Genomic DNA, 115,343 nt, shown 5'->3' with positions numbered 1-115,343 from the left:
GCGAAGCCTCGGAGGGATCGCCAGCCGCCGCTGATGGTGCGGGTGGTGGAGGTGAAGCCGGCGAAGGATGGCTTCCGATATGACTTCGAGGTGCAGGGGCTGGATGCGGGCTCTTATAACCTGGCGGAGTTTCTCGAAGCTCCGGCGGGCACGGTCATTCCTGCGATTCCGCTGGAAATCACCAGCGGTTTGCCGCCAGGGCTGGTGAATCCTAACAAAAATCAGGCAGGGGAGTTGCCGAAGCTGGGAGGTTATCGCACGAAGATGATGGTCTTCGGCGGGCTGTGGGTTGCCGGGTTCGTGTCGATCTTGTTGTGGCGGAAGAAGAGCTCTCTTGCTGCTGGAACGGATGCGGCCGCCGGGGCGTCGTTGACGGAGCGGCTGCGGCCACTGGTTGGTGCGGCAGCGAAGGGGGAGCTTTCGTCTGATGATCGCGCGAGGCTTGAGCGGCTGGTCATCGGGCACTGGCGCGAGCGGCGGCCGGACATCGCTGCTATGGCTCCTGCCGAGGCGATGATGAAGCTTCGCAATGATGCGGATGCATCGCCGCTGGTGCTGGCGCTGGAGCGCTGGCTGCATGCTCCGTCCAACACCACTTCGCCCGGCGATATTGAAAAGCTGTTGGCTCCCTACGCCTGATGACCTTCGCTCATCCATGGTTGCTTGTCTTGCTCGTCCTGCCGGTCGGGCTGGCGGTGTATCTGTGGAAGCGTGCTGTGCGCCGGGTGCCATTGCCCTTCGATCACCAGCCGATCCGGCGGGCGCGGTTGTTAGGGTTCTTGCTAAAGACGGCGGATTTGTTGCCGGTGATGTTGTTGATGATCGCGATTGCGATTCTGGCCGGGCCGCGGCGGTTCGAGCAGCCGCGCAGTGAACGGGAGATGACGAACATCCTTTTCTGTCTGGATGTTTCCGGGTCGATGATGTCGAGCTTCGGATCTGCGACGCGCTACGATGCCGCGATGGGGGCGGTGAATGATTTCATCACGTATCGAAAGGGGGATGCCTTTGGTCTAACGGTTTTCGGTAGCGCGGTGTTGAATTGGGTGCCGCTGACTAATGATGTCTCCGCGTTCAAATGTGCACCGCCGTTCCTGCGGCCGGATGTATTGCCGCCGTGGTTCGGTGGCACGAGCATTGGCATGGCGCTGAAGTCGGCGGAGAAGACGCTGCTCGCGGGGGAGACGGGCGACCGGATGATCGTGCTCTTTACCGATGGCATGAGCTATGACCTCATGAACGGCCAGGATGTGGCGGTTGCGCAGAGCTTGAAGAGGAACAACATCAAGTTCTACGACGTGCATGTGGCCGAGGGCAGTGCGCCGGATGAGGTGGCGGTGATTGCCTCGATCACGGGTGGCGAGGTTTTTGCGGCCGGTGATCCTGCGTCCTTGAAGGCGGTCTTTGCGAGGATCGATGAGATGCAGAAGGCTCCGCTCAAGCGCGTGACGCCGGATCCGGTGGATTTCTTCCAGCCCTTCGCCATCGCCGGTTTGGGAATCGGCGGGCTTTATCTGCTTACCTTGTTTGGATTGAGACACACGCCATGGTGACCACTCCACTGCTGCTGGCTATCGCTGCGCTCGTGCTCGCCACGGGGGCGGAGTGGATTCATCTGGGCCGGGTGCGGAGTGTGGCGGCGCTGGCATTCGGGCCTGGGAAGAGGGCGGCGCTGGCGGGACGGCTTGCGCCGGTGGTGCGGATCGCCGGGATCGGGATGCTGGTGTGGGGTGTGGCGACTTTGCTGCTGTTGCCACCGCTGGCGCATCGTTCGACGGTGAAGGAGGTGGAGCCGAAGGACCGGCAGCATCTGCTATTGGTGCTGGATGTTTCGCCGAGCATGCGGCTGCGGGATGCGGGGGCGACTGGCAAGGAGAGCCGCATGGACCGGGCCCGCGCGGTGCTGGATTCGGTGATGTCCAGGACGGCGCATGACAAGCTGCACACGACCGTTGTCGCCGTTTACAATGGCGCGAAGCCGGTGGTGGAGGAGACGCGGGACCTAGAGATCGTCCACAACATCATGAGCGATCTCCCGATGCACCACGCGTTTCCATCGGGGAAGACGAAGATTTTCGATGGATTGGAGGAGGCGGCCAAGATCGCAGCAAAGTGGCCGCGTGGGTCGGCCACGCTCATCCTGATCAGCGATGGCGATACGGTGCCATCGAGTGGGATGCCGAAGATGCCGGCGTCGATTGGTGGGGTGCTGGTCGCGGGGGTGGGGGACCCGGTGAAGGGCAGCTTTATCGATGGGCGGCATTCGCGGCAGGACGGGACTACCCTTCGGCAGATTGCGACGCGGCTGGGCGGGGAGTATCATGATGGGAATGCCAAGCTGGTCCCGACCGCGGTGCTCCAGAAACTCGGCACGCTGGCGGTGGATGGGGATGCCCGGCTGCCGGGACAGCGCGAATTGGCGATGCTGCTGACCACGCTTGGCGCGAGCCTGCTCGCCGGATTGCCTCTCTTGCTTCATTTCGCCGGCTCCCGCTGGAATCCCGGACCCCAGCGGTTCCAAACTTCGCGGCATTCGCCGCTTCCTTTCCCTGACAAATCCGATCAACTCGCGACTTAACAGACTGCCATGAAAATACTTGTCCTGACTTTGTGGTGCCTGGTTCCCTTGGGCCTGGTGGCCTATCATTATGGTCCCGGCCAGACCGGGATCCAGCTCGATGCCGCCGCTGCGGCGCTCGAGCAAGCGACTTCGAAATCCGCCTCCAGTGAATGGAAGGGTGCGATTTCATCCTACGAGGAAGCGCTGGCAAAGCTGCCGAAGGAGAATGTGGCCGATGCCCGGCGCATCCGTCTCGAACTCGCCAAGGCGCGGATGGAAGCGGCCGAATTGCCGCAGGCTCGTGAGGAGCTTGCTGCGCTGGCCGATGAATTGGCGCAGGATCCGAATGCTCATGCGGGGCTTCGCGACGAGACCTTGGCGACTCTCGCCAGCTCGCGTTTTTACATGACCTATCTCATGAAGCTGGAAGGTCTTCCGGACAGCGATTGGGAGCCGGAGATCGAGGCGGCGCGCCAAGAGCAGAAGCTGCTGGTCCAGCACGCGACAGAGGCTGGCGATGAGAAGGCAGCCGCGAAGCATGCGGATGATCTTGAGGCATCGATCCGGCTCGCGCGGATGGAGCCGGAGGAACTCTATGGCAAGGCGATCCCGAAGCAGTGCAACTGCAAGTCGGGCAAGTGCAATAAGCCCTCGAACAAGGTCGGCAACAAGAAGCCGGATGATGCCCGTGGTGCCAGCGCCGCTCCGCCGGTGGATGGTCAGGGTTCGTAAGTTTTGAGAAGGGGGCGTTCTTGTCCCCTGTTCTCATCCGGGACGACAGGAGTGTCGTCCCTCCTCATCCCGTGTCGTCTCTTCTGCATTTCACCTGTCCCCTCATGTACTCTCGCACTGTCTTGCTTGGTCTCGCCGCACTGACGGCTCCGCTTTCTGCTCAGATCGTCGTTCAAGGCGGCGTGATGATCGGCGAGGCGAGCAACGGTGAAACTGTCGTCGTTCAAGCTCCGGAGGGAATGCCGCCCGGTGCCGTGGTGCCACCTGGTGCGATGCAAGGTGGGGGACCTGGTGGGGATCTTGATTTCAACAAGCTTCGTGAACTCATCGAGCAGAGCAAGAATCGTCCGGCTCTGACGGCGGAGCAGCAGAAGGCGGGCATTCTCCGTGAGCTGCAATTTGATCGTAGTCCCGCGGGGATCATGGCGACGCGGATGGAGGAGGCGCGGGCAAGTGCGGCACCGAAAGAGGCGAACCCTGCTCCGGGCGCGCCGCCGGTGGTGCCTCCGGGTGCTGCTGTCGAGCCGGGGGCTCCCGCTGGAGAAGGAAGTCCGGTCGAGCCGGGAGCCACGCCCGCACCGGGTGGAGTGCCTGCGCCGAAGCCGCCTTCGCCGGAGGAACTGAAAGTGCAGCAGGAGCTCGAGAAGTTCCGCCAGGAGGCCGCGGTTTTCCGCCGGGATGTGGTGCTGGGGCGCTGGGACAAGGTGAAGGATTTCTTAGCCGCCTTGCCGAAGGAAGTTTCGGGCGAAGCTTATCAGAACATGGTGGCGAGATTGTCCGCTCCGTCGCAGGTGCAGCCGCCGCCGGAGCTGATGGTCCGCGGATCGAAGCCGCACACGCAGCCGGCTTACTTGTCGCCGGATGATTTGTTAGGGTTGGCCGCGGCGTCTCCGATGCCGCCGCAGAAACAGCAGATCCAAGGGCTGGCGAAGCTGTTGCCAAAGGAGCCGCGGCCGCCGAAGGAGTTCTTCGAGAAGGTCGCGAAGGGCATCCAGCACTTTGGCGGTGAGGATGCGGCTTCGCGGCAACGGGCGGCGGAGTTGCTGATGGAGGCTGGCTTTGTGAAGGACGCGGGCCCATTCCTGCCCGATCTAACAGTGGCGAAGGAAAAGAAGGACTATGCTGCGCTGAATTTGATCGCGCGCCATCGCGCGGAGCTGCTTCAGCTCGACAAGAAGGAAGCAGGGAAGGAAGCGCTGCCGCTGGCGTGGGAGCTTTCGACTTCGTTCCTGACCGATGAGAAGGCACCGCCGCAGGCGAAGGCGGAGGCTTTGTTCCGGGCGCTCTCGCTCATTCCGCAGCTCGGTGACGACAGCGGCAAGCAGTGGCTTGAGAAGACGTTCAAGAACCCGCAGGGCGTGGGTGTCGAGTTGCTGGCTTCGCTGGGAACGCTCACCGCGCAGACCCGTGAGAATCCGGATGAGGCGCTGCGGCTGGAGCAGCTCAAGCTCCAGCATGCCGCGGTGACGACGATGCTTTCCACGAAGGATCTCGATCCTACGGCATGGGGCGGCATCTTCACGATTTATGCGGAGCAGTGGGCTTATGAGGCCGACGTCACGAGGCAGAAGGATCAGAGCAATTCGCGCCGGATGGTGCCGCAGTATGATGAGTGGGGGAACCTGTTCTTCAGTCGTCCCAACACCGGCTATCAGGGACCCGGCGTGAGGCCGATTGGGGCAGGGCAGTTGCTGGAGTGCAAGCCGGATGAGAAGTGGCTGTCCGCCATCGAAAGCGCGACGCGCAACGAATGCCTGCTTGCTGCCGCGAGGCTGCACCTGAAGGTGAAGGAGGAGAACCAGGCGCTGCCGGTGATCAAGACGCTCGCTGCGACCGACAAGGAGCAGGCGAAGTCGCTGGTGCGCGAGACGATCCGGGTGTGGACAGAGAACCACAATCCGAACGAGGGGCAGAACTATCGTTCGCAGTACATGTATTTCTACGGTTTCAACAATCAGTCGGGAGCGATTCCGTTGACGCGTTCGAAGCAGGAGCGAAACCTGGTGGAATTGGCCGCGCTGGTGAAGGGAATCAGCGCGCTGGATCTGGGCGAGAGCTTCCACGATGAGCTCGCGAGCGCATTCATCTCCTGCCACAGTCAGGCGGAGGTTTGGCGCGTTGAAGCGGTCGAGTCGGTGTTCGGTGCGACCGATGTGCTGGATTCGCGCACGCTCGCGACGCTGGTCGGCAAGATGCGGCTGAATCTTGCGGGGCTGTGGCCGAATCCGAAGCTGCAGCAGGCCTATCAGACGAAGCGCAAGGACAAGGAGCTGCAGGAACAGATCCTGGTCGGCTACAAGGCGGCGCAGGGTGTACTCGAACGGGCGCTGCTGAAGAAGCCCGCGGAGTCATGGCGCTTGGAGGAGCAGCTGGCGGGCTTGCGATTCGAGGAGAGCAATTACCAAAGCAGCCTCGAGGGCAATCATGAGCACAGCAAGATCAAGCGGGCTGCGCTCGATTCGCTTGCTGCGGCTGCGGCGGACTATGCGAAGAGCTTGCCGCTGGAAGATCCCACGAAGGAGACGACTTCGGTGTTCGAGACTTGGTTCTATGGCGCACTGGGTTCTCCGGCGCTGGAAGCCTTGAAGAGCAACCACGTCGCGACGCCGGAGGAGTATGCGAAGATCAAGGCGGCGCTGGAGGCATTGCCGGGTGATGCGAAGGCCCGGCATCTCAAGTCCTTCGCGACGACGATCAACAACCGGCTCGCGAACGTCGCGCCTGATTTGAAGCTTCGTTATTTGGAAGGTGCTGCGGCGATTGTTGGCGATCACGAGGCGATGCGTGATGCGAGCGAGGTGCTGGCTTATTATCGCGACCTGATCACGGAGATTGAACTTGATGCTGCCGTCGATGGGCCAGATCGCGTTGGTACCGACCAGCCATTCGGGCTGCGCGTGAACCTGCGGCATACGCGCGAGATCGAGCGCGAGGCGGGTGGCTTCCAGAAGTACCTGCAGAACCAGAATACGATGCAATATGCGTGGAATTTCGGCCGGCCGACGGAGGACTACCGCGACAAGTTCGAGAAGGCGGCGCGGGCAGCGCTGGAAGAGCATTTCGAAGTGGTTTCGCTTACCTTCCACAACGACAAGGTGGAGTCGCAGACTGATCCCAAGTTCGGCTGGCGGCTCACGCCTTATGCCTACTTCCTGCTCAAGCCAAAGGGGCCGCAGGTGGACAAGGTTCCGCCGCTCAAGCTGGATCTGGATTTCAACGATACGTCCGGCTATGTGGTGCTGCCGGTGACATCGGCGGAGGTTCTGATCGATGCAGCGAAGGCGGAACCGCGGCCTTTCCGGGATCTGAAGGTGACCCAGACGCTTGACGAGCGCAGCAACAAGGAGAAGGGCTGTCTCTATCTTGAAGTGAAGGCGACGGCTCATGGCCTGGTGCCGCCGTTGGGTGACCTCATGACGAAGGACATCGAGGGCTTCGAGACGGGCAATATCGAGGACCGTGGCCTGCGGGTCGTGGAAATGGATGCTGCCGCGGAAGATCTTGCTCCGATCGCTGAACATGAATGGCGGGTTGAATTGAAGCCGAAGGGGGGCACCTTGCCAGCGTCGTTTCATTTCCCGGCGGTGAAGCCTGAGTTGGCTAAGGAAGACGGGCTGACGCGGCAGCGCTATGTGGATGTCGATCTCCAGCCGGTGGGCGAGCAGGTTGCGCTGGGCGGTAGTGCCAAGCGGGTTGGGCCTTGGATCATCGGCGGGCTTGCGGCGCTGGCTGCGATCATCGCTGCCCTGATCGCGTCCGCGAAGCGGCGTAAGACGCCGCTTCACGAGGGGCCGGTGCTGATTCCGCTGCCGGCTCATATCAATGCGGTGAGCGTGATCGGCTACCTGCGGCGCTTGCAGAAGCGCGAGGGTATCGCACCCTCCATGAAGGAGGCGATTGAGAAAGAAATCGATGCCCTTGAAGCGAAGCACTTCGGGCGGGAGGACGTTGCTCAGCAAGTGGATGAACTTGAGGCGATCGCGAAGCGTTGGCAGGCGGCGTAGGGTGAAATGGCGTTTTTTGGATGGAAATGGTGGAAATGGTGCGTAAATGGCGTCTCTGCGATGCCGATGAGAGTTTGCTGCCTATTGTTTGCCTTGGCCTGTGCTGTCGCCCAGGCGCGCCCCGCACTTGAGAAGCCGAACATCGTCGTGGTGCTGTTAGATGACAGTGGCTACGGCGATTTCACGCACACGGGGAATCCGACGATTCACACGCCGAACGTGTCGCGGATGGTGCGGGATGGGGCGAACTTCCCGCAGTTCTATAGTGCTTCGCCGGCGTGTTCGGCTTCGCGCTATGCGCTGATGACGGGGCGAAATCCGCGACGCTCGGGTTTGAATGCCCTGGCGCTCGCTCCGACGGCGGCGCGTCACATCCACACGAAGGAAATCACCTTGGCCGAGGGTCTGAAGGAGCGCGGGTATGCCACGGGCTTCTTCGGCAAGTGGCACTTGGGGAATCCGAATCAGTCGAATGGCAACACTCCGGATGCGTTGCCATTGGCCCATGGATTCGAAGTGTGGGAGGGCACGAATGTTTCCAATGACTACGATCCGTCTTCCAACCTGATTCGTTCGAAGGCGTCCGGGACGGAACCGGTCGCGGGGTATGAGATCATCGAGCACGACATATGCTCGAATGTGCCGCTGCAGGAGGGACTGACGCGGCGTTACCGGGATCTCAGCATCCAGTTCATCAAGGAGCACAAGGAGAAGCCCTTCCTGCTCTACATCGCGCCGAACATGCCGCACTTGCCGGTGCATGCGGGAAAGGACTTCCAAGGGAAGTCGCTGCATGGGCCGTATGGCGATTGCATCGAGGAGATCGATGAAATGATGGGGGCGTTGAACGGAGCGCTGGAGAAGGAGGGGATCGCGCAGAACACGCTGGTCATTCTGAGCTCCGACAATGGGCCGTGGATTGCCCATCAGAACGACGTGAATCATCCGAAGTACGGTGAGGCCCGTAGATTGGTCGGCTCCGCCTTGCCGTTCCGAGATGGGAAGGGTTCGACTTGGGAGGGGGGCGTCCGCGAAGTTGGCGTGTGGTATTGGCCGGGGACGATCTTGCCGGCGACGGTGGTGCGCCAGCCGGCTTCGACGATGGATGTGTTGCCTACCGCGTTTGCGTTGGCGGGCGAGCCGTTGCCTTCCGATCGGAGCATCGATGGCAGGGACCTTCGTCCCTATCTCAACCCGGAAGCGTTTCAGGGGACGGTGCCTGAGTTCCGCTACATTTACACCGGTCAGCCGGACAGCTCGGTCTATGGCGCGCGGGTGGGACCGTGGAAGCTGCACACGAAGCTGTTTTCGCAGACGGGGGATAGCTATGGGTTTGCGGCGTCGAATGAGAAGCCGCTGCTATTCAATGTGGAGGAAGATCCTTATGAGCGGATCGATAGGGCTTCGGAGCAGGGGGAGAAGGTGAGTGAGTTGAAGGGAGCCATTGATGCGTTCAAGGCGTCGGTTGCGAAGGAGAAGACGTTTTGGGATTAGCGGTGGAGATGGATGCGGCGTGAAGGGACCGCTCGAGTCCGCCTGAAGGCGGGACTACGTACATCTGGAGCGCGCTCTTTTGGTCGGGAGGTCGAACGGAAGGTGCCGCTGCTCTCCGTCACGGCTTATTCGACTTCGTATTCCGCGTGGACGATGGTGATGATGTCCTTGTCGCGGGAGGTGGTGTCGTTGTTGCCTTCGTTCGAGGTTTCGGTGGAGTTGGCGGCGTTGATGTTGATGATGCCCATGTCGGCGTAGACGAGCTTGCCCACGTGAGAGTTGCCGGCCGAGTTGAGGATGTTCTCGGCACGCGAACGGGCGTCCTTGCCGGCTTCCGCGAGCATCTCGAGCTTCAGTTCGCCGAGGCGGGTGTAGTAGTAGTTCGGTGCCTGCGAGGCGACGTCCACTCCCTGTTCCAGTAGCGTAGTGATTTCCCGAGAGACCTTTTCGATCTGCGGGACGTTCGTCGAATTGACGGAAACCACCTGCTTGGCCTTGAAGCCTTTCGACTCCCTTCGTTCCGAGCGCAGCGGAACGTTGGTGTTTGGCAGGACCTTGTCCTCCTTGATGATTTCGAATTCCTCGATAATCGCGGCGGATTCGGTCTGGATCTCGACTTCCTTCACGCCTTGCGCCCTGAGGAAACCGACGACCTTCTCGGTCCCGCCTTTGAGGGCGACGTAGGCGGCGGTGCGGTCTGCTCCTCTTGCTTCGACCGCGGCGGACCACTGGATGAGATCGGAAGTGATGCGTTTCCGGGCGGAGCCGGTGATGCGGATGTTGTTTTTCTCCGGCTTCTTCCGGACGTCTTTCCAAGTCGTGGCGGCGATGAAGACGGACCCGGCAAGGCCGAGTGCGACCGCGACCGCGCTGAAGAAGGGGAGTGCGACCTTGCGGGAGACGGGGGTGGGGGGAGTGCTCATGAAAAAGTGAGTTAGAGAGCTGGCTTCACGAGAGATACGAAAATGCTCCAAGTTATCTTTCCTGATCGAGTCGGCTTAAAGCGACATTTTCCAATCCAAGTTGAAGACAATCACGACCAGCATGAAGGCCGAGCCAAGCAGGGCCAAGGCCGTGATGCCGACGAGGCTTATGCGGAACCATTTGGCCGGTAATTCGATCGGCTTCCAGCCCGACAGCAAGGCAAGGGCGGCTGAGAGGACGGCATAGGCTACCGAGAGAGCCAAGAGGTCGGTGCGAGACTTTGGAGTCGCCATAAGTTCGCGCCAGAGGTGGTTCGATTTCACGGTGTGGTGCAGCACGATGAAGATTGCTGCGTAGGCTGCCGCGCATCCGAAAGAGGTGGAGAGAAGACGATGCTGACGGAGGGAGAGGGGCATGCGGTGGAAATGTCCGGTCGAGCGATGTTTTCAGATGGAGTATGGGGAACTTGGGCATTCTTCCCACTCCGTGTCGACGGAACGTCGACACTCCTTATGCGACTACCGGTAGTACCAGCTTTGCGATGGTGCCGCCGCCTTCGCGGTCGTCGAGGGAGACGGTGCCGCCGTGGAGTTCGGCGGCTTCCTTGACGAGGGTGAGGCCGAGGCCGGTGCCTTTGCGGCCGAAGGAGTGGTGCTTGAGCGAGTAGAAGCGCTCGAAGATCTTTTCACGCGCGTAGTCGGGGACGCCCGGGCCGCGATCGGAGATGGTGATGCTGCCGTCCGGCTGAAGTACGATGTCCACCGTGGCTCCGGCGGGGGAGAAATCGATGGCGTTCTCCAACAGGTTGGTCACCGCGGAGCGGAGGATGAAGGCGTCACCACGGACATTGACGGGTGTCTCCGGGAGCGAGATGTCCAGAGAGACCCGCCCGAGATTGGCCGGTGGCTTCGCTTGGTCGATGGCGCGGGTGACGATGGGGACGAGGTCGATGATCCCGCTTTCTTCCAAGCTGCTGCGGCCTTCGAGGGCGGAGAGTTCCAAGAGCCGATTGAGCAGGCGCTCGGCGCGGCCGGATTCGGCGCGGATGTTTTCGAGGAAGCGGCGGCGGTCGGCTTCCGGCATGTCTTCATCAAGCAACTCGGCAGCGCCGCGGATGGCGGCGAGCGGGCTCTTCATTTCGTGGGTCAGGGTCTGGACGTAGCGCTCGGCGTAGCGGCGTCCTTCCAGCGCCTCACGCATCGACTCCAGTGCGCGGGCGAGGGTGTTGACTTCCTTGCCGGCGCCGAGCTTGGGCAGGGGCGGGCGCTTGCCCGACTCGATCTCGCGGGCGTACTCGGTGAGCAGGCCGACCGGCCGGTATTGCCAAATGAAGACGGCGGTGACGAGAAAGAGAATGCCGGCGCCGATGAGTCCGGTGCCCCAGTAAATGCCGCGACGTCGGGCATCGACGATCGGCAGGACATCGGACTGGGGCTTGTAAACCGTGAGCACGCCGAAGGGATTTTCACGAGGGCCAATCAAGGCGCCGACGTGGAGCACGGAGGAGAAGGGATTGGCTTCGTCCGTCCGGCTACTACGAGCGCCGTACTCGCCGCGCAGGGTGAGGGCGACATCGCGTGAGGCATGGAGATCGGTGCCTTCCAGCTTGCCGGCTGAATCAAACAGGCACTTGCCGTTGGCATCGGTCACGTAGGCGCCGAGGCCCATGTGGTCCTTGAGGTGACCATGAATGAGGGCCTTGAACTGGCGGCGCGAGGCACCGTGAAAGGCATCTTCAAAGCGCTCCTTATTGAAGCCGCCGGCTTTCAGGTCGGCATCGACAAAGGAGGAGAGGAGCTGCGCGGCATCGACCATCGACTCCTCGGTGGCCTGATAGGTCTGCGGCTCCACGACGGACAGCTGCTGGCGCATCAGCAGGTAGAGACCCGTGCCGATGATCAGGGCGATGAAGAACAGCGTGACGCGGGTGAGGCGCATGGGAGAGACTCAAGGGAGCAAGCCCGGGAACACAAGGCCGGAGCGTTCACTCGTAGGAGGTGTAGATCGTCACGATCCGGTCATCGGGTGTAAAGACGACGTCGAGGGGAGCGCCGAGCAATGAGTATCGGGTCATCCGTTCGCCCGGCTCGAGCTTGTGATTGTGTCCCCATTCGGATTGCGCGGGCGGGATGTCCCGGGTGCTGTATCCCGACAGCTTGGCCTCGAGGTCCGATTTGGTTTGAGGGTTGGCCGGACGCCACTTCGATTCGAGGTGGAGAGCCCAGACGTAGGGACCCATGCCGAAAAGGTAAAAGGCGGCTGCCATGAGCGAGGCTGATCCCGCCAATCCGGTGAGGATCTTTGCCCAGTATTTCTTCAACCGACGTGCCGTGAGCAGGAGGGCGATGCCAATCACCAAAGGAGCAAGAACCACGGCGAGGAACAGGAGGATGCCGGCGTTCATGGGAGGGATGGGTTGTTAGGTTTTTTGAATCCAGCGGGGTGTTCGAGGCCTTATGGCACGAACAGGTAGCCGAGACCGCGGCGGGTCTGGATCAGGTCTTCCGCGCCGGCCTTTGCGGTGCGGAGCTTGGCGCGGATCGACTTGATGTGGGCGTCGATGGTGCGGTCGGTGACGGCGCCGGGGTCGGCCCAGGCGTGGTCGAGGAGTTGGTCCCGGCTGAGGACGCGGCGGGGGTTTTTCATGAATACCAGCAGGAGCTTGTATTCGTGGGCGGTGAGATCGAGCTGGCTGCCGTGGCAGTGGATGCGCATGGCGGCGGGGTCGTGATGGAGGACTCCCGGCGGCGGCTCCGGAGGCTTGTTCGGGGCAGGGGTTTGGCCGCCATTCTGCGAACGGCGGAGGATGGCGCGGATGCGGGCGACGATTTCGCGCGGGCTGAAGGGCTTGGTGACGTAGTCGTCGCCGCCGAGCTCAAGGCCGAGGATGCGGTCCACCTCGCCATCGCGGGCGGTGAGGAAGAGGACGGGAACGGTCGAGTTTTCGCGGAGCTTCTTGCAGACGTCGAGGCCGGTCATGTCCGGGAGGCCGATGTCGAGGATGGCGAAGTCGAAGGACGTGGAGGCAAAGGCATCGAGGGCCTCCTGGCCGGTGAGGGCGTGATGGACGCCGAAGCACTCGGTCTCGAGCGCGTAGACCAAGGTATCGGCGATGGCGGGTTCGTCTTCGACGAGCAGGACGTTCATGGGTGAAGGAGACGCGCCGGATTCGCCCGGAGCGTGGCCCGACTGTGAAGAAGAGGTGAAATCGTGGCCAGCCGGGAAATCTAACCGCCAACGGGCCCTGGATCGCTCAGGGAAGCGTGCAATTCAGCCGGAGGAAGGCGCGGGAGCCGGTGGCGGAAACCCGCGCACGGGCAAGGCCATCGGTGCCGGGGGCGGGTGCCGTGGCGAAGGGGACGAACGTTCCCGGCAGACCGGTGGAGGAAGCGGGGCGCAAGGTGAAGCGGGTGGAGCTGGTGAGGCGAAGCGGGTAGGAGAGCTCGAGTTCCTTGCCGCCTGCTCCATTGACGATGCGGCTGGAGACCTTCCACGAGTCGCGGAGGGAAGGATTGAGGCCGAGGGCGAATTCCAGGCCGGCGGGGATCCCGTCGCCATCCGAGTCGTCGTTCTCGGAAGCGTTGGGATAGCCGAAATTGGAGATCCAAGTGGCGTAGGTCATGTTGATGGCAGTCGCGGACTTGCCGAGCAGGCCGCCGAGGATCTCGGTGGCGGTGAGGGGGGCGATGCCGGTGGCGTAGCGGCGATTGAAGGCATCGATGATGGTATTCGCGATGACGGCCTGGGCGTTGGTGTTCGGATGGAAGTTCGCGCTGACCGGGCCATTCAGCCACACGTAGTTCAGGTCGCCGGTGGTGGATCCGCTGTTCTGAAACTGGATGCCCTGGATGCACATTGGTGCCGGATTCAGCAGCGACAGCGTGGTGGTGTAGATGTCGGCGTAGGCGAGTCCGCGTGCTGTTGCGAGGTTTGCCAATCGTGAGTTGAGATCATTCAGCACCGCGGTGACGCGGGCGGTCTTGACCGGGTCGGTGGGATAGCTCGACTGCACGTCCGGCGTGATGCCGACGTGCGGAACATTCACCACCACGATCTGGAGGGATGGCTTTAGCGCGAGGACGCGGTCGAGGATGGACGCGGAGTCCGCGATGAAGTCATCGACGAAGGTGCCGGGTGAGCCGCCATTGTAGATGGTGCCGTAGATGGCATTGATGTCATTGCCGCCAATGAAGAAGGTGAGGCGCTCGGCGATCGTCGAGATCTGGGTTTCGAGATCGGTGACATTGAAGTCGGTGCTCTCTTTGAAGTCGGAGAAGTTCAGCGCGGTGAGCAGGCTCGAGTAGTCGGGGTCCTCGGCGAGAAGCTGTGTCATGGTGGCCTCGTGGCTCACGAAGCGGCGGAGCTGATCCACCTTCAGGCCGGGAACCGCCCAGTTGTTCTTCTGGCGGAAGTAGAGTTGGACGTTGCCGGTGGGATTGAAGAGGCTGAAGATTGAAATGGTATCGCGGGCTCCGAGGTCGAAGAACGCCTGGCGATAGGTGCTGGAGCTGAGGATCTCTGCCCAATTGCGGACGCCGCTGCCGAAGCCGTCGCCGTAGGTGGTGCCGTTGATCTTCTTGGTGAAGGCGAACGAGGCCTCGTAGGCGAAGGTCAGCGAGTCACCGAGCGTGACGATCTGCTCGGCAGCGGGCAATGATGCCGTGCCGAGCAGGAATGCGGCGGCGAGGGACGCGGGGGACACCTTCATGGGCCGAGCGATAGCGGCCCGATGAAGGCTAGTCGATCCGGGAGATTGCCGGGGTCAGCTTTCTTCGCCGCTCTTCACCGAGGGTGGCATTTTCAGCTTCGACGGATGTGAGGGCGTGAGCTTGAGCTTCGTGAGGCCTGGAAGGTCGGGTGAAGCGGGCCGTGGCGGGGCCTTCGCGCCGCCGGGCAGGCTGGGTGGCGGGACGGGCATCTTTGCGGCCACCGATTGTTCGCCCAATTGTGGCAAATCGAGTTTCCGGGGCGCAGCTGCGGGAGGTGCTCCTGATCCCGGGGGCAGGTCGGGTTGGCGTGGGCTTCCGGCAGGTGGCGCTGCGAAGTCGGGCGGGCGCAGAGCCGGAGCGGGTGTGGATGGCAGGTCCGGCGCGGGTGTTGAAGCAGAGAGATCCGGCTGAGGGACTGCGGCTGCTTTGGTCGCGGTTTTGGTGGCGGCCTTCTTGGCGGCTGGACGTGCAGCCCTCTTTTTCGCCGGCTCTGCAGCGGGTGCGCCGAGATCGGGATCGAAGAGGCGATCCTTTGGCGCGACGCGATCCATCGGAATGGTCACTGCGGGCGGCGGACTTGGCTGTGCGCTCTTCGCGGCCGTTTGTTCGTAGAGTTCGTTCGAGAGGTCTTCGCCCAATGCCGGTGCGAGGCTGGCCACTTTGATCGGCGTGGTGTGGCGGCTGACGGAAGCGGTGAGGCGCATGGACTCTTCCATGCTGCGCTTCATCCATGGCAGCTCGCCGAGGGTGGGACGGCGGTTTTTGAAATTGCCCCAGAGTGATTCCTCGTCATCGGTCCAGAGAATGAAGTGCTCGAGGTCCGGATTGCCGAGTTCGGGGTCGGCTTCCATGGCGGCGCCGTAGAAGCGCGCGGCCTGGAGGACCATGCCGTGATGAAGCAGGGCATTGGCGAGGCCGAGGTTTTGGACGGCTTTGCCTTGGTTGAGTTCTAACAATGCGGTGAGCAGGCGGATGGCTTTCCGCGGCGCGGCCTTGGCGAGCACACGGGCGGCGAAGGCCAGCTCGAGGTCGATGTTCGGGATCTCTTCAGCCCCCCACACGAGGTTGGCGGCATCGGTGAAGCGTTCCTGATCATAGAGGAGATGGGCGAGTCGCTTGCGCGTTTCCCAGTCGGCAGGATTCTCTTTCAGATCCTCCTTCAGCTTCTTCTCGTCGGCGAATGTGGGTTTCATGCTCACTGCGGTTTTTTTGGAATAGCAGTCACCCATCGACCGGGTCCGCGGCTCCGGCAAGTTGGAATGTGTCATCGCGGAGCGTCCCGAAACGCTTCGTACACGGCTTTTCTACGTGAAAACCGGCGTTTCGAGGCAGGCCGGGACGGTCAGGAGGCCGGAGAAATGACGATCCGGTAGAAGCGTCTGGTGGCGATTCCGGTGTGCGTGGCGGTGAGGGTCGAGCCGGTTCCGGTGAGTGCGGAGGGGACGACTTTTTGCCAAGAGACGAGGTTATCGGACCACTCCGGTTGGTAGAGATAGCCGACTTGGGAAGGCCACGTGAGGACGGCGGAGCTGATGCCGCGATTCATCGAGACCGTGGGAATGATCAAGCCGCGCGGGTTGCCGGGGATCACCGCGCGTTCAAGCTGGAACTCCTGCCACGAGTTGGCGTTGTCAGGATACTGCTCGAGGGGCACGAGGTTGGCGGTCTGGCCGCCGGGGATGTCCCAGGCCATGCCATCGTGGACGAAGTAGAATTTGAAGAGGCCGTTGGTCTTCGGCAGGATGCGCAGCTTCTGGTCGCCGGTGTTGGCGGTGCTGTAGTCGTAGAGGTGGCAGTCGATGCCCGCGGTGATGGAGGCATTCGGGACGCAGAGGACGCGGGCGGGGGCATTGAGGCTGGAGGCCTTGAGGTGGCCATTGGTCACGCCATCGAGGCGCCACAGGAACCACAGGTTATTCTCCCATGCGTATTGGACGATGCGGTTGCCGTTCGAGTTTCCCGAGCCTTCGATGCAGATGTATTTCCCGGTGGAGGCGCGGATGAAGTAGTCGCCCCATGGTTGGAGCCGCCATTGTTGGTTGGCCGAACCGGTGTCGGTGTTTTGCTGAATGCGGTCGTTGTTGGCGGTGCCGGCGTTGGTGATTTCCAGCACGAGTCCGCTGTTCACATTGCGGAGCTTGAAGTAGCCATTGCCGGCATCGATCAGGTCGAACTGCTGGGCCGGGTTGTTGCCGGTGTAGTCCCATGCATGGACCTTGGCTCCGGTGGTGGTGGCGTCATTCTCGATGCAGGCGCACTTGCCGCTGACCCAGGAGACGATGCGGAAGTGATCGACATTCTCGGTCGGGGCGAGGGACCAGCGCTGGTTGGGGCCATTGTAGTCGTAGGTCCACTGGTTGACCTGTGCGCCATTGGCGGTGTTGCCGCTGATGAGGTCGATCGCCTTGGCGCTGTTGCGATTGACGATCATGAAGTGCGCGGGGTGTTGGACGGCGCGGCCCGTGGGGGCGTTGGTGTTATAGATCTGGCTGGCTTTCGCGGCGTCGGCGAAGTCCATCAGTATGGCTCCGAAGCGACCGCTCGGATTGGCATTGAAATAGGTGGTGAGCCGCGGGTTGATGTTGTTCGAGACGGTGGTGATGTCGGGGATGCCGAAGGTGCCGCTGCGGACGCCGCTGGAGAAGTTCACGTAAAGGGTGCCGGGGCCGCCATAGCGGGCTTCATTCAGGATCGCGAGGATCTGGTTCCACTTGGCGTTGTTGTCAGGGACATTGTAGTTGTCTTGAACGCGGAGAGTGCCGCCGGTGCTGAAAGTGGTGTTGTCCGGCCAGTTCGAGGCGTCGATGCCCTTGGGCGTGGATGAAGCGCCGAAGCGGCGGAAGAGGACGATCTTCCCGCGGGCGGCATCGAGCGTCGGGATGCTGGCGCCGAGATACCACTTGCCGGGGCTTTGTGAGGTGTAGGCGTCGAAGGTGGCTTCGAAGGAGCGGGTATTGCCGGAGGGGTCGTATTCCTCCTTCACGCTCATGATGACGGCTTCGCCGGGATTCGCGTTGAGGAAGCCGATGGTGTCATTGAGGACGTCGGCGAAATTGATGTTCTGATAGACTTGGCCGTGGTGGATGACGAAGGCGTCGTTCAGGTGACGGCAGCGGATGTCGAGGAAGCGGACGCCGGCATTGAGCTGCTCGGCGATGGTGAGGTTCTGGCATTTGGCAGTGCCGGAGAGCGGTTCGTAGCGTGCGCCAGAATCGTGGGTGCCGGGGAGGGAATACTGCGAGAGTGGCAGGGTGCCGTTGAGCAGGGTCATCCAATTGTTGCCTGCTGCCCGTGCGTTGGTCGCGAGACAGAAAAGGAGTAAAACGAGGATGCGGAGGGCTTTCGCCATGAACAGGGAGCGTGGGTTTCGGGATGGCAAGGTGTCCCATGACAAGACGCCGGTATCGGGCGCTTGGTTTATAAGATTACGTGAAACTCCACGCGTCCATGTCGAAGACGACGGTCACGTCTTCTGGCAGGGTGGTCTTTTGGAGCACCTGCTGAACGTGGCGGGTCATGGGGCGGGCCTTCGCGCTGCGCAGCATGAGCTGGAAGCGGAATTGGCCGTGGGTTTTCACCAGCGGGCTGGGCATGGGCTCGCCGATCATGAGGCCCGGAGGGGGATTCTCAGTGAGGCGGCGGTGAAGCGTTTGCAGCGTGAACTCGGCGCGGCGCTCGTGGGTGGAGCGGCTGGTGAGGACGGCGCAGTGGGCGAAGGGCGGGAAGCCGAATTGGCGGCGGAATTCCAGCTCCTGCTCGGCAAAGCCATCGAAGTCGTGATGGCGGGCGAACTGGACCGACGGGGAGTGCGGCGTGAAGGTCTGCACGATGACCTCGCCTTCGAGATCGCCGCGGCCAGCGCGGCCGGCGACCTGGGTGAGAAGCTGGAAGACGCGCTCGCCGGCACGGAAGTCGGGGACGTGGAGGCCGATATCGGCATTGAGGATGCCGACCAGCGTGACGTTCGGGAAGTGCAGGCCCTTGGCGATCATCTGGGTGCCGATGAGCACGTCGATCTTGCGGGCTTGGAAGGCATTGAGCAGGTCGCGCAGGGCGTGCTTCTTGCGCATGGCATCGGCATCGATGCGGGCGATCTTTGCTTGCGGCAGCACCTTTGCGATGACCTCTTCGACCTTCTGGGTGCCGTAACCTTGCAGGGCGATGGCGGGGTCGCGGCATTCGGGGCACTTGCGCGGGACGACGGCCTGGTGGCCGCAGATGTGGCACATCAGGCGCTCGTCCTCGCGGTGGTAGGTGAGCGGCACCGAGCAATGCGGGCACATGCAGACGTGGCCGCAGGAGGGGCATTGCAGGGAGCGGGCGAAGCCGCGGCGATTGAGGAAGAGGATGGATTGCTCGTTCTTGAGGAGGCGTTGCTCGAGCGCGTTGCGCAGGCGATCGGAGAGGATTGCCATGCCGCCTTTTTGCTTCTGCTTCTCCAGGCGCATGTCGAGCACGCGGATCAACGGCAGCGATTGGCCGTCGGCTCGCTTGGCGAGGCGGACAAGCTTGTACTTTCCTTCGAGCGTGTTTTGAAACGACTCCAGCGACGGCGTGGCGGAGCCCAGGACGATGGTGCAGTTTTCAAGTGCGGCGCGCAGCACGGCGACATCGCGGCCGTGATAGCGGGGGATCTGGTCCTGCTTGTAGGTGTTCTCGTGTTCCTCATCCACCAGGATGAGGCCGAGGTCCGGCAGCGGCGCGAAGACGGCGGAGCGTGCGCCGATGACGATGCGGGCAATGCCCTTGCGGATGCGGTGCCATTCATCGAAGCGCTCGCCTTGGGAGAGATTCGAATGCAAGACGGCGACTTGCTCCTGAATGCCGGCAAAACGGGCGCGGAAGCGGCGGACGGTCTGGGGTGTTAGGGAAATTTCCGGGACGAGGACGAGGACTGTCTTGCCGAGATCGAGCGTGGCGCGGGCGGCTTGGAGGTAGACTTCGGTCTTGCCGGAGCCGGTGACGCCGTGGAGGAGGATGGGAGATGAAGGAGTGGAAGAGGATGGGGCGTTGAGCGATTCAAGGACGACCTTGAGCGCGGCTTCTTGCTCGTCATTGAGAGGGAGAGGGGAATCGGGAAGGATTTCCTCGATGCCGTCGGCTTCTGGGTCGCGGCGGACTTCTTCTTCGATGAGGCGGACGAGCTCTTGTTTGGCGAGGGACTTCACCGACGCGGAGGCTCCGTCACCAAGGTCGGCGAGGGCGATCTTCTTGTCCGGCGCGTGGGTGAGCAGGGAAAGGATGGCAGCTTGCTTTGGAGCGCGCTTTTGGAGCTTGGCGAGGATTTCGGGCGATGGCTCGTTTTCGAGCACCACGGTCTTGCGGACCTTGGCGGAGTTGTCCTCGGTGCGGACGGCTTCCGGTAGCAGGGCGCGGATGACGCTTTCGATACTGCACCCATAGTAGCTGGCGATCCAGCGGCCGGCCTTGAGAAGATTCGGGGTGATCAGCGGCTCGGGGTCGCTGAGCGAATGGAGCGGACGCAGGGCGAAGCCGAGGTCATCCTGCTGCTCGACCAGATCGAGAACGGTGCCTTGGGAGAGCTTATTGCGCAGGGGAATGCGGACGCGGCAACCGGGCTGGACGTTGAGTCCATCGGGAATGGCGTAGTCGAAGACGAGCTCGGAAGGGCCGTCGATGAGGACGCGGGCGGCGGGCATCGGCGAGTGCGTTTTATGCCGGGCTGACGGGGATGGGAACCGCCAAGACGCCAAGAGCGCCAAGTTTAAATCAGGGATCCACGATCGCGAGCACGGCGGGCCGCAGATTGTGGGGGAAGTTCAGCTTGAAGTGGATGCAGCGGTCCTTGGTGGTCCAGAAGCTGGTGAGGGCGGGGAGCTTCTCGGTTTCGAACAGCTTCTTCAGTGCGTTCAGCTTGAGATGGGAGGGATTGCCCTTCCTGACGTGGACGCGACCGGCTTGAACCTCATACCACTCGATGGCGATGCGCTCGACGAACTGGGCCATGGCGGGAATCTTCAGCAGCACTGGAGGATCGTCCAGACCCTATTGAAACGGCCTTCCGCGAGATCCGCGGTGGGGATCCAGAAGTAGAGGAAGCCATTGTCGCCCCAGCACCAGCCGAGGTCGCGATCGGAGTCGAGCTGGAGTAGCAGGGTCCACCCGGTGTCCAGCGGCAGGCCGAGAAAACGCGCGGCTTTGGCGAGATCGTCGTCCATGTCACCTTGGACACGGGAGGGAGCACAAAGCACCCGGTTGCTTTCCGGAGGGTTCGCTTCACCCAGCGTCATCTGCATGTCCGAGGCGGTGTATGCCGTGGCCTCGTCGGTCTCTTGGATGAAGTCATCGAGGCGGTCGGTTTGATCTTCGGTCAGGCAAAACGCGGGTGTCCGGGTGAAGGCAAGCGGCTTGCGCGGCGGAGCGTGGGGTGGTGTTCCGGGCTTCAGCAGCGGATGGGCATTCGATGGGTCGGGTGTGAAGAGGACCACTGTTTTCCCGACATCATCGGCATCGTGGCCCCATGGCTGATTTGCCACGTCGCAGAAGAAGGATATCAATCCAGCTGCCGGACGGGCGTGGCCGGTATCGGGGATTTCCCCGAGATTGAGCTGGGCGAGGAATTCAAGCGGCTGCCCGTGGAGGTGCGGCCAGGCGAAGGCGGGGTCGAGCAAGGGTGCACCCGAGAGTGACGAGGCTGCGGGTGAAATGCTTTGCAAGGAGCGGAAGGGCGTGGCCAGCGTGACGGTCTGGAAGGCATTGGCGATGTCCGAGCGGAGGGGCTCGGGGAGGGCGGCGAGGAGTTTGGTACGACAGGCATCGTAGTCCGCGGCTGGTGGTGCCGGTGGCGGAGGTCCCACGCGCTTCGATGAGGCGCCCAGTTTGCTCAGCCAGCCGGCGTTTTTCTCGTTCAGCACCTTGATGGCGCGAGTGCCAGCGATGCCGAAGACGAGCATGTTCGCCGATTGGAACAGGCAGCCGAGGGCGAAGAAGCCCATGGTCGGAACCCTAGTGGCTGGATTGGATATCGTCAGCAGATAGATCAAACCCGCGAAGACCAGCAGGCCGATCCAGCCCGTGATGGACATGGCCTTGGTCTTCATTTTCGAGAGCCAGAAGGCGGACGCCCCGCCGGTGGCCGCACCGGCGACGATCGCGATGACCATCCACAGCCATGGTGGCAAATTCGCGAAGGCGATGATGACGCCGAGAGCGCCCCAAAGGGCGGCGGACTTCCACCAACCGTCGAGCCCTTCATAGTGAATCTCCGCCATGGCGGGAGCCTATAGGGAAACGAGGACGTTTCTCAACCGCTGATGCAATTCTCCCGGGATGTGGTAGGAGAAGCGGAATCGTCCGGCCCCATCGGCGTGGATGGTGCCGGAGGTCACCCCGGCGTCTGAAAGGACGTCCTGGACCTGCTGGATCGTGCCGCCGGGAAGCCGTCCTTTCGCCAGGCTGACCTTTCCCTCGCGGATCACGAGGACGAGCGGGGAGGTCAGCTTTAGCAGCCAGAGCATGTTAGAAATGCCGCATCACCTTCTCGAAGGCCGCTTCGGCCGTCAGGCCGTGCAGCTTCATGAGGATGTCCGGCTTGCCGTGCTCGACGAATTCGTCCGGCCAGCCGATGCGCTCGACCGGCGTGGTGATGCCGGCGTCGTGGAGCAGTTCGATCACGCCGCAGCCGAAGCCGTTGTGGAGGACGTGGTCCTCGAAGGTGCAGACGACCTTGCACTGGCTGGCGAAGCGTTCGAAGACGGCACCATCGAGCGGCTTGATGAAGCGCGGATTTACGAGGGCGACGGAGAGGCCCTTGGCTTCCAGCATCGCCTTGGTCTGCTTCGCCATCTCAAAGAGGGTGCCGAGGCCAATCAGGACGACGTCGGTGCCTTCGGCTTCGACGACCGCCTTGCCGAGTTCAATCGGCGGGACGGGAGCATCGAGCGGAGTGCCGTTAATGGGACCACGCGGGTAGCGGATGGCGGTGGGGCCGGCCTCGTAGTGGGCCATCCATTTCAGCATCGCGACGAACTCGGCTTCATTGGCCGGCTGCATGTGGACGATGCCGGGAACGGGGCGGAGGTAGCCGATGTCGAAGAGGCCGTGGTGGGTCGGGCCGTCGTCGCCGGAGAGGCCGCCGCGGTCCATGCACAGGCGGACGGGCAGGTGCTGGAGCGCCATGTCATGGATGATCATGTCATAGGCGCGCTGCATGAAGGTGGAGTAGATCGCGAGGAAGGGCTTGATGCCCTTGGTCGCGAGGCCGCAGGCGAAGAGCGCGGCGTGCTCTTCCGCGATGCCGACGTCGTAGTAGCGCTGGGGCAGCTCCTTCTTGAAGATCTCCAGCTTGGTGCCGCCGGGCATGGCGGCGGTGATGGCGACGACTTGTTCGTCTGCCTTGGCCAGATCGGTGACGGTGCGGCCGAAGATGTCCGAGCAGGTCGGGGTGGCGGAGACGTCAACGGAGCCGTCTTCGATCTTGTAGGCACCGAGGCCGTGGAACTTGCCGGGGTTATCGAGGGCGGGCTGATAGCCGCGGCCCTTTTCGGTGATGATGTGGAGCACCACCGGCTCATTGAGCGTCTTCAGGTGCTCGAAGGTGCGGACCAGCAGCGGCAGGTCGTGGCCATCGATGGGGCCGAAGTAGCGCAGGCCGAACTTTTCGAAGAGAACGTTCGGAAAGAGCAGGTTCTTGGCGCCTTCCTCGACCTTGTGGGCGAGCTTGCGGACGGCCTTGCCGGCGATCTTTTCCACGAAATCCGCCGCGGAGTTGCGGACGCTGGCGTAGGTCGCGTGCGTCTGCAGCGCATTGAAGTAACGGGCGATGGCACCGACGTTCTTGTCGATCGACCATTCGTTGTCGTTCAGCACGACGATGAATTTCTTGGTGGTCTCGGCGATGTTGTTCAGCGCCTCAAGGGTCGGGCCGCAGGTGAAGGCGGCATCACCGGCGACGGCGACGACGTGGCTGTCTTCCTTCGCGAGGTCGCGGGCGGCGGCCATGCCGAGGGCGGCGGAGAGGGCGGTGCCGGCGTGGCCTGCGCCGTAGGAATCGTGATCCGACTCGCTGCGCAGGAGGAAACCATTCAGGCCCTTGTAAGTGCGGATGGTGTGGATGTCCGGGGCGCGGCCGGTAAGCATCTTGTGGACGTAGCCCTGGTGGGCCACGTCGAAGACGAAGCTATCCTTCGGCGTGGAGAAGACGCGGTGGAGCGCGATGGTCAGCTCGACGACACCCAGGTTCGGCCCGAGGTGGCCACCGGTGCGGGAAAGCGAGGTGATGAGCGAGTGACGGACCTCTTCGGCAAGTTTCGTGAGATCAGCCTCCGCGATCGTCTTAACGTCTTCGGGAGTGCGGATGGCGGAGAGGAGCGGCCCGAGGGCTGGGGGCTCAGAAGAGGCGGATGTCGTCATCGTCGTCGTGTTCGGCCGGCGCGCCGGGCAATTCATCGTCTTCCGCGCCGTCGGCCTCGCCGGTGCCCGCTTCGGCGCGGGCACTGATGGTCTGGAGGCGCTTCCGCGCGGAGGCGAGGACCGTTTCGCATCGCGCCAGCAATTTCGAGCCCTTTTCGTAGCGGGAGACCAATTCTTCCAGTGGAAGCTGCTCTTCCTCCATGGCGGCGACGATTTCCTCGAGCTCCGTGAGGGCGGCTTCGAAGGTCAGGTCGGTGCCATTTTGACCCTCGTCGGCGGATTTCCTGCGGGCGGGCATCGGGCTAGGGATTGGGAGCGGTCTCGGCCCGGCGCTCGCCGTAGTAGAGGATTTCCGTTCCGGCGAGCGGCTCGGGGTACGGGTAGCGGCGGTAGATGTCGGCGAGCTTGGTGTCCGTGTTGAAGATCGGGGTGCCGACGCGGCCGGCTCCGGGAGAGGTGATGTCGAGGACCAGGCCGTTGAAAACCAAGGAGGAAAATTCGCCGTACTGGTCGCGGACGGTCGGGGCCGGGTCAAAGGCGGTCGAGCTGGGGGTGACCAGGATTCCCGCGAAGGGGGTGCCAAGGGCGGCCGCGCGCTCTTCCAACAGCTCGAAGCCGCGCTTGGTCTTCGGGAGCCAGAGGCTGATTTCATCCGCATACCAAGCCACAGCCCACGGCTGATCGGAAACCACCACGCGGGTGGTCGCTGGCTCGCCCTCGCCGGGGGCGAGCAGCTTCGGAATCTTGGAGTTGAGGACGGAGGGGAGGTAGGGTGGCCACTGCGGGTAGCCGCGGTCGCGGACGGCGAGGCCGATTTTGATCTTATCCGGAGCGGAAAGGATCATCGGGGCGGCGGAGAGGGCGGCGACGGCGAAATAGTGGGCATTCCGCAGGTAGGGCACCGAATTGATGGTCTCCAGGCGACTCCACAGGATGGAAATGAAGGCCAAGCCGTAGGCCGACATGACCGGGGCGAACAGGATATGGATCTGGTTCGGATGAAGCTGCTTTGTCCGGTCGATCCCGAAGACCGCCATGCCCAGCGCGCCGAACAGCCACATGATGGCGATGCCCCAGCGGAAATTGGCGATCGATGCGCGCTTGAAGGGGTGCAGTAGCGCCACGAAGAACAGCGGCGCGACCAGAATGCCGCCGAGGAAGGGCAGGAGCTCCGAGGTCTGGACCAGGGTGGTGCCGAGGATGCGGATCAGGATGCCGTCCAGCGAAAGCGGCGCGCTTTGCAGGTCGTGGTTCCGCATGATCGAGGACTCGGAGCCGCTTCCCAGGCCATTGTAGAGCACGTAGAAGCCGGTGCCGAAGGGTTGGCCGGAGAAGTCATTCGCCCGCATCAGGGGGAAGGCCACGGCGATCGCCAGCAGGGCGAAGGCCGACAGGGCGACCACGCCGCGAGGGCGGAAGGCGAAGGCGGCGTAAATGAGGAAGCCGAGGAAAATCCAAGCGGTGATCCAGTGGGTCAGGACCATCAGCACGAAGAAGGCGGAGGCGGCTAGCGCGGCACCGAAGGGCATCTTTCCCTCTTCGGATGCCTCGACCGCCCGGTAGGTGAAGTACAGGCCGCAGCTGAAGAGCAGCAGCAGAAGCATCTGCGGGAGGCCACTCTGGGAGAACTTCCACATCAGGTCACACAGCAGCATCAGCACTGCGGTGACCCCGGCGATTTTCGCGTCGAATATTCGCCCGACCAAGAGGTAGGTGACCCCGATCGACATCAGGAAGAAGAGCGTGGAAACCAGCGCGATCACCCGGTCCAGCGGATAGACGAGTTCGTTCTTGCCCATCGGCCATGCGCCCTCCTTGTCGGCACCGACCAACTTGAGCACGGCGCTCATGATCAGGGGATTGAGCGGGGCGTGGTAGGTGTCCTTGAAGTCGGTGAAATTGACCGCGCCCTGGTTTGCCTTCTCGGCCTCGTAGTAGGCCAGCGGGCGGATCATCTTGGTGGTGAAACCCTGGCCGCGGGCGATCTGGCGGGCGATCTGCGCCTGCTCCATGGCCTGTGGCGAATCCAGCCCGCGGAACAGCGGAAGCAGGTGCAACAGGGTGAAGCTGACGAGCACCAGGAAGAACAAGATGCGGCGGATCATCACCGCGGTCTCGAACTGGGTAGAGGGAAGGCTGCTCATGGGGAATTCAGTCGCGGCGCCGCCGGGCACGTCAGTCCTCTTCCTCCTTCAGCTTGCGCTGGAGGGTGCGGCGACTGATGCCGAGTAAATCGGCGGCCCGCGTCCGGTTGCCCCCAGCTTGCGCCAAAGCCGCGCGGATGGCGCTGGTTTCGAGCGCATGCAAGTTGAATTCCCCCCCACCGGCAAGGGGGATTTTCCCCGGTTCCGAGGTCGTCACCGGAGTGATCGAAGCGGTTGATAGAGACGGAAACACCGGCATTTCCCCCAGCACGGAGGCTGGCAGGTGGTGGAGGTCGATCACCGGCTCATTGCTCATGACCACGCCGTGCTCGATCGCCGTCCGCAGTTCGCGCACATTGCCCGGCCACGGGTAGGTGCGCAGCACCCGGAGGGCGGCATCGCTGAGCGGCTTCACCGGGCGGCCATTCTCTTCGGCGAATTCCTTCAAAAACGCCCCGGCCAGCAGGACGATGTCCTCCGCCCGGTCGCGCAAGGGCGGCATTTGGACGCGGACCACATTGAGGCGGAAGTAGAGATCCTCGCGGAAGTCGCCTTTCGCGACGAGGGCGGCGAGGTTCTTGTTGGTGGCGGCGACCACCCGGACATCGACCTTCACGGGGTTGTTGGAGCCGACGCGCTCGATGGTGCGCTCGGAGAGGGCGCGGAGGAGTTTTACTTGGATGGAGGCGTCGATTTCGCCGATTTCGTCGAGGAAGAGGGTGCCGCCGTCGGCCTGCTCGAAGCGGCCGATGCGGCGTTGGACTGCGCCGGTGAAGGCTCCCTTTTCATGGCCGAAGAGCTCGCTTTCGAGAATCTGCGGGGCCAAGGCGGCACAGTGGACGATGACCAGCTTCTCGGCCGGGCGTCCGCTCAGGCGGTGGATGGCGTGGGCGACGACTTCCTTGCCGGTGCCGCTTTCGCCCTCGATCAGGACGGTGGCGCGGGTCGGGGCGACTTGGCGGACGACGTCGATGACGCGCTGGATGGCGGGGGACTTGCCGGCGAGCTTTTCGAGGCCGGTGTTGTCGGAGACTTGGGCGCGGAGCTGTTTGTTCTCCGTCTCCAGCTTGCGGCTGCGGAGGGCTCGCTTCAGGAGCATCTCGACTTCGTCTAGGTTCAGCGGCTTGGTAACGAAGTGCCAGGCACCGCGGCGCATCGCCTCCACGGCGGTGTCCACCGAGCCGTAGGCGGTCATCATGATCGCGACGGGTGGCTGCGGGAGGGCCATGGCTTGGTCCAACAGATCCATGCCGGAGTCGCCGCCCATGCGGAGGTCGGTGAGGAGCAGGTCGACCGGCTCCGCCTTCATGACGTTCATCGCCTCGGCGACGTTCGAGGCGGTGTAGACTTCGAACTCTTCTTCCAACGCCGAGCGCAGGCCATCGCGGGTGGCCTTTTCGTCGTCGGCGATGAGGAGGGTGGGGGTGGTCATGAATCGGTGGTATTCTGGCGGTCAGAATGTGAGGAGCGTGTGAATCTCCGGAGGAATTCCGCGTCGCGGACTTTGTTGTCTTGCCGTCTTGTCAGGGAGGCCGAGATGGCGCGGGTGATCTCGTAAGCTAGCAACAACGCTGTCATCGGGATGGCGAACAGCAGGAGTAGCTCAGGGCCTCTCCCAAATCCGCGAATACGTGGCATCCACTCCCTCGGAAGAAATATCGAGAGGAGGACGGAAAGGACGACCAAGCCAATGGAGATTCGTTTCGCGAGGCGGATCGCTTTGGATTCGTGCGCAAACATGGAGGTTCAGTCGATGTCGATGATGCTCACCGGCTGCTCTAGCAGGCGCACGGGCTTCGGGCCGCGGGGGAGGTGGATGAGGATGCGGGTGCCGGCGCCGGGTTCGCTTTGGATTTCGATTTCACCGCCGTGTTCGCGGACGACGCGGCGGACGATCAGGAGGCCGAGGCCGGTGCCGGATTGCTTGGTGGTGCGGTAGGGCTCGAAGAGGGAGCCCATCTGTTCGGGCGGGATGCCGCTGCCATTGTCCTCGATGGAAAGGGTGGCTTCGAATTCGTTGGCGTGGGCGGCGATGCGGATGATCCCGTCCTTGCCGGCGAGGGCTTGGTAGGCATTGCGGAGGAGGTTGTAGAAGACCTGTTGGAACTGCCCGGCATCCAGTTCCATGGCGGGGAAGTCCTCGTCCATGTCGAGCTCGACGGTGATGTGACGCGATTCGAGTTCCGGCTCTAACAGCTTCACGGCATCGCGCAGCACTTGGGTGAGGTCGCAGCGTTCGCGGTGAGGGGTGGTGGGGCGGATGGCCTGGAGGAATTGGCGGAGGATGGTATCGAGCCGCTTGATCTCGCTGCGGGCGGTATTGAGATTTTCTTCCAGCGGCGCGCGGTCTCCGGGTGGCAGCTTTTTCAGCTTCCGGGCCATCAACTGGAGATGGATGTCCAGGGAGTTGAGGGGATTGCCAATCTCGTGAGCGACTCCGGCGGCGAGGAGGGTGAGGGCGTTCAGGCGCTCGCTTTCGAGGGTTTGTTCCGCCTCCTGGCGGGTGGTCGTGAGGTCGCGGATCAGCATGACCCAGCCGACGGTTTTTTCGCCTTCGCCCGACTGGATGGGGGACAGGTAGAAGTTCAGGAAGCGGTTTTCCGGGTAGAAGGTCTCCAGATCCCGCGAGACCGCGGTGCCCGGCTTGGCCAGCGATTTCCAATCAAGGCCCGGGACGCAGACCGAGAGGGGCATCCCTGCGGCTTGCTCGACATCGATGCCGAAGAGGCGGCAGGCGGCGGCGTTGATGAAGGAGATCTCGCCGTCTTCATCGAGCACGATCATGCCCTCGTGGAGCGCCTCGAAGACCTGCTCCAGAAAGCCCTTTTCGCGGACCAGCCGGTCCAAAAGCTGGCGGGCCTCGGCCGGGTCGATCCGGTCGATGCGGGCGAGGAGTTTGTCGAGGAAGCCGGGCTTCAAAGAGTTTGCTAGTGTTCAGTTTTCAGTGTTCAGGAACAGCCATGGAAGACGCCGTGGTGGTCCTTTGCACGTTTCCCGATCTCGATCAGGCGCGACAGATTGGCGCGGCTCTGGTGGAAAGGCAAGTGGCGGCCTGCGTCAACGTGCTGCCGGGCGTGGAATCGATCTACCGGTGGGAGGGAAAAGTCGAGCGGGCCGGGGAGGTGCTGGGGGTAATCAAGACGACCCGGTATGCGGATCTAGAGGCGGCGATCCGGGAGCTGCACCCCTATGAGGTGCCGGAGATCATCGCGCTGCCGGTGGTGGCGGGGTTGCCGGCTTATTTGGCGTGGCTGGGCCAAAGCTGTGGTGGCGATTGATCGGGGGCCGGACTGACTTCCTTATCGCGCGGCTGGTGCGTGGGTGTTAGGCAGCTGATCTGACTGCCGCGATATGCCTTTTTCGGACCCATGACTGCCAAATCCTTTGACGAGTATGCCGCCACGCCGGGTTTGAACGACGATCAGATCTACATGATCGAGAAGCTGATCGATTCCGTGCGCTTCGAGTTCGACGACAACTATTGGGCAGAGTCCAGCAAGCTCATCGACGAGCGGCGGAAACAAGACTACAAGCCGACGTTCAAACGAGAGCACGTTACCCCCGCTGTGGAGATTCTCGGGAAGCGCGATTGGCTGAGCCTCCAGCAGACCAATGGCGGGCGTCCCATTCGCGACATCGGCGCCCTTCGATTCTTTCCCGGGTTGGATGGCCTCTCATTGAGCGAAAATGAGATCACGGAGATCTCAGCGATTGCCGGTTTCAAAGATCTCCGGCGGTTGCATCTCAAGGGGAATCTCATCCGGAACCTGTCGCCCCTGGCGGATTGCTCCAAGCTGGAGCAACTGGAGATTCAATCGAATCCTGTTGAAGATTTGTCGGTGCTCGCAACGTTGCCTTCATTGAAGCGTCTGACGATTTCGGCGGACCAACTGCCGGTGCTTGGCAAGGTGGCGATGCTTCCCGAACTCGTGGAACTCGACGTTTCGTTTATCGATGCGAAGCCCTTGGACTCTTTCCACCACCTTCCTGCGATGCCGAAGCTGGGAACGTTGTGCGGAGTCGATACTCAGAGTCTGGCAGGTCTGGAGCGATTCCCTTCATTGCGCAACCTGGTCAATTTCGGCGGCGACTTCGAATCCTTAGAGCCGCTTGTTGCTTTGCCTCAATTGACGCATTTCAATTTTCCCGGTACGAAGTTGAAGGACCTCGCGCCTTTGTCGCGAGTAACCGGATTGAGGGCGATCTGGATCAACACGAGTTCCAAGATTCTCGATCTAACGCCTCTGGAGTCAATCCCCTCGCTTCGGGACGTCTCGGTGAGATGTGCAGGAAAGGAACCCGCCGCGCTGGAGGCCCTGCGTAAGAAGCTCATATCGTGGGACGAGGACTTTCTCTCGGCAACCCCACGCTACACTCCGTCGCAGAAGTTGGAGATCCTGGATGAGAAGGCGTTTGCCGCGCTGGATCGGGAAGCTCCTTACGGGACGTGGAATCCCGAAGGCAATTCCGGCCTGTTAGGCTCCGAACTCGATTGGCTCGATCGGAAGATCAAGGCGGAGCTCGAAAAGTGGTTGGAGGAAGACGACGACTACTATTTCCCCTACCAGTGGCAGGAATGCCGGTGGCGCGACCTGCAGCTGATGAGTGAGGCTTCGCTGGGTGCCCTGTCACACGTGGTAGAGGATATCCAGAGAGTGCTTTCCCACAGCAAGAATGACTGGATCATCTACCTCCAGTCCGATGAAGGCGACTTGAACCTGTGGGTCTATCCCGAAAAGGTCGTGGTAGCGGAGGAACATGCGAAGATCGCCAAAGAACGGCTGGAGAGAAAATAATCCAACCTCGTCGATCACAGCCCCTCCAGCCCCTCCAGCCCCAGCAGCTTGATGATCTCATCGGGCACGCCGGGGTAGGGGCCATTGATGGGGGTGTTGCCGATGTAGCCGAGGCTCTTCCAGGTGGCAGGGTGGGTGTAGTAGCCGCCGAGGGTGAGCATGCGGAGTTTCTGGAAGAAGCGGGCGCCGTGGGAGAGTTCCGGGAGGGCTTTGGCGGGATCGCAGATGCTGTCGAGGATGGCCGTTTGTTCCTCGGGGGCGATTTCCTTGAAGGCTTTGCCGTGGTGTTTCCAGGCGTGGGTATTAATCCATGCGACGCCGCCGCGGATGGTTTCGTAGTCGGCGCGGTTTTCGGGATAGGGGGCGCCGACCCATTCGTTGAGGAATTCGTGCACGCCGATGGCGGAGGCAGCGGGTGAGGTTTCGTCGGCGGGCAGGATGAGATCGACGAGAACGGCGAGGGTCGCGAGTTCGGTGGCGTCGAGCGGCTTGTCCCAAGGGATCGAGGGATGCGCGTAGTCCGGGTCGCTGAGGGTGTTCTTGAAGTGCCGGGTCAGCGGCTTCGGCGGCTCGGCGCCGACGGGGGCGAGGGCACCTGCAGCGCTGGCGGCGGCGACGAGCTTGAAGATGTCGCGGCGGGAAAGTGGAGACGGGTTCATGGCGGTGCGGGTGCTTGTTAGACGGTGCCCTTCTTCATTTCATCGAGCAGATACTCGGCGGAGCGCCAGGCGAGGGCGAGCACGGTGAGGGTGAGGTTCTTGTCGGGGTTCGACGGGAGGATGGAGGCGTCCATGAGGAACAGGTTCTTCACGTCCCAGGTCTGGCCGAACGAATTGACCACCGAGGCTTTCGGATCGGTGCCCATGATGGCGGTGCCGGCTTCGTGGATGATTTCGCCGGGCTTGTTGAGCGCTTCGCGGCCGGGTCGCGGCGTGGCCTTGCCGCCCATCGCGCCAATGATGTCGGCGAAGGTATTCTGCATGTGCGTCGCCTGATTGATCTCGTGGTCGGACCACTTCCAGTGGAAGCGCAGGATGGGGATGCCCCATTGGTCGACGCGGTTCGGGTCGATCTCGCAGTAGCAGTTTTCGTTCGGGATCATTTCGCCGCGGCCGGCGAAGCCCATCACCGCGCCATAGTAGCGGCGCGCTTCGTCCTTGAGCTTCTTGCCGTAGATGCCGGGCGAGGTGGTATCGAGCAAGCCGAGCGCACCCATGGACGGCATGTAGCGGCCGCCTCCGATCTCGATGTGGTAGCCGCGGGCGAAGCCGAGGGTCTCCTGCTTCTTGTAGTTCCACCACGGCGTGTAGACGTGTTCGCCGCCGGCACCGTCTTCATTGTAGGGCGGCAAGCTTTCCATCGCGGGAATGTGGCCGGCGAGCGAGGAGCCGACGCTGTCCGTCAGGTTCCGGCCGACTTGGCCGCTGCTGTTTGCAAGACCGTTCGGGAAGAGCGCGCTCTTCGAATTGAGAAGGATGCGGGCGGTCTCGCAGGTGCTTGCGCTGAGGATCACGACGCGGGCCCTGGCGATGGAATCGACGCGGGTGACTTTGTCCATGTAGTGCACGCCGGTCACCTTGCCGGAGTCATCGGTGAGGACCTCGCGCACCATCGCATCGGTGATGATATCGAGATTTCCGCTGGCGAGCGCGGCCGGGAGCAGGACGGTGGTGCTTTGGAAATTCGCGCGAATCGAGCAGCCGCGGCCGCATTCGGTGGCCCAGAAGCAGGCCATCCGCGCGGACATGTCGTCGCCGACGAGCTTCTGTGCCTTCGGATTGTTAGGGAAGAGCTTCGCGGCGAGCTTGGGGCCGTCCAATGCCTGGGTGAGGACCGCGCGGTGGATCGGGATGACGGGGATGTTCAGGCTCTTGCAATGCTTCTTCGTGAGCAGCTCGCCGACCCTTGGCTTGGGAGCTGGCAGGAGCACACCGGGCGAAGAGTCGGGCGTGTTTTCCATGCCCTCGTTGGAGCCATACACACCGATCATCATCTCGGTCTTGTCGTAGTAGGGCGCGAGGTCTTCGTAGGAGATCGGCCAGTCATAGCCGAGGCCATCGCGCGACTTCGGCTTGAAGTCATACTGGCCGAAGCGCAGGGAAATGCGGCCCCAGTGGTTGGTGCGGCCGCCTAACATCCGGGGCCGCCACCACCAGAATTCCTCTTGGGTACCTTCCTTGTCGCCGTAGGGCTCGCCCGGCACCTGCCAGCCGCCGCCGACGGTGGCGTCGTAGTGGCCGAAGAAGCGGTCCTGGGTGCCCTTCCCGCGCAGTGGCGCTTGGTCCGGCGTGTGGAACATCGGCGTTTCCTTGATCGGGTCGTAGTTCCGCCCGGCTTCCAGCATCAGCACCTTCACGCCATTGAGGCTGAGCTGCATGCCCATCATCCCGCCCCCCGCACCGGAGCCAACGATGATGACATCATATTCGCGCGTCGATTTCCGGTCGGTAAGGATGGCCATGGATTTAACCCGACGCTAGGCATCCGTTTGGCGGATGGAAACCGGGAAATCGATTTCCGCTGTCCCCGAATGCGGGGACGTTTGTAATGCCGGATCGGGCGGAATCAGCGCTCGATGGTGAAGCCCTTCACGCCTTCCAGCGGCGGGATGTTCTTCACGTGCATGCCCTTGATGTGGTGGGCGAGCGGGCTTTCCTCGGCGATCTCCTTGATGAAGGCCTCCACCTCCTCGCGCTCGCCCATGACTTCCAGCTCCACGGTGCCATCCGGCAAATTCTTCACGCCGCCACAGACTTCGAAGCCCTTGGCAAGGTCCTTGGTAGTGTAGCGGAAGCCGACGCCCTGGACGCGCCCCTCGAAAATCACACGGCGTGCAATCACGGCGCGGAAGATGCGCTGTAGGTGGAGACGCCGTCGAGGAACATTTGGACTGCCACCAGAATGAGGAGCAGGCCCATCAGCCGTTCCAAGGCACGTGTGCCCTTGGTGCCCAACAGCTTCAGCACCGTGGGTGAAAGCAGGAGGATCGCTGCGGATACCAGCCAGGCGCCGCCGACCGCCAGCGCGATCGAGCCGATGGCTGCCGGGTATTTCGTCGCGGTCAGCAAAATGAGGGCGATGCTGGATGGCCCGGCCATCAGCGGCACGGCGAGCGGGACGATGAAAGGCTCTTCCTCGTCCGTTTCCCCGAGCACCGAGCGGGTGGGGAAGACCATGCCGAGCGCGATGAGGAAGAGCAGGATGCCGCCGGAGATGCTCAGGGTGGCCGGCCTGACACCGAGGAAGCCGAGCAGGTGTTTGCCTGCAAACAGGAAGCCTAACAGGATGCAAAGCGCGAACAGCAACTCGCGCAGCAGGACCCTGCGCCGGCGTTCCTCGGGGATCTTGGAAAGGACGGCGTGGAAGATCGCCGCGTTCCCGAAGGGGTCGAGCACCAGAAACAGGGTGACGGCGAGGGCGAGCAGGTTCACTCCGCGATCTGAGCGAGCCGGTGTGCTCCTGCCAAGCCGGGGCTCAAGGAGTCTTGAAGATCGGCTGGGTGTGGGGCGGCTCGCGCCGTGTGTCCCAGCGGCGGGCATCGTGGCCCGGGGCTGTCTTGGGAGCGGTCTCGCCCTGTCCGTCGCCCTGAGTCTTTTTATCGAGGGGGAAGAAAACCGATTTCACGTCTTCATCTCCGAACCACGCGTAGCAAAGCCTGCTCTTCATATGCTGCCATCCCGTCAGGGTTTGAAAGTTTTCGCCATAGGTGCGGTGGCGCGTTGGAGGCTACGAATTTCCCGTAGGCGCGGTGGTAGTGGTTCCCACTCAGATGGTTGGGGAAGGTTGAAAGTAAACGTCACTGGCTCCGCTCCGTTTCCCTGGCAATGGAGTCAATGTTAGAATTTGTGAGATAATGTATTGTTTTGGGTATGTCATGGCAATGGGGGGATTTGGTCCTTGTGCCTGCGGGTAAGAAAATTTCACGATGGAGGGGATGGCAGGGATCGCCGCGCAATCGAAAGTCCCCCCTGAACGGCTGGCACGCCTTCGTGCGGCGGGGCGCGGTCGTCGCGTGATTGTGGGAGCGCTCCTCAGTTTCGCTGTCCTTTTGTCCGAGGCGAGTGCCCATCCGACGGGGGCTGATGGTCTTGGTGGCGGCGAGAATGGCGACGGATTCCTCGCGCCGCTCCGTCTGGTGTGGCAGCAGCATCCTGCGACCGTGACTGCGGGCGTGCTCGCAGTTGCCGTTCAATCCATTCTGATCGCCGGCCTGCTGATTCATCGCCAACGCGGGATGCGCGCGGAGCAGCAGCTGCGCGTCAGCGAGGAACGCTACCGCGAGGTGGTGGAGAGCCAGACGGAGATGGTCTGCCGTTATCGAGAAGACACCACCCTTACCTTTGTGAATGAGGCTTACTGCCGCTTCTTCGGGAAGGATCGCAGCGAACTGCTTGGAACCCGGTTTCTCAGCCTGATTCCAACTGAAGGTCATGCCGACGTGATGGCGACGATTGACCGGATGATTGCAGGCAAGCGGTCGGTTTCCCTCGAACACGAGGTGCTTCGTCCGGATGGAAGCGTCGGCTGGATGCAGTGGGACGACTATCCGATCTACGGGCAGCACGGGGAACTGCTCGAACTGCAAGGAATCGGAAAAGATGTCACTGAGCGTCACCGCGCGATGGAGGAATTGCGACAGTCGGAGAAGCGGTTTGCAGGTGTCTTTCGCGGCAGTCCGGTCGCGATTGCGATTGTCCGGCAGTCGGATGGAAGGCTGGTAGAGGTGAACCCGGAGTGGGAGAAATTCTTTGAGATCGGCCGCGAGGAAGCGGTGGGAAAGACCCCGGTCGAGCTCGGGCTGGTGGGCAGCCGAGATTCCGACCGGAAATTCCGGGAGATGCTTGATGCGGGTGAGCCGCTGCGAAGCCTAGAGCAGCAGGTGACGCTTCGCGACGGGACGACCCGGTGGATGGGGCTTTCGACCGAGCTGATTCAACTCGATGGAGAGGCCTGCTTTGTGGTGATGAGCCGGAATATCACCGAGCAGCGGGCGGCCGATGAGGCCCGCCGTGGCATCGCGCGCTCGTCCCGGCTGGCCCTGCTGGGGGAACTCACGGCGTCGATCGCCCACGAGGTGAACCAGCCGCTGGGAGCGATCCTGAGCAATGCGGAGGCTGCAGAAATGCTCCTGTCCAGAGGAGAGGCGTCCCTTCCCGAGGTGCGCCAGATCCTCGCTGACATCCGCCGGGATGACTTGCGCGCGAGCGAGGTGATCACGCGGGTCCGGGCTCTGGTCGGGAAGCGCGAGACGCGGATGGAGCCGCTGGACGTCAATGATTTGCTGGAGTCGTCGATGCGGCTGGTCGCGCATGACGTGCAGCGCCGGGGAGTGGTGATTGGCCGGGATTACACCCTGAATCTGCCGGTGATTTCCGGTGACCGGGTACAGCTGGAGCAGGTGCTGCTGAACTTGCTGCTCAATGCGATGGATGCGATCAAGGGAGTCTCGCTGGCCCATCGCCGGGTGATGCTGCGCTCGGCCCGGCACGGCCCCGGCACGGTGGAAATCAGCGTGACGGACAATGGTCACGGGATCGCCCCGGAAAAAATCGACCGCTTATTCGATTCTTTCTATACCACCAAGGAAAGTGGTATGGGGCTCGGTCTGTCGCTCGTAAGGTCGATCGCCGAGGCTCATGCCGGACGTGTGACAGCGGAGAACAATGCCAGTGGAGGGGCCACCTTCCGACTGGTCCTTCCCACACTCGCCGATCCCTGAATTGCCATGAATGCGAACCAGGAAGCCGGGCCGGTCGTTTATCTGGTGGACGATGATGAGTCGCTGCGCACGGCGCTGTCGCGCTTGCTCCGCGCCGCGGGTCACGAGACGCGTTCGTATGGCTCGGCGGCGGAGTTCCTGCTGGCGCGGAAGCTGCCCCTACGCGGCTGCCTGTTGCTGGATGTGCGGATTCCAGGAGGCCCTAGCGGGCTGGAACTTCATCGCGGGCTGCGTGACCAAGAGGAGATGCTGCCGGTGATTTTCATCACCGGTCACGGCGACATCCCGATGAGCGTGCAGGCGATCAAGGCGGGGGCATTCGATTTCCTGCCGAAGCCGGTGCAGCGGGAAACCTTGCTCGCGACGGTGGCAGCAGCCTTGGAACATGACGCGGCGCGCTGGGAAGCCGCCGAGCGCCGGACCGAACTGGGCCGCCGGCTGGCCAGCCTCTCGCCATGCGAGCACGAGGTCTTGCTGCGGGTGGTGGCCGGACAGCCGAACAAGCAGATCGGTGCGGAGGTGGGCTGCTCGGAGCGAACGGTGAAAGCGCATCGTTCCAAGGTGATGCAGAAGATGGGAGCGACTTCACTGGCCGAGCTGGTGCACATGGCAGATGACGTGATGGCCGGAGCTGCGGCGGGCTCTCATTAAGGTAGGTCAGATTTTTATTCATGTTCGGCGGAACATGGAACCTAAGGGCGAGATATCTGCCCCAAGTGCCAATGTTTCATCTTCCGGGGTGACGCCAAGGTGGCGCCATGGTGGAGGAAAAACGCGAGATCGTCGTCGTCGACGATGACAGCAGCATGAGCCAGGCGATCGAGCGCCTGATCGTAACCTCCGGCTGGAGGGCGCGGTCCTTCGCATCCGCCGAAGACCTGCTGGTCTGGGACCAGCATGCCGGCATCATCTTTCTCGTTCTCGACATTCAACTTCCCGGAATGTCGGGGCTGGATCTTCATCAGCATCTCGCCTCGTGCGGGATCCGTCCGCCGGTGGTGTTCATCACCGGCTATGACCAGCCGTATTTCCGCCAACGGGCGGAGGAGGCGGGTGCCGTGGCCTATCTGACCAAGCCGTTTTCCGGCCAGCTTCTGACTGATGCCATCCGCCGCCACCTGAGTGCCGCGTGACCTGGAGTGTTCGTCGCCGACAGTCCATGAATCGCCTGAAACAATCACGAAGCTTGCTGCGGGCCCTGGTGCTCGTCGTTGCGGCGTTGGCATGGGTGTCGAGCGGGGAGGAGAAGAGGTCCTTTTGCGATCCGGAGGATGGTGCCTTTGATCTGAGTGCTTTCCTGGACCGGCCGCTGGGTTTCATCCCGCTGGTGGTGCCGATCACCGAGCCGGCGGTTGGTGGCGGTGCCGCGTTGATGCCGGTCTTCATCAACTTGCCGGAGGATGACGAGGGTCGGCCGGATATCTGGGGTGTGGGGGCGATGCGGACGTCCAATGGGTCGGAGGGACTGCTGGCCGGGCAATCCGCTTATTGGTTGGACGGCCGATTGCACACGCTGATCGGTGCGGCGGATGCATCGATCAATTTGGATTTCCACGGGCTCGGTCAGGATGCCGAGCTGAGCGGGCAACCGCTGACCTACAATATCGACATGACCGGCGGCATGATCGAGGCGCGCTGGGCACTCGATCGGAAGAAGCGCTGGGACGTGGGGCTGCAATATGCGTATGCGGAGGTGAACGTCTCGTTTCCGGATCTGGCGAGCAACATCCGCGTGCAGGGGGATCCCACCGGCGGGAAATATGGGCTGAATCGCGGGCAGCGGCAGAGGCCGGATGGTTTTCAATCGGAGATTGGGAGCGTGGCGCTGAGCGTGAGCTATGATAGCCGAAACAACATCTTCACGCCGACCAAGGGGCTCTATTCAGGGCTGACGGCGACGTTCAATTCCTCGGCATTTGGCGGGTCATCAGAATACGAGAGGTACGAATGGGCGACGCTGTGGTTCACGCCGGTATTCACGGAGGACCTGGTCTTCGGATTGAAGGCGGATCTTCAGTCGAGTTCCGGGGACATCCCTTTCTACATGCGGCCGTCGGTGCAGCTCCGCGGGGCGCCGATGATGCGTTACCAAGGTGCGCACGTCGCTTATGGCGAGGCCGAGTTGCGGTGGCAGTTTAGCCCGCGCTGGAGCGTGCTCGGCTTCGGGGGCATCGGGTCGACTTGGTCGGACGGTCCCTTGCTATCCCGCAATGACGTCACGTGGACCGGCGGACTCGGGATCCGCTACCTGCTGGCCCGGAAGTATGGCCTGCACATGGGGCTGGATGTTGCCTACGGCGAGGAGGGGCCCGCCTGTTACGTGCAGTTTGGCAGCGCCTGGTTCCGCCCCTGATTTCAAACGAAGAACCCACTCTAACAATTTGTTCCGAACCGATGAAAATTAACTCCTTCTCCTGCAAGAGTCGCTTGCTTCCTTGTCTGGGAGTGCTGGCGATGGCTTTGCCCGGTCTGGTCCGAGGCATTGAACCGACCACCTCGGCCCCGCCCATTCCGCCAGCGGATCAGAGTTGGCCGCGCGACATTGTTTCCGGCAAGGTCAAGATCACCTGCTACCAGCCGCAGATCGATGAATGGACGGGCTACCGCGTGCTGCACGCCCGCTTCGCGGTGGCTCTGACTCCACCCGGTGAAGCTCCGCAGCTCGGGGTTGCCGAAGTCACCGGTGAAACCACATCCGATCCGGAGACCCGCACGGTGGTCATCCGTAACATCAAGATCGAAGATGCGCGCTTCCAGACCGAGAAGCCGGAGGATGCGACACGGCTGGAGGCGCTGCTGAAGCAGAGCTTTCCGTCCACACCGGTGACGGCATCGCTGGATCACATGCTGGCGGGGGTGAAGCTGGCCAAGGGTGCGGCCCATACCGCCGACGTGAAGATGGAGCCGCCGCCAATCTTCATTTCCACGGAGCCGGCGATGCTGCTGATGGTGGAGGGCAAGCCCGTGCTGGCGCCGATTGACAAGTCGGAGCTGAAGTTCGTGGTCAATACGAACTGGGATATCCTCTTCGATGAACCGGTCGGGAACTACTATCTCCTTAGTGGAGACGTCTGGATGACGGCGAAGGACATTGCGGGGCCATGGGAGATGGCGACGTCGCTGCCATTGTCGATTGAGCAACTGCCGGATGACGAGACGTGGCAGCACGTGAAGCAGGCGCTGCCGTGGACTCCACGGAAGGGGATGGTGATCCCGAAGGTGAAGTATTCCGACAAGCCTGCGGAGCTGATCACCTTCAGCGGGGATCCGGTGTGGGAGAAGGTCGAGGGAACGACGCTGTCCTTCGCGAACAATACGGAGAGCGACGTTTTCCAAGCCGCAGATGGAACGATCTATTTCCTGGTCAGCGGCCGGTGGTTCAAGACGGCGAAGCTGGGAGGCGAGTGGGCCTATGCTGGCAATGATTTGCCGGAGGACTTCAAGCAGATCCCCGAGGATGGTCCGGAAGGGGATGTATTGGCATCGGTGCCCGGGACGGACGAGGCGGAGGATGCGGTGTTGCTTGCCAGCGTGCCGACGGAGGCGGTGGTCAATATCAAGCAGGCGGAGGCGAAGGCGGCGGTGAGCTACAATGGGGAGCCGACATTCAAGCCGATCGAGAACACACAGATGACGTATGCGACCAATACGCCGGCGGACGTGGTCCAGTGTGAGGGCAAGTATTACCTCTGCCAGGATGCGGTGTGGTTTGTTTCCACCGCGCCGAACGGGCCGTGGAAGGTCTGCAAGGATGTGCCGGAAGCGATCTATTCGATTCCGCCTTCGTCGCCGGTCTACCGGGTGACGTATGTGAATGTCGAAGACGAGGATGGCGATGACGGCGAGGTGACGTGCAGCTACACGGCGGGTTACTTCGGAGCGTTTGTGGCGGGTCTGGCGCTGGGGGACTGTCTGGTGTGGGGGACGGGCTATTATTATCCGCCGTATGTGGGATGGTGGGGGCACTACCCGGCCTACTATCCGTATCACTACAGCTATGGGTGTGCGGCGGCTTACAATCGCTGGACGGGTGGTTATGCGGTGGGCGAGAGGGTTTATGGGCCGTATGCTTCGGCGGGGCGTGCGGCTTGGTACAATCCGGCGACGGGGCGCTATGGTCGCGCCGCTCATGTGGAAGGGCCTTATGGTGGGCGGACGGTTGCAGGTGCCTACAATCCTCGCACGGGAACGGGCTGGGCGACGCGGCAGGGGAACAATGGCTATGCGCAGTGGGGGACTTCGGTGGCGCGTCGTGGGGATCATTGGGTGCAGAGCGCGCATATCGCCGGGCCAGATGGTGGCGCCGCGGCGTGGCGTGGATCAAATGGTGCGGGCACCTTTCACTGGAGCGATGAAGGGCATGGCGGCATGGCTGTTCACAACGGTGACTTCTATGCGGGTCACGATGGCAACGTGTATCGCAAGGACGGAGGGGACTGGAGCAAGTGGAGCAATGGCGGGTGGGAGCCAGTGGGGCACAAGGCGGATGGCTTCAATCCGGGGCCGAAGCCTGGTCCGAGGCCGGATCCTACTCCCGGCCCGGGACCAGGCCCCGGGCCACGACCTGATCCGAAGCCTGGACCGGGTCCAGGACCACAGCCGCATCCCGATGGGTTCATTCCCGGTGAAACGCGGCACGTTCCGGATAGCGGTCGCAATGGCTTCATCACGGGGCAGACCAAGCACAATTTCCCCGGCTATCCGCCGGGAGGAAATCGGCCGGGAGCGGATGGTGGCGGGCAACAGTTCCAGCCGGGGACGCGTCCGGGTGCAGGTGGTGGTGGTCAGCAATTCCAACCGCCGACCCGTCCGGGTGAAGGTGGCGGTGGCGAGCAATTCCACCCGCAACCACGTCCTGGTGCTGATGGTGGTGGCATCCAACGGCAGGACTTGCCGCAGCGCCATGTGACGGATCCGGGCGAGGTGCAGCAGCGGCTGAATCGTGAGGCTAACACGCGTGATCTCGGTGATCAGCGGGAGCGCCAGCAGCAGTTCCAGCGCTCAAGCGGTGGCGGTGGGTTGTTCCAGCGTGGAGGAGGCGGAGGCTTCCAAGGTGGGGGCGGCGGCGGGTTCTCCCGTGGCGGCGGTGGTGGTGGCTTCTCCCGTGGCGGTGGCGGGTTCCACCGGCGCTGAGTCGTTCCGTGAAAAATCCCGATCCATTCATCTCATGAAACAGCTAGTCCATCGTATCCTTGGTTCGCTTGCTCTGATGGTGGGCGTCTTTGCGATCGCCTCATGCGCGAGCATGGGCTCCTCCAGCGCGGAGCCGTTGCTTTCGGCTGCGGGGTTCGTGAGCCGCACGCCGGAGAATGCGAAGCAGCAGGAACTCTACAATCAACTGCCCGCGTACCAGCTCCATCGGGCGAGCTACAAGGGGCAAGTCATTTACGCCTACAAGGACGAGAAGAAGGGGCTCGCCTATGTGGGCAATGAGGCGGCCTACCAGCATTACCAACAGCTCGCGACGCAGCAGCGGATCGCGAATGACTACCGGATGGCGGCCGAGATGAACCAGGAGGCGGCCTATGGCTGGTACGGCGCCTATGGGCCCTACATCGGCTACCGGCCGGTGGTGGTGCACCGCCGATGAACTCAATTCCAAGACGTATTATGAAAAGGAAACACTTGTTATCCGCGCTGGCGCTCACGGTCGCTTGCGCTTCCCAAGCCCATGCCGTGGAAGGTGGGATTGGCCGCCCCGTGTCCGGAACGGCCATCAATCCCTTCGCCGGGGTGGTGCCGCCGGCGCCCGGTTTCATCTTTTCCGTCGGGGAGATCTACTATACTGCGGACATCGGCGGAAATCGCCCCACGCCCATCGGCGCGAACCTCGCGCTGAATCTGGATACGGACATTTCCTTCACCAATCTCACGCTGACCTACATCTGGGACACGCACAGCGATTGCTGGAACTTTGCCTCGGCCTTGGCCCTGCCGCTGGCCTACGTGGACATCGAGGCGAATGTCAGCGTCGGGCCAAGGGTGGGCACGCGCAGTGAGGACGAGTTTGGTTTGTTTGATATCGCCTTTGTTCCGATCCAGGCGAGCTACCACATCAGCAAGACCTCGCATCTTGGCTTCGGGCTTACCATCTGGGCGCCGACCGGTGACTACGATTCCTCGGATCTCGCGAACCTCAGCCTGAACAACTGGACCTTTATCCCGAGCATCTCCTACACGAAGTTGTGGATGGAGCGCGGGCTGGAATTCAGCGCTGTGTGGGGTGTTCAGTTCTACACCGAGAACCACGACACCGACTACCAGAATGGAATCGTTTCCGATCTGGAAGCCACGGTGATCCAGCGCTTCCCGAATGGCATGGGGATCGGTCTTGTCGGTAGTTGGATTGACCAGTTCACCGATGACGACGGCAAGACCGCGGACACGCTCAATGGTTTCAGCGGCCGGGCTTTCGGCATCGGCCCGATCCTCACCTACACGAAGAAATTCGGCGATAGCCAGCTCGATCTGAGTGCCCGCTGGATCCACGAGTTCGAGGTCGAGAAGCGGTTCGACGGCGACGTCTTCTCGCTCTCCGCCGGCTACAAGTTCTGACCCTGCCTCATCATGAAAATTTCATCCGCTTTCTTTCTGTTCGTCCTCTCCGGCTTGGCATCCGCGAATGATGCGGATCTCGCGAAGAAGCTGTCCAATCCCGTTTCCGATCTCATCTCCGTTCCGATCCAGGGCAACCTCGACTTCGGCGTCGGTCCCGGTGATGGCACCAAGTGGACCACCAATATCCAACCGGTGATTCCTTTCGAGCTGAATGCCGATTGGAATGTGATCTCGCGCACCATCCTGCCGGTGATCGACCAGCAGGGAATCGCCCTCGGCGGGGCGACCAATGAGTTCGGCCTCGGCGATATCACCCAGAGCTTCTTCTTCTCACCGAAGGAGTCCGATCCGATCTGGGGCATCGGCCCTGCCTTTCTCTTCCCGACCGCCACCGATGACTCGCTTGGCACGGACAAGTGGTGCCTCGGACCGACCGCGGTGGTTCTCAAGCAACAAGGTCACTGGACCTTCGGCGCACTCGCCAATCACCTGTGGGACGTCGCGGGAGACAGTGACCGCGCGGGCGTGAACTCCACCTTCATCCAGCCCTTCGTGGCGTACACCACGCCGCAGGCGACCACCTTCACGCTCAATTCCGAGACCAGCTACGACTGGCAGCGAGAGCAGTGGACGGTGCCGGTGAACTTCGTCGTCAGCCAGCTCCTGAAGATCGGCGACCAACCGATCCAGTTGTTCGCGGGCGCCCGCTACTACTTCGAGAAGCCGAATAGCGGTCCCGAGTGGGGCCTGCGCTTCGGTGTCACCTTCCTGTTCCCGAAGGGATGAATCCAGAAACCCTAAAATTGGAAGCACCCCAAGGTACTTCGATGAAATCTCAAATTCGTCTCACCATGAAAATCGAGTTCGTGAAGAGAGCTTTGTGCTCAACCGTTTGTGCAGGCTTCGCCGTGTCGCCGAATGCGCAAGGCGAGGAGCCGGATCGCACGCATCTTCCATTGCCGCTGTCTCCATTCGAGGGAAAGGTCGGCAAGACTTACAAGGAGTCCACCGCGGCCTGGCAGCATCCGCCTGTCGCACCCGCTGGCGCGCCCAATGTGGTCAGTGTCCTTCTTGACGATGTGGGATTCGGCCAGACCTCCACCTTCGGCGGGCTGATCCCCACGCCGAATCTGGACAAGCTCGCCGGAGAAGGACTGCGCTACAATCGCTTTCACACCACTGCGATCTGCGGTCCCTCCCGAGCCGCCTTGCTCACCGGGCGGAATCATCATGATGCGGGCAATGGATTCCTGATGGAGTGGGCGACCGGGTTCCCGGAGTACTCCACGATGATTCCCGGGAACACCGCGACAGCCGGTGAGATCCTGAAGGACAACGGCTATGCGACGTGGTGGTTCGGCAAGAATCACAATACACCGGATTGGGAGACTACCGTTGCGGGGCCATTCGACCGGTGGCCGACGGGGTTGGGATTTGAATACTTCTACGGCTTCAATGCGGGTGAGACCCATCAGTTCTACCCGGTGCTCTTCGAGAACACAAAGGCGGTAGAGCCGGACAAGACTCCGGAGCAGGGGTATCACTTCATGACCGACATGACCGATCGCGCCATCGCGCGCATGAAGTTTTCCAAGTCGGTCGCGCCGAACAAGCCGTTCTTCATGTACTTCGCACCGGGAGCGATGCATGCGCCCCATCACGTCACCAAGGAATGGCGGGAGAAGTTCAAGGGCAAGTTCGACATGGGATGGGAGAAATACCGGGAGGAGGTCTTCCAGAACCAGTTGAAGATGGGGATCGTCCCGCCCAATACCAAGCTCACGCCGCGCCCGGAGTGGGTGCCTGCCTGGGATTCGCTGAAGGACGACCAGAAGAAGCTCTATGCCGCGTTGTTCGAAAACTACGCAGGCTACTTCGCGTTTACCGACCACGAGGTCGGCCGCCTGCTGGACTCGATCAAGGAACTGCCGGATGCGGAGAACACGCTGGTCATCTACATCGTCGGTGACAACGGCGCGTCCTCTGAGGGAGGCCCTGACGGCACGCTCGACGAGATCAAGAACCTCAACGGGCTGGAAACGTCCATTGGAGACACGCTCGAGAATCTCGACAAGCTCGGCGGACCCGAATCGGAGCCACATTATCCCGTAGGCTGGGCTTGGGCGAGCAACACGCCCTTCCAGTGGGTCAAGCAGGTCGCCTCGCATCTCGGCGGCAGCCGCAATCCGATGGTCGTCAGTTGGCCGGCGAAGATCAAACATGACGACAAGCCACGCGATTGTTTCCTGCATCTGGTGGATGTGCTGCCCACGATCATGGAGGCGGCGCATCTTCCTCTGCCGAAGACGGTCAATGGCATCCAGCAGGTGCCCTTCGCAGGGAAGTCCTTTCTCGCGAGCTTCACAGATCCGGATTACCGGGGCCGTACCGAGCAGTATTTCGAGATTCTGAGCAATCGCTCGATCTACGAAGACGGATGGAAGGCGAATGCCCAGCACACGCTGCCATGGAGGCAGGATTTGGCTCCGGGCGATTGGGACAAGGACAAGTGGGAACTCTACAACCTCAACGAGGACTACTCCGAGGCGAACGATCTTGCCGCCAGCATGCCGGACAAGCTGGCGGAGATGAAGAAGAAGTTCGATGCCGCAGCGGAGAAGTATCACGTCTATCCGCTGGATGACCGCGGCTCCGCACGGCTGGCCATTCCGAAACCGCCGGTTCCAGGTGCCGATGCGGATGCCAAAAGCTACACCTACCATGCAGGTGCCGTGCGCATCGCCGAGCCGGCTGCGCCGCCCATGAAAAACCGTTCCTGGACTCTCAGGGCCAAGGTCAAAACGGATGGAGAGAAGACGGAGGGCGTGATCATGGGCTTTGGCGGAGTCGCTGCCGGGGTATCCCTTTATCTCAAGGGGGGCGTGCCGATCCTTGACTACAACTTCTTCGACGCGCACACGGTCGTGAAAGGTGACAAGCCCCTGCCGAAGGGTGAGTCGACGGTCGAAGTGGATTTCGCCTACGCGGGCGGAGGAGTTGGCAAGGCCGCGGACATCGTTCTCAAGGTCAATGGCGGGAAGGTCAGTGAAGGGAAGGCCGCCAACACCATGGCCGGCCGTTTCGGCATCGATACTTTCGGCATTGGCGAAGACTCCGGGCAACCGGTGACCCCTGCCTATCAAGCGCCCTTCAAGTTCACCGGCGAGATCGAGACGGTGGTTATCGACGTGAAGCCCGCTGCTCCATGACTTGGTCCAAGCCAACTCGGAAGGACTGACAAGATTTTTCCTTACACCGATACAATCCCACCCCAAAACACCATGAAACCACTAATGAACCTGAGGAGTTGTCTCCTCGTTGCGACCGTCGCCTTGGCGTCGGCGCTATCCGCCCAAGAAAAGAAGCCGAACATCCTGGTGATCTGGGGTGACGACATCGGAACCTGGAACACCAGCTTCTGGAGCCGCGGCATGATGGGCTACAAGACGCCTAATATCGACCGCATCGCCCGGGAAGGCGTCGCCTTCACCGACTACTACGGTCAGCAAAGTTGCACCGCGGGGCGTGCGGCCTTCATCGGCGGCAACGTGCCGGTGCGAACCGGTATGACCAAGGTCGGCATGCCCGGTGCCAAGGAAGGCTGGCAGAAGACCGACGTGACGATGGCCACCGTGCTGAAATCGCAGGGGTATGCCACCGGCCAGTTCGGGAAGAATCACCAGGGCGACCGCGATGAGCATCTGCCGACGCAGCACGGCTTCGATGAGTTCATGGGGAACCTTTATCACCTCAATGCCGAGGAGGAGCCGGAGAACGAGGACTATCCCGCCGACATGGTGATGGCGGATGGGAAGACCTTCAAACAGAAGTATGCCCCCCGCGGCGTGATCCATTCGTATGCCGACGGCAGGGTCGAGGACACGGGCCCGCTGACCAAGAAGCGCATGGAAACCGTGGACGACGAAACCCTCGCCGCAGCCAAGGACTTCATCCAGCGCCAAACCAAGGCCGAAAAGCCGTTCTTCGTCTGGTATAACACGACGCGGATGCACTTCCGCACCCATGTCCGTCCCGAGCATCGGCACAAGGGCAATGACGAATACACCGATGGCATGATCGAGCACGATGCGATGGTCGGCGACATCCTCAAGTTCCTCGATGACAACAAGCTCACGGACAACACCATCGTGGTGTATTCGACGGACAATGCTCCGCACTTCAATACCTGGCCGGATGGAGGCATGGTGCCCTTCCGCAGCGAGAAGAATTCAAACTGGGAAGGCGCCTATCGCGTGCCGTGCTTCGTGCGCTGGCCCGGCCACATCCCCGCCGGGACCGTGCTCAACGGCGTCGTCTCACACGAAGATTGGTTGCCGACTTTCGCAGCCATCGCGGGTGCGCCGGATATCAAGGAGAAGCTCAAGGCGGGCGTGGACCTGAATGGCCGTCATTATAAGAACTACATCGATGGCTACAACATCACCGACTACATCACCGGCAAGACCGACAAGGATCCGCGCCACGAGTTCATGTATGTGAACGACGACGGCCAGATTGTCGCGATCCGCTACGACGCTTGGAAGGCAGTCTTCCTCGAAAACCGCGGGATGGCCTTCGAGGTCTGGCGCGAGCCTTTCGTCGAGCTGCGCGTGCCACTGCTCTTCAACCTGGAGCGGGATCCGTTTGAGAAAGCCCAGCATAGCGCGAACACCTACAACGACTGGTTTCTGGATCACGTTTACCTCCTGATACCGATCCAGCAGTATGCCGGTGAGTTCTTGAAAACAATGGTGGACTACCCGCCGAGCCAGACGCCCGGTTCATTCAATCTGGCGAAGGTCCAGAAGCAGATCGAGGCAGCGGCGGGTGGGAAGTGATCGCCCGAATTCATCCAAATGCGGAGCACCTCTGTCGAGGTGCTCCGCCCACACTCTTTTCCGGCTATGAAGATCATCGCGACTCTCATCCTACCGGCACTGCTCCTGACGGCGCGCGCTGCGGAACCGCTGCCTTCCTGGAACGACACTGCGAACAGGAAGGCGATCGTTGCCTTCGTCGAGAAGACGACCAAGGAAGGCTCACCTGACTTCGTGTCCAAGCCAGAGCGCATCGCTGTCTTCGACAACGACGGCACGCTGTGGAGCGAGCAGCCGATGTATTTCCAGGTCTTCTTCCTGATCGACCGGGTAAAGGCGCTTGCTCCGGAACATCCGGAGTGGAAGGAGAAGGAGCCGTTCGCCTCCCTGCTCAAGGGCGACATCAAGGGCGTGATGGCCAGCGGCGAGAAGGGGCTGATGCAATTGCTCGCCGCCACGCATACGGGAATGACGACGGAGGAGTTCGCGAAGACCGTCACCGACTGGATTGCCACGGCAAAGAATCCGAAGACGGGCAAGCTGCTTACCGACATGGCGTTCCAGCCGATGGTGGAGCTGCTCGGCTATCTGCGGGAGAATGGTTACAAGACCTTCATCGTTTCCGGAGGTGGGATCGAGTTCATGCGGCCGTGGACGGAGAAGGTGTATGGAATCCCGCCCGAGCAAGTCATCGGCAGTAGCATCCAGCTGAAATACGAAGTGCGGGACGGGAAACCGGTGCTGGTGAAGCTGCCGGAGCTGAACCTGAACGACGACAAGGAAGGCAAGCCGGTTGGCATCGAGCGGCATATCGGCCGACGTCCGGTCTTTGCAGCAGGCAACTCGGACGGAGATTTCCAGATGCTGGAGTGGACCACGTCCGGCAGCGGCCCGCGCCTCGGGTTGATCATTCATCACACCGATGCCGAGCGTGAGTTCGCGTACGACCGTGAGTCGCACTTCGGCAAGCTGGACAAGGCGCTCGATGAGGCGCCGAAGCGAGGGTGGCTGGTCGTGGACATGAAGAGCGACTGGAAGGTGGTCTTTCCGCCGGACAAGTGACCCTGACCCCTATTTAGACCGACTGACTCCTCCCAAACGAATCGAAGACAATCCCCACCCATGAAAACGATAGACACCATGCAGCGCTGGTTCCAGCGCACGGCCGCCGTCGTGGCGGTGACCTTGCTCGGGTTCGCCACCGCGGCCCAGGCACAACAGAAGAAGCCCAACATCCTCGTGATCTGGGGTGATGACATCGGTATCCCGCAGATCAGCGCCTACACGCAGGGGTTGATGGGCTACCGGACGCCGAACATCGACCGCATCGCGAAGGAAGGTGCGCTTTTCACGGACTCGTATGGGCAGCAGAGCTGCACGGCGGGCCGGGCGTGTTTCATTCTCGGGCAGGAGCCATTCCGCACGGGGCTGCTGACGATCGGGATGCCGGGTGATCCGCACGGGATCACGGACTGGATGCCGACGATTGCCGATGCGATGAAGCAGCAGGGCTATGCGACCGGCCAATTCGGGAAGAACCACCTGGGTGACCGTGACGAGCACCTGCCGACCAAGCACGGCTTCGATGAATTCTTCGGCAACCTCTATCACCTCAATGCGGAGGAAGAGCCGGAAGGATACTTCTATCCGAAGGATGCCGAGTTCAAAAAGAAGTTCGGGCCGCGCGGTGTGATCAAGGCCACGGCGGATGGCAAGGTGGAGGACACAGGACCGCTGTCTACCAGTCGCATGCCAACGGTGGATGAGGAGTTCCTAGGCGGAGCGAAGGATTTCATCCAGCGGCAGGTGAAGGCGGAGAAGCCGTTCTTCTGCTGGTTCAACTCGACACGGATGCACGTCTTCACCCACCTCAAGAAGGAGTCGCTGGGCAAGACGGGGAAGGGCATCCACGCCGATGGCATGGTGGAGCATGACGGCCATGTGGGGCAACTGCTCGACCTGCTCGACGAGCTGAAGATCACCGAGAACACGATCGTCATCTACTCGACGGACAACGGTGCGGAGCTCGCGCTGTGGCCGGATGGCGCGATGACGATGTTCCATGGTGAAAAGGGAACGACGTGGGAAGGAGGCTTCCGCATTCCGATGATGGTCCGCTGGCCCGGCGTTGTGAAGCCCGGCACGGTCTACAACGACATCATTTCCAACATGGACTGGTTCCCGACGCTGCTCGCCGCCGCCGGCAATCCGGATATCAAAGCACAGCTCGCCAAGGGAACCACTCTTCACGGCAAGCAGTTCAAGGTGCACCTGGATGGCTACAACTTCATGCCCTACTTCGAGGGCAAGGAGCAGAAGGGGCCGCGCGAGCAGATCTTCTACTTCGACCAAGGGGGCAATCTGAACGCACTGCGCTGGAACGACTGGAAGCTGAGCTTCGCTGTCGCGCATGGCAACATCGCCACGGGGGTTCGGGAAACTCCTGCATGGTCGCTCATTGCGAACCTCCGGATGGACCCGTATGAGAAGGGGCTTGAGGATGGAGGCGGTGCGATCGACTTCCTGGCCCGCAACATGTGGCTGATCGTGCCTGTCCAAGCGGAGATCAAGAAGTTCTTCGAGGACTTCGACCAGTATCCGTACCAAACCGGATCCTCGCTCAATGCCGGAGGGATCAACTACGGCATGCTGCAGAAGGAAGCGGCCTTTGAACGGCTGAAGAAGCTGGAATCGCTGAAGCCGAACTAAGCTGAAGAGAGGGAGGGGAGGGCGTGAAGTTCTTCCCTCCCTCTTCGCTTCGGATGCTGAAACTGACGGATTCTCTCCCCGGGAACATGTGAACCACCCAGACACCTGACACCCGACCATGAAAACACCCTTGCGTCCGACCTTTACCGCTTTGGCCCTCCTGCTGGCTCCTTGCGGCGCTGCCACGATCGTCCAAACCTTCGAATCCGGAGAGGATACCTCGAACTGGGGATCTTCCTGGAACGGAGGTGCGGTGACGACCACCTTCCTCAGCCCCGGTCTTGGCGGGGAGTCCGCCGGGAGTGGAACCAGTGCGTCCCAGAGTTTCTCGCGGACGTTCCGGAACAATACCGCAGGGCTGGACGTCACGTCGCCGTATACGATCTCTGCCTATGTCCAGGTGAACGCGTTCGATGGTCCTTCCGGAGGCGATTTCGAGATCATCGACGGCTCCTTCGGCAGTGCCAATGCTGCGAATCTCGGGATACGGACGGAGACGGTGAGTCCCGGCGTCTTCATCTTCCACTGGCAGGCGAAGAATGGAGGCGTCTGGAATGACCTGGGAATCACCATGGACCTGGGGGCCATCTATGAATTCGAGCTGGGGGTGGACACTCTCGGCTTCGATTATTCGGCGACGGTCAGGAGGGTGACGGCGGGAGGCATCGTGCTTGAATCCGCCGGGCTCTCGAACCTTGCGTTCGATTCCAACGTCATCAGCAACGGCCAGAACGGCGAACTGCGTTTTTACATCCAGGCTGCGGCGGGAGGGACGGATGCCCTGGTGGACAACATCAATATCCAGTCCGTTCCGGAGCCGTCGGCTCCCGTTCTGGTGCTGGGCGGATCGCTGATGCTTTTCCGCCGCCGAAGGTCTTCTGCCACGTGAACCGATTCTCCTTATGGAACTCGCCGAGCATCTGTCGCCACTCACCACCTTCGGCATTGCCATCGGTTGCTCGGTGCTTTTGCCGAAGCTGATGGAGCGGCTGCGGCTGCCGGGGGTGCTCGGATTCATTCTCGCGGGTGTTTTGATGGGGCCGAATGCGCTCGGCTTGATCCGTGCGGACGGTCCGGTGATCGAGCTGCTCGCGGAGCTGGGGAAGCTGCTGTTCATGTTCTTCGTCGGGTTTGAGATCGACCTTGATGAATTCAAGAAGTCGCGGAATCGCTCGGCTACCTTTGGAGCGCTGACCTTTCTGTTTCCCATGGCGGGTGGAGTGCTGCTCGGCCGGGTGACGGGCAATGGGTGGAATACCTCGCTGCTGATCGGATCCATCATCGCATCGCACACGTTGCTTGCCTTCCCGATCATCCAGCGGCTGGGGCTCGGGCAACATCCTGCGGTGACGACCGTGGTCGGCGGCACCATCTTCACGGACATCGCCTCGATGCTGGTGCTGGCGCTTGCGGTGAGCGTGCATCAGGCGGGTTTTTCGTGGGGCTTTCTCGGAATGGAGCTTCTGGAGCTGGCGGTCTTCGTGGCGGCGATCTTCCTGTTTGCCGGGTCGCTGGCGCGGAAGGCGATCATCCGGTGGGGCGACAAGCCGGAGATCCGGGTGATGATCATGCTGGTGGTGATCGCGGTGTGCGCGGAAGGGGCGAGCCTGATCAAGCTGGAAGGCATCGTGGGAGCTTTCCTTGCGGGCATTGCGGTGAAGCGTGCCGTCCGTGGGAAGTTCGCCGTCGAGGAGCTTGAGGTGATCTCGCATGCGCTGTTCATCCCGGCGTTTTTCCTAACAACGGGGTTCCTCGTGAATTTCCAGTTGCTCGGCGAGACGGCGGTCACGCGTCCGGGGCTGGTGGTCGGCATCGTGGCCGCGTTGGTCGTCGGCAAGTATATCGCCGCGTGGTTGACCACGCGGATCTTTGGCGGCACCCCCGCGCAGACCCACCTCGCCTGGAGCCTTTCGCTTCCGCAGATGGCGGCCACGCTTGCCTCGGCCGTTGTCGCCTACAATACGGTCAATGCCTCGGGTGCGCGGCTGCTGGACATGCCTTATGTGAACGCCTCGCTGGTGCTTGTCGTGATTACCTGCGTAGCGGGCCCGATTCTCACCCAGCGATTCGCCGGACGGGTCAAAGGCGAAGAGTCCGCGGGTTCCGTTCCGCAAAGCCCGCAGCTCCGGGGTCTTCCGCCGGAGGAGTCCTGTTAGCAGCTGCTCCGCTTCATTCTCAATGCCAATTCCATCTTATTCCTTTCCTCAGATAACCATGAAAACCACAGCAAGCCATTGCATTCCTGGAGAGTCCGGGAGTCGCCTTTTTCCGCTGAGACTGGCGGGAATCACAGTCGCCGTTCTGTCCGCCCTGGCCACCAGCGCCATTGCGCAGGAGAAGAAGCCGAACATCCTTGTCATCTTCGGTGATGACATCGGGCAGTCGAACATCAGCGCCTACAGCCGCGGGCTGATGGGATTCACTACGCCGAACATCGACCGCATCGGCAATGAAGGCGGGGTCTTCGTGAACTACTATGGTCAACAGAGTTGCACAGCGGGGCGGGCGGCGTTCATTCTCGGCCAGTGTCCGTTCCGCACCGGGCTGACCAAGGTGGGGATGCCTGGAGCGACGGTGGGGATCCAGAAGGAGGATCCAACCATCGCCGAGCTGCTGAAGCCGCTCGGCTACATGACCGGTCAGTTCGGGAAGAATCATCTGGGCGACCGCGACGAATTCCTGCCGACGGCACACGGCTTCGATGAGTTCTTCGGCAATCTCTATCACCTCAATGCGGAGGAAGAGCCCGAGAATCCCGACTATCCGAAGGATCCGGAGTTCAAAAAGAAATTCGGCCCGCGTGGTGTCCTGAAGTGCACGGCAGATGGAAAGATCGAAGACACCGGGCCGCTCACCAAGAAGCGGATGGAGACGGTGGACGAGGAGTTTCTCGCCGCCACGAAAGACTTCATCGATCGCAGCCACAAGGCCGACAAGCCGTTCTTCTGCTGGTTCAACTCGACCCGCATGCATGTGTTCACCCACCTCAAGCCGGCTTCGGTTGGCAAGACGAACGCCGGCCTTCAAGGCGACGGGATGGTGGAGCACGACGGGATGGTCGGCGAATTGCTCAAGCAACTCGATGACCTGAAGATCGCGGACAACACCATCGTCATCTATACGAGTGATAATGGTGCGATGAAGAGCATGTGGCCGGATGGCGGCGCGTCGCCGTTCCGTTCTGAAAAGGACACGAACTGGGAGGGTGCCTTCCGGGTGCCGGCGCTGATCCGCTGGCCCGGCAAGGTCAAGGCGGGGACCAACTTGATCGGCCTCTTCAGCGCCGAGGACTGGCTGCCCACCTTGGTTGCGGCTGCGGGAGGGGATCCGCACCTTCGTGAGAGTGCCACCAAGGGCGTGTCCGCGGGCGGGAAGTCCTTCAAGGTGCACATCGATGGTTATAACCAGGTCGACTACCTGACCGGGAAATCCGATGCCAGCGCGCGCAAGGAGTTCGCCTACTTCAGCGATGACGGTGATCTGATGGCATTCCGCGACGAACGCTTCAAATACATCTATCAGGTCCAGCGGGCGATCGGCGTTCAGGTTTGGATCGATCCACTGACGAGTCTGCGGACGCCGCAGATTGTCGATCTCAACAGCGATCCCTACGAGTACTCCATCGATGGTTCAGCCTACTACGACGGTTTCATGATGAGCCATGCGTTCCTGATCCTGCCGTCGGTCGCCAAGGTTTCCGCGTACCTCCAGACCTACAAGGAGTTCCCTCCGCGACAGCGTCCGGCGTCGTTTTCGATCGATCAGGTGGTAGAGAAGCTGGAATCGGGAGCCAAAGGCAAGTGAGGCTCGAAGAATCTCCACCCATCTCCGATCATGAAGGCTAAAGCCATTGTCATCCTGACACTTTCCTCGGCGCTGGCGGCCCTAGGCAGTACGGCCCGGGCAGAAACATTCACCGAGGAACAACTCGTTGAGCGCTCCATTCAGCGCCGTGCGGTGGAGGCGGTTATCTGGGGAATGCCGACGGTGAACTACGAGCGGATGCTGCAAGCAGCGACTGAGAACGGCGCGAAGCTGAATCAGGTCGTCTATTGGTCGCGGCCGGTGAACTCGAAGAACCAGACGCTGACGCCCAATCCGGACACGATCTACCTCAATCCGTTCTATGATACCTCGAAGGGGCCGGTGGTGGTAGAGATTCCGCCACGGGATGAGGATCATGTGATTGTGGGGACCTTTGACGTCTCGTGGCAAAACGCCCTGATGGATGTGGGACCGGCTGGTGAGGACAAGGGGAAGGGGGCGAAGTATCTGATCCTGCCGCCGGGCTACAAGGAGAAGGCCCCGGAGGGATACATCGTGATGCAATCGGAGACTTATCGGGGCTTCGTGATCCTGCGGTCGAATTTCAAGAGCCGGAGCGACGCCGACATCAAGTCTGCGGTGGATCACGGGAAGAAGGTGAAGGTCTATCCGCTGGGAGGGGATCCTGACTCGACTGTCTTTGTGGACGCGTATGACAAGGCATTCGACGCGACGATTCCCTATGATGCGTCGTTCTTCGAGTTGCTCGACCGCTTCGTGCAGGCGGAGCCGTGGCTGACGCGCGACAAGGTGATGATCGACTCGCTCAAGACGATCGGCATTGAGAAGGGCAAGTCGTTCAAGCCGGACGCGAAGACGAAGTCGATCCTCGAGGGGGCGGTGAAGGAAGCGCATGAGGTCATTGCGCTGAAATATGAACGGGGATTCGAAACGCCATTCTTTGCGGGAACGCAATGGGGATTGCCCGTTCCAAAGGAGACCGTGGCAGGCCTTGGCTCGATGTTCGCGGACCCGAACGAGTATGGGCTCGATGGCCGGGCGGTGATGTATCACATGGCTTACTTCAGCCCGAAGGTTCTTGGCGCAGGCCAGTTCTATCTCATCAATACCAATGACGGTGCCGGCAAACCGTTGGACGGGGGCAAGTCCTATCACCTCACCGTGCCGGCGAATGCGCCGACCGAGCAGTACTGGTCCCTCACCCTCTATGACCGGGAGACTCACGCGCTGATCGTCGGGATGCCCCGGCCCAGCCTAGCATCGAACGACGCCAAGGTGGTGAAGAATGCGGACGGCTCCACGGACGTTTATTTCGGCCCGTCTGCACCGGCAGGAAAGGAATCCAATTGGGTGCCGACCGACCCGAAGGGCCGCTTCGAAGTGCTCTTCCGGCTCTACGGTCCGAAGAAGGAGTTCTTCGAGATGAAGTGGAAGCTGCCGGACCTCGGAGAGGTGAAGTGAATCAACCGACCAACCAAACCAGCATTCGACCCATGAAAGAAGAACTCTTACTCGCCATTCCTCTCGTCCTCGGGGCTTGTCTTGCGCCATTGACGCACGCTGCCGAGCCGATCCCGGTCACGGTGGACAATTTCATCCGTGCCGAGTCCGATTTGTATTTCGGAGGAATGCTCAGGGACAGCGGCGGTGCGATGGGCACCTTCAGTCATCGGCGTGAACCGGCGGATATCAACAAGCAGACGGTGATCCGGTTGAACCGGGATACGCTTTATTCCTCGGCCTTGTTCGATCTCGATGCCGGGCCGGTGACGATCACGCTGCCGGATGCGGGGAAGCGCTTCATGTCGATGATGATCGTCAACCAGGATCACTACGTGCTGGAAGTCACTTATGAGCCGGGGAAGCATGTGGTCGAGCGGGGCAAGGTGGGGACCCGCTATGCGGTGGTGGGGCTTCGTACGCTCGTGGATCCTGCGGATCCGGAAGACCTCAAGGCGGTCCATGCGCTACAGGATGGAGTCAAGGTGGAGCAGCCGGATGGTCCGGGGAAATTCGAGGTGCCGGCGTGGGATGCTGCCAGCCAAAAGAAGGTGCGGGATGCGCTGCTGGTACTGTCCTCGACGACCACGGGTTTCAAGAGGGCCTTTGGCACGAAGGACCAGGTCGATCCCGTCTATCATCTCATGGGCACCGCTGCGGGCTGGGGTGGCAATCCCGACAAGGACGCGACCTATTTGAATTTCACGCCCGCGAAGAACGACGGCACCACTCCCTACAAGGTGGTGGTGAAGGACGTGCCGGTGGATGCCTTTTGGTCGATCAGCGTCTATAACAAGGAAGGCTACTTCGAGAAGAACGGGGAGAACTCCTACTCGGTGAACAACCTGACGGCGAAGAAGGCGGCGGATGGTTCGGTGACGGTGCTGTTCGGCGGGAAGGCGGACGAGGCCGCCAATCATATCCCCATCACGCCGGGCTGGAACTACACCGTGCGGCTCTACCGGCCGCGGAAGGAGATCCTCGACGGCACGTGGAAGTTTCCCGAGCCGCAGCCGGTGGAGTGAGCCCAAAACGCCCAGACGAATCATGAGCACTCGCGATCAAATCCTGGACCTCAAGCAACGCATCTCCGGCTCGATCATTGGGCAGGAGACAGTGATCGAGCGATTGCTCATCGCGCTGCTGACCAATGGCAACGTTCTGATGGAGGGGTTGCCCGGCTTGGCCAAGACGCGGGCGATCAAGACGATGGCGAAGCACATCGAGAGCAAGTTCAGCCGCATCCAGTTCACGCCCGACCTGCTGCCGGCGGATGTGACGGGGTCGGAGATCTATTTCGAGGAAGGAGGGAAGGGGCAGTTCAAGTTCCAGGAGGGGCCGATCTTCGGGAACCTGGTGCTGGCGGATGAGATCAACCGTTCGCCGGCCAAGGTGCAGGCGGCGCTGCTAGAGGCGATGGAGGAGCGACAGGTGACCGTGGCAGGGACGACGCACCAGCTGCCGGAGCTGTTCATGGTGCTGGCGACGCAGAATCCGATCGAGCAGGAAGGGACCTACCCCTTGCCGGAGGCGCAGATGGACCGCTTCCTGATGCACATTTTCATCCATCAGCCGGCGGATGAGGATGAGCTGAAGGTGCTTCAACTGGTGCGTGGTGAGGTGGCGGGAAACGCAGTGCAATCTCCTCCGCCGATTTCGCAGCAGGTGATCTTTGACGCGCGGAAGGAAGTGAACGCGGTGGCGACCACGGAGGCGATCGACCGCTACTTCGTGGCGCTCGTTTCCGCGACGCGGAATCCGGGCAAGTATGACAAGGACCTGGGGCGGTGGATCCATGTGGGTGCGAGTCCGCGCGGGACGCTGGCGCTTGATCGTGCGGCGCGTGCGTATGCGTGGTTGCAGGGGCGAGATCATGTCACGGCGGAGGACGTGCAGGCGGTGGCACCGGATTGCCTGCGGCATCGTATTATTCCGAGCTATGACGCGAGCGCGGAGGGGAAGAGCAACGATGACCTGCTCGCGAGTGTGCTGAAACTTGTCGCCGTTCCCTAGCCATGAACGAAGCCGTGATGCCATCGATGAAAGCGCCGGAGGCTGCGAAGGCTCCGGGTGTCTATGCCGATCTCGGCGACCTGATGAGGCTGCGGTTCAAGACCGGCGGGATCAACCTCTTGCCGAGGCATACGACAAACTCGGTGCTGTCCGGCCGGCATGCGTCGCGTCTGCGCGGGCGCGGGCTGAACTTCGAAGAGATCCGCCGCTATCTGCCGGGGGATGACATCCGGCAGATGGATTGGAAGGTCACGGCGCGGACGAAGCGGCCGCACGTGCGGGTCTATACCGAGGAGCGTGGGCGGGATGTGCTGCTGGTGGTGGATCAACGGCTCGGGATGTTCTTTGGCAGCAAGGCCAACTTCAAATCCGTGACGGCAGCCGAGGTTGCTGCGATGGTGGCCTGGCGGGTGATTGCGTCGAAGGATCGCATTTCGGCGATCGTCTTTGGCGATGCCGATCTAACCATTGTCCCCGGTGGTGGCAGTGTCGCCCAGGTGATGCGGATTCTCGGCGCGATCCTTGAGCGGAATCATGCGCTGGGGATCGACCGGGGTATCGTGGCGGGACCTGCGATGCTCAATGCCTCACTCGGCAGGGCCGAGCGGATGGTGAAGCACGATGCGCTCGTGGTGGTGGTGAGTGACGGACGGGGATCGGACGAGGAAACGAATGGGATCCTCAGCCGGATCGCGGCGCACAATGATGTGGCGGTGGCGATGATCTACGACCCGCTGGAGGTGGAGCTGCCGGCTGCAGGGCCGCGGGTTTTTGCGAGCGGGGATTTGCAGTTGGAGGTGGATACCTCGGCTTCGGCGCTTCGACGCGGATTTCAGGAGGACTTCCAACAACGGCTCGCGCGGGCGAAACGATTTCTCCTGCAGCGAGAGGTGCCGCTGTTTCCCGTCCGTACGGATGATGATGCGGTGAAGCAAATCCGCCGCCTGTTAGGACAACGCGTTGAACGATGAACGATGATCCCGCCAGTCTTGAGCGTTTGCATGATCTGGTGGTGCCGCCGCCGGTTCCGTGGTGGCCTCCGACGCCGGGGTGGGCGATGGTGCTGGTGGCCCTGACGCTGGTGATGCTGGCCCTGCTGACGAAGGCCTTCATCCGCTGGCAGGCCGATCGCTACCGGCGGGAGGCGTTGCATTTGTTAGAGGATCCGGACACGAAGCCGGCGGAGTGGTCCGCATTGCTGAAGCGTACTGCATTGGCTGTGTGGCCGCGCGAGGAAGTGGCGCATCTCACGGGAAAGGAGTGGCTTGCCTTCCTGGATCGGACGGCTGGGATGACGGTGTTTTCCACGGGAGCGGGGAATGCGATCGAGAGCATCGCGTTTGACCCGAAGGCAGCGGGTGAAGGTGGAGATCTGAAAGCTGCAGTCCGCGAGTGGATCCAGCGTCACCGGAAGGAGGGGGCATGATCACGCTCGCCTATCCGTGGGTGCTCCTGCTGTTGCTGCTGCCACTGGTGGTGCGCTGGTGGTTGCCGGCGCACCGGGAATCGCGGCCGTCCTTGCATGTGCCGTTCCTTGACCGGCTGTCGCAACTGACGGGGCAGCGGGCGGGAACGGGGGCTTCGGTGCTGGAAGGGGTGCTCGGTCGGAAGCTGGTGATGCCGTTCTTGTGGATCTGCCTGGTGCTGGCGGTGGCGCGGCCGCAGTGGATCGAGCCGCCGGTGTCGCGGAGCAAGCCGATGCGCGACCTGCTGGTGGCGGTGGATCTTTCGGGGTCGATGGAGACGCAGGATTTCACCGATGCCTCGGGAAAGACCAGCGATCGTCTGACTGCGGTGAAGCAAGTGCTGGATGGTTTCCTTGCGAAGCGCGAGGGGGACCGGGTGGGGCTGATTTTCTTCGGGACGGCTGCCTTTGTTCAAGCGCCGTTCACGGAGGATCTTGCGGTGTGCCGGCAGCTGCTAGGCGAGGCGCAGGTGAAGATGGCGGGGCCGCAGACGGCGTTTGGCGATGCGATCGGGCTCGGCATCACGATGTTCGACCGAAGCGAGATGAAGCAGAAGGTGATGATCGTGCTGACGGATGGGAACGATACGGCGAGCCAGGTGCCGCCGCCGAAGGCAGCCGAGATTGCGAAGGGGAAGGGGATCGTGATTCATACGGTCTCGGTCGGTGATCCGACGGCGGCGGGTGAGCAGGCGCTGGATGTGCCGACGCTGCAGACGGTGGCGAAGGAGACGGGTGGCGTGTATTCGGCAGCGTCGGATCGGAAGCAGCTTGAAGAGATCTACGGGAAGCTCGATGCGCTGGAGACGCATGCGGCGGAGACGGTGAGCCGACGGCCGAAGCGGGATGTGCATTACTGGCCGCTGGGGATCGGGGCGGGAGCTGCCCTTGTTTACTTTGCGGTGCTGTTGGCTTGGCGCGCGATGCAGTCGCGTGAGCAGCGCGCGGTGGCCGGGAAGGAGGTGCCGGTGTGATGGGTGACTTCCATTTCCTGCGGCCGTGGTGGTTGGTGGCGCTGGTGCCGCTTGCAATCATCGTGTGGGCGTTGCGCCGTGCTTCGGATGCGGCGACGCCGTGGCGGGGGATCGTGGCGGACCATTTGCTGCCTTATCTGGTGCAGGGCACGGCGGTGAAGAGGCGGCTCGGGCCGTGGTGGATGGTGGTGGGCAGTGCGTTGCTGGCGGTGATCATTCTTGCCGGTCCGGCGTGGAAGCGTGAACCCTCGCCCTTTGCGGACGATGTGGCTGCGCTGGCGATCGTGATCCGGATTTCGCCGTCGATGCAGACGGAGGACATCGCGCCGAACCGGCTCGCGCGATCGGTGCAGAAGGTGCATGATTTGTTAGGGAGGCGTGGTGGCTCGAAGGCGGCGCTGATCGCGTATGCGGGCTCGGCTCACCTGGTGATGCCGCCGACGGTGGATGTGGAGATCATCGATTCGTTCGCGGGTTCGCTAGATCCGAAGATCATGCCGGAGGAGGGGGATGCGGCAGGGGAGGCGCTGAAGCTGGCGGACCAGACGCTGGCGACGGTGGGTGGTGGTTCGATTCTTTGGATCACGGATGAGGTTTCGCCGGATGAAGTGGCGGCTGTTTCGCTGTGGCGTTCCAAGACGCATACGCCTATCCGGGTATTGGCTCCCGTTTCCGACGAGGCCGCGCTGAAGGATCTGAGATCGCACACGGAGTCGGGTTCTTCCGAGCTCATCCAGCTGACGCCGGATGACAGCGACATCGACCGGCTTGAGCGGGCGTCCAGGTTTTCGGCAGCGGCTCCGATGGAGGGTGGCGACCGTTGGCAGGACAGTGGCTACTGGCTGACGCCGGTGCTGGTGTTGCTGGTGCTAGCCTTCTTTCGCAAGGGTTGGATGCAATCCCTGGCCGCACGATCATGAAGGCGTGTCTAACAATATTGCTGGTGTTTGCGGCGGTGCTCGGGATCGGGACGTGGCGCGATCCGGAATTCTGGCGCACGGCGAACCAGCGCGGCGATGCGCTGATGAAGGGGAAGCATTTCGCGGAGGCAGCGAAGGCATACCGGGATTCGATGCGAATCGGCATTGCCCAGTATCGCGATGGGCAGTTCGAGGCGGCGGCCGGGACGTTTGCGCGGGTACCGGGGGCCGATGGTCTCTACAACGCGGCGAATGCGTGGCTGATGCATGGTCAGTATGACAAGGCGATCGGGCTCTATGATCATGCGCTCGGGATTCGGAAGGATTGGAAGGAAGCGATGGATAATAAAGCGGTGGCGATTGCGCGGCGCGACCGGATGACGATCGCCGACAAGGAGCGCGAGCAGGAGGCAACCGAGGCTTATGATCCCGATAGCATCACCTTCGACAACAAGGGCGGCAACGAGCAGAAGGATCCAAAGCCGATGGAAGGGGAGAGCAAGGATGCCGACCTTCAAGCCACGTGGTTGAGGAGGGTGAAGACGACTCCGGCGCAATTTCTCAAGGCGAAGTTCGCGTGGCAGGCGAGTGAAGCGGCGAATGCAGCGGGAGGTGCGAAATGAAGACGATGCTCTCATGCCTGATTGGCTTGATCCTTCCGCTTCTGGCAGCGGCACAGGAGCCGCAGGCGATGGCCCGGACCAGCATCAAGCAGCAGGGCGAGATCTGGATGGGGCAAAAGGTGACGATGGTGGTCGAGTTGCTTGCGCCCGGGTTTTTCGCGGGCAATGCCTCCTTTGATCTCCCGCGAGTATCAGGTGTGCTGATCGTGCCACCGGTGGGCTCGCCGCTGGTGTCGAGTGAGGAGAGCGGAGGAGTTTCCTACACGGTCCAGCGGCACGAGTTGATGCTGTTTGCGCAAGCGGAGGGAGAGGTGACGGTGCCCGCTTGCGAGATACGGATCGAATTCAAGCGCAGTCCGCTTGATAAAGAGACGGTGAAGCAGGCGGTGAAGACGCAGCAGCTTTCATTCAAGGCCATGAGGCCACCGGGAACGAGCGCGGGACAGACGATCATCACTTCCACGGACTTGAAAATGGAGGAGACGTGGAAGCCTGAACCTGGAGCGAATGCGAAGCTGGGGGCGGCCTTTGTCCGGACGCTCAAGTGGACGGCGAGCGATGTCACGGGCATGGCATTTCCGCCCTTCAGGCCCGCGCCTGTCCAGGGTCTGGGGATCTACAGGGCAGAGCCGGTCGTGGAGGACAGCGAGGAGCGGGGGAGCCTGCACGGGGAGCGTAGGGATACGGTGACCTACGTCTGCAAGGCTGGCGGGCGCTTCGAGATCCCGCCGCTGACCATGACGTGGTGGGATCCGGAGAAGAAGGAGCTGAAGAAGATCGTTTTCAAGGCCCACGCCTTCGAGGTGCCGGTGCCGCCGCCTCCGCCGGTGACGCTCCGGGTGTGGCTGAAGCGGGTATGGCGCGAGCATGGGACACAGCTCGTCGCCGGAGCTGTTGGAGTTCTTTTCCTACTACTTGCACTCCGTGTCTTCGGAGCGAGGGTGACTGGTTTTCTCAAGCGTTTGTTGCCACGGCACCTGCCTTCCCTGAATCCCTGAATTCCCGGTTGTCCTTATGATCCCGGTCTTTCCTTTCCCGGCTCCCCCCAACCAACGAACCAAGAAACTACCATGAAAATGACCATCAGGCGCCTTACTTTCGGCGCTTTCGCAACCGTGTCGGCACTAGGCCTCAGCAATTGTGCCCACGAACCCGTCACCCAGGCCAACGCTTCCCATGCGAGCGGCAGCCAGATCTCCCGCGATTCCCACGCGGCTCTCAATAGCCTCTATGCAAAAGACGCGCACGCGCGCCGACTTGGCAACAAGGCTGCCGGGGTGCTTGTCTTCCCGGACATCGTGAAGGGCGGCTTCATCTTTGGTGCCGAAGGGGGCAACGGAGCCCTGCTTCAGGGCGGCAAGACGACCCGCTACTATCAGACCGCAGGTGCATCCTTCGGCCTGCAAGCGGGCGTCCAGAAATTCGGCTATGCGCTCTTCCTGATGAACAAAGCAGAAGTCGCGAAGCTTGATCAGGCCGGTGGCTGGGATGTCGGCAGCAGTCCGTCCGTCGTCGTCCTCGATTACGGGAAGGCCACGGAATACAGCACGGCGACCGCGGACAACAAGAAGACCTACGCTTACTTCTTCAATCAGAAGGGGCTCATGGCGGGTCTGGGATTGAAGGGCTCGAAGATCACCCGCATCCATCCCGGGCAGTGAGCATCGCTGGTGATCCGGATTCACGCTTTCGGACCTGGTGGGAGAGGACTCTCTCGCCGGGTCCGGGGCGGAAGACGGTTTGAGAAACTGCCATGAAAATCAGGGCAGATTTTCGCGAGGAATGGGGTTGCAGGATCCGGCGGCTTTGTGGATCCCGTTGTGGATGAAGAAGGCTCTCTTGCTTGCGTTGCTCCTGCCCCTGTCCGCGCCTGCCCAGCAGGAGCGGCCGATGTTTCCGGTGACATCGGTTCCGATGTCGGAAGCGGCGAAGACGGCGTTCGATGAAATCGATGCGGCGCATCGCGAGCTGGGACCGCAGCAGGCTGGATATTTCGAAGGGAAGACGCGTGCCGAGCTGGCGATGATGCGTCAGGGCGCAGAGCGAAGACTGCGGGAGGCGGCGATGAAATTCTATACGGAGCATCCGGAGGATCCGATGCGTTGGGCGGCGGTGCTGCGGATGTGCATGATCCGCGACCAGTTCGTCACCGGGGTGAAGGACGGCTACGAGACCGCGCCGCCGGCGAAGTCGATGGACTTCCTGATTGTGGACGAGGAGGCGAAGGCGGCGTGGGAGAAGAAGCTGGGCGAGATGGTGGCGGCGATGGCGGCGGCGCCTGACGTGCCGTGGGAGGTGGGGGAGAAGAAGATGTCGCTGGATGTGGCGCAGCAGATCTCCGCGGCGCTGCGGGCGGGGAAAGGTGGGGACCCGGCGCTGCTGGAATCTCCCGATGCGCTGGCGGCGAAGTTTCCGAAGGGCAGCGCGGCGTTGCAGGCTTACCAGTCGGTGCTGCGGGCGAGCGGGATTCAGGGGACGGAGAAGGAGGCGGATTTTTGGAAGAAGCTCGCGACGAGCCCGAATGAAGCGGTGAAGGTCCGGGCGGAGGGCGAGCTGCAAAAGGTCAAGGCACAGAGCGAACCGGTGGATGTGAAGTTCACCGCGGTGGATGGCCGTGAGGTCGATCTGGCGGCGCTGCGCGGCAAGGTGGTGCTGCTCGACTTCTGGGCAACGTGGTGCGGACCCTGCGTGGCCGAGATTCCGAATGTAAAGAAGGCCTACGACGCGTGGCATGCCAAGGGCTTCGAGGTGATCGGCGTGTCGCTCGACAAGCCGGACGCGAAGGACAAGCTGGAGGCCTTTGTGAAGAAGAACCAGCTGCCGTGGCCGCAATACTTCCATGACGGTGAGGGGCAGAATCCGCTCAGCGGGAAGTTTGCGGTGACCTCGATTCCGGCGATGTTCCTCTTCAACAAGGAGGGGAAGCTCGTCACTACGAATGCCCGGGGTGAGCGGCTGGAGGTGGAGCTGGGGAAGCTGTTGGGGGACGGGAAATAGGAGCGGGCCGTCTGGAGTGCTCTCGTTCCCATCGCAGGTGAGGACGGGGAAAACCGTTGCGATGCCGCGGGCTTCGCGGTTAGTCATGCGGCATCCCCCATGAGTTGGGTTACCTGCATTTGGTCGGCGGCTTCCGGGGCATGCCTCGTATTGGCAATCCTGCATTTTCTGGTCTGGTGCAGCGATCGTCAGGCGAAGGCGAGCCTGGTGTTCGCGTTGATGGCGCTCAGTGTCGTCGGGGTGGGGGTGTGTGAGCAGGGAATGATGCGCTCGGCCACGCCGGAGGCTTTCAATATGTGGCTGCGCTGGATGCACGTGCCGGGCCTGACCGCGATCGCGGGAGCGGTAGTTTTTGTGCGGCTCTATTTCGGGACAGGGCGCCCTTTGCTTGGTGGCCTGACGCTGGGGGTGAGGCTTGCCGCCGTGGTGATGAATTTCTGCCTGACTCCGAACATCAATTTCCGGGAGATCAGAAGTCTCGTCCAGATCCCGTTTCTCGGGGATGAAGTCTCGATTGTCGGTGAGGCGGTGGTCAGCCACTGGGTATGGTTGGCCCAGGCGAGCTTCGTGTTCTGGCTGGCCTATACCGTGGATGCGTCGGTGTCGCTTTGGAAACGTGGTTCCAAGGAGGGGCGTCGCCGGGCGCTGGGGATAGGCGGGAGCATGTCGATCTTCATCCTGCTGGGGATGACCCACACGGTCTTGACGCTCCACGGGGTCATCCATTCACCGGTGGTGTGGAGCCTGATCTTCGGGCTGATGACCCTGGCGATGGGCTACGAACTGAGCCGCGATGTGTTGCGTGCCTCGCGGCTGGAGCATGATTTGCACGAGAGCGAGTTGCGCCTGAGCCTGGCTGCTTCAGCTGCCGGGATTGCGGTGTGGGAGTGGGATGTTTTGAAAGACCGGATCAGGGTGTCGTCGATCGGGCGAAAGCTTTATGGAGTGGAATCGACCGAAGACATCGACTATGCCCGGTTCGATAGAAAGCTGCATCCCGATGACCGGCAGCGGGTGCGGCGGGCGATCGATGCCGCGCTCGCGGGGCCTGAGCCTTTTGCCGCGGAATACCGTGCGGTGCTGCCGGATGGGTCGCTGCGGTGGATCGCGGCGTCCGGGCAAGTCGAGCGGGATGCTCACGGACAGGCGACGTTGTTGCGTGGTGTTTCCACCGACATCACGGCAAGACGGCTCACCGAGCAGGAGCTGCATCAGGAGCGGGAGCAGCTTTCCCATACTCTCCGGCTGGCGACGATGAGCCAGATGGCCACTTCGCTGGCGCATGAGCTGAACCAGCCCCTAACAGCGATGGCTAACAACGCCGGGGCCGCGCGGCGGATGCTGGCGAAGGGCACGGCGAGCGATGATCAACTCAGCGAGATTCTCACCGACATTGTCGACGATGCCCATCGGGCGGGCGAGGTGATCCGCGGAATGCGCGGCATGGCGCGGCGCGATCACGGTCCCCGTGAGGCGGTGGATCTCAATGCCCTGGTAGCGACCGTGCAGCGGCTGGTGGCGGCGGAGGCGCTGGTGCGGGATTGCGAGTTGGTAGCGGAGGCGGAAGCGAGCTTGCCATGGGTGAATGCGAATCCGGTGCAGCTCCAGCAGGTGCTCTTGAATCTGCTGATGAATGCCTTCGAGGCGAGCGAGTTGCCCGGAGGCGTGACCCGGCGTGTGATTCTACGCACGGAGTCGGAAGGCGAGTCGGCGGTCCGCGTCAGTGTGCGGGATCATGGTCCCGGGCTGCCGCCGGAGGGTGCGGAGAAATGGTTCGAGCCCTTTCACACCAGCAAGCCGAATGGCCTGGGCATGGGGCTGGTTATCGTGCGCGGGATCGTGGAGGCGCATGGCGGGGCGCTGAGGGTGGATGCCGCGGATGGCGGAGGTGCGTGCTTCCATTTCCGCCTGCCGGCCGCTAGGGAGATGCCCGCATGAGCTTCCCCCTGCCGCATGTCATGGTCATTGATGACGACGCTTCGGTGCGCCGCAGCGTGCTTCGCTTGCTGGAAACGGAGGGATACGCGGTGGCCACATTCTCTTCGGCTGCCTCCTATCTGGAGAGTCCGGCTCCCTCTTCCGCGGCCTGTGTGGTGCTGGACGTGCAGATGCCGGGCATGAGCGGAGTGGAACTCCAACAGGCGCTGGCGGAGCGTGGCCTGGGCGAGCAGATCATTTTTGTCACCGGACACGGCGACGTGCCGATGTGTGCGGAGGCGATGAAGAATGGCGCGGTGGATTTCCTGCAGAAGCCTTTCACCGAGGATGCCCTGCTCAAGGCGGTGGCACGCGCCATCCAGCGCGCGACCGATTGGCAGGCGACGAAGGTAAATCGCGAGCGGAACGAGGTAGTGAGGAAGCAAGCCCTGGCAAGCCTCGCCAAGCTCACGCCGCGTGAAATGGAAGTATTCCGGTGGGTGATCTCCGGCTTGCTCAACAAGCAGATCGGCGCGGAGCTCGGGACATCGGAGAAGACCATCAAGATCCAGCGCGGAAGCATCACGACGAAGCTCGGCATCACCGCGGTGGCGGACATGGTAAGGCTCGCGCAGCAGGCCGGCATCGAGCCGGCGAGGAAGAGCGAATTGGCGTAAGTCACCTGCTTCATCGGCATAGGCCGATGGTGGTATGGCGGCATTCCGGGCGGCGCGGCATCGTGATGTCATGCCGAACGATCCGGCGATGTGTGTGGTGGATGACGATCCCGCCGTTTTGAAATCCCTCGGCCGCTTGCTCGGCTCGGAGGGCTATGTGGTACGCACGTTTGGAAACCCAGCTGAGTTCATCCGGCATGCCTGCGATCATCCGGTGCCGCTGGTGGTGGTGGATTTCATGATGTCCGGCTTGAGCGGCCTGCAGGTTCAGGAGCGCTTGCGAGCGCTTTCGCCCGAGACCCGCTTAATCATGATCAGCGCCACCACGGATCCCGAGATCGATGCGCGCTTCCTGGCGGGTGGTGCGGTGGCGATTTTCCACAAGCCCTTCGATGAGGACGAGTTCCTCGATGCCGTGCGGCGCGTGCTGGATCACGCTGCCTAGGCCCAAGGTCGTATTCATTCCTTTCCGCCCTGAAATTTATCAACGCTGAACTGGCAACTGATCGATCCCGATTTTCCGGAGCAAGCCGTTCTTGCGCCCGGACGGTCCCGTCCTCCCGGGGGAGGGCGGGACCAACTCCGATCAGCCGCCGGACAGTTTTGTTAGATCCAATGTTGCCCGCACTGTCACCTGCGCCGTGTCTCGCTCGGCTTCTCGCCGAAGAGCGTGCGGTAGCTTGCCGAGAAGCGGCCGAGATGGTGGATGCCGTGAGCGTAGGCGATGGCGATGATCGTTTCGCGGTGGCCGTCGCCTTGGAGGAGGGAGCGGCGGATGGCGTTCAAGCGCAGCGTTTCGAGGTGATCGCGCGGGCTTTGATCGAAGACGGAGCGAAAGGCGTACTCGAGTTCGCGGCGGCTGACATGCAGCGCGAGGCAGAGGTCCGGGACTTGCACCGGCTCGGCGAGGTGATCGCGCATCCATGCCTCGGCGCGGCGGGCGAGACGGGCGCGGTTCCGCATGGAGCTGGTGGCTGGCTCCGCACCCGCGGAAAGTTCGCAGGCGGTGGTGAAGGAGTCGGTCACGGCTTCAGCGACCTGATCCATGAGCCATGGGGTGGCCGCGCCCTTGAGAAGTGCGCGGCATTCCTGGAGGCGGAGTTTGATCCGCTCCGCCACAGATGGGGGAAGGCGACAGACGGTGAGCCGGTCCGGGCCATCTTCTTGCCGTCCAGCGAGGGCGAGGCAGCGGTTCCAAACGTCTGCCGGCACGGCGGCGGTGAGCCACTCGTAGTCCGCGGCGGTGCGGCCATCCACTTCTTTTCCGGGAGGCAGCAGGGCGATGGTTCCGGGCGCGGCAGCCTCGCCGTTCCAGATCGCTTCGCCCGGTCCCATGGCGAAGCAGAACGATCCCCAGCCGCCGGCCAACACGCCGCGGACCCGGGTGCGGACGTTTGCCTCGCCGAAGTCGAGTGCCCAGGCCGGGCTCTGGAATTGCTCCACCTGCGAGGCCCGTTCTTGGCGCCGTTGGAAGTCCACCGAGAGCTCGATCCCCGAGACTGCGTCGCCGAAGCCATCCGGCTCGGTGATGACGCGCCGCGAATGGCGGAGGGGAAGTGCGGGCGAGGGGAGTCGGGCCACGGTGGAATTGTGCGCAAAACGGATAGCCGGGAAAGAACGCTTTTGGCAGTATTAGAAATCCTATTCTCCCCATGATGAGTCCACGCATCCGGTCATTCCCCGCCCTTCTCTTCGGCATTCTGTGCGCTTTCCTTTCCTGTAAGGTTCACGCGGCTGCCCCGCACATCCTCTACATCGTGGCCGATGATCTCGGCTGGAAGGATGTGGGTTTCCATGGAGCAGAGGAGATCAAGACGCCGAATCTCGACAAGCTCGCTGCGGAGGGAGCGCGGCTCGAGCGCTTCTATGTCCAGCCAATGTGTACGCCGACGCGGGCCGCGCTGATGACGGGGCGCTACCCCTTCCGCTACGGTCTGCAGACGATCGTGATCCCGAGCAAGGGGACCTATGGCCTGGCGACGGACGAGTATACCTTACCGCAGACATTGAAGGATGCTGGCTATTCCACCGCGATGATTGGCAAGTGGCACCTCGGCCATGCCGACCAGAAGTATTGGCCGCGGCAGCGTGGATTCGATTATCACTACGGGGCAGTTCTCGGTGAGATCGATTACTTCACCCACTCCGCTCATGACGTGCTCGATTGGCAGCGCGACAACAAGCCGGTGAAGGAAGAGGGCTACGTCACGCAGCTCCTGGGGAAGGATGCCGTGAAGCTCATCGGCGGTCACGATGCTTCCAAGCCGCTGTTCCTTTACCTCGCCTTCACCGCGCCGCATGCACCGTATCAGGCGCCGAAAGAGTATCTGGATCGCTACAAGAACATCGCCGACGAAACCAAGCGTGCCTACGCGGGCCAGATCACTTGCATGGATGATGAGATCGGGAAGGTGCTGGAGGCGCTCGACAAAAAGGGGATGCGCAAGGACACACTGATCGTTTTCCACGGCGACAATGGTGGCACTCGTGACGCCGCGATGACGGGTGAGAGCAAGGTGAAGACAGTTCCTTGCGACAATGGTCCGCTCAAGGCTGGCAAAGGCACGCTTTATGAAGGTGGCACCCGGGTGCCGGCCTTTGCCAACTGGCCGGGCCATATCCAGGCCGGTGAGGTGAAGCAAGTGATGCACGTGGTGGACATGCTTCCGACGCTGGCGGAGGTGGCCGGTGCTTCGACCGCGAAGAGCAAGCCGCTCGATGGCATCGACGTTTGGCCTGCTATTGCCGAAGGAAAGCCGTCCGGACGCGACGAGGTCGTCTACAACGTCGAGCCTTTCCGCGCGGCGATTCGGCAAGGAGACTGGAAGCTGGTGTGGCGCAACATGCTGCCGTCATCCGTGGAGCTCTTCAATCTCGCGGAGGATCCGAACGAGACGACCAACCTGGCCGACAAGCAGCCGGAGAAGGTGAAGGTGCTGCAAGCGCGTGCGGAACAACTCGCGAAGGAGTCCGTGAAGCCGCTCTTCATGGAGACGGCGATGCAGGCGGTCTTCAGCGGCATCTTCGGTCCCGCGCCGATTCCGACCGACGAGAATCCGGCGACCGCTGAACCTTGACCGATTTTTCCATCAGAATCTGCAATGAGCGCCGAATTGATCGACGCCTTCGATGGGATCGCCACCGTCGAAGTGACGGGCAAGCTGTCCCCGGACGAACTCGCGGAAGTTCATCGGCAGACAGCGGTGCCCCTTGCGGAATGGGGTGGTGGTTGCCTGTTGGTCCTCGCCGACCGTTTCCAGGGTTGGACCGAGGACGACAAGTGGGCGTCGATCAATTTCCAGACTGCGAACGAGCTGCTGGTGCACAAGATGGCGATGGTCGCCGATGTGCGCTGGGAAGTGCTGGCGATGATGTTCACCGCCAGAGGGTCGCGGCCCTTCCCGATCGAATATTTTTCAACCGGACAAGAGGCTGAGGCCCGTTGCTGGCTGAAAGCTTAGATGAACGAACTCGACCCGCTTTTTTGAACTCCCTATTTTATTCCATGATGAAACCCGGCTTCTTCCTCCTCGCCCTGACCGCACTTGCCCAAGCCGGCGAACCGGTCGCTTCCGCTCCGTATGTGATGCCTGCGTCCAGCCATGCTTCCGGCTGGGAATTCACCACCGCACTCTATGCTCCCTTGATGGGGCTGGAGGGAGACGTCGGTGTCGCCGGTCTCGCTCCGACTCACGTCGACGTGCCCTTCGATGACATTCTCGACAACCTCGATGGCGGATTGAGTGGTGCCTTCGAGGCGCGCTATGACCGCTGGTCGGTCACTGTGGATGCGATCTGGCTCAAGATCTCGGCCGCGGCCAATCCGGTCGCGAGTTCTTATGTGCGCTTTTCCCAGGATCAGGTCATGGCCTCGCTGTCGGTGGGGTATGAGATCTATGGATCTGAAAGCACCTCTCTCGATTTCGTCGTGGGTGGGGCTTTGAACAGCATCGACATGGATGTGGACCTGTTCACGCCGAACCTTCCGGTTACCACGCGTTCGGCTTCGGGTTCGCAGGAGTGGATCGATCCCTTCGTAGGTCTGCGTTTCACCCAGCGTCTCGGAGATCGCTGGAGTGTCTTCGCAAATGGCACTTACGGCGGCTTCGACGTTTCTTCGGACGAGTATTGGCAGGCCGTCGCGGGCATCGCCTACCGCCTTACCGACAGCACTTCGATCGCGCTGGCCTACCGGGTGATCTCCGTGGACTACCACCAAGGCGGCTTCGTGTATGACACCGAGACCAGCGGGCCCAATCTCGGCCTGGTAATTCGTTTTTAAGGGGAAAACCGGCCCTGCGGCGGAGGGAGTTGCATCTTTCCTCCGCCGCGGGTGTCGGAAACGTGATGGCAGGTATTCCGGGGAGCGGCCACGCTGGTCGCCATGACCCTGAAACCCATCCCCCTCCTGTTGTTTTCGGCTGCCCTTGCCTCGGCGGAGTCGTTTCCCGTCAACATTACGGTCGACGTGGCGCGGCCCGGCAAGGAGCTGAAGCCGATCTGGCGGTTCTTCGGCGCGGACGAGCCGAACTACGCCTACATGAAGAACGGGGATGAGTTGTTAGGGCATCTCGGCTCGATGAGGCCGAAGGAAGTTTACTTCCGTGCCCATAGCCTGTTGGTCACCGGTGATGGCACGCCCGCGCTGAAGTGGGGCTCCACCAATGCGTATACGGAGGACGCGCAGGGCAATCCGGTCTATGACTGGACCATCGTCGACCGGATCTTCGACACCTACCTGAAGGATGGGGTGCGGCCGTATGTGCAGATCGGCTTCATGCCGCAGGCGCTGTCGGTGAAGCCGGAGCCTTATCGTCACCATTGGACGCCGGCGGCGAAGTATGATGAGATCTACACGGGCTGGGCTTATCCGCCGAAGGATTGGGCGAAGTGGGAGGAGCTCGTCTATCAGTGGGCGAAGCACTCGCTGGAAAAATACGGCAAGGAGGAGGTGCTGAAGTGGTATTGGGAGACTTGGAACGAGCCAAACATCGGCTACTGGCGTGGGTCGCGTGAAGAGTTCTTCAAGCTCCACGACCATGCGGTGCGTGCGGTGCGCCGTGCGATTCCCGAGGCTAAGGTGGGCGGGCCGGATTTGGCCGGTGGTGCAGGTGGGGATTTCCTGAAGGCCTTCATCGACCACTGTGTGAAGGGGAAGAACCTCGCCACGGGAGAGACCGGGACGCCGACGGACTTCCTTTCGTTCCATGCGAAGGGCCAGCCGAAGGACATCAACGGACGCGTGCAGATGGGCATCACGAATCAGCTGCGCGATATTGACGCTGCCTTTTCGGTGATCGCCCGCTATCCCGAATTGAAGGACACGCCGATTGTCATCGGAGAGTCGGATCCGGAAGGTTGCGCCGCTTGCCAGGGCGCGAACCTCGCCTACCGCAATGGGACGATGTATTCCAGCTACACGGCGGCGAGTTTCCCGCGGAAGCTGGATTTGGCCGACAAGCACGGGGTGAATCTGGAAGGTGCGGTGACCTGGGCTTTCGAGTTCGAGGACCAGCCGTACTTCGCCGGTTTCCGCACGCTGGCGACCAATGGCATCGACAAGCCGGTGCTGAATGTCTTCCGGATGTTTTCGAAGATGGATGGTTTCCGCCTGCCGGTGAACAGCGATCACGCGGTGTCCTTGCCTGACCTGCTTCGCACGGGAGTCCGTGGAGAGCCGGATGTTTCCGCGCTGGCGGCGATGGAAGGCAAGAAGATCACGGTGCTGGTATGGCACTATCACGACGATGACTTGCGCGGGCCGGATGCTGAAGTCCGCGTCGATTTGTTAGGTGCGCCGAAGGGCGTGCCTAAGGTGAAGCGCCACCTGATCGACGAGACCCACTCGAACTCCTTTACGGCATGGCAGGCGATGGGTTCGCCGCAGCAGCCGACGGCGGAGCAGATCGCGACGCTGGAGCAGGCGTGCAAGTTGGCGGAGGTGGAGGAAGCGCCTCGATTCGTTGAAGAAGAGAAGCTTTCGGCGGTGATGCTGACCTTGCCGCGGCAGGGGGTGAGCTTGCTGGAGTTGGAGTGGTAAGGAACAAGGGGTGCTTGTCTCGAATGCACAGGAGGAATCAGCGTCGCCGGTGAGGGTTCCTCTGTCGCTATGCGACAGGGGTCCATGGCGGTCGTCATCCATGGACTGAAGTCCATGGCTACCGTCCTTGACCGCTACGCGGTCGAAGAGGGGAGCGGGTGATGCGGAAGAGTGCGGGCTGGAAATGCCCTTGTCTCTTTTGCCGCTGTGCCTTCATCTCGGGTCGTGCCCGCGAGATCCCAGCGCACCAGCGGCTCGGTCGCCATGGATGACTACCTCGAGCAGATCCTGCATCTGATCGAGTCAAAGGGTTATGCCCGCGCGATCGATATCTCGAAGAACCTCGGCATTTCGCAGGCCAGCGTTACCAACATGCTGCGCAAGCTCGATACCGAGGGCTTGGTCAAACACGAGAAGTACCGCGGCACCGTCCTCACCGAGGAAGGGCACCGGATCGCGAAGGCGATCATCGAGCGCCATGAGACGCTGACGCGTTTCCTCCGGCTGTTCGGCATCGATGAGGAAACGATTTACCGGGATGTGGAAGGCATGGAACACCATGTCTCCCGGCCGACGCTGGCGGTGATCCGCGCCATGGCCGACCTTTTGGAGTCGCGGCCGGGCCTCTTGGAAGAGGCCCGGGCGAAAAGCAGCGAACTCCGCGGCTGAAAGGCTTTTTTCAAGAGCCGGGGCGGGTTTCCCGCGGCTTCGGTCGGTTTCAGTGCAGAGGCCCTGAGGAAAGGCAGGAGCTTACAGAGAAAGACCACTGAGGAGAATCATCGCCAGATGACATCGGATTCTCCTCTGTGGTCTTCGGTTTCGTCGCTGCTCCTGGCGGTGTCGGCTCAGATCCAGACTTCCTGGCGAGCGAAGGGCCAAGCGGTTTGGAAGCTGCCGCCGGACTTTTCGAAGCGGGAGTCATGGGCGCCAGAGACGATGGCGAGAGCCTGGGGCTTCTCGAAGGGGCGCATGAAGGTGGCGGGCTTCGGGGTGACAGCGCGGGGAGCGGAACGGAGCGCTGCGAGGGCCAACTGCGTGATCTTATCCTGAGTGCTCATGGGGAAGGAACGGTGTGTGGTTTTGGGTGTGTGTGCGTCCTGAAGGACATGGACACTTTGCCAAATTTCGCAGTTCCTAACATTCCGTAATCGCGTGGGTTCAAGGAACCCGGGGGAAAGGCCGGATTTGCCCCGGAAAATGAAGCCCCGCCGCCGGACGGTGCCGGGGGCGGGGCGAAACTGAGGGGGCCTTAAATCCGGACCTCGCGGCGGGCGGAGGGCGGAATCAGTGGCAGGCCGCCGGATTCGAGGGTGATGCTTTCGCGACCCGTGTAGAGGGTGCGCGTGGCTACCGCTACGCTGCGTCTGGCGGCCAAACCGGGAATACAAGGTGCCACGGGGCCGGAGAGAAGGACAGCAAGGGCTGTCCGTGCGATCTTATCGTCAGGGGTCATGTGTTGGGGGGATGTGGGGGGAATGTCGCGGCGATCCGGGGGAATCGCCGTTGGACATGGGCATCCTGCCGCCAATGACCGGGACCTGCTATTCCGCTATCGCGGAGGATCGAATCAGCGATCGGCTTCGCTGACGATCTCGGCCGTCGCCCGGCGAGCTTCTTCGGAATCGGACCACGCAGGCAGGGAAAGGAGGTCGGCAGCCTCGTGGAAGGAGGCGATTTCCGCCGGGTCCTTCAGGCGGCTGGCGGCGTCGCGGAGGAAAGGGATGGCATCGCTTTCGCCGAGCATGACCAGTCCATCGCGGGCTGCCTGGCGGATTTCCGGGTCGGTATCGAGCAGCCAAGGGCGGATATCCTTCACCGCGGAGGGCTCGTAGCGCAGGGCGGCGGATTCGATGATCGCGCGGGCCGTCACGAGGCGTTCGGCATCGGTGGCAGGCTTGGTTTGCGCGCGACCGCTGCTGTCCCGCTCTGCCAGTTTGGCGGAGGTTTGCTGGCGCTTGGCCGGTTCTTGACCAGTGACAACAGTTGGGGAGGCATCGGAGGATTTCGACGACGTGATCGCCACGAAGATCGTCCAAAGGGCGAGGCCGGAGATAATAAGGAAACTTTTCATCGGAGGAGAGTGGCCCCGCCGGGGATGACCGGCGGGGCGGGGAAAGAAGGTGGATCAATCAGGGGACGGCTGCCGGAGGCAGCATCGTGGACAGGTCGGCGGCCCGGCTGGTGGTGGAGCGGTAGGTGCCGGTCACGATGCCGACGCCGGTGCCGGACTTGCCGGTCAAATTGTAGCTCTCGCTGAGGAGTTGGACCGTGGTGGTGGTGGCGCCGGACTTGAAGGTGCCGGCTTTGAACGTCTGCGAGCCGAAGGCAGTGCAGGCGCCGTTTTTCACGTTGAGGCTGGCGAAGGTGCGGCTGAAGAGGCTCGGCTTCGGCGCGCCGCCGGTGGGTGTGAATTCGGTGCCGTTTCGCGCCATTCCCTGGGCCACTGGCTGGGTCAGCAGGGTGGCGGGCACGGCGACGGCGAGCTTGCCGGCCTTGGTGGCGTAGAGGTTTCCAGCACCGGTCGGGTCGGCGAGGCGCTGGATCATCCAGCCGGTCAGGGTGCCATCGAGCAGGTTCGCGACGCGCATCGCTTCGAGGATGTCGCGGTTGATGTAGCGGACGGAGCTGGTGGTGAAGGTCTTGCGAACGCCGCCCTGCACGTTTGAGGTGGTGGGCGGGTTTTCGGTGGTGATGGTGGCTTCAAGCAGGACCGGCGCGATTGAGCCGGGCTTGGGAGCCTGGCCATAGGCGGTGGTGAGGCCGGCGAGGGCGAGCAGCGGGAAAACAAACGGTTTCATGTGACAGAGGTCAGGTCGGTAGTAAGCGGGATGATGACCGCGGGCGGAGGCTCTCGGGGAGAGCGCTTGGTGCCGCGGTTCATAGAGCAAGTCGAATGAGGGACGATTTCCTTGGAAGATTTGTTCAGGAAATCTTCGGAGGGGGGGCCAGTGGAAGAGGGCGAACGGACTTTACGGATATCTTGGGGCGGTTAGCCTTCGGGCGACAGAGATGGAAGAAAGCACGCTGCGAATCGACACCTTGCAGGCCATTGAGCTGGCCGAGGGGGTGGAGGTGCGGCTGCGGATTGCGGGGCCGTTGCCGCGGGGGATTGCGCTGGGGATTGATATGATCTTGCAGGGGCTGATCCTGATGATCGGGGCGTTTATCCTGGTGCTTGCGGGGATGGGGATCGGGTTTCAGGTGGCGGCGGGGATGTTCCTGCTGGCGTGGTTTTTCATGCGCTGGTGGTATCCGGTGTTTTTCGAGGCATCGAAGCGGGGGGCGACGCCGGGGAAGCGGATGCTGGGGCTGCGGGTGGTACAGACGTCGGGCGCGCCGATCACGTTCGGACAGGCGATTTTGAGGAACTTCCTGCGCTGCGTGGATGAGATGCCGCTGTGGCCCGCGGCGTGGACGGGCGGGATGTTCGTGCCGGCGATGGCCTTCGGGCTGGCGGCGTGCATGGCTACCAGGCGCTTCCAGCGGCTGGGCGATCTCGCGGCAGGGACCGTGGTGATTTACGATCGGGTGCTGCCGGAGCCGGCAGTGCCCGCGCCGCCGCCGATGGAAGCGGCCCGGCCGGCGGTGGCGCTGCGGCCGGAAGAAGTGCGCGCGGTGGTGGCGTTTCGCGAGCGGGCCGGATTGTGGTCGGAGGGACGGCGCGCGGAGATCGCCGACCACGCGAAGGAACTAACAGGCGGTGACGGCCAGAAGGGCGTCTCGCGCATCATGGCGATAGCCCACTGGTTGCAGGAACGACGATGAGCCCCGGATCCTTTGAAGAACGCCGCGCCGCCGAGTGGGTGGAACTGGACCGCCTGATCACCAGCGTGGAAAAGGGCAAGCCGACGGAAGGCGTGGACGAGCTGCCGCGGCGTTTCCGCGAAGCGTGCTCCGACCTCGCGCTGGCACGCCACCGGATGTATGCCACCCACCTGATCGACCGGCTGAACACGCTGGTCATCCGTGGCTACAAGCTGCTCTACCGCAGCCGGAAGCACGGCTGGCAGGCGGTGCTGAAATTCGCCGTGGCCGGTTTCCCGCAGACGATCCGGAAGGAATGGCGGCTGTTCTGGCTGTGCAATGCGCTGTTCTGGATTCCGTTCTTCGCGATGCTGGTGTCGGCGTGGTTCGACATTGACTGGATCCGCTCCGCGATTGGCCAGGATGGCATGGCCAGCATGGAATCGATGTATGGCGGGAAGGAAGAGCAGATCAGTTTCCTGCGGAAGGAGTTCGGCTCGAACTTCATGATGTTCGGCTTCTACATCCGGAACAACGTCGGCATCGACTTCCAGATCTTCGCCGGCGGGATCGCCGCCTGTGTGGGCACGATCTTTTTCCTGGTCTTCAATGGCGTGAACATCGGTGCCTCGGCGGGATATGTTCACTACGCCTGCAATCCCGAGTCCTTCTGGACCTTCGTGGCAGGGCACTCGTCGTATGAGCTGCTCGGCATGGTGGTGGCCGGGATGGCGGGCATGCGCCTGGGGCTGGGGGTTTTAAAGCCGGGGCGGTTGCCGCGGTCGCGAGCGATCGCTGAGGCGGGGCGGGCTGCGTTGCCGCTTCTGTTAGGCGCGGCGGTGATGACCGGGATGGCTGCGATTGTGGAGGGCTTCTGGTCGGCGCAGCCGATCGAGTCGCAGGTGAAGTATGCCGTGGGCATTGCCGGCTGGGTGGCGCATGCGGTGTATTTCCTGGCGCTGGGAAGGGGGACGCGTGCGGCTTGAGGACATGACGGCCGAGCTCCGCCCGCGGAGCGATTGGGAAGCGGTGGACCTGGGGATCGCGCTGACACGGCGGGATTTCTGGCGGCTGCTCGGCTGCTGGTGGCTCGGCATGTTGCCAGCGCTGGTGCTGTCACTGATCTTCCTGCGCGATCAGCCGGTGCTGCTGTTGCTGGCCTGCTGGTGGTGGATGCCGGTGAGCTCGCGGCTGGTGCTGTTCGTGCTCAGCCGGCGGCTATTCGGCGAGCTTCCGACGTGGAAGGCGGTGGTGCGCGAGTGGCCCCGGGCGAGCGTGCGGCGGTTCTTTTTCCGGATGCTGTGGGCGCGTCTTTCTCCATGGAGACCGCTGACGATGGCGGTGGAGGATTTGGAAGGGCTGCGAAGGAAGGAATATAGCGCGCGGGTGCGGCTGCTGCTGCGCCGTGGCGATGCCACCGTGGTGGTGCTGGCGCTATGGCGGGCATTCCTCACCCTGTGGCTGGGGATCGCGGTATTCGCCACGGCGCTGATGTTTCTCCCGGCGACGGAGGCGCAAGCATGGGGCCTCGCGATGCAGGAGTGGGGTGGCAATTCCTGGGCAGGCCTGCCTCCGGCTTTGTTGTGGACCGGCGTGGCCTCGGTGATGCTTTCGATGTCACTGGTGGATGTCTTCGGCACCGGTGCGGGTTTCGGGATCTACGTGAACCATCGTACCTGGATCGAAGGTTGGGATGTGGAGCTCGCCTTCCGCCGGCTGGGCAATCGCTTGCGCGGTGCTGTCGCGGTGGTGATGACATTCCTGCTGCTCGGTATCATGGCGCCGCGGGCGGTTGCCGCAGAGCAGGCTCCGAAGGATGTCATTACCGAGGTCAAGGCGAACCCGGACTTTGAGGTCTTCAAGCGCACCTGGCAGCAGAGGAACCCGGGCAGATCGTGGAACTGGAATGGGCCGGGCGCGTGGTTTGTTTATCTGCTCCAGGGTCTCGGCTGGACCTTTCTCGGTGCGGTGATCGCCTTTCTGGTGTGGGTGATCTGGCGGCATCGCCATGTGTTCAGGGGCCGCGGCATCAGCATGACCAAGCCGGTGCCCGCTGCGGCGCGGGTGGTGATGGGGATGGACGTGGCGCCGGAGTCCCTGCCGAAGGACATTCCGACGGCGGCGATGGAGCTGTGGCGCGTCGGCCGCCGCCAGGAGGCGATGAGCTTGCTCTATCGCGGTGCGATTTCTCGGTTGATCGAGAACGGTGGCGTCGAGATCGCGGAGTCGGATACCGAGAGCGATTGCCTGCGACGCGTGGAGGTGGAGGCGGCGGTGCATGCCGGCTACTTCGGTGGGCTGACGAGCGCCTGGATGATGCTGGCCTACGGGCGTAGCGCACCGCAGGACGAGCGAATGCAGGAGCTGTGCGCGGCCTGGCCCTTTTCCGTGGAAAGGAGGCAGGCGTGAGGCTGCTTTGGATCCTGCTGTGCCTGCTGTTCGCCGGATGCGGCGGCAGCTACACGACGCGCACCGAGGAAACGGGCTACAAGGGCAAGGCGAAGCTGGATGCCTACCTCGCTGCCGCGCGGTTCCTGGAGCGGATGGATTACACGGTCATCAACAAGCCCGGCTGGCCGGACCTCGACAAGGTGTCGGTGATGCTGGTGCCGGCGTCGGTGCTCGCGACGGATGCCTATGTCCGCGAGGTGAAGGAGTGGGTCCAGGGTGGCGGACATCTCATCTGTCTGTTCGAGAACGCCGAGTCGTATCATGACGATTGGGGCAGGAGCGGGAGCTTCCGGTTTTCCGGCAACGAGGAGGTTCCGAAGTCGCTCGAGACGTGGCTGAAGGAGGAGGGCCTGACCTTCAGTTCCGAAGGCGCGAAGGTGGAGGCGAAGAAGCTCCTGCTGGATGAGGATAGCTACGAGGTTTTCGCGGAATCCACGATCGGTGTCCAGAAAGGCAACCGCGTCCGCCGGGCGATGGCGCAGGCGGATGTCGGCGACGGGATCGTGACGGTGATGACGGACGCCCGGCCGTTCCGGAATCGCTACATCGGCGACAACGATCATGCGGAGTTGCTGCTGGCACTGGTGGACATGTCTCCCCATTCAGGAAGCGTGGCGATCATCCGCGATGCGGGGCTTTCGCTGTGGTCCATGCTGTGGCAGCACGGCTGGCCGGCCTTGATCGGGCTGCTGGTGCTGACGGTGATCTGGCTGTGGAAAAACATGCCGCGTTTCGGCCCCATGCGCCGCGAGGAAGAGCCGACCCATCAGCGTGACTATGATCACCACCTCGAAGCGCTGGGTGATTTCCAGTGGCGGCTCGACAAGGGCCAGGCGCTCCTGAGGCCGCTGCGGGACTCGGTGTTGGAGCGCGCGCTGCGGCTCGGCGGCCAGCATCATGGCGACGTTTTCGAATGGATGGCCCAGCGCGCCGGGATCACCCGCGAGCGCGCCGAACGGGCGATGACCCACGAACGTCCTGGCGATCCCACCTCCTTCACCCGCGTGGTCGCGGATCTCCAACAGCTCCACCTCTCACTCACATGACCGAAGAAGAAGCCGCCGCCGTAATGTATGCCCCGCCCGAGTCGCCGCCATCGGCCGATGCTTCCGCCCTCGTCGCGCGCCTGCGGGCCCAGGTCGAGCACGCCGTGCTCGGCCAGCGCGAGGTGGTCAGCCAGGTGCTCGCCGGATTGCTGGCGGGCGGGCACGTTTTGTTAGAGGGCAAGCCGGGGCTCGGGAAAACGATGCTGGTGGTGGCGCTGGCGCGGGCTTTCGGTGGAAGCTTCGGGCGTATCCAGTTCACGCCGGACCTGATGCCATCGGACGTGACGGGCTTCCGGCTCTTCGACATGAAGAGCCAGACCTTCCAGCTTCGCCAAGGGCCGGTCTTCTGCAACCTGCTGCTGGCGGACGAAATCAACCGTGCGCCGGCGAAGACGCAGGCGGCCTTGCTTGAAGTGATGCAGGAGCGGCAGGTGACGATCGATGGCGAGACGCTGAAGTTGTCTCCGCCCTTCATGACGCTCGCCACGCAGAACCCGGTGGAGCATGAGGGCACCTATCCGCTGCCGGAAGCGCAGCTCGACCGCTTCCTGATGAAGATCCTGATCGACTACCCGGCGCGCGATGCGGAGTCAGACATCGTTGCTCGCGCCGCGTCGGAGGCTCCGGGGGATTCGTCCACGGCAGACCTCCAAGTGGTGGCCACGCCCGAGGATGTGGTGCGCGCGCAGGCTGCGGTTGCCGCGGTGCAAGTGGTTCGTGAGGTGGTCGACTATGCGGTGGCGATCGTCCAGGCGACGCGTGAGGCGAAGACGGTGTGGCTGGGTGCGGGCACGCGTGGTGCGATCGCGCTGGTGCGCATTGGCAAGGCGATCGCGTTGATGCACGGCCGTCATTTCGTGATTCCGGACGATATCAAGGCGGCGGCGCTGCCGGTGCTGCGGCATCGCGTCCAACTCGCGCCGGAAGTGGCGATGGGCGGGCAGTCGATGGACGAGGTGCTGAAGACAATCGTGGATTCGGTGCCGGCGCCGCGGCAGTAGCATGGAGGCAAAGAGACGATGAAATACGACGACATGTCATGGCACTCCGGAGGTGACTTTCCGGCGGATTTGCCTCCTGAGGCGGGAGCCACGCACACCGGCATGTTTGTCGCGTGGTGCCTGCTCAATGGCTTGGGAGGCGAACTTCATACCGAAGAATTTCCCGATACGCTGGAAAAGCTGCGTGAGAGGAAGCTGACGCCAGGAGGCTTTCTCATCGAAGCGTGCGATGGCAAATTCACCGACGAAGATCTCGGGTCGGAGGGCAATGCCTTCACCGAGGCCTATTTTGATTTCAGTACGGGAGAGTACCTTGCCGATTATGAAGGGTGCCTCGGTGCCCCCGGAGGGAGTCTATACGCAGTGCCCGATACTTGGGACAATTTCGACAAGCTGGCACCGGTGATTTCAAACCGCTTCGAGAGCTGGAAGAAACACGGGTCCGCCTAACCGCTGCTGCGGCCATGATTGGAGATAGTAGATTTTAAATGAGTCCGACTGCCAGAGCGCTGGGAATCGTGGTGGCGTGGGCCCTTTTCGGGCTCGCGGCTTCGGTGTGGCGTGAACTGGTGACGCCGTGGTGGATTTGTGGCGCGGTCCTGGTGGCTGCTGGGCTGCTCGATGGGATTGTGTTGCGGAGGCTGACGCGGGTGGAGGTCGCGAGGCGCTTGCCGGGTCGCTTTGCGGTGGGTGAGGCGGCAGATGTGCGGCTGGATATTCGCAACCCGGGGCGCTTTCCGGCGGTGGTGGATGTGTTCGATGGGATTCCGCCCGGCGGGCAAGCGGAGTTGATGCCGTGGGCAGGGGCCATTCCCGCAGGTGGGAAGGCGCGGGTGACTCATCCGGTGCGTCTGATCGAGCGCGGCATCGCTCACTTCGGGAAGGTCCATGTACGACGGACATCGTTGTTGGGCCTTTGGCGCATGCGCCATCTGGCCGGGGTGGCGGAGGAGGTGAAAGTCTATCCGGACTATGAGCCGGTGCTGAAGTTCGCGCTGCTGGCGATGCAGGCGCGTCAGGAGCACATGGGGATCGTTCGCAAATCCTTCGCGGGGAGCAGCCGGGACTTCCATCAGCTCCGCGAGTATCGTGAAGGCGATCCGATGTCGCAGATCGACTGGAAGGCGACCTCGCGGCGGGTGGCACTGATCAGCCGCGAGTTCCAAGAGCAGCGGAACCAGACGGTGATCTTCCTGACTGATACCGGACGGCGGATGCGGGCGATGGATGGCGAGCTGCCGCAGTTCGACCACTGCTTGAATGCGATGCTGCTGCTGTCCTACGTGGCGCTGCGGCAGGGAGACCAGGTCGGCGTGCAGGCTTTCGGCGGGACCAACCGCTGGCTGCCGCCGGTGAAGGGGGCGCACTCGATGTCGGTCCTGCTGAATCACCTCTTCGACTATCAGACGACGCCGGAGCCGAGCGACTTTGCGGCGGCGGCGGAGAGCTTGCTGGCCCGCCAGAAACGAAGGGCGCTGGTGGTGGTGATGACGAACCTGCGCGGTGAGGATTCGTCCGAGCTGATCCCGGCGCTGCGGCTGCTGCGTTCGAAGCATCTCGTGATGCTCGCGAGCTTGCGCGAACGTTCCGTGGAAGACGCGCGGACGAAGGCGATCGATGAATTTTCCGATGCCCTGCGCTTCGCTGCCGCCGAGCGTTACGACGCCGAGCGCGCGCAAGTGCTGACCACCTTGCAAGGATTCGGCATCCTGACGCTGGACGTGCCGGCGCAGCAGTTCCCGGTCGCACTGGCAAACCGCTATCTGGATATCAAGGCGGCCGGACGGCTGTGACGCGTCACTGGCTTTCGACTTCGGCGATGGACCAGACGAAGGCTCCGACCCAGCCGATGAAGGTCCAGCCGAGCAGGAAATTCAGCGCGAGAATCGCGCCGGAGCGGCGGACATGGTAGCTTTTCGCGACGATGGTCGGGAGGAAATAGACGACAAGGGCGGCAATGCCCACGATGACAATGCCGATATATTTCAGCACATCAGGCATCGACCTCAGGACGGCCTCTTCGCCGAAATAGTAGTAGGTGACCGCGGAGGCGACCACGACCAAGGCGAGCCCGATGACCCACAGACCCCAGGCGGGCAGGGCATGTTCCTCCCGCATGGTTCTCCGCCGGCGGGAATGGCGCGGCTCGTAGGCTTCCTCCGGAATGGGGGCCGGCTTGGAGTCCATGAACTTTGCGCGGAGGGTTTCGAGGTCTTCCATCCCGGGAAGTTATCCTCTCCATGGCGTTTCGCAAGATCCGGTATCTTGCCGAGTGGTCGCGGGCACGCTATCCCTCCCGCGCACCCATGAAGTTCTCCCGGCTTGCGGCGATTCCAGCCCTCGTGATCCTTTGCCAATGCGGCACGCCGTCGGCGCCGGAGTGCCATGTGGTCCCGCGTGCCTCGCGAGGGGAGCCTTCGATTTTCATCGAGCAAGCCCGCCAGGGATGGCGGGGGATGGCGGTGGCCGGTAGCGCGGAGGAGCGGGAACGGGCCCGGCTGTCATACAACGATGCGGTCGGGAAACTCTTCGACCAACTCCACTGCGGCGGCGGGACGATTCAGGAGCAGGCGGTGAAGATGGGCACGACCATCGACGAGTCGCACACGCTCGGGGCGGGAATTCGACTGCAGGATCTCGATGCCATCATGCCCTCGTCGCGTGTTTCCACGAAGAACGTGGGCGAGCGCCACACCGAGGACGGCATGGGGGTGCCGGTGGTGGGTTGGAAGAAGACGGCAGAGGAAGGGAAGCCGCGCTGGGAATTCGAGCCACCGACGGGGGTGCCGCTGAATCTCACGGCGGTGCTGCGTTTTCCTAACAACCAAGCGCCGCAGTGGTCCTTCCGCTATCCGGGCAAGGCGAAGACGGAGCCTGTGGGAAGTCACCCGATGAAGCTTGCGGCCGACTGGTCCGCGCCCTCGGCCTTCTACTGGCACATGACGGACCTGGATGACCTAGACCTTGAGAAGGTTTTCCTGCCGAGTCGCTTCAGTGAGGAGACGGCGCTCTACCTTTCCTCGCCGTATGATCCGAAGCGGATCCCCCTGGTCATGGTGCACGGGCTGAACTCGAGCCCGGGGGCATTCAAGAGGCTGTACAATGAACTGAACCGCGAGCCTTGGTTCCGCGAGAACTACCAGGTGTGGTTCTTCAGCTATCCCACCGGGAACAACTGGACCTACAACGCCGCGAAGTTCCGCTTCGCGATGAAGCTGGCGGACAAGTATGCCCGCAAGCAGGGGCCGGTGGATCGCTGGGAGAAGATGGTGGTGATCGGCCACTCGATGGGCGGCGTGATCACGCAGGCGTCACTGAAGAAGCCGGGTGACCGGATTTACAATGCCTTCCAAAAGCGGCCGCTGGACCAGCTCACCACGAATGAGAAGACGCGTGAGGCGGTTAAGGCGCTAACGATGTATGAGCCGGTGCAAACGCCGGACCGGGCGATCTTCATGGCGGCTCCGCATCGTGGATCGCCGATGGCCGACCGCTTCTTTTCCAACTGGATGGTGAAGCTGATCCGCTTGCCGAAGACGCTGACGGTGGATCTGGTGGACTTCACGCTGAACGATTTCGCGAGCGTGATGACGAAAGGGGAGACTTCGTCGAAGGGGTGGTTCACGAGCATCGGGTCGTTGTCGCCATCGTATCCGCCTTACAAGGCTCTCGATGGGGTGCCGTTCCGGAGCGGGCTGAAGATCAACTCGGTGATCGGCGACCGGGGTAAGGGTGACACGCCTAACAGCTCGGACGGGATCGTGCCGTATTGGTCATCGCATCTGGACAAGGTGGAGAGCGAATTGATCGTGCCTTCGGGTCACAGCGTGCAGAACTGTCCGGAGGCGGGGGTGGAGGTGAAGCGGATTCTCAAAAAGCACCTTGAAGGGCGCTGAGCGGTGGAAGGGGCGGCCCGATTTTGGAGGACGGCTTTTCCGGCGATAGTTCCGGTGTCGCTCTGCGACACGACATGTCGTCCGGAAGATCCGCGGACTGAAGTCCGCGGCTGCCGTCCTTGACCGCTACGCGGTCGGGGAGATGCGTCGACGGAACGTCGACACCCCTTAATGGCCCTTACACCTCGGCCTCTTCCTGCTGCTGCGGGGTGTACTTTTGCTGCAGGGCGGCGAGGCGTTGGTCGGCGGCGCGGAGGCTGTTGAGGATCTTCTTCTGCTTCTCGATCTGCTCCGGCTCGAGGGTGGAGGAAGCGGCGCGCTGGGCGACTTCATTGACCACGGTGTGCAGGGCGCGGGCGGCGGTGGCCTGGAACATAGGGTCGGCGAAGGGAGCGCCGGGGGAGACCTCGGGGTCCATTTGCTCGATGAGGAACTCGCCAAAGAAATGCGGCTGGCAGACGCGATAGACGTGCAGGCCGAGCGCGAACAATTCGCCGGCGAGGGGGCGGAGGCCGGTGAAGCCTTGCTGTTCCCAATGGCGCATCACGGAGAGAGCATCTTCCACCGTGTCGGTGGTGTCGCCGATCCAGTCTTCGGCAAGGCCCGGGCCCTTCTTGGAAGAATCCAGCCACGTGACCAGAGAGTGGGCGAGCAGGTGGCGGCCTTGGAGGGAAAGCTCGGCGGGGGCGGGGTGATTGCGCTCATGGGGAGCGGCGAGGTCCAGCACTTTGCGGGCGTCGGCGGCGGCGGCTTCGGGGTCACCGGCTGCGCCGAGCGAATGGCGTCCGCGATTGAGCAGGGCGTTGCAGAGGGTCAGGAGCTGGGCCGGATTTTCTGGCTCGGGCAGCAGCTCGATGCACTTCTCAAAGCAGCGGCGTGCGTCGTCGTGGGATTCTCCGACGAGACCGCGGTTCGCCCAAGCGAGGGCGAGGCGTTGGAGCACGCCGGGAGTGGTGTCCATCGCTTCGAGCAGGGCGATGGCTTCGTCATAGGCGGCGCGGGCTTCGTCATTGCGCTCGCCGATGCGATGCAGCACGTCGCCGCGGTTCATCAGGCTGGCGGCGAGGCCCCAGCGGACGTTCTCCTCGGCATCGGCCGGAATTTCCTTCCGGAGTTCGATGGCGCGGTCGAAGTCGGCCAGTGCGTCGGGGAGTTCTTCCTTTTCGCCGGCGGAAAGGGTGCAGATGCCGCGGTTGGTGTGGGCATTGGCGAGCTCGTTCTTGCCGCGCGGGGTGCCGTCGTCGAGGTCGGCGGGATTATCGAGAGCCAGCTGATAGAAGGGGAATGCGTGATCGAGCAGGCCGTGGTCGCGGTGGAGATTGCCGAGCACGATCAGGCCGGTCGCACGGGTCGAGCGGGCGAGTGGCTCGGTGCTCTTGTCCAGCGTCTGGACGACGGCGCCGAGTTCCTCGACGGCCTGATTGAACTCCTCCTCGGAGAGTGGGGTGGGGGTATCACGCCACTTGAGGACGGTGGCGAGCATTTCGGGGAGCCCGGGGGCCTGCGGAGCGGATGGGAAAACTTCAGCCATGGGTCGGTTTGGTGGCGGGGAGGTTGGCGGGCGGAGCGGGAGACGCAAGACCGGAAGACGCTAGATGCAAGACTGGACTGGCAGGCGGGAAGGAGGCCGTGCAAGGTCCGGCCGTGCGTCGCTTCTCGGGGATTGCGGAAATGAAGGAACTGGCCGGGCCGGTGCATCTGGCGCTGGGTGTCTTCGATGGCGTGCATCTGGGCCATCAGGCGGTGATCGGCCAGGCGCTCGCGGCGCGCGAGCGGGATGGCGGGACCTGTGGTGTGCTGACCTTCGATCCGTATCCGATCCGGGTGCTGTTTCCGGAGAAGGCGCCGCGGCGGCTGCTGGCCTCGCTTGATCACAAGGCGGAGATCCTCGGGAGGATGGACGTGGATTTCCTGCTGGCGCTGCCCTTCGACCACCGGCGGGCCGGGGAGGAGGCGGAAGATTTCATCCGCGAACTGGTGGCGGCGGGGGTGAAAACCATCGCGGTGGGGGATGACTGGCGCTTCGGGAAGGGGCGGAAGGGCGATGTGACGTTGCTTTCGAGGTTTTCCGGCGAGCTCGGCTTCGGGCTGGAAGCGTTGCCGCCGGTGATGATGGACGGCGACCGGATCAGCAGCACGCGGATCCGGCAGGCGATCCAAGACGGGAATCTGGAGGCTGCGGCGCGGATGCTGGGCCGGGCCTACACGGTGGAGGGAAGAGTGGTGGAGGGCCGCAAGCTGGGCCGGACCATTGGTTTTCCGACCGCCAATGTGGAGCGCGGCGAGGAGCAATTCCCGCCGGACGGGGTGTGGGCGGTGCGGGCGCGGGAGGGCGAAGAGCGCTTCGACGGGGTGGCGAACCTGGGCATGCGGCCGACCGTGGAGGGCGAGGAGCGGACGCTGGAGGTACATCTCTTTGACTACGCTGGCGATCTGTACGGCCGGGTGCTGGAGGTGGAATTCGTAAAATGTCTGCGCGGCGAAAGGAAATTCGAGTCGCTGGAGGCGCTGAAAGAGCAAATCGGGCGCGACGCTGCGGAGGCAATGTATTTACTCCGTGGGCTGGACCACGAGGAGCACTGAAATTTCCCGGATTTTCCGCTTACGCTGCCGGAAAGTGCTCTCTATACAGCGGGGAAACCCCGATGCCGATCTCCGATCGTTTGACTACCACGCTCGCTTCCCGCGCGCGCCTTCTGGCGCTCGCGCCGGCGACCTGTCTTCTTCTGGCGCAGCCGATTTTCGCCCAGTCATCGTCACGGATGGCGCAGGCGGAAGTCCAACGCCGCGCGAACAACGCGAATGAAGCGCAGGAGCTGCTCAAGAAGGGCGACGAATCCTACAAGGCGGGCAAATGGGCCGACGCCGTGGCTGCCTACACCGGTGCCCGCGAGCTTCTGCCCGAAGCGCCCGCTACTGCCGAATGGCGAAAAGCCGCGACCGATCGCTTGGTCCAGGCCTCCGTGGAGCACGCCCGCGAGCAGCGCCGTCTCGGCGATGTCAGCGGCGCGAAGGCCACGGTGGACAAGGTGCTGGATGCCTCCGTGGCACCGGACAGTGGCCTGGCGAAGGAAATGCGCGATCAGCTCAATGATCCGATCCGCACCAATCCTGCGGTCACCAAGAAGGACGCGAAGGACGTGGATAACGTCCGCCAGATGCTCTACGAGGCGGAAGGATTTTATAATCTCGGCGACTTCGACAAGGCAGGCCGTGTTTACGAAGAGGTCCTGCGCGTTGATCGCTATAACAAGGCGGCCCGTCGCGGAATGGAGCAAGTGGCCCAGCATAAGGCGGACTACGCCCGCGCCGCGTATGATGAAGCCCGCTCGGACATGCTTTCGCAAGTCGACGAGGCGTGGCAACTGCGCGTCTCACCGGGCGAGGTGAACCCCTCGGATCTGACCGCCGGCGGTGACGTTTCGAATGCTCCGGTCTCGGTTTCCGCCAAGATGGAGAGGCTGATCCTGCCGGTCGTGGATTTCCAGGATGTGAGCATTCAGGAAGCGTTCGACTTCCTGCGGGCGCAGTCCATGGACCTCGACAACATCGAGCTCGATCCTGCGAGGCGTGGCATCAATTTCGTGCTGGAGCTGGGCAACACCGAGGCGGCCGTGAAGGCCAAGGCTGCCAAGATCACCCTGCAACTGAAGAATGTCCCTCTTTCACAGGTGGTGAAGCATGTCTGCGAAATGACGCGTACGGTGCCGGTGGCCCAGCAATGGGCGGTGTCGATTCGTCCCGTGGGTGCAGATACCACCGAGATCGTCACCCGGAACTTCCGGGTGCAGCCGGACTTCCTCACCAGTGGAGCGGCTACGGTGGGGAGCGGCAATGCGAAGACCGACGATCCTTTCGCCGGGAACAATGCCGGTGAAGAGCTGCTCGTGCGCCGCCTGAGTGCGGAAGAGATTCTCAAGCAACAGGGGGTGCCCTTTCCCCAAGGTGCTTCGGCCAGCTTCAATGCCGGCAATAGCACGCTCACCGTTCGCAACACCCCGGCCAACCTGGAGCTGGTGCAGCAACTGGCCGATGCGATGGCGGGTGCCGAGCCTGCCATGGTGGTGGTGGAGGTGCGCATGGTGAAGACCCAGGAGACGGTTCTCAAGGAGCTGGGCTTCGACTGGTTGCTGGGTGAGTTTTCCCTCGGCGGCCACGGCTTGGTTCCGGGCGTTGCGGCCAACTGGCTGACCGGTGGTGCCAATAATCCCGACAATCTTTCCGACATCGCGCTGCTGCCCGGCACGACCAATCGCTACGGTCTCACTTCGGGGAACCGGAGTGGCGGCGAGGCGGTGAACAACAACAGCATCGATGCCCTGATCCTAGAGCAACAGGAAGGCTTCGCCCGTGGCAAGTCCCGCGCCCCCGGCATCCTGTGGGCCAATGGCACGATCAACAATACGAACCTCACGATGCTGATGCGTGGGCTCAACCAGAAGAAGAACGTCGATCTGGTTGTCGCCCCCTCCACCACTTCCCGGAGTGGCCAGCAGACGAAAGTCGAGGTCATCCGCGAGTTTATCTATCCGACCGAATACGAGCCCCCGGAACTGCCGAATTCGATCGGTGGCGGGAACGAAGTCGACTTCGACACGGGCCTCGTCAGTGGCAGCCAATCATCGTTCCCGGTGACGCCGGCGACTCCCACCAGCTTCGAGATGAAGCCGGTCGGCGTGGTGCTGGATGTGCTGCCGACGGTGAGCGAGGATCGCCACTACATCGACATCGCAATCAAGCCGAGCGTGACCGATTTCGACGGTTTCGTGAACTACGGCACGCCGATCACGTCTCCGGGCTCGGACGCCTTTGGCAACCCGACCACGACGGTGGTGACGCCGAACGAGATCCTGATGCCGGTCTTCTCCGTGATGAAGAGTGAAACCAATCTCACCGTGGCCGATGGGGCGACGCTGGTGATCGGTGGCATGCTTCAGGAGAGTGTCCAGAAGGTGCAGGACAAGGTCCCGATCCTCGGCGACATTCCACTTGCGGGTCGGCTCTTCAGCAGCGAAGTCGAAGCTCCGGTGCGGACGGCTGTGGTCTTCTTCGTGACGGTGAAAGTGGTCGATGCCACGGGCCGGACTTTCAGCAGTCGTTGACTCCGGGCTCGCGACGTGAAGGATTTCCCTCCACTGAGATCTTTCACCCGAGATGCCTGAAGACGACCTGGAGCCCGAGAATTATTCGATCGACGACATGATGGATCGCCTCCGCACGCGCGGCGGTGGCCCGCGTGATGGCGAGGCGAAGCTCGTGACCCGCGAGGACGGAACCCAGGTTTACAAGATGCGGAAGCGCAAGCGCCGCAGCGTCCAGCCGAAGAAGGAAAAGGAGAAGCGCGACCGGCGGATGAAGGTGGCGCAGGTGGTGGGAGCGGTCGGCCTGGTGGCCGGTGCGGGTCTCACCTTGCTGGGCTCGATGATTTATCTCAATACCCCGGGCTATCACCAGAAGGTCGAAGCGCGGATCCGGCAATGGACCGGTGGAGAGCCGAAGCTGGCGCAGCTTCGCGTTTCGCCGATCAGCGTGGGGGCCTCGGCCTTCGAGCTTCAATGGCCGGAAACGTCTCTCCTGAAGAGCCTCACGGTGAATGGTTTGCGCGGCGATTTGCGGCTGCCGAGCCTGGCTGCAGGCGTCTGGAAAGGCACTGAGATGGTGGGCGGCCAGGGGGGCGTCCTGACCTTACGCCAGCCGGTGGGGAGGCCACCGGCCTCCAGCACTCCCGGTGGCGAGTGTCCGTTCCAGTTCCGCTATCGTAGTTCCCAATTCAGCGTCCTGATGGGCGGCGGGGAGAAACCCGCTGCGAGCCTGAGCAGCACCGAGGCGATCTTCGACGTGCTGGATCAGGCTGCCACCACGGCCAACCTGCGGTTTGAAGGCGGGACGATCCACTCGGGCATGTGGGGCGATTTTTCGCTCGAGTTCGCGTCGCTCCAGTTCGATCAGGCGGGTCTGAAGGTGGGTAATATCCGGCTTTCTCCCGGTCTGAAATCAGAGGGCGGGGAGATTGAGATCATCAACCCGACCCAAGCCTTCTTGGATCTTTATGGGGCCAAGTCCGATCTCTCGATCCGCGTTCACCGCGTGCCGCTCGCTGCCCTGCTGGGCCCGAATTTCGGGGCTTGGATGTCCTCGGAGGTCGAGACTCCCGAGGGCGGGGAAAGCGGCACGCTTTCCTACGAGGCCAATTCCCCGGCGCTCATCTCCGTCCGGATTCCCTTCCGCGCCAGCCCGTCCGCCTATACCTACTGGAAGCAGCTGCCGATGTTCGCGGTGCTGGGGAAGGAGATCGGCGACAGCTGGTTTCAGAGCCCGCACTTCGACCTCGAGGCGAATGGCACCTTGGTTCGCGCCGGGCTGACTGGAGGCTTGGACAACCTGAACTTTGCCGCACGGAATCGTCTGACCCTGAAAGGACGGCTCGCCGTCGATGCCCAGGGTACCCTCGACGGGGCACTCGAAGTGGGCATGCCCGATCCTTTGGTCAACGAGGCGTCGGCACCGGTCCGCGCGGTTTTCAAGCGCCGTGAAGGTGGCTACTCGTGGGCCACCGTTCGCCTCTCGGGCACCGGTCGCCAGCCGCAGGACGATCTCCAAAAGCAGCTGGATGCTGCTGCGACGACTGCCACGCCGAGCGCGGGCGGCATTCAGGCGGTGGAGGATGCGTTCCGGGAGTTGACCACGCCGGAACGCTGAACCTCGGGCGGACTGGGCGGATCAGAGTTCCTTGATGCGGATATTCCGCCAGCGGACGTCGCAGGACTTGCCGGCGTGCACTTGCAGGGCGAAGAAGCCCTCGGGGGTGAAGTCGGGGGCGTCATCGGTGTAGTCGACGCGCTCCTTGCCGTTGAGCCAGATCTGGATGTGCTTGCCCTTGCAGACGATGCGGACGTCATTCCAGTCATCCCACTTGGTGATCTCCTGGCCCTGCTTGGTGAAGGCCTTGCGGTCATCCTCCTGCTTCTTCACTTCCGCCTCGGGGAAGGTCTTCTTCTTGTCGTCGTTGCGATAGGGGACGAGCCAGGCGCGGCGGGCCTCGTCGTAGAGGCCGGCGGTCCAGGCGCGCTCCTCGTTGTCATCGTGCTCGCACTGGTAGCCGAAGACGCGGCCATCGGCGCCGGGCTTTTGCAGGCCGCGGAACATCATGCCGGAGTTGCCGGCCTTTTTGGCGAGCTTCATTTCGAAGCGGAAATCGAAGTCCTTGTAGGTCTTTTCGGTGCGCAGGAAGGTGTTCGCCTTCACGTTCTCGCCTTTACCGACGATCTGGTCACCCTCGACCTTGTATTCGCCGGTGCCATTGACCCGCTTCCAGCCGGTCAGGTCCTTGCCATTGAAAAGATCGGTGAATCCGGGCTCGGCCGCTTGGCACAGGGGCAGGGCGAGGAACGAGGTGGCGATGAGGGTTCGGAGTTTCATAAATCGGTCAATCTGTCAGACAACTTTGGTTTTCGCGGTGGCTCCGGCAAGCCAGAAGTCACCGCGCATTGAACGTTGCAAAAGGTAGTTGGTTTTCTCCCTCAATTGGGTGGGGCGAGAAAAAGCGCCGGGTTTGTGTAACTTCCCTGTCACCAAGCTTTTTCTTGCGACATGGGGTAATCCTGCTAATTTGCGCGGCAATTGCTGGGAAAAGGTATGGTAGGCCATCTGGACCATCCCGTCCTCGTTCTTAACCGGTTTTGGCAGCCGGTGCATACCTGCTCCGTCCGCCGCGCGCTCAAGCTCTTGTTTCTAGGGCACGCCCAGGTGGTGCAGACCGAGGGCGATGAACGATTTCGGACTCACGACTTGGGGTCGTGGATCGAACATTCGTCGCGCGACATCCTGGACGAGGTGATCCACACCGTCCGCATCGCGCTGCGGGTGCCGAAGATCATCGTGCTGGCACTGTATGAAAAGCTGCCGCGGCTGGAGGTCCGCTTCACCCGCCGGAATGTGTTCCTGCGGGACAAGCACACCTGCCAGTACTGCGCCAAGGTCTTCAGTGAGTCCGATCTGAATCTCGATCACGTGATGCCGCGCGACAAGGGCGGGCGGACCACGTGGGAGAACATCGTCACCTCTTGCATCCGCTGTAACACGCGCAAGGCGAACAAGCTGACGCATGAGGCGAACATGCACCCGCTGCGCAAGCCGGCGGCTCCGCGCTGGCGGCCGATGTTCGGGCTGAAGGAGAATGCGGGGACGGATGAGAGCTGGACGCACTTCATCGATCCGGATCCTTCGTCGGTGAGGATGTCGGCGTGAGGGCAGAAGCAGCGCGATCAGCGGTCTCCGCCGCCCGGCTTGGCGGACTTGAGTTCGTCCCGGAGCTTTTCAAGCCACTTGTCGCGGTCTTCGACTGACCAATAATACTCCAAGACGGGTTCCGCTGGTTTTTCCGAGGTATACCTCGGTTGCTTCAAGGTTCGACCGACGACGTCCTTGCGGCGGATGGAAAGCTTGGTGCCTGGCTTGATGGCGAACTTCTGGTCATCCGGCACGTCCTGGGTCGTCTTTTCAAGATCGACTTCGGCGGTCCACTTGCGCGGGTTGCCAGGATCCAGGCTCGCGGTTCCACAGGCGGTGTCATCGGCCAGTAACGAATCCAGCAGTTCGCCAAAAGGGGAAGTGGTCGTGAGTTTCCTACGGTTCCAATGTTCAACCACGTCCTCCAAGGTGGAGATCCGAAGCGACTTCAAACACCAAGGTGAATCGGGGTGCGTCCACAATTCCGTCGCCGGTCGTTTCATTGAAGCGCCGTGCTTGAGCATCATTTGGGTCACGAAGGCGCACTGACCGTCCCAGCTGTCGTATTTGCCCGGCGAAAGCGTCCACGCCATTTCCTCGAACACGGGCAGGACTTCGGGAGTCCTGTCGGCGACTTCACGAAGGAATTGTGTGAGCACATGGACATCCTCCGAGGACCACACTCCATTCTTCAGCCATTTGCCCGTTTGCCCAGCGATCTTCGCCCGGCCACGAGCCGGATCCCAATCCAAGAGGATCGCCAGGAACGCCATGCGGGCTCGCCCGGATTCCTCATCGCCGTCATCGGCCGCTTTCTCGACGCCTGCCAGCCCCTTTTCTAACAGATCGGAGACGGACGGGTCCTTTCGTTCGCGCAGCACCTCGCCGGGGATGGGTCCCTTTGGCGGGATTGGCTCGCCTGTGTCAGCATCATAGCGCGTGGGATGGAAGAGGGCTCCCGCAGCATCCAGCCAGCCGTCGATGCCGGCCGCATCATCTAACAGAACCTGATATGAACGACGGGGACCGGTTTGCTTGCCGTATTTTTCCCAGTTGGAGCGGATACCTGCGGCGAGTTCCTTGCGATACTGATCACCGCGGCCAGTCAGACTGTCGCCGGTGGAGGCGAGTTGAAAGAACCCTCCCTGGAGCAGGGCTTGCAGGGCGTGGAGAGCGGCCTCGTGAACGCCTAGGACGGTCCTGCTCTTGTGAAAGTCTCTCCAGAAATGGACCGATTGGGTGAGGCGCGTGTCGCTTTCGAGGCAAGTGATCAGCGGCTCTACCGCATCATCGCCTTTCTCGGCTAGCGCCAAGACGATGGGAGATTCCCACAGAGGGACATCGCCGGGCTGACTGATCTGGGACATCTGGATTCGATCGAGCGCTTCGATGAGTGCTTCCGTTCCGGGCTTGCTGGAGAGGAAGGCCTTTTCATCGAGCGAGCCGGTCTTGCCCGCCTTCATGCGCCGGGTGGCTTCTTGGGACAATTGCTCGGCCTGTTCGATCCAATGGTCGCTTTGGCCGAACATGGGGTCGGCTGTTCCCAGCGATGTCTTCAAGCCGGCGATGGAACGCTTCAGGCCGGCCGCGGACGCGAGCACCATCTTTGAGTCGCCGCGCATGTGGGCGCTGATGGCGCGGTCGAGGTGGCTCCACGTCCAGCCAACTGCGAGTTCCTCCTTGAGCGGTGACATCCTGCGATCCGCTTCGCGTTCCTCCAGCACGTGCTTTGCCGCATCAGGAAATCCGAGCCGCGTTAGATAGAGTCCGTGGATCAGCGACAACGATGTAGGCGTCACCAAGGTCGCTTCATCTGCGGATTCAAACCAGGACGCGCGGTCCTTTTCGCCAGCCTTCAGGATCTTCGCGACCGTGGCTTTCAGGTCGGCATCGCCACGATCATCCAGCACCGGATAGACGAGACCATTCCACGCGATGGCGAAGTGCGGGGACTTTTCTTCGCCAGGGAGAAGCCATGCTTCGATCTCAGTGGGGCCATGGTCTCCGGCGTAACAATTTCCGGTGACGATGGTGATGCGGTGGTAGGGAAGCCCGGTGGGATCGGGCAGACCGGCCTTGAGGAAGTCGCGCAACACTTCTGCGAAAGGACCTTGCCAGGATTCCTTGTCGTCCGGCTTCCAAGTTTTTTCCGGGAAGTCCTCGCTCTGGGTGAGTGGCGAAGGACGGAATTCCGGTTCTTTATCTTCCTCCGCGGAGCAAGGCAGGGAGAGGGATACGATGAGCAGGAGAGCGGGGAGTTTCATCGTGGGGACGGTGGATTCGCGTTGGGACGGAGGGAGGGTGATTTCTATTCGAGGGATCGAGCCTGTGTTTTGAAATAAGAATGCCCGCGGCATTCGGAAATGTCGCGGGCATGATGATGCCGGGGCTGTTGGAGGAACAAGGAGTGTTCCGTCTTTAGTTGCCGGTGAGCTTTTTATAGAGGTCGGTCTCTTCCTTGTCGAAGGGCTTGCCGTCCTTGTGGAAGAGTTCGTGGAACCAGATCTTGGGTTCCTCGGTGAAGGTTTGCTTCCAGCTTTCCCACGGATACTGGGTCTGGGTTTTGCCGGCGACGAGGCCCCATTGGTAGGCGTCGACTTTCTTGTCGTGGAAGTAGGGGAGAATGTCCTGGAGCTTGCTGCCGGCGGTGCGGGCCATGTACTCGGAGCAGACGACGGGGCGGCCGTAGGCGAAGAGCGGCTCGGTCATGCTCTTGGTCTTTTCGAGATCGGTGTAGGCGTGGAAGGTGATGATGTCGGAGTGATCGATCTGGTAGGCATTGAGCGCATCGCGCTTTTCCTTGGTGCTCCAGTCGCCGGTCCAGACGCCCATGGTGAGGGGCTGTGAGGGGCGGACTTTCCAAGCCCACTCGAAGCAGAGCTTGGCGAGTTCGAGGGCGTGTTCTTTCTTCTCTTCCGGTGGCAGCTCGACCTTGCCGTAGGCGCTGGTGTTCATGTTGCCGGGCTCATTGTAGAGGTCCCAGACGATGACGCGCTTGTCGTCCTTGAAGCGGGTGAGGACGCCGGTGACGTAGGGTTCGAGGGCCTTGCGCTTGGCGGGATCGACGAGGACGTCGCGGCCGGGGCTCTGGACCCAGCCGGAGTTGTGGGTGTGTGGCTTGGGGTCGCGCTGCTTGCCGAGCTTTGGGTTTGGATCCCAGACGTCGTCGAAGAGGACGAACATGATGCCGACCTTGTGCTTGTCGGCGATGGTGAGGAACTGGTCCATGCGCTTGAGCAGGCCTTCCGAGTCTTGCTCCCAGAGCAGATTGTGGAGGAAGACGCGGGCGGAATTCATCCCGCAGGAGGCGGCGTAGCCGAGTTCGCGGTCGATGGTCTCGGGATCGAAGGTGTCGGCCTGCCACATCTCAAGCTGGTTGATGGCGGTGCTGGGGACGAAGTTCGAGCCGGCGCGCCATGGCTGGGTTTTGTGCCAGGCGTTGGCTTGCTCGGGCGACCATTGTTGGGCGTTGGCGGGAAGGAAAAGGAGGCAGGAGAGTGCTGGGAGGAGTGTGGTCAGATTGGGTTTCATGAGTGAAACGAGGTTTATGTATGGGTAATAGAGCTAACAAGACTACGGATGGGGATCAGGGAGCGTCAAACTTTCGGAAGCCGCGCTGACACAAGGCGAAATGAAGATTGGGAATCGTTTTTGGGTTAAAAGCTCACGAAATGGATATTTTGATGAGTGAATCGGTTTGTTGTCGGGCGTATGACGGATCTCCATGATGATCCGACTGGCTATTTTTGTCGCCCTTTCCTCCACGCTGTCCGCGCTGGAATGGAGGGCTGCCGATGGCACGCGGCGGGAATTCGAGTTCGATGGCAAGGTCTGGCGGACCAGCGGCTTCATCGATGCCGCCGGGCAAGCGCTGCCGGTGGCGAGCGATGAATTTCACCTGCGGACGATGGATGACCGCGAGTGGACGGTGGACGACTTTCGCTCGGTCGGGGAGCCGGAGAAGACCGCAGCCGGCCTGGTGCTTCGCTACGTTTGGCCGGAGGGCATGGCCTTGTCGGAGAATGCGCCGTCGAAGGTGACGGTGACCTTTGAGAGCGGCAGCTACCTGCGGAAGTGGATCGAGCTGGAGTTCCCGAAGGCGGCGACGATCGACCGGCTGGAAGTGGAGCGCTTCACCGCAAGCGGCACAGGCACGCGAGGCGGGCGAGGGGAGCCGGTGTTTCTCGGCGATCATTGGTTTTTCGGTTTGGAGTATCCCGCCGGGCACACCCGATATGGCGACGGAAATACCCCCAAACCCGACAGCCATCGTTATGAGCTGGTGGGAAATTATTCGTTCGTGGATCTCGAAGGGCGCGATCAAGAGGCGAAGCCGAGGCCGGGATTGATCCGGCTGTTCCACTTTCCGGGCTTTGCGAAGAAGGACGGCGAGCGGTGGGTGATCCGGAGCAAGAGCGCGGTGGTGGGAGTGGCGAAGGCAGGGGAGTCGATGGAGCAGGGCTTCGCGCGTTACCTTGAGTCGGTGGCGAAGCCGGAGCGGTCGTTCACGCACTACAACAATTGGTTTGATGCCTCGGGCAAGTCGCTGAAGGGCGACAACTTCATCGACATCCATCGCCAGTTCCGGGCGGCGCTGAAGGACTATGACATCAAGATCGATGCGATGGTGCCGGACAACGGCTGGCAGAACAATGCCTCGGTATGGGAACCGGCGGCGGGGCATTTCCCGAAGGGCTTCGATGACTTGAAGGCGCTGAGCGATTCGTTGCGCAAGGAGGGCACCTCGCTTGGCCTGTGGCTGGCGCTGGATGGAACCACCACGAACATCGGCTGGGGTGAGAGCGAGGGCTACCAGAAGGCGAAGGCCAACAAGTACTTCGGCCAGTTTTTCCCGCACTACTCGCTGAGCGCCGACGGGTATCGCGAGCAGCTGGAGAAGCAGCTTCGCAAGCTAGCAGGGGAGGCAGGCGTGACCTACTTCAAGCATGACTTCAACCACCTCTCTGACGCGGGTGAGGGCTGCAATCATCCTGCCACCGATCGGCACGGCCATGAGGCGAATGTGGATGCGATGATCTCGCTGCTGGCCGCGACGCGTGAGGCGAACCCGGCGGTCTATCAGAATCTCACGAATTGGGTGTGGTTCTCGCCGTGGTGGTTGATGCATGGCGATGCGCTGTGGATGCTGGCGGGGGACGATGGCTTCAATGGGAACTGGCCTGAGCTTTCAACGAGGGCGATGGCTACGACTGATCGCGACGCGTACGTCTGGCGGATGTGGGGCGATGCGGCGGATCGGCCGCTGGTGCCGGTGTCGCGGCTGATGACCCATGGCATCATCCGCAATCCGCGCGGGCAGATGGAAGGCCCGGAGGACACGCTGCGCGACTGGGCGGACCACGTGATGATGTACTATGGACGTGGTATCCAGATGAAGGAGTGGTACCTGACGCCTTCGGCGATGAGCGCTGAGCAGTGGAAATCGCTCGCGACCATCCACCGGTGGAGCGAGCGGAATTTCAAGGCGCTGGCGAACAATGTCTGGATCGGTGGTCGGCCGGATGAAGGACATGTTTACGGCTACGCGGGTTGGGATGGTGAGCGTGGGGTTCTGGTCGCGCGCAATCCCGGGCCATCGCCGCAGGTGCTGCGGGTGCCGTTTGATTCCGCGGCGGGTTTTGCGGGAGAGGTGGGAAAGGATTACTTGGGGCGCGTGGTTTATCCGTATCACGCGACGTGGCAGGCCAAGTTCACGGCGGGACGCGCGATGGAGATCGAGATTCCCGGGTATGAGACACTGGCCTTCGAATTTAAGCCGGGCACTCCGGCAGCGAAGCGAGCCGAGATGCCGGTGGTGGCGGTTTCGGTGAAAGCCGATGGCCCGGTCGCGGCGGCGAAGGTGGAGCAGTTGCCTGACTTCGCGGGGCGCGGGGAGTTGCTGGTCATCGGCTATCCTGAGCTGCCGGAGGTGAGGATCGATGGCGGGATCGCGACCCCACTGCGGACGAGCAAGGCGGCGCTTAATCACTACGCTGGCTACGCCCGTGCCGGGATGCCGAGCGATCGGGTGCGGCCGTGGCAGATGGCGTCCTTTGATTTGAAGTCGAAGGCGGGGAAGGCCGTCGCTGTGGAGATGCGTGCTGGTGAAGCAGGCACACGTGCTGAGGCGTGGCTGCTTGCCGAGACGAAGGCTACTGATGAAGGCTTCAATTCACGTGACCTGCCATGGGCGGTTTCCGCCAATGCGCGCCGCCAAACCACCTGCCTGATCGCTGAGCGTGAACTGCGTGCTGCTCCTGTGTCTCGCCGTGCTCTCACGGACTCCGAGCTTCGTGGGATCCGGAAGGCATGGCTGACGGTCGAGCACTTCGGGATCAACGCGGGCTACGGTGCGAAGACGCTTTTCCTCAATGGGGCGAAACTTGCCGAACTGCCGACGGGTCCCGACGAGTGGCAAACTGCACGAATCGAAGTGCCCGCTTCATTGATCGCGAAGCTGAAGCCGGAGAACACGGTCGAGCTCCGTTGCGATTCGGCTGAGGACAAATTCAAATTCCGCGGCTTGGAGCTGCGGGTGGAACTTTCCGACGGCGGCCAAGTCCGCTCCGGCGCACAGGATTCGCCGCAAACGAGCTCGAAGGACTGGGCTCATTTCGAGGGGGAATCTTTTCTTTCCGAGAAGGTTTCGAAGCCGGTGATGCTGCGTTTCCGAGGAGATTGAAGAAAAATGAAACTTTTCTGAAACCCACCTGCCAACGCAGCCGGATCATACGGTAGCGATCATGGTTGTGGTGATGCTGCGAGAAACTCAAATGCCGGGATCCACGGGGCGACCATGGATGTCGGTCTTGGATTTCTTGTCGCGGGAGTGGCGGGTTTTTTGGGTCCCGGCCGCACCGGCCAGCAGCACCTTCGCGAAAAAGTTTCCACCGGAAAGCATCCGGCCGGACGACGGAATGGAGGCCGTGCTTCAAGTCGGGGAGGGCTTGGAGCATGGAGGAGACTCCGTGAAGTCGTCCGGCCCCGGTGCCGGGGATGGAGACCCCGCGGACCAAGGGTTGTGTCAACACCATGGGAGGGGGGCGGCTGTCGAGAGACCGGGGGGGCTCGGGGACAGTCGTCCTTCGCCTCCTGCCAGCTGAAAAGATTTCCGGCTTCCCGCTACGGGCGGAATCATGAGACAAGGCGACGGACCAATGGGGGAAAAGGCACAAGCACGCAACGCGGACGGACGGGCGGATGCCTGGGACGGCACGTGGCTGTTGACCCGGATTGCCCGTCATGATCCGGAGGCGCTTGAGGAGCTCTACCGGATGTGGGGCGACCGCCTCTACAGCATGGCCCTGCACTGGATCGGCGACGAGGGTGCGGCGAAGGAAGTCCTCCAGGATTGCTTCCTGCGCATCTGGAAGAGAGCCGGCGATTTCGATTCCGAGAAGAGCCGCGGTTTCACGTGGTGCTCGATGATTCTCCGTGGCCTCTGCCTCGACGTGCTGCGGCGGAAGCGGCGCCGTGCCGCGGTGTGGGAGGACTGGGGAAAGATGCCTGCGCTGGAAGTGCCGGATCGCGGCGGGGTGGAGGATTTGTTTTTCCGCGATACCGTTTCTCGGGTCCGTCTAGCGCTCGATCAACTCGATGCGGGCGAGGCAGAAAGTGTGCGGGTGGCGCTCTTTGACCCGGCGACGCTGGAAGATCATGCGGAGCGCTGGGGTGTGCCGATCGGCACTGCCAAGGTCCGTGTCCATCGCGCGATGGAAAAGCTGCGCGCGCTTTTGAAGAAAGGAGGCGTCGATGCCCCGCAATAATCTGGAGGACGCGACTGCCAAGGCGCTCGACCTGCTGCCGCATGATGATGCGGCACGCAGCGATCCGCGGCTGGTGCGTGATGCGAAGTGCCTGGAGGAAATCCGTGCCACGCAGGAAGCGGCGGCGGATGTGTGGCTTGCGACATCGCCACTGCGTGCCGCGCCGCCGGAGGTGCTTTCGTCGATCATGTCGAAGGTGGAGGCTCGCACGCCGCTCGCTCACCGGAACGTGAAGTTTTTCCCGTGGCTGGCTGCGAGCGGTTGGGCGGCAGCAGCGATCGCTTTCATCCTGTGGCCTCGCGATGGTGAGAAGGCTTCTGCCGTGGCGAGCGTGACGCCACCGGTCTACATGCCGTCACGCAATCATGCTGAAGTCGCTGGCGTGGCGGCAGGCGAGGCTGATGTTGCCGGGTTGCCGGCGCTGCCGGATCGCCGCGTGGTCCCGAATGACCGGCGACTGCGCGAGGAATTGCTGCGCCTGCAGGCTGAGGTGAATTCGTTCGTCGAACAGGGTGGCCTCTCCGCCCCGCGGGTGCTGGGCCTCCATTCGCCAAACGTGCTGCAGCCCGAGCCGGAAGAGACCCAGCGCCGCATGATGGCTGCTTTGACGGGTGCCTTGAGTTCGTTGCTGGAGCTGGAGCGCGGGGGATCCGGGGATCCTGCACGGATGGTGCTCCAGCGCGGATGGCTGCCAGAGAATTACACCCCGTCGGTGGGCGAATACATCCGGCACCTGAATTTCCCGACGACTGCCGCCGAGGACTACAACCTGATGGTTTCCGCGGATGGTGCCTACTACGACAAGGCCAGGGACATGATCTGGTCTCCGGATGAGAACGGTCGCGGTTTCCTGGGCCGGAGGGCAACGATCGAGGACAATCTCAGCTCGTTTTACGTGCCGGATGAGAGCGCCCTCGCTTCCAACAGGGCGGTGGCAGTGAACACTGAGCCGGAAGGTTTTGTCATCGAGGATCCCGTGAGCAACACCGCCAAGGTGCTGATCGATCAGGTGCCGCCGCCGGCTGCCGGCTTCGAGCACGTGGTGATCTGGACCGACGCCAACGGCAAGGAGGCCAGAATTCCGGTCGACAATCCATCGGCGTCGGCGGCCACGATCGAATCGACGAGTGCGGCCCCGGTCGGAGTGGCTCCTGCTCCGGCAGCGACGACGGTCAAGGAGGTGATGGCGACGGCGGATGTCGTCATTCCGGTGATCCCTTCGATCGCGCAGGCAGGCACCAATCGACTCTTCTTCAGCCTGCCGAATAGCAATGGCGTGAAGTCGTTCCGCTTGATCGAGCTTCCCTCGAATGCAAATGGCGTTGCCAATGGCCTGCTGAATGGCAACGGGCCCGTAAAGGTGATCGTCTCGGGAGAACGCCGGACGCGTGAATCCAAGCTAAAGTGAATCGATGTCCGCGAGATCGCGGAACATCACCAGGGCATCGACGTAGCCCAAGGTCTCGTGGCGGAAGGCGCCGGGCAAGGTGCCGACGATGGCAAAGCCGTGTTTTTGCCATAGTGCCACGGCGGCGGTGTTCGTGCTGACTACAATGTTGAATTGCATCGCGCGGAAGCCGAGGGTCTTGGCCTGATAGAGCGAGTGCTCGCACATCAGGCCGCCGATGCCTTTGCCCCGTGCGGCGGCGGCGACCATGTAGCTGGCATTGGCGACGTGGGATCCGCGGCCGGGTTGGTTGGCCTTGATGAGGTAGCTGCCGAGCACTTTTCCATTCTCCATGGCGACATAGGCATGGGCGGCGAACCAGTAGGCGAGGAAGGCTTCGCGTGTGGTGTCGGCTCCGAAGACGTAGGCATCGCCCGATGCGATCACTTCGCGGAAGATTTGCCACGCGGCTTCGGCGTGTTCCTCGGTGGCGTGGAGGATGTCGATCATGACTCAGGGCTTGCTGGCAGCGGCGGCGTCCAGATCTGCGATGGCCTTGAAATCCAGAAGGCTTGCGGCGAGATCCTTTGGCCTGATTTCCCGAACCTGCCATTCGGGTGAGACGGAGACATCTACCTGGAGTTCCTGGAGCCAGATCCGGGCATTGTTCGGAGCATCGATGATGATGGGCCAATGATTATCGAGCATGCCTTTTACCGGATTGCCTTCTTCGAAGCGGTCGGGCCGGTGGAAGAGCTGGAGGAGAACCGTCACGGCCGGCAGCGTGCTTCCCGGTTGTGTGTCCCAGTGCAGCCACACCGTGCCTTTGCCGAGGTCCGCATCGATCTTCGACAATCCTACGTTGTCCGGAATGGATGCCCCCGGAGCCAGTATCGAAGGAGCCACTGAGGCGAAGCGAGGATTCTTGAGCTCAGCCTCGTGGAGCAGGGCGGTCTTCTTTTCTTCGATGGCACGCAGCGGTGCATTCTCCTTTTCGACGATTGCCCTCCACTTCGCCTTTGCCTCGGCGATAGCTTTCTCGGTGCCGGCTTCGCCCGCTCTCGCCTTGCGACGCAGGCGATCGATCTCGTCCGAGAGCGCGGTGGCTCCTGTTTCGTCCAGGCGCAAGGACAGGCGATTCCGTTCCTCGCGCTCTTCTGTCTCGATCTCCGAGATCTTCTTTTTGAGATCGAGGGCTTCCTTGAAGAAGTTGCCGAGTGCCTTGAGCTGTTCTTCACGGGGAGTGGCGGATGCCGGTGGCCGCTTTATTTCCAGCGGCAGACGAGGAAGGGTGTGATCCAGCTTTGCCGGCTCCGCTCCAGCCATCGCGACCTTCAGTGATCCGAGGGCATCGAAGTCGATTGCTTGAGCGGCGACTTCAAGCGGGGGCTTGTCGCCCTCTTTCCAATGATCCAACTCCACCTCCAGGTAGAACTTCTCGAATGCCACTGCGGCTATGTGCTCGCGCTCGATGATGACCGTTCCAGTGGTCCCGATCTTGCGAGTTGGGTTCCCGAAATGCGCGGCGATTCCCGGCATCGGGCGGAAACCGAACCTCACCTCCAGCTCAGGCTTTCCTCCCTCAGCCGAACCCTGCCACCGATAGTCCAGGCTTCCGCTTTGCAAGCCCGCCTTGATCGAGGTGAGGCCAGCTCCGCTATCCAGAACGCCCTTTCCTTTCAGGATCGAACCAGCGGCTAGCTCAAATTCGCGACTCCATGGCTCCAATTTCTCGCTGATGGCGCTCTGCTTGTCCTTGAACTGCTGCCACGCCTCCGCATCCGCTGCACTCTCTTTCCACAGTGCGGAGATTCTCTCGGCTGCGGCCTTGTCGCCGGCCTCTCTTTTTTCCGCCAGGCTTCTCATCTCTTTGTCCCGGGCGAGGGCGCGGTTAGACCTCGCCTCCTCCGCCTCGAACCGCTCGCGACGCGTCGCGGCTCCCTGAGCTTCGGTTGTCGTGGCATATGCCATCAATTCGCCGAGGCGTTGCTGGGCTTCTTCACGGGTTGCTTCTTGTGCGTGGGATTCCGTCGGAGGAGCAGGCTTCGATTTCTCCTGTGCCCGGACGGCGGCGATGAGGCAGATGAAAGCGAGGAGTTTCACGGGGGGAGTCATCTTGTGATGGTTTGGGGAGTTTGCGAAGTCAGGGATAACTCGTCGCCCGAGACCCGGGAAAGACAACTCCAATCTGAGTGATCGATTTTCCGGCCGCTGACTGCGAGCGCTCAGGATAAAGCAAGGTGCCGGGATGATACGGCTAGCTGGCCGGAGTCACTTGAATGACTCGGCGTGTTCGATGGCGAAGCGGTCGAGGGAGAGGTCCAATTGGTTTGTGGCTTCTTGCAGGCGTGCTTCGAGTTCGTCGAAGGCGTGCTTTTCCTCAAGGGCGGCGATTTGCTTTCGGCGCGTCTCCGCGTCCTTGTCGGGGCCTTCCTCGCCAAACTTCGCCACAGCTTCTTCGAGGATCGCGGCCAGCGCATCTTGCTTCAGGGCTTTCAATCCGGCGAGTGCATCACGCCATTGTTCTCCTCCGGCTCCGGAAAAATAGCCGCCGATGTTGGGATTGCCGAAGCAGAGCCGGATGCTGTCGAATTTTTCCGCTGCGAAGTGAAGTCGCTGAGGTTCGTTCAAGGCTGCGAAGCCTTTTTCCGATTCCTGTTTGGCAAGGCGTTCGCGATAGCCTTCAAGGCCGTGCCAGGCCAGGAGGCCTGCAAGCGCGTCACTGGCGAGGGTTTCGTCGCCCATGCCGCGAAGCAGTTCCAAGTCATCCGGGTGACGTTGCCGGCCGAGCAAGAGTAACGCGGGTTTCATGATCCATTTCTGATCTTCTCCGAGATGCTTTGACCTAAGTTCTCCGCAGAGGGTGAGGAGTCGCTCGCGCGGAATTTGCAGGTTCATCTCGCACAAGGTTCTCATAACCGCTGAGAGCCGAGGTGAATCCGGATTGAACATTTCCGGGCTCAGGAAGAATTCCATGGCTCTGTTAGAGTTCATTTGGATCAGGGCCTTGGCCCAGCCCTGTTCATCGAAGATCCCGCCGAGGGCTTTCACGTCGGGGAAGAGCTGGTCCTTTGCCTCGGGATGCAGGGTTCCGCGATCGAGCGCCACTTGCAGTCCGGCAAAGGCACAACGGTAGACGGTGATGCCGGAGGACGGCGGTTTCTCGTCCGATGTCGGAGGGGGAAGTATCAGTGCATCGGAAAGGTCTTCGCGGGAATCCGCCAAAGCCTTGCGGATTTGAGGAATAAGTTCGGGCACGCCGGTTTTGGCGATTACTTCGGCGGCTTTGCAGCGGGCGGCGACATCGGCGCCATCGAGGAGAGGTGCGAGCAGGGGGATGACGGCGGCGGGCGGAGTATCGCCGAAGCTATCGCAAAGACGACCAAGGAGAGTGCCCATGAAGGGGGCGGCCGGGTCTTTCTTCAGCCAGCCAGTGCGCAGGTTTTCGTCGGCGAGATAAGCGAGAAGGAAGGGGTGCGTGCGCTCGCCCAAGCCTTGGAGCAAAGTCACGAGTGCCGAGCGGTCCATGACGTTTTCCTTGGCTCCGTCGAAGAGGTATTTGTCGATGGCTGCTTTTACCTTGGCGTCGGGCCAATGCCGGGCGAGGCCGATGAAGTGCGCTTCTGCTTCAGTGGGATCTTTGAAAACGGGGAGGCCGAGATCTTGTACGAGACGGGCCAGCGAATTGAACTCCCATGTGGTCATCGAATGGGAGCCCGGATTTGCGACTCCTATCTCGCACAGGAAGCAGGCCGTGACATCGGCGACAGGTTTGCCGTCGCGATCATAGAAGACGAAGCCGTGGTGAGGAGTGAAGCAGCCGACGCCTGCGCCATCCGGGGCCTTGCCGCGGAAGGTGGCGAGGAGGCGTTCGGTGTGCGTGGCGTCCAGCTTGATGCCCTCAGGATTGACGACCTCTGCGTGGAGTTTGCCATTCTCCAGAATCAGATTTTCGGCGTTGTCTCCGGGATTGTAGAGATAGGCGCGGACTTCGGCATATTCCACTCCGGGCCAGTCGGCGGGGATGGGGAGGTGCTCTTGTTTTGGCGGGGATGGAGGATCGACAGGCGGCTTGTCCTGGGCCGAGACGCCAGCAATGAGGAGCAGTCCGATGGTGACGAGGAGTCGCCGGTTCATGCTGCGTTCTTAGACCGATCAGTGCGGGATGTCACCGTAAGTTCGAGTGACAAGACTCCGGCGGGCCGTCAGACGCATGAGGCGTCCATTCAGGACGCGAGGTTGCGGTCGATGTGGCCCCGGCACTTCGTGCCGGGCTTTTATGAGTCGTGCCGTTGGCACGGGGAGGCCGAGGGAGCGGAAGGCCGAGGGGAACGGAAAGGCTGAGAGAGAGGGCGGACGAGGGAAAGAATCGTCTTTGTCGGAGTCTGTTCAACCAATCACCCGGCACCAGAGCAGCTTCAGGTAGCGGGACTCGGGGTAGTTCGAGAGGGTCGGGTGGTCGGGGCCTGCGCCGGTGCGGTCGAAGATTTGCAGGCGGCGGTCCTGGCGGTGTGAGGCGGAGACGACGATCTTTTCGAACTCGTCTGGCGAGAGCATGCCGGAGCAGGAGCAGGTGACGAAGAGGCCGCCGGGTTTCACGAGCTGGAGGGCGAGCTTGTTCAGGTCGTGATACTTGTTGTGGCCGAGCTGGTCTTCCTTGCCGTGGATGAACTTCGGCGGGTCGGCGATGACGAGGTCCCACTTGCGGCCGTTCTCGATCATCGTGCGCGCCCAGGTGAAAGCATCGCCGTGGGTGAACTTGATGCGTTTCTGGTTGAGGTTGCCATTGCGCTTGGCCACTTCGATGGCGTTCTCGTCGAGATCGACGGCGGTGACATCCTCGGCGCCGGCGAGGGCGGCATTCACGGAGAAACCGCCGGTGTAGCAGCAGAGATCGAGCACGCTGCGGCCGGCGGCGAGTTCGCCGAATTTCTTGCGGTTGTCGCGCTGGTCGCAGAAGAAGCCGGTCTTGTGGCCGCCGGAGGGATCGATCTGGAAGGTCGCGCCGTGTTCGCGGATTTTCAGCGGGCGGAGCTTTTCGGAAAGGTGATGGGTGAGCGAGGGGATGCCCTCGATGCGGGCGAGGTCGGGATCGACGCGGATGTGGGCTTTCTCGGTGCCGAAGGCTTCGTGCAGCGCGGGGACCCAGGCATCGAGGCGCTGGAAGGCGGCGAGGTTGGTGATTTCGAGCGACATCACGTTGCCGAACTTGTCGGCGACGAGGCCGGGCATTTGGTCGGCATCGGCGTGGATGGCGCGGTAGGCCTCGGTGGTTTCATCCAGCTTCATCACCTCGCGGCGCAGCGAGGCGGCGCGCTGGATGGCACCGAGGAAGAAGCTTTCGTCGACCGCTTCATTGCCGTGGGCGAAGACGCGGAGGGGCATGCCGGCCTTGGGATTCCAGAAGGCGCTGCCGAAGGGCTTGCCTTCCTTGTCTAGCACCTGGACGAGCGAGCCGGGTTTGGCATCGCGGGTCACTTCCCCGATCATCCGGGGCCAGATGGCGGGGTGGTAGGAGAAGTACTTGAGGCGGACGGTCGGCACGGGGCCAGCGTGGGGCGGGGGCGGCGGAAAGTGCAATGCCGAAGGTGAGCGGGTTGCGTCGGGAGGGCCTGCGTTTCAGCGTGGTTCCAAGGAGGTGAAGCAGCCTTGCCCGTCTCGCGGCCCTTCAGGCCGCCATTGGCTGGGTATCAAAAACCCAGCCCGATGGGCTGGGCTGAGGGATTTCGCACCGTTGGTGCTGAAGAGGGGCTGCGGCTAAGGGATGCCGGGCCGTTGGGGCAGCAGAGTTTTTTCGCGCGATGGCTAACTCCCCAGCGAAGGCTAGCAGGTCTTCAGGATGCCGGGACGAACTTCCGGTCCTTCAGCCACTCGTCGAAGCGGAGGATCCATTGGTCGACGGGGGCGTTGCGGCCGGGGCGGAGGCCGAAGCCGTGGCCGCCGCCGGCGTAGAGATGGAGTTCGACGGGGATCTTCGCCTTCTTGAAGTCGAGGTAGACCTTGGTGAGGCCTTCGGAGATGTCGGGGCGGTCGTTGGACGATGCGGCGAGGAAGGCGGGTGGCGATCCTTCGAAGGGGACGATGCGCTGCGAGCGACCGGGATAGATGAGGGCCTGGAAGTCGGGGCGGTCTTCCGGGGTGAACTTCATGCTGGCGATGGAGCAGACTTCGCCGCCGGCGGAGAAGCCCATGACGCCGACGTTCTTGATGCCCCATTCGCCCGCGTGGCTGCGCACGTATTTGATGGCCTGATGCATGTCGGCGACGGCGTGGTCATCGACGGTGTAGGTGGAGCCTTCCTCGCTCGCGAGGCGGTATTTGAGAACGAAGGCGGCGACGCCGTGTTGAGCGAGCCACTCGGCGACATTGCTGCCTTCATGGGTGACGCAGAGCAGTTTGTGTCCGCCGCCGGGGGCGACGATGACCGCGGCACCGGTGGCCTTTTCCTTGGCGGGCAGATAGGGCGTGATGGTCGGTTTGTGGACGTGTGTGACCGTGAGTTCGCCGCTGTCGGACTTGGTGACGACTTCGGGCTCGGTCTTACCTTCGGAGCCGGGAGCGCCATTCGGCCAGAGAAAGATTTCCTCCGCGTGGAGAGTCGCGATGAGCGCGAGGGAGAGGGAAAGGAGCAGCTTCATGATTAGAGGGAAATCAGACTCCTGCCATGCGGTCCGTGCTATCGCCGAAGCGCTCGAGAGAGGGCGTGCCCATCGCATCGAGCATGTTCAGGTAGAGGTTGCAGAGCGGCTTCTCGTTCGCATCCCAGGCGCGGCCGGGGTTGAAGGCACCGCCGCCATTGCCGGCGAGGACGATGGGGAGATTGGTGTGGGTGTGGCGGTTGCCGTCGGAATTGCCGCAGCCATAGACGATCATCGAATTGTGGAGGATCGATTGGCCGTCGGCGTCCTTCTTTGCTTCCAGCATGCCGAGGAATTCGGAGAAGCGCTCGGCGTAGAAGCGGTCGATCAAGGTGACCTTGCGGATCATGTCCTCGTTGTTGCGATGATGCGACAGGGCGTGATGGCCTTCGGCGATTTCGATCTCGGGGAAGGAGCGATTGCTGCCGTCGCGGGCGAGGATGATCGACGCGATGCGGGTGGCATCGGTCTCGAAGGCGAGTGCGGTCATCTGGAAGACCAAGCGGATGTAGTCGTCGTAGGCCTTCGGGATGCCGTCCGGCGTAGCCATGTCGGGATCCGGGATGTCCTTGAAGCTCTCGGCGGTGACGATGCGCTCCTCGATCTCGCGGACGCCTGTTAGATACTCGTCCATCTTCGCCTTGTCGCGGGCGGTGAGTTCCTTGGAGAGCGACTTTGCATCGTCCATCACGAAGTCGAGGATGGAGCGCTGTTGCTTGTGGCGGCGGGTCAAGCTGTCGCTGCGCTCGCCGGGATTGCCAGAGCCGAACAGGCGCTCGAAGATCAGACGGGGATTCGATTCGGGCGCGAGTGGCGAGGTGGGCGTGCGCCAAGCGAGATTCGACTCATAGGCGCAGGAGTAGCCGGAGTCGCAGCCGCCGGACTTGCGGTGGGGATCGCAGGAGAGTTCGAGCGAGGCGAAGCGGGTGCTGCGGCCGATCTGTTGGGCAGCGATCTGATCGACAGAGACGCCGGCATAGATATCGGCTCCAGCGGTCTTCCGCACGCGGACGCCGGTGAGGAAGCTGCCATTGGCGCGGGCGTGGTCGCCGGCGCCGTCATTGCCGGGCTCGGCGTTCTTGAGGTCGAGGCCTGAGATGACCTGCACGCGGTGCTTGAGCGCTTCCAGAGGGGCGAGAGTGTTCTCCAGCTTGAAGTCAGCACCGGCACCCGAGGCGGTCCATGCGCCGGGTACGGCACCATTCGGGAAATAGAGGTAGGCCATGCGCAGTGGTGCGCCGCTGGCCGTGGTGGCGAATCCGCGTGCGGCGACTTCGGCGGCGGAGACGCGTGGGAGCAGGGCCTCGAGCGATGGCAGGGCCAGGCAGGCTCCCATGCCGCGGAGGAAGCGGCGGCGATTGGTGGCGGCGTTCATGGCGTGGTGCGTTGGCGTTTCTGGAAGGCGGGGGATTCGATGATCCCGGTGATGAGGGTGGAAAACTTGCCGCCGGATTGCTCCAGTCCATCGATGATGGAATCGACGGTGGTGATGTCGCAGGGCTCCGGTCCGCGGCCGAGGGCGTAGGTGAGGACCTTCTCGGTGATGCAGCGATAGTAGTCCTGGCGGCGGGAGGTGACGAGGAGGTGTTTCAGCTCGCTGACATTGGCGAATTTTTCGCCGGTGATGAGCCGGCCTTCGGACGATGGGATGGGCTTGCCGAGTTCCTTTTCGCGGAAGGCACCGAGGGCGTTGAAGTTCTCGAACGCGAGGCCCATGGGGTCCATGCGGCTGTGGCAGGAGGAGCACAGGGCTTTTTCGCGGTGCATGGCGAGGGCGTCGCGCAGGCTGAGTTCCTCGCCGTCGGTGCCTTTTACGGAGGCTTCGAGCGATGGAATATTCGGCGGTGGCGGTGGGGGAGGAGTGCCGAGGATATTATCCAAGATGAAGACGCCGCGTTTCACCGGTGAGGTGCGGGTGGGATTCGAAGTGACGGCAAGTACGGTGCCCATCGTAAGAACGCCGCCGCGCGGGCTGTCGGCCGGCAGCTTCACGAGGCGCATGTCGCCGCCGCGGACGTCCGGGACGCCGTAGTGATTGGCGAGTTCCTCGTTGAGATAAGTGGAGTCGTTTTCAACTAGCTCGAGCAAGCTGCGGTCTTCGCGGAGGGTGCGGCGGAAGAGCATCTCGGCTTCCTTTCTCATCGCACTGCGCAGGGAGCCGCTGAACTCGATACGGCGCTGGCCTGGGCTGCGGAACTTGGCGCGCAAGGTTGTCATCTCTTCCTTCAAGGCGGCCAGCTTGGTATCATCGCGGGCCTTCTCCGCTTCATCGATCTCGCGATTGAGGCGGCGGAAGTTCTCGAAGCGCTCGCGGTTTTCGCGCTCGGTGCCGTTGTCGCGGGCGAGGACGGTGCGGGCATCGATACTGACGCTTTCGACGTCGCGCGCCTGGAGCCATTGGCCGGCGAAGTTTTCGACGAACTCATCCGAGCGGTCGTCCCGGAGCATGCGGGCGACCTGAGTGGAGAGGTTCTGCCGCAGCTCGCCCTTTTCGGCCAGACGGCACAGATCATCGTCCGGCATGGTGGACCAGAGGAAGTAAGACAGGCGCGAGGCGAGCGACCATTCGTCTAACAGCGGGTGCTTGGCCGGGTCGCTTTCCGGGAGCACTTGCTCCATGCGGAAGAGGAAGCGGGGTGAGGCAAGGATCGCGGCGATGGCACGGGCGATGCCTTTTTCGAAGGTGCCGTCCGGGACTTCTGCGGACTCCTTGGCGAAGCCAGCGAGCTTGGCGACGGTGGCGTCATCGACCGGGCGGCGGAAAGCGCGGGTGGCGAAGCGGCGGAGGATCTCGGTGCGATACTCATCGCGTCCGGCGGCATCGTCCGGCACTTGGTCGCGGGTGAAGAACTTTTCGTAATTCGGCGGATGAACCGCGTACTGCGGTTCCAGCGGGCCGACGAGGGTGATGCCGCCGAGTTCCAAGTCAACGAAGGGCGGGCCGTCGCCGAGGTCAGGTGGCTGCTTGTCTTTCCCAACGAGCGGCTCGAGCGTGAGTTGCAGCGGATATTCGCCGGGCTCCCACTTCACTTCGATCTCGGAGATGAGCTTGCTGCCGCCCCACTTCGTTTCTTCCTGAAGCTGTTGCTTGCCTTCGACCGACCAGGTGAGCTTCGAGCGGCCGGGGTCGTAGGAGAAGGATCCGGTGGGGCGCGCATTCAGGATCACGCGGTAGGTGCCGGCTTTCTCGATCTTCAGCTTCGCGGTGAGGTCGGCGGAGTCGTAGAGGGAGAGACGGTATTGATAGTCGCCCTCGCCGCGCTGGCCCTTGCCGCGGAACATGCCGGCGGGGAAGGTTTTGCGCGGGGTGACCCGGTTTTCCTGCGGGAGGCCTTTTTCGACGATGGTCTCGGCGGCCTGCATGTATTTCTCCAAGAGCATCGGCGAAGTGGTGAGGACGTCGCCGATGTTATCGAAGCCGTAGCCGGTGTCGTCGGCGGGGAATTCCTCGTCGGTGCGGAAGTCGTAGCCGGTGAGCTCGCGGATCGTATTGCGGTACTCGACGCGGTTGAGGCGGCGGAGGGTGACGCGGCCGGGATCGGGATTGGCGGGGTCGAGCTTGAGCGGGCCGCGCTTGATCCAATCGACGAGGGTCGCCAGTTCGTCCGAGGACGGGCGGTCCTTTTTCGGCGGCGGCATCAAGCCGGCGCGAACATTGCGCAACGCATGGTCCCAGAGCTTGGTCTGGTCCATCAGGGCCGCGGTGGAGCCGAAGGCATCAAAGCTGACCTTGCCCTTGTCCTCGCCGTCACCGTGGCAGGTGTAGCAGTAGTCCTCGAGGATCGGCAGGATCTTGCTCTCGAACACCGCGGCAGGATCGTCCGCCGCGCCAGAGGTCTGGCAGGCGAGGAGGGCGAGCAGGAGGGTGGAAGTGGCGCGGACAGGCATTGGAGATGGAACGTCGAGGAGCGGCCCGCAGGTAACGTAGCAAACCCAAGAGGTTTTGCAGCAAAACGGGCTTTGCTGGATAACCCATTCTGGGAGCTTTCGGCGCGGGTTTGATTCCCTTGAACTGTGGCATGCTCCGCGTTTCGCCGATCCCCTCGCTTGGTTTTTTGGCAGCAATCCTCAGCTCCGGCGTGTTTGCGCGGGAAATCGTGCCATTTGATGACGCCTGGCAATTTCACCAGGGCGAGGCGGCGGGGGCGGAGAAAGAAGGTTTCAGTGGAAACGGCTGGGAGACGGTCTCGGTGCCGCACGACTGGAGCATCGCCGGGGCTTTTGACAAATCCGCGCCCGCGACTGGCTCGGGCGCGTGGCTGCCGTCCGGCGTGGCATGGTATCGCAAGGAGTTCCCGCTCGATGCCAAGGGCAAGCAGGTGTGGGTGGAGTTCGATGGGGTGATGGCGAATGCGGAGGTGTGGATCAATGGTCACTCGCTCGGCAAGCGACCGAGCGGCTATGTGAGTTTTCGCTACGATCTGACGCCTCATTTGAAGGCGAAGAACGTGCTGGTGGTGAAGGCGGACACGACGCCTCAGCCGGCGTCGCGATGGTATGCGGGTGCGGGGATTTATCGGCATGTCCGGTTGGTGGTCGCGGAGCCGGTTCATGTCGCGCCGGGCGGTGTGTTTGTGAGTACGCCGAAAGTCGATGCGGGGGAGGCTACGGTGAAGATTGAGACCAAGGTGGCGAACGCCGGTGCGAAGGATTCTCGGGTCAATGTCCGATCAACGGTGATGAATCCCGACGGGAGTCCCCTTGGCTTCGTCGCCTTCGACGTTTCCGTCGCGGCGGGAAAGGAAGAAGATGTTTCACAGCAGCTCGCACTATCACCACCCAAGCTGTGGGATCTCGATCATCCGAATCTCTATCAGCTTGTCACCACGATCAGCATCGATGGCAAGGCGGTCGATGAGGTGAAGACCGCGTTTGGCATCCGCAGTGCGGAGTTCACGACGGATCGCGGGTTTGTGCTGAATGGGAAGCCGGTGAAGATGAAGGGCGTTTGCTTGCACCAGGATGGTGGGGCGGTGGGTGCTGCGGTTCCGCTCGCGGTGTGGGAGCGACGATTGAAGAAGCTCCGGGAGCTCGGGGTGAATAGCATCCGCACGGCTCACACGCCGCCCTCGCCGGAGTTCCTAGATCTCTGCGATCGGATGGGTTTCCTGGTGATGGATGAGTTCTTCGACTGCTGGCTGAAGGGGAAGAACAAGCAGGATTACCATCTTTACTTTAAGGAGTGGTCGCACACCGACTTGCGCGATGGTGTGCTGCGCGACCGCAATCATCCGAGCGTGGTGCTCTACTCGGTGGGCAACGAGATTCACGATACGCCCCAGGCGGATGTGGCGATTCCGATTTTGAAGGGGCTGGTGGAGGTGTGCCATGCGGCTGATCCCAGCCGGCCGGTGACGCAGGCGTTGTTCCGGCCGAATGTGTCGAAAGACTTCACCAACGGGCTCGCGGACTTGCTGGATGTGATCGGCGTGAATTATCGCGATGGGGAGCTGCTGCAGGCGTGGAAGGACAAGCCGGGTCGCAAGATCATCGGGACTGAGCAAGGGCACGATCGCTCGACGTGGTTTGATTGCCGCGACAATCCGCAGCATGCGGGACAGTTCCTGTGGACGGGTATTGATTACCTTGGCGAATCGAAGACGTGGCCGGTGACGACCTACAATTCGGGTTTGTTAGACCGTGCGGGTTTTACCCAGCCGCGCGGGGTGGAGCGGCAAAGCTGGTGGAGCGACAAGCCGATGGTGGGTGTTTTCCGGCGCATCGCGGCGACGGAG

At 62.3% G+C, this 115,343-nt stretch carries 98 protein-coding genes (2 of these 98 running past the window's edge); 58 read left to right on the top strand and 40 right to left on the bottom strand.

Annotated features, from left to right (window positions below; genetic code table 11):
• From WKV53_RS02025 to WKV53_RS02000, 6 genes are all read left to right on the top strand, one after another.
• A protein-coding gene (locus tag WKV53_RS02025) for a hypothetical protein (protein WP_341402674.1) crosses the window boundary here: on the top strand, positions 1–639 show its 3' portion. 126 nt of this gene lie to the left of the window's left edge; 639 of the gene's 765 nt are visible here — the last part of the coding sequence; its start codon lies off the left edge, out of view; its stop codon occupies positions 637–639.
• A complete protein-coding gene (locus tag WKV53_RS02020; protein ID WP_341402673.1) occupies positions 639–1,553 on the top strand; it encodes a vWA domain-containing protein in 915 nt (304 codons plus the stop codon). The genes WKV53_RS02025 and WKV53_RS02020 overlap by 1 nt, the downstream gene beginning before the upstream one ends.
• On the top strand, positions 1,547–2,578 hold the full coding sequence (locus tag WKV53_RS02015; protein ID WP_341402672.1) for a vWA domain-containing protein: 1,032 nt from the start codon (positions 1,547–1,549) through the stop codon (positions 2,576–2,578). The genes WKV53_RS02020 and WKV53_RS02015 overlap by 7 nt, the downstream gene beginning before the upstream one ends.
• 9 nt (positions 2,579–2,587) lie before the next feature.
• Positions 2,588–3,292 carry a tetratricopeptide repeat protein gene (locus WKV53_RS02010; RefSeq protein WP_341402671.1) on the top strand — a complete coding sequence of 235 codons (705 nt, stop codon included), beginning with the start codon at positions 2,588–2,590 and terminating at the stop codon, positions 3,290–3,292.
• A 104-nt stretch (positions 3,293–3,396) separates the two neighbouring features.
• Positions 3,397–7,296: a hypothetical protein gene (locus WKV53_RS02005; protein ID WP_341402670.1), complete on the top strand. Its 3,900-nt coding sequence runs from the start codon at positions 3,397–3,399 to the stop codon at positions 7,294–7,296.
• Positions 7,297–7,362: 66 nt separating this feature from the next.
• A complete protein-coding gene (locus WKV53_RS02000; protein ID WP_341402669.1) occupies positions 7,363–8,790 on the top strand; it encodes a sulfatase-like hydrolase/transferase in 1,428 nt (475 codons plus the stop codon).
• A gap of 125 nt (positions 8,791–8,915) precedes the next feature.
• Here the strand turns inward: WKV53_RS02000 and WKV53_RS01995 are convergent, their stop codons facing one another.
• From WKV53_RS01995 to WKV53_RS01915, 17 genes are all read right to left on the bottom strand, one after another.
• Positions 8,916–9,713, bottom strand: a complete 798-nt coding sequence (locus WKV53_RS01995; RefSeq protein WP_341402668.1) for an SIMPL domain-containing protein — start codon at positions 9,711–9,713, stop codon at positions 8,916–8,918.
• A gap of 75 nt (positions 9,714–9,788) precedes the next feature.
• The gene (locus WKV53_RS01990; RefSeq protein ID WP_341402667.1) at positions 9,789–10,130 is read right to left on the bottom strand and encodes a hypothetical protein; all 342 of its coding nucleotides are present in this window, start codon (positions 10,128–10,130) and stop codon (positions 9,789–9,791) included.
• A 94-nt stretch (positions 10,131–10,224) separates the two neighbouring features.
• Positions 10,225–11,652 (bottom strand): two-component system sensor histidine kinase CreC, encoded by a 1,428-nt coding sequence (gene creC, locus WKV53_RS01985; RefSeq protein WP_341402666.1) that lies wholly within the window; start codon positions 11,650–11,652, stop codon positions 10,225–10,227.
• Positions 11,653–11,698: 46 nt separating this feature from the next.
• Positions 11,699–12,118: a hypothetical protein gene (locus WKV53_RS01980; RefSeq protein ID WP_341402665.1), complete on the bottom strand. Its 420-nt coding sequence runs from the start codon at positions 12,116–12,118 to the stop codon at positions 11,699–11,701.
• 50 nt (positions 12,119–12,168) lie between these two features.
• Entirely contained in the window at positions 12,169–12,861 is a 693-nt protein-coding gene (creB, locus tag WKV53_RS01975; protein WP_341402664.1) for a two-component system response regulator CreB, read from the bottom strand.
• 106 nt (positions 12,862–12,967) lie between these two features.
• The gene (locus WKV53_RS01970) at positions 12,968–14,422 is read right to left on the bottom strand and encodes an SGNH/GDSL hydrolase family protein (protein ID WP_341402663.1); all 1,455 of its coding nucleotides are present in this window, start codon (positions 14,420–14,422) and stop codon (positions 12,968–12,970) included.
• Positions 14,423–14,476: 54 nt separating this feature from the next.
• On the bottom strand, positions 14,477–15,616 hold the full coding sequence (locus WKV53_RS01965) for a tetratricopeptide repeat protein (RefSeq protein ID WP_341402662.1): 1,140 nt from the start codon (positions 15,614–15,616) through the stop codon (positions 14,477–14,479).
• Positions 15,617–15,765: 149 nt separating this feature from the next.
• Positions 15,766–17,772, bottom strand: coding sequence for a phosphatidylinositol-specific phospholipase C domain-containing protein (locus tag WKV53_RS01960; protein WP_341402661.1), 2,007 nt, complete (start codon positions 17,770–17,772; stop codon positions 15,766–15,768).
• Positions 17,773–17,848: 76 nt separating this feature from the next.
• On the bottom strand, positions 17,849–20,083 hold the full coding sequence (gene priA, locus WKV53_RS01955) for a replication restart helicase PriA (protein WP_341402660.1): 2,235 nt from the start codon (positions 20,081–20,083) through the stop codon (positions 17,849–17,851).
• A gap of 70 nt (positions 20,084–20,153) precedes the next feature.
• On the bottom strand, positions 20,154–20,390 hold the full coding sequence (locus WKV53_RS01950) for a hypothetical protein (RefSeq protein ID WP_341402659.1): 237 nt from the start codon (positions 20,388–20,390) through the stop codon (positions 20,154–20,156).
• An 11-nt stretch (positions 20,391–20,401) separates the two neighbouring features.
• Positions 20,402–21,655, bottom strand: a complete 1,254-nt coding sequence (locus WKV53_RS01945; RefSeq protein ID WP_341402658.1) for a YwqG family protein — start codon at positions 21,653–21,655, stop codon at positions 20,402–20,404.
• 9 nt (positions 21,656–21,664) lie between these two features.
• Positions 21,665–21,901, bottom strand: coding sequence for a DUF3634 family protein (locus tag WKV53_RS01940; protein WP_341402657.1), 237 nt, complete (start codon positions 21,899–21,901; stop codon positions 21,665–21,667).
• A gap of 1 nt (position 21,902) precedes the next feature.
• The gene (dxs, locus tag WKV53_RS01935; protein WP_341402656.1) at positions 21,903–23,795 is read right to left on the bottom strand and encodes a 1-deoxy-D-xylulose-5-phosphate synthase; all 1,893 of its coding nucleotides are present in this window, start codon (positions 23,793–23,795) and stop codon (positions 21,903–21,905) included.
• Positions 23,773–24,093, bottom strand: a complete 321-nt coding sequence (gene xseB / locus WKV53_RS01930; protein WP_341402655.1) for an exodeoxyribonuclease VII small subunit — start codon at positions 24,091–24,093, stop codon at positions 23,773–23,775. The genes dxs and xseB overlap by 23 nt, the downstream gene beginning before the upstream one ends.
• A 4-nt stretch (positions 24,094–24,097) precedes the next feature.
• Positions 24,098–25,939 carry an ArnT family glycosyltransferase gene (locus tag WKV53_RS01925; RefSeq protein WP_341402654.1) on the bottom strand — a complete coding sequence of 614 codons (1,842 nt, stop codon included), beginning with the start codon at positions 25,937–25,939 and terminating at the stop codon, positions 24,098–24,100.
• A 31-nt stretch (positions 25,940–25,970) separates the two neighbouring features.
• Positions 25,971–27,371 (bottom strand): sigma-54-dependent transcriptional regulator, encoded by a 1,401-nt coding sequence (locus WKV53_RS01920; protein WP_341402653.1) that lies wholly within the window; start codon positions 27,369–27,371, stop codon positions 25,971–25,973.
• A 314-nt stretch (positions 27,372–27,685) separates the two neighbouring features.
• Complete coding sequence (locus tag WKV53_RS01915; RefSeq protein WP_341402652.1) at positions 27,686–28,858, bottom strand: sensor histidine kinase; 1,173 nt, start codon at positions 28,856–28,858, stop codon at positions 27,686–27,688.
• A gap of 41 nt (positions 28,859–28,899) precedes the next feature.
• Here WKV53_RS01915 and cutA point away from each other — a divergent pair, with 41 nt between their 5' ends.
• Both cutA and WKV53_RS01905 read left to right on the top strand, forming a co-directional pair.
• Positions 28,900–29,217 carry a divalent-cation tolerance protein CutA gene (gene cutA / locus WKV53_RS01910; RefSeq protein WP_341402651.1) on the top strand — a complete coding sequence of 106 codons (318 nt, stop codon included), beginning with the start codon at positions 28,900–28,902 and terminating at the stop codon, positions 29,215–29,217.
• 90 nt (positions 29,218–29,307) lie between these two features.
• Positions 29,308–30,735 carry a leucine-rich repeat domain-containing protein gene (locus tag WKV53_RS01905; RefSeq protein ID WP_341402650.1) on the top strand — a complete coding sequence of 476 codons (1,428 nt, stop codon included), beginning with the start codon at positions 29,308–29,310 and terminating at the stop codon, positions 30,733–30,735.
• Positions 30,736–30,749: 14 nt separating this feature from the next.
• Here the strand turns inward: WKV53_RS01905 and WKV53_RS01900 are convergent, their stop codons facing one another.
• The 5 genes from WKV53_RS01900 to WKV53_RS01880 all read right to left on the bottom strand — a co-directional run bounded on the left by WKV53_RS01900 (position 30,750) and on the right by WKV53_RS01880 (position 34,401).
• Positions 30,750–31,394, bottom strand: coding sequence for a gluconate 2-dehydrogenase subunit 3 family protein (locus WKV53_RS01900; protein ID WP_341402649.1), 645 nt, complete (start codon positions 31,392–31,394; stop codon positions 30,750–30,752).
• A 17-nt stretch (positions 31,395–31,411) separates the two neighbouring features.
• On the bottom strand, positions 31,412–33,196 hold the full coding sequence (locus tag WKV53_RS01895) for a GMC oxidoreductase (protein WP_341402648.1): 1,785 nt from the start codon (positions 33,194–33,196) through the stop codon (positions 31,412–31,414).
• 104 nt (positions 33,197–33,300) lie between these two features.
• Positions 33,301–33,576 carry an acylphosphatase gene (locus WKV53_RS01890; protein WP_341402647.1) on the bottom strand — a complete coding sequence of 92 codons (276 nt, stop codon included), beginning with the start codon at positions 33,574–33,576 and terminating at the stop codon, positions 33,301–33,303.
• Positions 33,573–34,160 (bottom strand): MarC family protein, encoded by a 588-nt coding sequence (locus WKV53_RS01885; protein WP_345789634.1) that lies wholly within the window; start codon positions 34,158–34,160, stop codon positions 33,573–33,575. The genes WKV53_RS01890 and WKV53_RS01885 overlap by 4 nt, the downstream gene beginning before the upstream one ends.
• A 49-nt stretch (positions 34,161–34,209) precedes the next feature.
• Positions 34,210–34,401, bottom strand: a complete 192-nt coding sequence (locus tag WKV53_RS01880; RefSeq protein WP_341402645.1) for a hypothetical protein — start codon at positions 34,399–34,401, stop codon at positions 34,210–34,212.
• Positions 34,402–34,783: 382 nt separating this feature from the next.
• Here WKV53_RS01880 and WKV53_RS01875 point away from each other — a divergent pair, with 382 nt between their 5' ends.
• The 29 genes from WKV53_RS01875 (at position 34,784) to WKV53_RS01735 (ending at position 67,855) form a co-directional block, all read left to right on the top strand.
• Positions 34,784–36,454, top strand: a complete 1,671-nt coding sequence (locus WKV53_RS01875) for a PAS domain-containing sensor histidine kinase (protein WP_341402644.1) — start codon at positions 34,784–34,786, stop codon at positions 36,452–36,454.
• Positions 36,455–36,460: 6 nt separating this feature from the next.
• On the top strand, positions 36,461–37,105 hold the full coding sequence (locus tag WKV53_RS01870) for a response regulator transcription factor (RefSeq protein WP_341402643.1): 645 nt from the start codon (positions 36,461–36,463) through the stop codon (positions 37,103–37,105).
• A 107-nt stretch (positions 37,106–37,212) separates the two neighbouring features.
• A complete protein-coding gene (locus tag WKV53_RS01865; protein WP_341402642.1) occupies positions 37,213–37,587 on the top strand; it encodes a response regulator transcription factor in 375 nt (124 codons plus the stop codon).
• Between the two features lie 26 nt (positions 37,588–37,613).
• Complete coding sequence (locus WKV53_RS01860) at positions 37,614–38,807, top strand: BamA/TamA family outer membrane protein (protein ID WP_341402641.1); 1,194 nt, start codon at positions 37,614–37,616, stop codon at positions 38,805–38,807.
• 41 nt (positions 38,808–38,848) lie between these two features.
• The gene (locus tag WKV53_RS01855) at positions 38,849–41,587 is read left to right on the top strand and encodes a hypothetical protein (RefSeq protein WP_341402640.1); all 2,739 of its coding nucleotides are present in this window, start codon (positions 38,849–38,851) and stop codon (positions 41,585–41,587) included.
• A 34-nt stretch (positions 41,588–41,621) separates the two neighbouring features.
• The gene (locus WKV53_RS01850) at positions 41,622–42,044 is read left to right on the top strand and encodes a hypothetical protein (RefSeq protein WP_341402639.1); all 423 of its coding nucleotides are present in this window, start codon (positions 41,622–41,624) and stop codon (positions 42,042–42,044) included.
• A 20-nt stretch (positions 42,045–42,064) separates the two neighbouring features.
• Complete coding sequence (locus WKV53_RS01845; RefSeq protein WP_341402638.1) at positions 42,065–43,009, top strand: SphA family protein; 945 nt, start codon at positions 42,065–42,067, stop codon at positions 43,007–43,009.
• Positions 43,010–43,021: 12 nt separating this feature from the next.
• Entirely contained in the window at positions 43,022–43,798 is a 777-nt protein-coding gene (locus tag WKV53_RS01840; protein ID WP_341402637.1) for a hypothetical protein, read from the top strand.
• Positions 43,799–43,839: 41 nt separating this feature from the next.
• Positions 43,840–46,221 carry an arylsulfatase gene (locus WKV53_RS01835; RefSeq protein ID WP_341402636.1) on the top strand — a complete coding sequence of 794 codons (2,382 nt, stop codon included), beginning with the start codon at positions 43,840–43,842 and terminating at the stop codon, positions 46,219–46,221.
• Between the two features lie 84 nt (positions 46,222–46,305).
• A complete protein-coding gene (locus WKV53_RS01830; protein ID WP_345789633.1) occupies positions 46,306–47,850 on the top strand; it encodes an arylsulfatase in 1,545 nt (514 codons plus the stop codon).
• A gap of 66 nt (positions 47,851–47,916) precedes the next feature.
• A complete protein-coding gene (locus WKV53_RS01825) occupies positions 47,917–48,891 on the top strand; it encodes an HAD family hydrolase (RefSeq protein ID WP_341402634.1) in 975 nt (324 codons plus the stop codon).
• Between the two features lie 78 nt (positions 48,892–48,969).
• Entirely contained in the window at positions 48,970–50,538 is a 1,569-nt protein-coding gene (locus WKV53_RS01820; protein ID WP_375341824.1) for an arylsulfatase, read from the top strand.
• 118 nt (positions 50,539–50,656) lie between these two features.
• On the top strand, positions 50,657–51,427 hold the full coding sequence (locus tag WKV53_RS01815) for a PEP-CTERM sorting domain-containing protein (RefSeq protein ID WP_341402632.1): 771 nt from the start codon (positions 50,657–50,659) through the stop codon (positions 51,425–51,427).
• Positions 51,428–51,440: 13 nt separating this feature from the next.
• Positions 51,441–52,694: a cation:proton antiporter gene (locus WKV53_RS01810; protein WP_341402631.1), complete on the top strand. Its 1,254-nt coding sequence runs from the start codon at positions 51,441–51,443 to the stop codon at positions 52,692–52,694.
• Between the two features lie 58 nt (positions 52,695–52,752).
• Positions 52,753–54,342 (top strand): arylsulfatase, encoded by a 1,590-nt coding sequence (locus tag WKV53_RS01805; RefSeq protein WP_341402630.1) that lies wholly within the window; start codon positions 52,753–52,755, stop codon positions 54,340–54,342.
• Positions 54,343–54,372: 30 nt separating this feature from the next.
• Positions 54,373–55,785 carry a DUF1254 domain-containing protein gene (locus tag WKV53_RS01800; RefSeq protein WP_341402629.1) on the top strand — a complete coding sequence of 471 codons (1,413 nt, stop codon included), beginning with the start codon at positions 54,373–54,375 and terminating at the stop codon, positions 55,783–55,785.
• Positions 55,786–55,817: 32 nt separating this feature from the next.
• Positions 55,818–56,849: a DUF1254 domain-containing protein gene (locus WKV53_RS01795; protein ID WP_341402628.1), complete on the top strand. Its 1,032-nt coding sequence runs from the start codon at positions 55,818–55,820 to the stop codon at positions 56,847–56,849.
• A 22-nt stretch (positions 56,850–56,871) separates the two neighbouring features.
• Positions 56,872–57,837 (top strand): AAA family ATPase, encoded by a 966-nt coding sequence (locus WKV53_RS01790; protein WP_341402627.1) that lies wholly within the window; start codon positions 56,872–56,874, stop codon positions 57,835–57,837.
• Positions 57,838–57,839: 2 nt separating this feature from the next.
• On the top strand, positions 57,840–58,808 hold the full coding sequence (locus WKV53_RS01785) for a DUF58 domain-containing protein (RefSeq protein WP_341402626.1): 969 nt from the start codon (positions 57,840–57,842) through the stop codon (positions 58,806–58,808).
• Positions 58,805–59,263 carry a DUF4381 domain-containing protein gene (locus WKV53_RS01780; RefSeq protein ID WP_341402625.1) on the top strand — a complete coding sequence of 153 codons (459 nt, stop codon included), beginning with the start codon at positions 58,805–58,807 and terminating at the stop codon, positions 59,261–59,263. Before WKV53_RS01785 ends, WKV53_RS01780 begins: the two co-directional genes overlap by 4 nt.
• Positions 59,260–60,276 carry a vWA domain-containing protein gene (locus tag WKV53_RS01775; protein ID WP_341402624.1) on the top strand — a complete coding sequence of 339 codons (1,017 nt, stop codon included), beginning with the start codon at positions 59,260–59,262 and terminating at the stop codon, positions 60,274–60,276. The genes WKV53_RS01780 and WKV53_RS01775 overlap by 4 nt, the downstream gene beginning before the upstream one ends.
• Entirely contained in the window at positions 60,276–61,196 is a 921-nt protein-coding gene (locus tag WKV53_RS01770; protein WP_341403265.1) for a VWA domain-containing protein, read from the top strand. The genes WKV53_RS01775 and WKV53_RS01770 overlap by 1 nt, the downstream gene beginning before the upstream one ends.
• Positions 61,193–61,819: a hypothetical protein gene (locus WKV53_RS01765; RefSeq protein ID WP_341402623.1), complete on the top strand. Its 627-nt coding sequence runs from the start codon at positions 61,193–61,195 to the stop codon at positions 61,817–61,819. Before WKV53_RS01770 ends, WKV53_RS01765 begins: the two co-directional genes overlap by 4 nt.
• Positions 61,820–61,845: 26 nt before the next feature.
• Positions 61,846–62,817, top strand: a complete 972-nt coding sequence (locus tag WKV53_RS01760) for a hypothetical protein (protein ID WP_341402622.1) — start codon at positions 61,846–61,848, stop codon at positions 62,815–62,817.
• 72 nt (positions 62,818–62,889) lie between these two features.
• Complete coding sequence (locus tag WKV53_RS01755; RefSeq protein ID WP_341402621.1) at positions 62,890–63,480, top strand: lipid-binding SYLF domain-containing protein; 591 nt, start codon at positions 62,890–62,892, stop codon at positions 63,478–63,480.
• Between the two features lie 163 nt (positions 63,481–63,643).
• The gene (locus WKV53_RS01750) at positions 63,644–64,816 is read left to right on the top strand and encodes a peroxiredoxin family protein (RefSeq protein ID WP_341402620.1); all 1,173 of its coding nucleotides are present in this window, start codon (positions 63,644–63,646) and stop codon (positions 64,814–64,816) included.
• A gap of 99 nt (positions 64,817–64,915) precedes the next feature.
• On the top strand, positions 64,916–66,754 hold the full coding sequence (locus WKV53_RS01745) for an ATP-binding protein (protein WP_341402619.1): 1,839 nt from the start codon (positions 64,916–64,918) through the stop codon (positions 66,752–66,754).
• Positions 66,751–67,410, top strand: coding sequence for a response regulator transcription factor (locus WKV53_RS01740; RefSeq protein ID WP_341402618.1), 660 nt, complete (start codon positions 66,751–66,753; stop codon positions 67,408–67,410). The genes WKV53_RS01745 and WKV53_RS01740 overlap by 4 nt, the downstream gene beginning before the upstream one ends.
• 70 nt (positions 67,411–67,480) lie before the next feature.
• Positions 67,481–67,855 carry a response regulator gene (locus WKV53_RS01735; RefSeq protein ID WP_341402617.1) on the top strand — a complete coding sequence of 125 codons (375 nt, stop codon included), beginning with the start codon at positions 67,481–67,483 and terminating at the stop codon, positions 67,853–67,855.
• Positions 67,856–68,040: 185 nt separating this feature from the next.
• Here the strand turns inward: WKV53_RS01735 and WKV53_RS01730 are convergent, their stop codons facing one another.
• A complete protein-coding gene (locus tag WKV53_RS01730; protein WP_341402616.1) occupies positions 68,041–68,991 on the bottom strand; it encodes a helix-turn-helix domain-containing protein in 951 nt (316 codons plus the stop codon).
• Between the two features lie 74 nt (positions 68,992–69,065).
• Between WKV53_RS01730 and WKV53_RS01725 the strand changes: the two genes are divergently transcribed.
• The 5 genes from WKV53_RS01725 to mntR all read left to right on the top strand — a co-directional run bounded on the left by WKV53_RS01725 (position 69,066) and on the right by mntR (position 74,119).
• Positions 69,066–70,487, top strand: coding sequence for an arylsulfatase B (locus WKV53_RS01725; RefSeq protein WP_375341823.1), 1,422 nt, complete (start codon positions 69,066–69,068; stop codon positions 70,485–70,487).
• Between the two features lie 24 nt (positions 70,488–70,511).
• Positions 70,512–70,871: a SpoIIAA family protein gene (locus tag WKV53_RS01720; RefSeq protein WP_341402614.1), complete on the top strand. Its 360-nt coding sequence runs from the start codon at positions 70,512–70,514 to the stop codon at positions 70,869–70,871.
• 44 nt (positions 70,872–70,915) lie between these two features.
• Positions 70,916–71,692 carry a porin family protein gene (locus tag WKV53_RS01715; protein ID WP_341402613.1) on the top strand — a complete coding sequence of 259 codons (777 nt, stop codon included), beginning with the start codon at positions 70,916–70,918 and terminating at the stop codon, positions 71,690–71,692.
• A gap of 102 nt (positions 71,693–71,794) precedes the next feature.
• Positions 71,795–73,450 carry a GH39 family glycosyl hydrolase gene (locus WKV53_RS01710; protein WP_341402612.1) on the top strand — a complete coding sequence of 552 codons (1,656 nt, stop codon included), beginning with the start codon at positions 71,795–71,797 and terminating at the stop codon, positions 73,448–73,450.
• A gap of 225 nt (positions 73,451–73,675) precedes the next feature.
• Positions 73,676–74,119 carry a transcriptional regulator MntR gene (gene mntR, locus WKV53_RS01705; RefSeq protein ID WP_341402611.1) on the top strand — a complete coding sequence of 148 codons (444 nt, stop codon included), beginning with the start codon at positions 73,676–73,678 and terminating at the stop codon, positions 74,117–74,119.
• 176 nt (positions 74,120–74,295) lie between these two features.
• Here mntR and WKV53_RS01700 read toward each other — a convergent pair whose 3' ends face one another.
• The 4 genes from WKV53_RS01700 to WKV53_RS01685 form a co-directional block, all read right to left on the bottom strand.
• Positions 74,296–74,508: a hypothetical protein gene (locus WKV53_RS01700; RefSeq protein ID WP_341402610.1), complete on the bottom strand. Its 213-nt coding sequence runs from the start codon at positions 74,506–74,508 to the stop codon at positions 74,296–74,298.
• Positions 74,509–74,699: 191 nt separating this feature from the next.
• Positions 74,700–74,903 carry a hypothetical protein gene (locus WKV53_RS01695; RefSeq protein WP_341402609.1) on the bottom strand — a complete coding sequence of 68 codons (204 nt, stop codon included), beginning with the start codon at positions 74,901–74,903 and terminating at the stop codon, positions 74,700–74,702.
• A gap of 114 nt (positions 74,904–75,017) precedes the next feature.
• The gene (locus WKV53_RS01690) at positions 75,018–75,521 is read right to left on the bottom strand and encodes a HEAT repeat domain-containing protein (protein ID WP_341402608.1); all 504 of its coding nucleotides are present in this window, start codon (positions 75,519–75,521) and stop codon (positions 75,018–75,020) included.
• Positions 75,522–75,579: 58 nt separating this feature from the next.
• Complete coding sequence (locus WKV53_RS01685) at positions 75,580–76,248, bottom strand: hypothetical protein (RefSeq protein ID WP_341402607.1); 669 nt, start codon at positions 76,246–76,248, stop codon at positions 75,580–75,582.
• A gap of 211 nt (positions 76,249–76,459) precedes the next feature.
• Between WKV53_RS01685 and WKV53_RS01680 the strand changes: the two genes are divergently transcribed.
• The 7 genes from WKV53_RS01680 to WKV53_RS01650 are packed head-to-tail and all read left to right on the top strand — an operon-like array spanning position 76,460 to position 83,485.
• On the top strand, positions 76,460–77,215 hold the full coding sequence (locus tag WKV53_RS01680; RefSeq protein WP_341402606.1) for an RDD family protein: 756 nt from the start codon (positions 76,460–76,462) through the stop codon (positions 77,213–77,215).
• Positions 77,212–78,180 carry a stage II sporulation protein M gene (locus WKV53_RS01675; protein WP_341402605.1) on the top strand — a complete coding sequence of 323 codons (969 nt, stop codon included), beginning with the start codon at positions 77,212–77,214 and terminating at the stop codon, positions 78,178–78,180. The genes WKV53_RS01680 and WKV53_RS01675 overlap by 4 nt, the downstream gene beginning before the upstream one ends.
• 4 nt (positions 78,181–78,184) lie before the next feature.
• Positions 78,185–79,603, top strand: a complete 1,419-nt coding sequence (locus WKV53_RS01670) for a DUF4129 domain-containing protein (protein ID WP_341402604.1) — start codon at positions 78,185–78,187, stop codon at positions 79,601–79,603.
• Positions 79,600–80,691: a DUF4350 domain-containing protein gene (locus tag WKV53_RS01665; RefSeq protein ID WP_341402603.1), complete on the top strand. Its 1,092-nt coding sequence runs from the start codon at positions 79,600–79,602 to the stop codon at positions 80,689–80,691. Before WKV53_RS01670 ends, WKV53_RS01665 begins: the two co-directional genes overlap by 4 nt.
• Positions 80,688–81,692 carry an AAA family ATPase gene (locus tag WKV53_RS01660; protein WP_341402602.1) on the top strand — a complete coding sequence of 335 codons (1,005 nt, stop codon included), beginning with the start codon at positions 80,688–80,690 and terminating at the stop codon, positions 81,690–81,692. The genes WKV53_RS01665 and WKV53_RS01660 overlap by 4 nt, the downstream gene beginning before the upstream one ends.
• Positions 81,693–81,710: 18 nt before the next feature.
• The gene (locus WKV53_RS01655) at positions 81,711–82,142 is read left to right on the top strand and encodes a DUF7832 domain-containing protein (RefSeq protein ID WP_341402601.1); all 432 of its coding nucleotides are present in this window, start codon (positions 81,711–81,713) and stop codon (positions 82,140–82,142) included.
• Between the two features lie 38 nt (positions 82,143–82,180).
• Complete coding sequence (locus WKV53_RS01650; protein WP_341402600.1) at positions 82,181–83,485, top strand: DUF58 domain-containing protein; 1,305 nt, start codon at positions 82,181–82,183, stop codon at positions 83,483–83,485.
• A 4-nt stretch (positions 83,486–83,489) separates the two neighbouring features.
• On the opposite strand, the gene WKV53_RS01645 is transcribed toward WKV53_RS01650, so the two are convergent.
• Entirely contained in the window at positions 83,490–83,912 is a 423-nt protein-coding gene (locus WKV53_RS01645; protein WP_341402599.1) for a superinfection immunity protein, read from the bottom strand.
• Positions 83,913–83,932: 20 nt separating this feature from the next.
• Here WKV53_RS01645 and WKV53_RS01640 point away from each other — a divergent pair, with 20 nt between their 5' ends.
• Entirely contained in the window at positions 83,933–85,588 is a 1,656-nt protein-coding gene (locus WKV53_RS01640) for an esterase/lipase family protein (protein WP_341402598.1), read from the top strand.
• 178 nt (positions 85,589–85,766) lie between these two features.
• Here WKV53_RS01640 and WKV53_RS01635 read toward each other — a convergent pair whose 3' ends face one another.
• Entirely contained in the window at positions 85,767–87,119 is a 1,353-nt protein-coding gene (locus WKV53_RS01635; protein ID WP_341402597.1) for a tetratricopeptide repeat protein, read from the bottom strand.
• A gap of 113 nt (positions 87,120–87,232) precedes the next feature.
• On the opposite strand from WKV53_RS01635, the gene WKV53_RS01630 reads away from it, so the two are divergent.
• The 3 genes from WKV53_RS01630 (at position 87,233) to WKV53_RS01620 (ending at position 92,287) form a co-directional block, all read left to right on the top strand.
• Positions 87,233–88,171 carry a bifunctional riboflavin kinase/FAD synthetase gene (locus WKV53_RS01630; RefSeq protein WP_341402596.1) on the top strand — a complete coding sequence of 313 codons (939 nt, stop codon included), beginning with the start codon at positions 87,233–87,235 and terminating at the stop codon, positions 88,169–88,171.
• Between the two features lie 62 nt (positions 88,172–88,233).
• Positions 88,234–90,690 carry an Amuc_1098 family type IV pilus outer membrane protein gene (locus tag WKV53_RS01625; protein ID WP_341402595.1) on the top strand — a complete coding sequence of 819 codons (2,457 nt, stop codon included), beginning with the start codon at positions 88,234–88,236 and terminating at the stop codon, positions 90,688–90,690.
• A gap of 52 nt (positions 90,691–90,742) precedes the next feature.
• The gene (locus tag WKV53_RS01620; protein WP_341402594.1) at positions 90,743–92,287 is read left to right on the top strand and encodes a hypothetical protein; all 1,545 of its coding nucleotides are present in this window, start codon (positions 90,743–90,745) and stop codon (positions 92,285–92,287) included.
• Between the two features lie 21 nt (positions 92,288–92,308).
• Here the strand turns inward: WKV53_RS01620 and WKV53_RS01615 are convergent, their stop codons facing one another.
• Together WKV53_RS01615 and WKV53_RS01610 are read right to left on the bottom strand one after the other, a co-directional pair.
• Positions 92,309–93,007 (bottom strand): 3-keto-disaccharide hydrolase, encoded by a 699-nt coding sequence (locus WKV53_RS01615; protein ID WP_341402593.1) that lies wholly within the window; start codon positions 93,005–93,007, stop codon positions 92,309–92,311.
• 15 nt (positions 93,008–93,022) lie between these two features.
• Positions 93,023–93,235 (bottom strand): hypothetical protein, encoded by a 213-nt coding sequence (locus tag WKV53_RS01610; protein WP_341402592.1) that lies wholly within the window; start codon positions 93,233–93,235, stop codon positions 93,023–93,025.
• On the opposite strand from WKV53_RS01610, the gene WKV53_RS01605 reads away from it, so the two are divergent.
• Positions 93,224–93,835: an HNH endonuclease gene (locus tag WKV53_RS01605; protein WP_498049543.1), complete on the top strand. Its 612-nt coding sequence runs from the start codon at positions 93,224–93,226 to the stop codon at positions 93,833–93,835. The two genes, WKV53_RS01610 and WKV53_RS01605, sit on opposite strands and share 12 nt — an antisense overlap.
• Positions 93,836–93,852: 17 nt before the next feature.
• On the opposite strand, the gene WKV53_RS01600 is transcribed toward WKV53_RS01605, so the two are convergent.
• The gene (locus WKV53_RS01600; RefSeq protein WP_341402590.1) at positions 93,853–96,081 is read right to left on the bottom strand and encodes a hypothetical protein; all 2,229 of its coding nucleotides are present in this window, start codon (positions 96,079–96,081) and stop codon (positions 93,853–93,855) included.
• Between the two features lie 154 nt (positions 96,082–96,235).
• On the bottom strand, positions 96,236–97,348 hold the full coding sequence (locus WKV53_RS01595) for a cellulase family glycosylhydrolase (protein WP_341402589.1): 1,113 nt from the start codon (positions 97,346–97,348) through the stop codon (positions 96,236–96,238).
• A 193-nt stretch (positions 97,349–97,541) separates the two neighbouring features.
• On the opposite strand from WKV53_RS01595, the gene WKV53_RS01590 reads away from it, so the two are divergent.
• The 3 genes from WKV53_RS01590 (at position 97,542) to WKV53_RS01580 (ending at position 102,991) form a co-directional block, all read left to right on the top strand.
• Entirely contained in the window at positions 97,542–100,499 is a 2,958-nt protein-coding gene (locus WKV53_RS01590; protein ID WP_341402588.1) for an alpha-amylase family protein, read from the top strand.
• A 454-nt stretch (positions 100,500–100,953) separates the two neighbouring features.
• Entirely contained in the window at positions 100,954–101,583 is a 630-nt protein-coding gene (locus WKV53_RS01585) for an RNA polymerase sigma factor (protein ID WP_341402587.1), read from the top strand.
• On the top strand, positions 101,570–102,991 hold the full coding sequence (locus WKV53_RS01580; RefSeq protein WP_341402586.1) for a hypothetical protein: 1,422 nt from the start codon (positions 101,570–101,572) through the stop codon (positions 102,989–102,991). The genes WKV53_RS01585 and WKV53_RS01580 overlap by 14 nt, the downstream gene beginning before the upstream one ends.
• On the opposite strand, the gene WKV53_RS01575 is transcribed toward WKV53_RS01580, so the two are convergent.
• The 7 genes from WKV53_RS01575 to WKV53_RS01545 all read right to left on the bottom strand — a co-directional run bounded on the left by WKV53_RS01575 (position 102,983) and on the right by WKV53_RS01545 (position 113,496).
• A complete protein-coding gene (locus WKV53_RS01575) occupies positions 102,983–103,480 on the bottom strand; it encodes a GNAT family N-acetyltransferase (protein WP_341402585.1) in 498 nt (165 codons plus the stop codon). The genes WKV53_RS01580 and WKV53_RS01575 overlap by 9 nt on opposite strands.
• A gap of 3 nt (positions 103,481–103,483) precedes the next feature.
• Entirely contained in the window at positions 103,484–105,073 is a 1,590-nt protein-coding gene (locus tag WKV53_RS01570; RefSeq protein ID WP_341402584.1) for a hypothetical protein, read from the bottom strand.
• Positions 105,074–105,241: 168 nt separating this feature from the next.
• Complete coding sequence (locus WKV53_RS01565) at positions 105,242–107,107, bottom strand: DMP19 family protein (RefSeq protein WP_341402583.1); 1,866 nt, start codon at positions 107,105–107,107, stop codon at positions 105,242–105,244.
• A gap of 252 nt (positions 107,108–107,359) precedes the next feature.
• Positions 107,360–108,514: a class I SAM-dependent rRNA methyltransferase gene (locus WKV53_RS01560; protein ID WP_341402582.1), complete on the bottom strand. Its 1,155-nt coding sequence runs from the start codon at positions 108,512–108,514 to the stop codon at positions 107,360–107,362.
• A 290-nt stretch (positions 108,515–108,804) separates the two neighbouring features.
• On the bottom strand, positions 108,805–109,608 hold the full coding sequence (locus WKV53_RS01555) for an alpha/beta hydrolase (RefSeq protein WP_341402581.1): 804 nt from the start codon (positions 109,606–109,608) through the stop codon (positions 108,805–108,807).
• Positions 109,609–109,621: 13 nt separating this feature from the next.
• A complete protein-coding gene (locus tag WKV53_RS01550) occupies positions 109,622–110,983 on the bottom strand; it encodes a DUF1552 domain-containing protein (RefSeq protein WP_341402580.1) in 1,362 nt (453 codons plus the stop codon).
• A complete protein-coding gene (locus tag WKV53_RS01545) occupies positions 110,980–113,496 on the bottom strand; it encodes a DUF1592 domain-containing protein (RefSeq protein ID WP_341402579.1) in 2,517 nt (838 codons plus the stop codon). Before WKV53_RS01545 ends, WKV53_RS01550 begins: the two co-directional genes overlap by 4 nt.
• Positions 113,497–113,627: 131 nt before the next feature.
• Between WKV53_RS01545 and WKV53_RS01540 the strand changes: the two genes are divergently transcribed.
• Positions 113,628–115,343 carry the 5' portion of a glycoside hydrolase family 2 TIM barrel-domain containing protein gene (locus tag WKV53_RS01540; RefSeq protein WP_341402578.1) on the top strand. 624 nt of this gene lie beyond the right edge of the window, so only the first 1,716 of its 2,340 coding nucleotides appear in the window; it begins with the start codon at positions 113,628–113,630; its stop codon lies off the right edge, out of view.

This window comes from Luteolibacter sp. Y139, assembly GCF_038066715.1.
GTDB classification, from domain to species: Bacteria; Verrucomicrobiota; Verrucomicrobiia; order Verrucomicrobiales; family Akkermansiaceae; genus Haloferula; species Haloferula soli.
The sequence above is the reverse complement of the archived record's forward strand: the minus strand, read 5'-3'. Positions and strand labels throughout refer to the sequence as shown.

Excerpts from the sequence above, each read along its gene's own strand:
- WKV53_RS02020 (WP_341402673.1), top strand. The coding sequence starts at position 639 with ATGACCTTCGCTCATCCATGGTTGCTTGTCTTGCTCGTCCTGCCGGTC.
- WKV53_RS02015 (WP_341402672.1), top strand. The coding sequence starts at position 1,547 with ATGGTGACCACTCCACTGCTGCTGGCTATCGCTGCGCTCGTGCTCGCC.
- WKV53_RS02010 (WP_341402671.1), top strand. The coding sequence starts at position 2,588 with ATGAAAATACTTGTCCTGACTTTGTGGTGCCTGGTTCCCTTGGGCCTG.
- WKV53_RS02005 (WP_341402670.1), top strand. The coding sequence starts at position 3,397 with ATGTACTCTCGCACTGTCTTGCTTGGTCTCGCCGCACTGACGGCTCCG.
- WKV53_RS02000 (WP_341402669.1), top strand. The coding sequence starts at position 7,363 with ATGAGAGTTTGCTGCCTATTGTTTGCCTTGGCCTGTGCTGTCGCCCAG.
- WKV53_RS01995 (WP_341402668.1), bottom strand. The coding sequence starts at position 9,713 with ATGAGCACTCCCCCCACCCCCGTCTCCCGCAAGGTCGCACTCCCCTTC.
- WKV53_RS01990 (WP_341402667.1), bottom strand. The coding sequence starts at position 10,130 with ATGCCCCTCTCCCTCCGTCAGCATCGTCTTCTCTCCACCTCTTTCGGA.
- creC (WP_341402666.1), bottom strand. The coding sequence starts at position 11,652 with ATGCGCCTCACCCGCGTCACGCTGTTCTTCATCGCCCTGATCATCGGC.
- WKV53_RS01980 (WP_341402665.1), bottom strand. The coding sequence starts at position 12,118 with ATGAACGCCGGCATCCTCCTGTTCCTCGCCGTGGTTCTTGCTCCTTTG.
- creB (WP_341402664.1), bottom strand. The coding sequence starts at position 12,861 with ATGAACGTCCTGCTCGTCGAAGACGAACCCGCCATCGCCGATACCTTG.
- WKV53_RS01970 (WP_341402663.1), bottom strand. The coding sequence starts at position 14,422 with ATGAAGGTGTCCCCCGCGTCCCTCGCCGCCGCATTCCTGCTCGGCACG.
- WKV53_RS01965 (WP_341402662.1), bottom strand. The coding sequence starts at position 15,616 with ATGAAACCCACATTCGCCGACGAGAAGAAGCTGAAGGAGGATCTGAAA.
- WKV53_RS01960 (WP_341402661.1), bottom strand. The coding sequence starts at position 17,772 with ATGGCGAAAGCCCTCCGCATCCTCGTTTTACTCCTTTTCTGTCTCGCG.
- priA (WP_341402660.1), bottom strand. The coding sequence starts at position 20,083 with ATGCCCGCCGCCCGCGTCCTCATCGACGGCCCTTCCGAGCTCGTCTTC.
- WKV53_RS01950 (WP_341402659.1), bottom strand. The coding sequence starts at position 20,390 with ATGGCCCAGTTCGTCGAGCGCATCGCCATCGAGTGGTATGAGGTTCAA.
- WKV53_RS01945 (WP_341402658.1), bottom strand. The coding sequence starts at position 21,655 with ATGGCGGAGATTCACTATGAAGGGCTCGACGGTTGGTGGAAGTCCGCC.
- WKV53_RS01940 (WP_341402657.1), bottom strand. The coding sequence starts at position 21,901 with ATGCTCTGGCTGCTAAAGCTGACCTCCCCGCTCGTCCTCGTGATCCGC.
- dxs (WP_341402656.1), bottom strand. The coding sequence starts at position 23,795 with ATGACGACATCCGCCTCTTCTGAGCCCCCAGCCCTCGGGCCGCTCCTC.
- xseB (WP_341402655.1), bottom strand. The coding sequence starts at position 24,093 with ATGCCCGCCCGCAGGAAATCCGCCGACGAGGGTCAAAATGGCACCGAC.
- WKV53_RS01925 (WP_341402654.1), bottom strand. The coding sequence starts at position 25,939 with ATGAGCAGCCTTCCCTCTACCCAGTTCGAGACCGCGGTGATGATCCGC.
- WKV53_RS01920 (WP_341402653.1), bottom strand. The coding sequence starts at position 27,371 with ATGACCACCCCCACCCTCCTCATCGCCGACGACGAAAAGGCCACCCGC.
- cutA (WP_341402651.1), top strand. The coding sequence starts at position 28,900 with ATGGAAGACGCCGTGGTGGTCCTTTGCACGTTTCCCGATCTCGATCAG.
- WKV53_RS01905 (WP_341402650.1), top strand. The coding sequence starts at position 29,308 with ATGACTGCCAAATCCTTTGACGAGTATGCCGCCACGCCGGGTTTGAAC.
- WKV53_RS01900 (WP_341402649.1), bottom strand. The coding sequence starts at position 31,394 with ATGAACCCGTCTCCACTTTCCCGCCGCGACATCTTCAAGCTCGTCGCC.
- WKV53_RS01895 (WP_341402648.1), bottom strand. The coding sequence starts at position 33,196 with ATGGCCATCCTTACCGACCGGAAATCGACGCGCGAATATGATGTCATC.
- WKV53_RS01880 (WP_341402645.1), bottom strand. The coding sequence starts at position 34,401 with ATGAAGAGCAGGCTTTGCTACGCGTGGTTCGGAGATGAAGACGTGAAA.
- WKV53_RS01870 (WP_341402643.1), top strand. The coding sequence starts at position 36,461 with ATGAATGCGAACCAGGAAGCCGGGCCGGTCGTTTATCTGGTGGACGAT.
- WKV53_RS01865 (WP_341402642.1), top strand. The coding sequence starts at position 37,213 with ATGGTGGAGGAAAAACGCGAGATCGTCGTCGTCGACGATGACAGCAGC.
- WKV53_RS01860 (WP_341402641.1), top strand. The coding sequence starts at position 37,614 with ATGAATCGCCTGAAACAATCACGAAGCTTGCTGCGGGCCCTGGTGCTC.
- WKV53_RS01855 (WP_341402640.1), top strand. The coding sequence starts at position 38,849 with ATGAAAATTAACTCCTTCTCCTGCAAGAGTCGCTTGCTTCCTTGTCTG.
- WKV53_RS01850 (WP_341402639.1), top strand. The coding sequence starts at position 41,622 with ATGAAACAGCTAGTCCATCGTATCCTTGGTTCGCTTGCTCTGATGGTG.
- WKV53_RS01845 (WP_341402638.1), top strand. The coding sequence starts at position 42,065 with ATGAAAAGGAAACACTTGTTATCCGCGCTGGCGCTCACGGTCGCTTGC.
- WKV53_RS01840 (WP_341402637.1), top strand. The coding sequence starts at position 43,022 with ATGAAAATTTCATCCGCTTTCTTTCTGTTCGTCCTCTCCGGCTTGGCA.
- WKV53_RS01835 (WP_341402636.1), top strand. The coding sequence starts at position 43,840 with ATGAAATCTCAAATTCGTCTCACCATGAAAATCGAGTTCGTGAAGAGA.
- WKV53_RS01830 (WP_345789633.1), top strand. The coding sequence starts at position 46,306 with ATGAACCTGAGGAGTTGTCTCCTCGTTGCGACCGTCGCCTTGGCGTCG.
- WKV53_RS01825 (WP_341402634.1), top strand. The coding sequence starts at position 47,917 with ATGAAGATCATCGCGACTCTCATCCTACCGGCACTGCTCCTGACGGCG.
- WKV53_RS01820 (WP_375341824.1), top strand. The coding sequence starts at position 48,970 with ATGCAGCGCTGGTTCCAGCGCACGGCCGCCGTCGTGGCGGTGACCTTG.
- WKV53_RS01815 (WP_341402632.1), top strand. The coding sequence starts at position 50,657 with ATGAAAACACCCTTGCGTCCGACCTTTACCGCTTTGGCCCTCCTGCTG.
- WKV53_RS01810 (WP_341402631.1), top strand. The coding sequence starts at position 51,441 with ATGGAACTCGCCGAGCATCTGTCGCCACTCACCACCTTCGGCATTGCC.
- WKV53_RS01805 (WP_341402630.1), top strand. The coding sequence starts at position 52,753 with ATGAAAACCACAGCAAGCCATTGCATTCCTGGAGAGTCCGGGAGTCGC.
- WKV53_RS01800 (WP_341402629.1), top strand. The coding sequence starts at position 54,373 with ATGAAGGCTAAAGCCATTGTCATCCTGACACTTTCCTCGGCGCTGGCG.
- WKV53_RS01795 (WP_341402628.1), top strand. The coding sequence starts at position 55,818 with ATGAAAGAAGAACTCTTACTCGCCATTCCTCTCGTCCTCGGGGCTTGT.
- WKV53_RS01790 (WP_341402627.1), top strand. The coding sequence starts at position 56,872 with ATGAGCACTCGCGATCAAATCCTGGACCTCAAGCAACGCATCTCCGGC.
- WKV53_RS01785 (WP_341402626.1), top strand. The coding sequence starts at position 57,840 with ATGAACGAAGCCGTGATGCCATCGATGAAAGCGCCGGAGGCTGCGAAG.
- WKV53_RS01780 (WP_341402625.1), top strand. The coding sequence starts at position 58,805 with ATGAACGATGATCCCGCCAGTCTTGAGCGTTTGCATGATCTGGTGGTG.
- WKV53_RS01775 (WP_341402624.1), top strand. The coding sequence starts at position 59,260 with ATGATCACGCTCGCCTATCCGTGGGTGCTCCTGCTGTTGCTGCTGCCA.
- WKV53_RS01770 (WP_341403265.1), top strand. The coding sequence starts at position 60,276 with ATGGGTGACTTCCATTTCCTGCGGCCGTGGTGGTTGGTGGCGCTGGTG.
- WKV53_RS01765 (WP_341402623.1), top strand. The coding sequence starts at position 61,193 with ATGAAGGCGTGTCTAACAATATTGCTGGTGTTTGCGGCGGTGCTCGGG.
- WKV53_RS01755 (WP_341402621.1), top strand. The coding sequence starts at position 62,890 with ATGAAAATGACCATCAGGCGCCTTACTTTCGGCGCTTTCGCAACCGTG.
- WKV53_RS01750 (WP_341402620.1), top strand. The coding sequence starts at position 63,644 with ATGAAGAAGGCTCTCTTGCTTGCGTTGCTCCTGCCCCTGTCCGCGCCT.
- WKV53_RS01745 (WP_341402619.1), top strand. The coding sequence starts at position 64,916 with ATGAGTTGGGTTACCTGCATTTGGTCGGCGGCTTCCGGGGCATGCCTC.
- WKV53_RS01740 (WP_341402618.1), top strand. The coding sequence starts at position 66,751 with ATGAGCTTCCCCCTGCCGCATGTCATGGTCATTGATGACGACGCTTCG.
- WKV53_RS01735 (WP_341402617.1), top strand. The coding sequence starts at position 67,481 with ATGCCGAACGATCCGGCGATGTGTGTGGTGGATGACGATCCCGCCGTT.
- WKV53_RS01725 (WP_375341823.1), top strand. The coding sequence starts at position 69,066 with ATGAGTCCACGCATCCGGTCATTCCCCGCCCTTCTCTTCGGCATTCTG.
- WKV53_RS01720 (WP_341402614.1), top strand. The coding sequence starts at position 70,512 with ATGAGCGCCGAATTGATCGACGCCTTCGATGGGATCGCCACCGTCGAA.
- WKV53_RS01715 (WP_341402613.1), top strand. The coding sequence starts at position 70,916 with ATGATGAAACCCGGCTTCTTCCTCCTCGCCCTGACCGCACTTGCCCAA.
- WKV53_RS01710 (WP_341402612.1), top strand. The coding sequence starts at position 71,795 with ATGACCCTGAAACCCATCCCCCTCCTGTTGTTTTCGGCTGCCCTTGCC.
- WKV53_RS01700 (WP_341402610.1), bottom strand. The coding sequence starts at position 74,508 with ATGAGCACTCAGGATAAGATCACGCAGTTGGCCCTCGCAGCGCTCCGT.
- WKV53_RS01695 (WP_341402609.1), bottom strand. The coding sequence starts at position 74,903 with ATGACCCCTGACGATAAGATCGCACGGACAGCCCTTGCTGTCCTTCTC.
- WKV53_RS01690 (WP_341402608.1), bottom strand. The coding sequence starts at position 75,521 with ATGAAAAGTTTCCTTATTATCTCCGGCCTCGCCCTTTGGACGATCTTC.
- WKV53_RS01685 (WP_341402607.1), bottom strand. The coding sequence starts at position 76,248 with ATGAAACCGTTTGTTTTCCCGCTGCTCGCCCTCGCCGGCCTCACCACC.
- WKV53_RS01680 (WP_341402606.1), top strand. The coding sequence starts at position 76,460 with ATGGAAGAAAGCACGCTGCGAATCGACACCTTGCAGGCCATTGAGCTG.
- WKV53_RS01675 (WP_341402605.1), top strand. The coding sequence starts at position 77,212 with ATGAGCCCCGGATCCTTTGAAGAACGCCGCGCCGCCGAGTGGGTGGAA.
- WKV53_RS01670 (WP_341402604.1), top strand. The coding sequence starts at position 78,185 with ATGACGGCCGAGCTCCGCCCGCGGAGCGATTGGGAAGCGGTGGACCTG.
- WKV53_RS01660 (WP_341402602.1), top strand. The coding sequence starts at position 80,688 with ATGACCGAAGAAGAAGCCGCCGCCGTAATGTATGCCCCGCCCGAGTCG.
- WKV53_RS01655 (WP_341402601.1), top strand. The coding sequence starts at position 81,711 with ATGAAATACGACGACATGTCATGGCACTCCGGAGGTGACTTTCCGGCG.
- WKV53_RS01650 (WP_341402600.1), top strand. The coding sequence starts at position 82,181 with ATGAGTCCGACTGCCAGAGCGCTGGGAATCGTGGTGGCGTGGGCCCTT.
- WKV53_RS01645 (WP_341402599.1), bottom strand. The coding sequence starts at position 83,912 with ATGGAAGACCTCGAAACCCTCCGCGCAAAGTTCATGGACTCCAAGCCG.
- WKV53_RS01640 (WP_341402598.1), top strand. The coding sequence starts at position 83,933 with ATGGCGTTTCGCAAGATCCGGTATCTTGCCGAGTGGTCGCGGGCACGC.
- WKV53_RS01635 (WP_341402597.1), bottom strand. The coding sequence starts at position 87,119 with ATGGCTGAAGTTTTCCCATCCGCTCCGCAGGCCCCCGGGCTCCCCGAA.
- WKV53_RS01625 (WP_341402595.1), top strand. The coding sequence starts at position 88,234 with ATGCCGATCTCCGATCGTTTGACTACCACGCTCGCTTCCCGCGCGCGC.
- WKV53_RS01620 (WP_341402594.1), top strand. The coding sequence starts at position 90,743 with ATGCCTGAAGACGACCTGGAGCCCGAGAATTATTCGATCGACGACATG.
- WKV53_RS01615 (WP_341402593.1), bottom strand. The coding sequence starts at position 93,007 with ATGAAACTCCGAACCCTCATCGCCACCTCGTTCCTCGCCCTGCCCCTG.
- WKV53_RS01605 (WP_498049543.1), top strand. The coding sequence starts at position 93,224 with ATGGTAGGCCATCTGGACCATCCCGTCCTCGTTCTTAACCGGTTTTGG.
- WKV53_RS01610 (WP_341402592.1), bottom strand. The coding sequence starts at position 93,235 with ATGGCCTACCATACCTTTTCCCAGCAATTGCCGCGCAAATTAGCAGGA.
- WKV53_RS01600 (WP_341402590.1), bottom strand. The coding sequence starts at position 96,081 with ATGAAACTCCCCGCTCTCCTGCTCATCGTATCCCTCTCCCTGCCTTGC.
- WKV53_RS01595 (WP_341402589.1), bottom strand. The coding sequence starts at position 97,348 with ATGAAACCCAATCTGACCACACTCCTCCCAGCACTCTCCTGCCTCCTT.
- WKV53_RS01590 (WP_341402588.1), top strand. The coding sequence starts at position 97,542 with ATGATGATCCGACTGGCTATTTTTGTCGCCCTTTCCTCCACGCTGTCC.
- WKV53_RS01585 (WP_341402587.1), top strand. The coding sequence starts at position 100,954 with ATGAGACAAGGCGACGGACCAATGGGGGAAAAGGCACAAGCACGCAAC.
- WKV53_RS01580 (WP_341402586.1), top strand. The coding sequence starts at position 101,570 with ATGCCCCGCAATAATCTGGAGGACGCGACTGCCAAGGCGCTCGACCTG.
- WKV53_RS01575 (WP_341402585.1), bottom strand. The coding sequence starts at position 103,480 with ATGATCGACATCCTCCACGCCACCGAGGAACACGCCGAAGCCGCGTGG.
- WKV53_RS01565 (WP_341402583.1), bottom strand. The coding sequence starts at position 107,107 with ATGAACCGGCGACTCCTCGTCACCATCGGACTGCTCCTCATTGCTGGC.
- WKV53_RS01555 (WP_341402581.1), bottom strand. The coding sequence starts at position 109,608 with ATGAAGCTGCTCCTTTCCCTCTCCCTCGCGCTCATCGCGACTCTCCAC.
- WKV53_RS01550 (WP_341402580.1), bottom strand. The coding sequence starts at position 110,983 with ATGAACGCCGCCACCAATCGCCGCCGCTTCCTCCGCGGCATGGGAGCC.
- WKV53_RS01545 (WP_341402579.1), bottom strand. The coding sequence starts at position 113,496 with ATGCCTGTCCGCGCCACTTCCACCCTCCTGCTCGCCCTCCTCGCCTGC.